This is a genomic window from Croceitalea dokdonensis DOKDO 023 (genome assembly GCF_001306415.1).
GTDB lineage: Bacteria > Bacteroidota > Bacteroidia > Flavobacteriales > Flavobacteriaceae > Croceitalea > Croceitalea dokdonensis.
On sequence record NZ_LDJX01000002.1, the window covers coordinates 230,687 to 346,029 of the forward strand.

General features: G+C 43.1%; 84 protein-coding genes, 3 tRNA genes and 4 rRNA genes (2 of these 91 running past the window's edge). 33 read left to right on the forward strand and 58 right to left on the reverse strand.

Going from position 1 to position 115,343, the window contains the following annotated elements; genetic code table 11:
* From I595_RS04575 to nhaD, 9 genes are all read right to left on the reverse strand, one after another.
* Window positions 1-328: the start of a sugar phosphate isomerase/epimerase family protein gene (locus I595_RS04575; protein WP_083467494.1), read on the reverse strand. The gene continues 512 nt to the left of window position 1, outside the view; the window shows 328 of its 840 coding nt (coding positions 1-328); the start codon lies at window positions 326-328; the stop codon falls past the left edge of the window.
* 13 nt (window positions 329-341) lie between these two features.
* Window positions 342-1,055: a gluconate 2-dehydrogenase subunit 3 family protein gene (locus I595_RS04580; RefSeq protein ID WP_054558223.1), complete on the reverse strand. Its 714-nt coding sequence runs from the start codon at window positions 1,053-1,055 to the stop codon at window positions 342-344.
* A 2-nt stretch (window positions 1,056-1,057) separates the two neighbouring features.
* On the reverse strand, window positions 1,058-2,779 hold the full coding sequence (locus I595_RS04585) for a GMC family oxidoreductase (protein ID WP_054558224.1): 1,722 nt from the start codon (window positions 2,777-2,779) through the stop codon (window positions 1,058-1,060).
* A gap of 119 nt (window positions 2,780-2,898) precedes the next feature.
* A tRNA-Val gene (locus I595_RS04590) sits at window positions 2,899-2,976 on the reverse strand.
* A gap of 71 nt (window positions 2,977-3,047) precedes the next feature.
* Entirely contained in the window at window positions 3,048-4,259 is a 1,212-nt protein-coding gene (locus tag I595_RS04595) for a bifunctional folylpolyglutamate synthase/dihydrofolate synthase (RefSeq protein ID WP_054558225.1), read from the reverse strand.
* Entirely contained in the window at window positions 4,259-5,170 is a 912-nt protein-coding gene (locus I595_RS04600) for an energy transducer TonB (RefSeq protein ID WP_054558226.1), read from the reverse strand. The genes I595_RS04595 and I595_RS04600 overlap by 1 nt, the downstream gene beginning before the upstream one ends.
* A complete protein-coding gene (locus I595_RS04605) occupies window positions 5,170-5,556 on the reverse strand; it encodes an ExbD/TolR family protein (RefSeq protein ID WP_054558227.1) in 387 nt (128 codons plus the stop codon). Before I595_RS04605 ends, I595_RS04600 begins: the two co-directional genes overlap by 1 nt.
* A gap of 11 nt (window positions 5,557-5,567) precedes the next feature.
* Window positions 5,568-6,260, reverse strand: a complete 693-nt coding sequence (locus I595_RS04610; RefSeq protein WP_054558228.1) for a MotA/TolQ/ExbB proton channel family protein — start codon at window positions 6,258-6,260, stop codon at window positions 5,568-5,570.
* 50 nt (window positions 6,261-6,310) lie between these two features.
* The gene (nhaD, locus tag I595_RS04615) at window positions 6,311-7,687 is read right to left on the reverse strand and encodes a sodium:proton antiporter NhaD (protein WP_054558229.1); all 1,377 of its coding nucleotides are present in this window, start codon (window positions 7,685-7,687) and stop codon (window positions 6,311-6,313) included.
* Between the two features lie 203 nt (window positions 7,688-7,890).
* Here nhaD and I595_RS04620 point away from each other — a divergent pair, with 203 nt between their 5' ends.
* The 3 genes from I595_RS04620 to I595_RS04630 all read left to right on the forward strand — a co-directional run bounded on the left by I595_RS04620 (window position 7,891) and on the right by I595_RS04630 (window position 15,457).
* Complete coding sequence (locus I595_RS04620) at window positions 7,891-9,033, forward strand: acyl-CoA dehydrogenase (RefSeq protein WP_054558672.1); 1,143 nt, start codon at window positions 7,891-7,893, stop codon at window positions 9,031-9,033.
* 297 nt (window positions 9,034-9,330) lie between these two features.
* Window positions 9,331-13,836: a glutamate synthase large subunit gene (gene gltB, locus I595_RS04625; protein WP_054558230.1), complete on the forward strand. Its 4,506-nt coding sequence runs from the start codon at window positions 9,331-9,333 to the stop codon at window positions 13,834-13,836.
* Between the two features lie 154 nt (window positions 13,837-13,990).
* Window positions 13,991-15,457 (forward strand): glutamate synthase subunit beta, encoded by a 1,467-nt coding sequence (locus I595_RS04630; protein WP_054558231.1) that lies wholly within the window; start codon window positions 13,991-13,993, stop codon window positions 15,455-15,457.
* 221 nt (window positions 15,458-15,678) lie between these two features.
* On the opposite strand, the gene rrf (I595_RS17850) is transcribed toward I595_RS04630, so the two are convergent.
* The 8 genes from rrf (I595_RS17850) to I595_RS04665 all read right to left on the reverse strand — a co-directional run bounded on the left by rrf (I595_RS17850) (window position 15,679) and on the right by I595_RS04665 (window position 25,070).
* A 5S ribosomal RNA gene (gene rrf, locus I595_RS17850) occupies window positions 15,679-15,797 on the reverse strand.
* 63 nt (window positions 15,798-15,860) lie between these two features.
* Window positions 15,861-17,060 carry a hypothetical protein gene (locus tag I595_RS04635; RefSeq protein WP_054558232.1) on the reverse strand — a complete coding sequence of 400 codons (1,200 nt, stop codon included), beginning with the start codon at window positions 17,058-17,060 and terminating at the stop codon, window positions 15,861-15,863.
* Window positions 17,061-17,179: 119 nt separating this feature from the next.
* Window positions 17,180-17,291, reverse strand: a 5S ribosomal RNA gene (gene rrf, locus I595_RS04640).
* Window positions 17,292-17,493: 202 nt separating this feature from the next.
* Window positions 17,494-20,325, reverse strand: a 23S ribosomal RNA gene (locus tag I595_RS04645).
* A gap of 241 nt (window positions 20,326-20,566) precedes the next feature.
* A tRNA-Ala gene (locus I595_RS04650) sits at window positions 20,567-20,640 on the reverse strand.
* A gap of 313 nt (window positions 20,641-20,953) precedes the next feature.
* Window positions 20,954-21,027, reverse strand: a tRNA-Ile gene (locus tag I595_RS04655).
* A 191-nt stretch (window positions 21,028-21,218) separates the two neighbouring features.
* Window positions 21,219-22,742: ribosomal RNA gene (locus tag I595_RS04660) — 16S ribosomal RNA — on the reverse strand.
* The 16S, 23S and 5S rRNA genes sit together here with 2 tRNA genes alongside, the layout of an rRNA operon.
* 309 nt (window positions 22,743-23,051) lie before the next feature.
* Complete coding sequence (locus tag I595_RS04665; protein WP_054558233.1) at window positions 23,052-25,070, reverse strand: putative porin; 2,019 nt, start codon at window positions 25,068-25,070, stop codon at window positions 23,052-23,054.
* Window positions 25,071-25,222: 152 nt separating this feature from the next.
* Between I595_RS04665 and I595_RS17790 the strand changes: the two genes are divergently transcribed.
* The 3 genes from I595_RS17790 to I595_RS04680 all read left to right on the forward strand — a co-directional run bounded on the left by I595_RS17790 (window position 25,223) and on the right by I595_RS04680 (window position 31,051).
* A complete protein-coding gene (locus tag I595_RS17790) occupies window positions 25,223-29,491 on the forward strand; it encodes a thrombospondin type 3 repeat-containing protein (RefSeq protein ID WP_054558234.1) in 4,269 nt (1,422 codons plus the stop codon).
* Complete coding sequence (locus tag I595_RS04675) at window positions 29,488-30,231, forward strand: hypothetical protein (RefSeq protein ID WP_083467495.1); 744 nt, start codon at window positions 29,488-29,490, stop codon at window positions 30,229-30,231. Before I595_RS17790 ends, I595_RS04675 begins: the two co-directional genes overlap by 4 nt.
* A 94-nt stretch (window positions 30,232-30,325) precedes the next feature.
* On the forward strand, window positions 30,326-31,051 hold the full coding sequence (locus I595_RS04680; RefSeq protein ID WP_054558235.1) for a hypothetical protein: 726 nt from the start codon (window positions 30,326-30,328) through the stop codon (window positions 31,049-31,051).
* A gap of 991 nt (window positions 31,052-32,042) precedes the next feature.
* On the opposite strand, the gene I595_RS04690 is transcribed toward I595_RS04680, so the two are convergent.
* From I595_RS04690 to I595_RS04700, 3 genes are read right to left on the reverse strand one after another with little or no spacing between them, the layout of a single operon-like run.
* Window positions 32,043-32,888 (reverse strand): hypothetical protein, encoded by an 846-nt coding sequence (locus tag I595_RS04690; RefSeq protein WP_157449648.1) that lies wholly within the window; start codon window positions 32,886-32,888, stop codon window positions 32,043-32,045.
* Window positions 32,889-32,898: 10 nt separating this feature from the next.
* The gene (locus I595_RS04695; RefSeq protein WP_054558238.1) at window positions 32,899-34,395 is read right to left on the reverse strand and encodes a RagB/SusD family nutrient uptake outer membrane protein; all 1,497 of its coding nucleotides are present in this window, start codon (window positions 34,393-34,395) and stop codon (window positions 32,899-32,901) included.
* Window positions 34,396-34,413: 18 nt separating this feature from the next.
* Window positions 34,414-37,446: a SusC/RagA family TonB-linked outer membrane protein gene (locus I595_RS04700; protein ID WP_054558239.1), complete on the reverse strand. Its 3,033-nt coding sequence runs from the start codon at window positions 37,444-37,446 to the stop codon at window positions 34,414-34,416.
* A gap of 279 nt (window positions 37,447-37,725) precedes the next feature.
* On the opposite strand from I595_RS04700, the gene I595_RS04705 reads away from it, so the two are divergent.
* The 4 genes from I595_RS04705 (at window position 37,726) to I595_RS04720 (ending at window position 42,947) form a co-directional block, all read left to right on the forward strand.
* Entirely contained in the window at window positions 37,726-38,325 is a 600-nt protein-coding gene (locus tag I595_RS04705) for a ribonuclease HII (RefSeq protein ID WP_054558240.1), read from the forward strand.
* A gap of 35 nt (window positions 38,326-38,360) precedes the next feature.
* Window positions 38,361-40,823 carry a hypothetical protein gene (locus I595_RS04710; protein ID WP_054558241.1) on the forward strand — a complete coding sequence of 821 codons (2,463 nt, stop codon included), beginning with the start codon at window positions 38,361-38,363 and terminating at the stop codon, window positions 40,821-40,823.
* 105 nt (window positions 40,824-40,928) lie between these two features.
* On the forward strand, window positions 40,929-42,245 hold the full coding sequence (locus I595_RS04715) for an OmpA family protein (RefSeq protein WP_054558674.1): 1,317 nt from the start codon (window positions 40,929-40,931) through the stop codon (window positions 42,243-42,245).
* A 9-nt stretch (window positions 42,246-42,254) separates the two neighbouring features.
* Window positions 42,255-42,947: a TapB family protein gene (locus tag I595_RS04720; protein WP_054558242.1), complete on the forward strand. Its 693-nt coding sequence runs from the start codon at window positions 42,255-42,257 to the stop codon at window positions 42,945-42,947.
* 106 nt (window positions 42,948-43,053) lie between these two features.
* Here I595_RS04720 and I595_RS04725 read toward each other — a convergent pair whose 3' ends face one another.
* From I595_RS04725 to I595_RS04750, 6 genes are all read right to left on the reverse strand, one after another.
* Window positions 43,054-43,236, reverse strand: a complete 183-nt coding sequence (locus tag I595_RS04725) for a CPXCG motif-containing cysteine-rich protein (RefSeq protein WP_054558243.1) — start codon at window positions 43,234-43,236, stop codon at window positions 43,054-43,056.
* Between the two features lie 2 nt (window positions 43,237-43,238).
* Window positions 43,239-44,606: a TolC family protein gene (locus I595_RS04730; RefSeq protein ID WP_054558244.1), complete on the reverse strand. Its 1,368-nt coding sequence runs from the start codon at window positions 44,604-44,606 to the stop codon at window positions 43,239-43,241.
* Window positions 44,606-47,893, reverse strand: coding sequence for an efflux RND transporter permease subunit (locus tag I595_RS04735; protein WP_083467496.1), 3,288 nt, complete (start codon window positions 47,891-47,893; stop codon window positions 44,606-44,608). Before I595_RS04735 ends, I595_RS04730 begins: the two co-directional genes overlap by 1 nt.
* Complete coding sequence (locus tag I595_RS04740; protein WP_054558245.1) at window positions 47,890-49,026, reverse strand: efflux RND transporter periplasmic adaptor subunit; 1,137 nt, start codon at window positions 49,024-49,026, stop codon at window positions 47,890-47,892. Before I595_RS04740 ends, I595_RS04735 begins: the two co-directional genes overlap by 4 nt.
* Window positions 49,027-49,163: 137 nt before the next feature.
* A complete protein-coding gene (locus I595_RS04745) occupies window positions 49,164-50,057 on the reverse strand; it encodes a leucine-rich repeat domain-containing protein (protein WP_054558246.1) in 894 nt (297 codons plus the stop codon).
* 127 nt (window positions 50,058-50,184) lie between these two features.
* Window positions 50,185-52,095: an ABC-F family ATP-binding cassette domain-containing protein gene (locus I595_RS04750; protein ID WP_054558247.1), complete on the reverse strand. Its 1,911-nt coding sequence runs from the start codon at window positions 52,093-52,095 to the stop codon at window positions 50,185-50,187.
* Window positions 52,096-52,161: 66 nt separating this feature from the next.
* On the opposite strand from I595_RS04750, the gene I595_RS04755 reads away from it, so the two are divergent.
* Window positions 52,162-52,548, forward strand: coding sequence for a DUF983 domain-containing protein (locus I595_RS04755; RefSeq protein WP_054558248.1), 387 nt, complete (start codon window positions 52,162-52,164; stop codon window positions 52,546-52,548).
* On the opposite strand, the gene I595_RS04760 is transcribed toward I595_RS04755, so the two are convergent.
* The 9 genes from I595_RS04760 to I595_RS04800 form a co-directional block, all read right to left on the reverse strand.
* Complete coding sequence (locus I595_RS04760; protein ID WP_054558249.1) at window positions 52,539-53,594, reverse strand: NAD(P)/FAD-dependent oxidoreductase; 1,056 nt, start codon at window positions 53,592-53,594, stop codon at window positions 52,539-52,541. The two genes, I595_RS04755 and I595_RS04760, sit on opposite strands and share 10 nt — an antisense overlap.
* 304 nt (window positions 53,595-53,898) lie before the next feature.
* The gene (gene porN, locus I595_RS04765; protein ID WP_054558250.1) at window positions 53,899-54,801 is read right to left on the reverse strand and encodes a type IX secretion system ring subunit PorN/GldN; all 903 of its coding nucleotides are present in this window, start codon (window positions 54,799-54,801) and stop codon (window positions 53,899-53,901) included.
* Between the two features lie 19 nt (window positions 54,802-54,820).
* Window positions 54,821-56,392 carry a type IX secretion system motor protein PorM/GldM gene (porM, locus tag I595_RS04770; protein ID WP_054558251.1) on the reverse strand — a complete coding sequence of 524 codons (1,572 nt, stop codon included), beginning with the start codon at window positions 56,390-56,392 and terminating at the stop codon, window positions 54,821-54,823.
* A gap of 46 nt (window positions 56,393-56,438) precedes the next feature.
* Window positions 56,439-57,089, reverse strand: a complete 651-nt coding sequence (gene porL, locus I595_RS04775) for a type IX secretion system motor protein PorL/GldL (RefSeq protein WP_054558252.1) — start codon at window positions 57,087-57,089, stop codon at window positions 56,439-56,441.
* Between the two features lie 110 nt (window positions 57,090-57,199).
* Window positions 57,200-58,561, reverse strand: a complete 1,362-nt coding sequence (porK, locus tag I595_RS04780) for a T9SS ring complex lipoprotein PorK/GldK (protein ID WP_054558253.1) — start codon at window positions 58,559-58,561, stop codon at window positions 57,200-57,202.
* Between the two features lie 123 nt (window positions 58,562-58,684).
* Window positions 58,685-59,842: a formimidoylglutamase gene (locus I595_RS04785; RefSeq protein WP_054558254.1), complete on the reverse strand. Its 1,158-nt coding sequence runs from the start codon at window positions 59,840-59,842 to the stop codon at window positions 58,685-58,687.
* 65 nt (window positions 59,843-59,907) lie between these two features.
* The gene (gene topA / locus I595_RS04790) at window positions 59,908-62,403 is read right to left on the reverse strand and encodes a type I DNA topoisomerase (protein WP_054558255.1); all 2,496 of its coding nucleotides are present in this window, start codon (window positions 62,401-62,403) and stop codon (window positions 59,908-59,910) included.
* A gap of 132 nt (window positions 62,404-62,535) precedes the next feature.
* On the reverse strand, window positions 62,536-63,069 hold the full coding sequence (locus I595_RS17095; RefSeq protein ID WP_083467497.1) for a BPTI/Kunitz domain-containing protein: 534 nt from the start codon (window positions 63,067-63,069) through the stop codon (window positions 62,536-62,538).
* Window positions 63,070-63,274: 205 nt separating this feature from the next.
* On the reverse strand, window positions 63,275-64,516 hold the full coding sequence (locus I595_RS04800) for an LVIVD repeat-containing protein (protein WP_054558256.1): 1,242 nt from the start codon (window positions 64,514-64,516) through the stop codon (window positions 63,275-63,277).
* Window positions 64,517-64,669: 153 nt separating this feature from the next.
* Here I595_RS04800 and miaB point away from each other — a divergent pair, with 153 nt between their 5' ends.
* The 7 genes from miaB (at window position 64,670) to groL (ending at window position 71,355) form a co-directional block, all read left to right on the forward strand.
* Window positions 64,670-66,127 (forward strand): tRNA (N6-isopentenyl adenosine(37)-C2)-methylthiotransferase MiaB, encoded by a 1,458-nt coding sequence (gene miaB, locus I595_RS04805; protein ID WP_054558257.1) that lies wholly within the window; start codon window positions 64,670-64,672, stop codon window positions 66,125-66,127.
* Window positions 66,127-67,398, forward strand: coding sequence for a sigma-54 interaction domain-containing protein (locus tag I595_RS04810; RefSeq protein ID WP_054558258.1), 1,272 nt, complete (start codon window positions 66,127-66,129; stop codon window positions 67,396-67,398). Before miaB ends, I595_RS04810 begins: the two co-directional genes overlap by 1 nt.
* A 28-nt stretch (window positions 67,399-67,426) precedes the next feature.
* Window positions 67,427-67,933 carry an LptE family protein gene (locus I595_RS04815; protein WP_157449671.1) on the forward strand — a complete coding sequence of 169 codons (507 nt, stop codon included), beginning with the start codon at window positions 67,427-67,429 and terminating at the stop codon, window positions 67,931-67,933.
* Window positions 67,934-67,945: 12 nt separating this feature from the next.
* On the forward strand, window positions 67,946-68,836 hold the full coding sequence (locus I595_RS04820; protein ID WP_054558260.1) for a hypothetical protein: 891 nt from the start codon (window positions 67,946-67,948) through the stop codon (window positions 68,834-68,836).
* Window positions 68,833-69,201 (forward strand): preprotein translocase subunit SecG, encoded by a 369-nt coding sequence (secG, locus tag I595_RS04825; RefSeq protein ID WP_054558261.1) that lies wholly within the window; start codon window positions 68,833-68,835, stop codon window positions 69,199-69,201. Before I595_RS04820 ends, secG begins: the two co-directional genes overlap by 4 nt.
* A gap of 142 nt (window positions 69,202-69,343) precedes the next feature.
* Entirely contained in the window at window positions 69,344-69,622 is a 279-nt protein-coding gene (locus I595_RS04830) for a co-chaperone GroES (RefSeq protein ID WP_054558262.1), read from the forward strand.
* A gap of 98 nt (window positions 69,623-69,720) precedes the next feature.
* Window positions 69,721-71,355 (forward strand): chaperonin GroEL, encoded by a 1,635-nt coding sequence (gene groL, locus I595_RS04835; protein WP_054558263.1) that lies wholly within the window; start codon window positions 69,721-69,723, stop codon window positions 71,353-71,355.
* 207 nt (window positions 71,356-71,562) lie between these two features.
* On the opposite strand, the gene I595_RS04840 is transcribed toward groL, so the two are convergent.
* From I595_RS04840 to I595_RS04860, 5 genes are all read right to left on the reverse strand, one after another.
* The gene (locus I595_RS04840) at window positions 71,563-72,264 is read right to left on the reverse strand and encodes a PepSY domain-containing protein (RefSeq protein WP_054558264.1); all 702 of its coding nucleotides are present in this window, start codon (window positions 72,262-72,264) and stop codon (window positions 71,563-71,565) included.
* 15 nt (window positions 72,265-72,279) lie between these two features.
* Window positions 72,280-73,011 carry a heavy-metal-associated domain-containing protein gene (locus I595_RS04845; RefSeq protein WP_054558265.1) on the reverse strand — a complete coding sequence of 244 codons (732 nt, stop codon included), beginning with the start codon at window positions 73,009-73,011 and terminating at the stop codon, window positions 72,280-72,282.
* Window positions 73,011-73,370: a heavy-metal-associated domain-containing protein gene (locus I595_RS04850; protein WP_054558266.1), complete on the reverse strand. Its 360-nt coding sequence runs from the start codon at window positions 73,368-73,370 to the stop codon at window positions 73,011-73,013. The genes I595_RS04845 and I595_RS04850 overlap by 1 nt, the downstream gene beginning before the upstream one ends.
* Before the next feature lie 17 nt (window positions 73,371-73,387).
* On the reverse strand, window positions 73,388-75,649 hold the full coding sequence (locus I595_RS04855) for a TonB-dependent receptor (protein WP_054558267.1): 2,262 nt from the start codon (window positions 75,647-75,649) through the stop codon (window positions 73,388-73,390).
* A gap of 78 nt (window positions 75,650-75,727) precedes the next feature.
* The gene (locus I595_RS04860) at window positions 75,728-76,135 is read right to left on the reverse strand and encodes an HYC_CC_PP family protein (protein WP_245628227.1); all 408 of its coding nucleotides are present in this window, start codon (window positions 76,133-76,135) and stop codon (window positions 75,728-75,730) included.
* 123 nt (window positions 76,136-76,258) lie between these two features.
* Between I595_RS04860 and I595_RS04865 the strand changes: the two genes are divergently transcribed.
* The 7 genes from I595_RS04865 to rodA all read left to right on the forward strand — a co-directional run bounded on the left by I595_RS04865 (window position 76,259) and on the right by rodA (window position 84,041).
* Window positions 76,259-76,711 (forward strand): GAF domain-containing protein, encoded by a 453-nt coding sequence (locus I595_RS04865; protein WP_054558268.1) that lies wholly within the window; start codon window positions 76,259-76,261, stop codon window positions 76,709-76,711.
* Between the two features lie 130 nt (window positions 76,712-76,841).
* Window positions 76,842-78,374: a bifunctional phosphoribosylaminoimidazolecarboxamide formyltransferase/IMP cyclohydrolase gene (gene purH / locus I595_RS04870; protein ID WP_054558269.1), complete on the forward strand. Its 1,533-nt coding sequence runs from the start codon at window positions 76,842-76,844 to the stop codon at window positions 78,372-78,374.
* Between the two features lie 126 nt (window positions 78,375-78,500).
* On the forward strand, window positions 78,501-79,529 hold the full coding sequence (locus I595_RS04875) for a rod shape-determining protein (protein WP_054558270.1): 1,029 nt from the start codon (window positions 78,501-78,503) through the stop codon (window positions 79,527-79,529).
* A 40-nt stretch (window positions 79,530-79,569) separates the two neighbouring features.
* The gene (gene mreC / locus I595_RS04880) at window positions 79,570-80,385 is read left to right on the forward strand and encodes a rod shape-determining protein MreC (protein ID WP_054558271.1); all 816 of its coding nucleotides are present in this window, start codon (window positions 79,570-79,572) and stop codon (window positions 80,383-80,385) included.
* Window positions 80,375-80,884, forward strand: coding sequence for a hypothetical protein (locus I595_RS04885; RefSeq protein WP_054558272.1), 510 nt, complete (start codon window positions 80,375-80,377; stop codon window positions 80,882-80,884). Before mreC ends, I595_RS04885 begins: the two co-directional genes overlap by 11 nt.
* Window positions 80,885-80,902: 18 nt before the next feature.
* The gene (locus tag I595_RS04890; protein ID WP_054558273.1) at window positions 80,903-82,771 is read left to right on the forward strand and encodes a peptidoglycan D,D-transpeptidase FtsI family protein; all 1,869 of its coding nucleotides are present in this window, start codon (window positions 80,903-80,905) and stop codon (window positions 82,769-82,771) included.
* Window positions 82,761-84,041 carry a rod shape-determining protein RodA gene (gene rodA, locus I595_RS04895; RefSeq protein WP_054558274.1) on the forward strand — a complete coding sequence of 427 codons (1,281 nt, stop codon included), beginning with the start codon at window positions 82,761-82,763 and terminating at the stop codon, window positions 84,039-84,041. Before I595_RS04890 ends, rodA begins: the two co-directional genes overlap by 11 nt.
* On the opposite strand, the gene I595_RS04900 is transcribed toward rodA, so the two are convergent.
* Window positions 84,038-84,805 carry a DNA/RNA non-specific endonuclease gene (locus I595_RS04900; protein ID WP_054558677.1) on the reverse strand — a complete coding sequence of 256 codons (768 nt, stop codon included), beginning with the start codon at window positions 84,803-84,805 and terminating at the stop codon, window positions 84,038-84,040. The two genes, rodA and I595_RS04900, sit on opposite strands and share 4 nt — an antisense overlap.
* Window positions 84,806-84,949: 144 nt before the next feature.
* Between I595_RS04900 and I595_RS04905 the strand changes: the two genes are divergently transcribed.
* The gene (locus tag I595_RS04905) at window positions 84,950-85,924 is read left to right on the forward strand and encodes an L-threonylcarbamoyladenylate synthase (RefSeq protein WP_054558678.1); all 975 of its coding nucleotides are present in this window, start codon (window positions 84,950-84,952) and stop codon (window positions 85,922-85,924) included.
* 33 nt (window positions 85,925-85,957) lie between these two features.
* Here the strand turns inward: I595_RS04905 and I595_RS04910 are convergent, their stop codons facing one another.
* A complete protein-coding gene (locus I595_RS04910) occupies window positions 85,958-88,141 on the reverse strand; it encodes a carboxy terminal-processing peptidase (RefSeq protein WP_054558275.1) in 2,184 nt (727 codons plus the stop codon).
* A 182-nt stretch (window positions 88,142-88,323) separates the two neighbouring features.
* Here I595_RS04910 and surE point away from each other — a divergent pair, with 182 nt between their 5' ends.
* From surE to I595_RS04935, 5 genes are read left to right on the forward strand one after another with little or no spacing between them, the layout of a single operon-like run.
* Window positions 88,324-89,103, forward strand: coding sequence for a 5'/3'-nucleotidase SurE (surE, locus tag I595_RS04915; RefSeq protein WP_054558276.1), 780 nt, complete (start codon window positions 88,324-88,326; stop codon window positions 89,101-89,103).
* The gene (locus I595_RS04920) at window positions 89,093-89,383 is read left to right on the forward strand and encodes a hypothetical protein (RefSeq protein WP_054558277.1); all 291 of its coding nucleotides are present in this window, start codon (window positions 89,093-89,095) and stop codon (window positions 89,381-89,383) included. The genes surE and I595_RS04920 overlap by 11 nt, the downstream gene beginning before the upstream one ends.
* A gap of 2 nt (window positions 89,384-89,385) precedes the next feature.
* Window positions 89,386-90,495 (forward strand): lipid-A-disaccharide synthase, encoded by a 1,110-nt coding sequence (lpxB, locus tag I595_RS04925; RefSeq protein WP_054558278.1) that lies wholly within the window; start codon window positions 89,386-89,388, stop codon window positions 90,493-90,495.
* 32 nt (window positions 90,496-90,527) lie between these two features.
* The gene (locus I595_RS04930; protein ID WP_054558279.1) at window positions 90,528-91,070 is read left to right on the forward strand and encodes a C40 family peptidase; all 543 of its coding nucleotides are present in this window, start codon (window positions 90,528-90,530) and stop codon (window positions 91,068-91,070) included.
* Entirely contained in the window at window positions 91,070-93,091 is a 2,022-nt protein-coding gene (locus I595_RS04935; RefSeq protein WP_054558280.1) for a ComEC/Rec2 family competence protein, read from the forward strand. Before I595_RS04930 ends, I595_RS04935 begins: the two co-directional genes overlap by 1 nt.
* On the opposite strand, the gene I595_RS04940 is transcribed toward I595_RS04935, so the two are convergent.
* Entirely contained in the window at window positions 93,088-94,623 is a 1,536-nt protein-coding gene (locus I595_RS04940) for a peptide MFS transporter (protein ID WP_054558281.1), read from the reverse strand. The genes I595_RS04935 and I595_RS04940 overlap by 4 nt on opposite strands.
* A gap of 18 nt (window positions 94,624-94,641) precedes the next feature.
* The gene (locus I595_RS04945) at window positions 94,642-96,801 is read right to left on the reverse strand and encodes a S9 family peptidase (protein WP_054558282.1); all 2,160 of its coding nucleotides are present in this window, start codon (window positions 96,799-96,801) and stop codon (window positions 94,642-94,644) included.
* A gap of 131 nt (window positions 96,802-96,932) precedes the next feature.
* Between I595_RS04945 and I595_RS04950 the strand changes: the two genes are divergently transcribed.
* Window positions 96,933-98,249: a hydroxymethylglutaryl-CoA reductase, degradative gene (locus tag I595_RS04950; RefSeq protein ID WP_054558283.1), complete on the forward strand. Its 1,317-nt coding sequence runs from the start codon at window positions 96,933-96,935 to the stop codon at window positions 98,247-98,249.
* Window positions 98,249-99,157: a GYDIA family GHMP kinase gene (locus I595_RS04955; protein WP_054558284.1), complete on the forward strand. Its 909-nt coding sequence runs from the start codon at window positions 98,249-98,251 to the stop codon at window positions 99,155-99,157. Before I595_RS04950 ends, I595_RS04955 begins: the two co-directional genes overlap by 1 nt.
* Here I595_RS04955 and I595_RS04960 read toward each other — a convergent pair.
* From I595_RS04960 to I595_RS05025, 14 genes are all read right to left on the reverse strand, one after another.
* Window positions 99,154-101,274: a peptidylprolyl isomerase gene (locus I595_RS04960; RefSeq protein ID WP_054558285.1), complete on the reverse strand. Its 2,121-nt coding sequence runs from the start codon at window positions 101,272-101,274 to the stop codon at window positions 99,154-99,156. The two genes, I595_RS04955 and I595_RS04960, sit on opposite strands and share 4 nt — an antisense overlap.
* A gap of 105 nt (window positions 101,275-101,379) precedes the next feature.
* The gene (locus I595_RS04965; protein ID WP_083467498.1) at window positions 101,380-102,669 is read right to left on the reverse strand and encodes a hemolysin family protein; all 1,290 of its coding nucleotides are present in this window, start codon (window positions 102,667-102,669) and stop codon (window positions 101,380-101,382) included.
* Between the two features lie 3 nt (window positions 102,670-102,672).
* Entirely contained in the window at window positions 102,673-102,879 is a 207-nt protein-coding gene (locus I595_RS17505; RefSeq protein ID WP_054558287.1) for a hypothetical protein, read from the reverse strand.
* Window position 102,880: 1 nt separating this feature from the next.
* A complete protein-coding gene (gene lptC / locus I595_RS04975) occupies window positions 102,881-103,483 on the reverse strand; it encodes an LPS export ABC transporter periplasmic protein LptC (RefSeq protein WP_054558288.1) in 603 nt (200 codons plus the stop codon).
* A gap of 2 nt (window positions 103,484-103,485) precedes the next feature.
* Window positions 103,486-104,856 carry a tetratricopeptide repeat protein gene (locus I595_RS04980; RefSeq protein WP_054558289.1) on the reverse strand — a complete coding sequence of 457 codons (1,371 nt, stop codon included), beginning with the start codon at window positions 104,854-104,856 and terminating at the stop codon, window positions 103,486-103,488.
* 102 nt (window positions 104,857-104,958) lie between these two features.
* On the reverse strand, window positions 104,959-106,236 hold the full coding sequence (locus tag I595_RS04985) for a BamG family beta-barrel-assembly machinery protein (RefSeq protein WP_054558290.1): 1,278 nt from the start codon (window positions 106,234-106,236) through the stop codon (window positions 104,959-104,961).
* Window positions 106,237-106,965, reverse strand: a complete 729-nt coding sequence (locus I595_RS04990; RefSeq protein ID WP_054558291.1) for a type III pantothenate kinase — start codon at window positions 106,963-106,965, stop codon at window positions 106,237-106,239.
* A gap of 39 nt (window positions 106,966-107,004) precedes the next feature.
* Window positions 107,005-108,738 (reverse strand): hypothetical protein, encoded by a 1,734-nt coding sequence (locus I595_RS04995; RefSeq protein ID WP_054558292.1) that lies wholly within the window; start codon window positions 108,736-108,738, stop codon window positions 107,005-107,007.
* The gene (locus I595_RS05000; protein ID WP_054558293.1) at window positions 108,728-110,980 is read right to left on the reverse strand and encodes a hypothetical protein; all 2,253 of its coding nucleotides are present in this window, start codon (window positions 110,978-110,980) and stop codon (window positions 108,728-108,730) included. The genes I595_RS04995 and I595_RS05000 overlap by 11 nt, the downstream gene beginning before the upstream one ends.
* Complete coding sequence (locus I595_RS05005; protein ID WP_054558294.1) at window positions 110,977-112,260, reverse strand: BatA domain-containing protein; 1,284 nt, start codon at window positions 112,258-112,260, stop codon at window positions 110,977-110,979. The genes I595_RS05000 and I595_RS05005 overlap by 4 nt, the downstream gene beginning before the upstream one ends.
* A gap of 1 nt (window position 112,261) precedes the next feature.
* Window positions 112,262-113,158 carry a DUF58 domain-containing protein gene (locus tag I595_RS05010; RefSeq protein WP_054558295.1) on the reverse strand — a complete coding sequence of 299 codons (897 nt, stop codon included), beginning with the start codon at window positions 113,156-113,158 and terminating at the stop codon, window positions 112,262-112,264.
* 12 nt (window positions 113,159-113,170) lie between these two features.
* The gene (locus tag I595_RS05015) at window positions 113,171-114,166 is read right to left on the reverse strand and encodes an AAA family ATPase (RefSeq protein WP_054558296.1); all 996 of its coding nucleotides are present in this window, start codon (window positions 114,164-114,166) and stop codon (window positions 113,171-113,173) included.
* A gap of 9 nt (window positions 114,167-114,175) precedes the next feature.
* Complete coding sequence (locus I595_RS05020; RefSeq protein WP_054558297.1) at window positions 114,176-114,796, reverse strand: DUF4159 domain-containing protein; 621 nt, start codon at window positions 114,794-114,796, stop codon at window positions 114,176-114,178.
* Between the two features lie 145 nt (window positions 114,797-114,941).
* Window positions 114,942-115,343: the final stretch of a TldD/PmbA family protein gene (locus I595_RS05025; protein WP_054558298.1), read on the reverse strand. 915 nt of this gene lie beyond the right edge of the window; the window shows 402 of its 1,317 coding nt (coding positions 916-1,317); its start codon lies beyond the right edge, outside the window; the stop codon is at window positions 114,942-114,944.

Consider the following 115,343-nt stretch of genomic DNA (forward strand, 5'->3'; position numbering starts at 1 on the left):
AACTGGCGCCAAAGCTTTTGGCCCTCTTTGCCACACGTTCCGGATTATCCCGTATTTCCTCAAAACTTGCATCCGCACTCACTACCTGTAGGTTATTCTCTACAAGCAACCGTACAAACTCTTCCTGCGACAGGCCATAGGTGTCCACACCGCCTTCAATACTTGTAATTCCCCACGCTTTTAATTGTTGGAACATGGCTGGTGCATCTTCTTTAAATTGGTTTCTAAAACTGTATAGCTGCACCCCAACGGATTGGTCCACACCATCATCTTCTCCGCAGGAAGAAATAAGCAGTGCACATAGCATTAAACAGGATAATTTTCCCATGCTTACGTTATCTTTAGGTTAATAGGTTCCCATCATCATCCCATTGGGCCACAATATGTCTTTTGCTCTGATCTACACATTTAGCAATCCATTCCGGATCATAGGCCACGCCATGCTGTTTTAACACCTCTTCTGGAACACCGTCCCAAATATTGGGCATATTACCCTTATAGCCTAAATCTGCAATACCTACTTTGGAGGTATAATACCCGGACACCGTTAGATTCCGCATCAGCGCAAAGAACTGGATTTCCAAAGGTTGTTTGTCTAGCGGGATTTCCGGGTCATGCCAACAAATTTGATCACAAATTTCCTTTTGTTGTTCTAGACTTGCGGATTTAAAGGCCACACCAAATTCGGTATTACTTTTATGATCTAACCACATTAAACCGCCTAAGAGCGTAGTTTCCAATTCAGGAATATCCTTTCCCATAAATTCTATAAATTCTGGGACCTGCGCCTCAATAGGGCCACCATGCGGTTCATTGGGCGGTAATATAACCGTGCTCAATACCGCAATCGTTTCCATCTCGTGGGCATTGAACAATTGTTTTGCATGTAACTCCTCAATGCGTTCCAATTCCTTGGGGGTACGTCCAAAATAGTTGGGGTCTGGCTGTACTGCGGCTGCTCCACTCTTATTGACGTCTGTTTGGCAACCATGAAAAGCAAGCGCAGAGGCACCCGCACCCAAAATAATGGTCTGTATGCTTTTTCTCCTATCCATAATTAAATACTTTGCTGCTTGAGCTGTTGAATGATATAATCCGATGCCCGCATGGATAACGCAAGAATGGTCCATGTACAATTTTTATCGGCCTGCGAAACAAATGGCCCGGCATCTACTATAAAAACATTGTCCACATCGTGCAATTGTTGAAATTTATTGGTTACCGAAGTCTTTGGGTCATTTCCCATCCTGGTGGTGCCCACTTCATGGATAATTTCCCCGGGGGCGTTTAATCCATAATTTTTCTCCTTACCTGGCTTTTCCCCTAGGTAATGCCCGCCCATGTTGTGGATAATTTCCTCAAAAGTATCCTGCATGTGCTTGGCCTGCCGTTTTTCCAGATCTGACCATTTGTAGTTAAATTTCAACACTGGAATCCCATATTGATCCACGGTGGTTGGGTCAATTTCACAATAGTTCTCTTTTCTGGCGATGCCTTCCCCGCGGCCTCCAAAACCAATGACGCAGCCATAATATTTTTTTACATCCTCTCTTAGACTATCTCCATATCCCCCGACCCTAAGTCCGAAAAACTTGTTAAAATCATTGGGGTTAAAACCAAAACCATAATTAGGCTGTCCGATACCTCCCCAGACCTCAATATGATACCCTCTTGGAAAATCCAGCTTGGTATTGTCTCCCCACCACGGAGAATACACATGCATACCGCCAACACCATCTTCATTATAGGAAATATCACGGTTCATGAGCGCAGGGATAAAACCAGCAGCACTGGAGCCGGTAGAATCATGCAGGTATTTGCCCACCAGATTGCTGCTATTTCCAAGCCCATTGGGATGTTGCCCACTTTTGGAATTTAAAAGGATACGTGCAGAACTGCAGGCAGAAGCGGCCAGCACCACTACCTTTGCCCGTAGTTTGTACTCTTTCCTATCTTCCTTATTCACATAGGACACTCCTGTTGCCTTGCCCTCTGCATTGGTAGTGACTTCCCGCACCATGGCGTTTACATATAATTTTACTTTGCCTCCACTTTTCTGCGCCGGAAAAATTAAGCAACTGCCCGATGAAAAATCTGCATACACAGAGCAAGATCTGGAACATTGACCACAATAAAAGCAAACTCCCCGGTCCTTGTTTATTCTTTTGGTAAGCATGGACATTCTGGAAGGTATCACAGGAATACCCGCCTTTTTAGCTCCATTGATATAAAACAATTCGTGCAGTCTTGGCTTTGGCGGGGGGAGAAAAAAGCCATCGGGGTCGTTTTCCAAACCTTCGTTTGTACCAAACACACCGATCAACTTATCTAACTTATCATAATAGGGCTTTACATCCTCATAGCCAATGGGCCAATCCTCCCCATAACCATCCCGGGTCTTTCCTTTAAAGTCCTTGGGGCCAAAACGTAGGGAAATCCTACCCCAGTGATTGGTGCGCCCACCCAGCATTCTGGAACGCCACCATTTAAATTCCGTTCCTTCTACATGGGTGTAAGGCTCTCCCTCTACCTCCCAGTCCCCATAGGACATGTCCCACTCCCCAAAGGCACGGTCTGTGTTGGCCCCTCTTCTGGGCGACTCATAAGGCCATTTTAATTGTGTCATGGTCTTGGGGTCAGCAGGATCAAAGTAAGGGCCTGCCTCCACAACGGCCACATTAAAACCTGCATCTGCCAATTGTTTGGTAGCCATACCGCCACCTGCACCAGAACCTACAATGATAACATCGTATATTTCTGGGGATTCTATGATTTGCATGTTATAATCGATTTGTTTTCCGCTTTAAATTAATCAAAACTGCACGTAAACCGATAAAAAAATACTAAAACCTAAAAATTGGGCATAAAAAAAACCTGATGCAAAAACATCAGGTTGTTTGGTGGGCGCTGAGGGATTCGAACCCCCGACCCCCTCGGTGTAAACGAGGTGCTCTGAACCAACTGAGCTAAGCGCCCCATTTTCTCAAATGAGGAGTGCAAATATAGCACCATTTTTTTGTTACCGACAAGAAAAAAATAGAAAAAAATCAGACCACCTCAGCCACCACAAAAGTACTGCCCCCAACATAGATAATGTCCCCTTTATCCGCAGATTCCTTGGCGGCTTTAAGCCCTTTTTTTACGGAATCATATGTCTTTCCCCGAAGTTTTTGGGCAGCTGCCAAGTTTTTTAGGGACTTTAGGTCCATTCCACGGGGGACCTTGGGTTTTACAAAGTAATACGTGGCAGCCCGGGGAAACAAGGAAAGCAATTGTTCTACGTCCTTGTCATTAACAAAGCCTAGGACAACATGCAAGCTTTTAAATGGCTCATTTTTTAGCTGACGCAACACCTCTGAAAGCCCTTCCTTATTATGGGCCGTGTCACATATAATTTTTGGCTCCTCCGACAAGATTTGCCATCTTCCCAACAAGCCCGTATTTTTCACCACACCTTGCAACCCAAGCTTAAGCTGTTGCTCCGTAATTTGAAAACCTTTTAAATGTTTGATACACGTTACAACCCCTTTTATGTTCTTTTGTTGGTAGGCTCCCAGTAAATCCGTTTGATACTGTTGTTGGACCTCATCTTCTGCAAATACAATTTTGGCTCGTTTCTGCGTTGCGATAATGTTAAAGATGGGTGCTGTGGTTTTATGGTATTCACTGATAATTACGGGAACATTGGGCTTTATGATACCTGCTTTTTCCAGGGCAATTTTTTCCAAGGTATTTCCCAGAATGCTTTGGTGGTCATAGCCAATATTGGTAATTAAACAGATTTCCGGGGTGATGATATTGGTAGAGTCCAGACGACCACCAAGACCAACTTCCACCACCGCGATATCTACCTGCTGCCTGGCAAAATAAGTAAAGGCCATAGCCACGGTCATCTCAAAAAAAGACAAATGGTGAGAGGCAATATACTCCTGATGTTCTTGCACAAAATCCAACACGTAAGCCTTTGGCACTTTAGCTCCGTTGATTTTTATGCGTTCCCTAAAATCCTTTAAATGGGGAGAGGTATACAAGCCCACGGAATAACCTGCTTCTTGCAATACGGAAGACAACATATGGGAACAAGAACCTTTGCCATTGGTTCCCGCCACATGAATGCTCTTGAATTTATGCTGGGGATCATCTAGGTATGCAGTAAATTCCTGTATGGTTTCCAGCTTGCCACTATAGGCCTGTCTGCCTTTTTTTTGATACATGGGTAGTTGGGCAAACATCCATTGCAGCGTTTTCTTATAACCCACTACTGCCCAAGTTTAAAGTTGACCACCACATAGCCTATTTGTTGTGAAGGTGCATTGGAATCCAAGTTCCATTTGTGCATTAATGCGGTTTTTTTAGCAGGTTCCAACAAACATGGTGCATTGTTAGTGGTGCCCCTTACCCCGGGTTCGGCTTTGATTACCCTACCATTTCTATCTACTGTGATACGTACTACTACGCGTCCGTCTTGATTACATTCTTGTACCACCTTACCCTTACTTACCAGGGCCCTTCCATTGAGTCCATAACTACCTGTGCCGGTTCCACTTCCGGGATCACCGTAATAACTGGTTGCATAGGGATTACCTTGCGGGCTTCCCTTGTCTCCAGCTTGGGAATCATCACCCTCACTCCCGGATGCTGTTCCGTCAGATTTGCCTATACCGCCCATCATGGCATCAAGCTTTCTCTTTTTAGCCTCCTGCTCCTTACGTAGTTGTTCTGCTGCCTCCTGTTTTTGGCGTTCTTTTCGTTCGGCCTCGGCCTTTGCTTTTTGCTCGGCGGCTTCCGCTTTCCTTTTGGCTTCTTGTTGCTGTCTTATCCTAATAGATTCCTCACTTTCCTGCGTAAGTACCTTTTCCGTAGGTTGGGGCGTTGCCTCGGTCTCTTGTTTTGAAGTGGTTTCCGGAACTATATCCTCTTCTACCTGCCTTGTGCTTTCTGGTTCATTGGGCGGTTTGGGCAGATTTAATGGGGTAGATTTAATCCTTTCCTTGGGTTGTTGGCTTCCACTCCCAAATTCCATGGTACCAAAATTTATGGCAATACCATTTTCCTCTGGCGGGTCCATATAGGTTAACCCAATATAAAATAACAATAGCAATAGCACGCTTAACAGAAGTGTTGTAAGCGTAAAGGATTTTTTCTTGTGTCTCGTATTTAAGAAGGACATTATTTGGGCCGCACAGCCAAGATTACCTTATAGTTATTCTGGTTGGCTATGTCCATTACGTTTACTGCCTCTTTAATGGCAACGCTCTCTTCTGCCCTAAGAATAATGGTAGGTTTATCCTGACCTTCTAATGCTTTTTTTAATTCAATTTCAATGTATTCCGCGTTAATTTGTTGACTATTAACGTAGTATTTTAAATTCTTATCAATAGTTACCGATACGTTCTGGGTATTGGTAGACTTGCCTTTGGCTTTAGGAAGTAACAGATCTAAAGCGTTGGGAGCGTTTGCCGTTAGCATAAAAAACACCAACAACAAAAATACTATGTCCGTCATGGAGGACATACTAAAATCCGGACTTACCTTATTCCTACCCTTTAATTTCATAGTTCTCCAGACTAAATTGGCTCGTTCAGTAAATCTAAAAACTCCACGGCATTTGCCTCCATTTTATGAACCACCTTATCCGTCCTGTTCACCAAATGATTGTACCCTATGTACGCTATGATACCCACAATTAATCCTGCAACCGTCGTTGTCATTGCCGTGTAAATACCTGAGGCCAAAGAACCCATTTCTGCCTGGCCTCCACTGGTGGCCATTTGATGAAAGGCAAGTATCATCCCTATAACTGTCCCCAAAAACCCGATCATGGGGGCGGCACCGGCTACGGTTGCTAAAATGTTGACGTTTTTTTCAAGTTTATAGACCTCCAATGTGCCTGCATTTTCTATGGCGGTGTTAATGTCGTCCAAGGGTTTTCCTATGCGGGACACCCCTTTCTCGGTCAACCTGGCTACGGGCGAGTCCGTTTGGGCGCAAAGTAGTTTGGCGGCCTCCAACTTTCCATTCATGACATGGTCACGAATTTGGTTCATAAAATTCTTGTCAATTTTTGATGCGGCATTAATGGCAAAGGTGCGCTCAAAATAAATGTAGAGTGCCACAAACAAAAGGACAAAAAGCACCACTACAATAATAGTACTTGCAGCACCCCCGTTGAGCACTAAATCTACAACAGAAAGTGTCTTTTCTTCGGATAGTGTTTCCGCCAAATCTTCAGAAACCCCTTGGTCTTGAAATAAAATCATATGTTATCCCCAATTTGAATTGCTCATATAACGGAGATTTACCTATAAAATTATACGTTTAGGACTAAATCTCTAAGGGCTATAAAAACTAGTCCTCCCGCTATAAAACCAATAAAGGCCAACCAAGCAATTTTCTTTAAATACCAGAAGAAGTCAATTTTTTCCATACCCATGGCAACAACCCCAGCTGCAGAACCAATAATGAGCATACTACCACCTGTACCGGCGGAATAGGCAATAAAATGCCACAACGGACTATCCATGGGCTCGGAAAACATGCCCATACTTGCTGCAACCAAAGGAACATTGTCTATTACGGCAGAACCTATCCCCAAAAGCAATACCACAATATCTGTGTTGGGTATGGCCGTTTTAAGGACTTCAGCATAGTTAAAAAGGATACCCAAGGATTCCAAGGCGGCTACGGCCAACAGAATCCCCAAAAAGAAAAGAATACTGGGCAACTCTATTTTGGTTAAGGCCGCATGCACTGGACTGTGATGTGCAGACGCATGGTGCTCATCATCAATAGCGGAGCTAATGGCAAATTTGGCATTACTGTAAATTTCTGCAAAAGTTGCAACAACTGCCAAGGAAAGCATCATTCCCACATAGGGAGGCAAATGCGTAATGGTCTTGAAGAATGGCACAAATACAATGGCTCCCAAACCTAAATAAAGCATGGTGGCCCCGTATTTAGACTTGGATGGCTCTACCGTGCCATCGGGATCTAGTGCCAATTGTCCGGAGAAAGCTTTAAACCTACTGGCCACAATCGTTGGCACCACCATACATACCACCGAGGGAATAAAGACATGCAACACCAATTGGTAGGCACTTACCTTGTTCGCAATCCAAAGCATTGTTGTGGTCACGTCACCAATAGGGGACCAAGCCCCACCGGCATTGGCATTGATAATAATAAGGCCTGCGAACCACAACCGGGTCTCACGCTCTTTAATTACTTTCTGTAAAATGGTGACCAATACAATGGTAGCGGTAAGGTTATCAATAATGGCAGACAGTATAAACGCCAAAATGGAAAATAACCAAAGTAGTTTTCGCTTACTTTTTGTTTTGATGAAACCCTTTATAGTGGCAAAACCATCAAAATAATCTATAATCTCCACAATGGTCATTGCCCCTAAAAGAAATACCAAAATCTCAGCGGTCTTCCCTAAATGGTGCAATAACGTCTCCTCTACAAGGTGCATTTTTTCTTCATGTCCCATAAGGCCAAAGCCATCTATTAAGGCGTGTTTGGTAGAATCGAACCATGAATCAAAGCCATCAATACCAAAGGAAATCAACGCCCACAGAATGGCCATCATAGCCAAGGCAGGTATCAGTTTGTCAATTTTAAGATTATGCTCTAAGGTGATGGCCAAATATCCGGCCAAAAAGACAATGATCAATATAGTTTCCATGAATTAGTTGGTTTCGTTCTTACGTTGGAATTATTCCTTTCTCAAAAACATTGGACGCTAAATATAAGGATTAGGAAAATAACTCCCAATCTGCGTATCCTTTTTTGATGGATTTCACAATTGTTTCCATTCGTCCAATATTCTTAAACAATCCGCAACAAAGACTTATCTTTGCAATGGTTTTTTACTCAATTCTCAATTTTATGGATTTCACCCTTACAGAAGAGCAGCAAATGGTGCAACAGGCAGCAAAGGACTTTGCCCAAAACGAACTTTTACCAGGAATAATTGAACGTGACGACGCACAAGCGTTCCCAAAAGAACAGGTGAAAAAAATGGCCGAACTGGGATTTATGGGGATGATGGTGGATTCCAAATATGGTGGAAGCGGTTTGGACACCCTATCCTACGTGCTGGTGATGGAAGAACTTTCCAAAATTGACGCCTCTTCCTCGGTAATCGTTTCCGTTAACAATTCTTTGGTATGCTGGGGCTTGGAAACATTTGGTACGGAGGCCCAAAAGGAAAAATACCTCAGTAGGTTGGCAACCGGAGAAATCATTGGAGCCTTTTGCTTGTCTGAGCCAGAAGCCGGGAGCGACGCCACTTCCCAAAAAACCACCGCTATTGACAAAGGAGACCATTACCTTATTAATGGAACAAAAAACTGGATTACCAACGGCAATTCGGCAGAGGTATATTTGGTCATTGCACAGACCGATGTTGAAAAAGGCCACAAAGGAATCAATGCCCTTATCGTGGAAAAGGGGACAGATGGTTTTGAAATTGGCCCAAAAGAAAACAAAATGGGCATCAGGAGTAGCGATACACACTCCTTGTTGTTTAATGACGTTAAGGTACCCAAGGAAAATAGAATTGGTGAAGACGGTTTCGGGTTTAAATTTGCGATGAAAACGCTAGCGGGAGGCCGTATTGGCATTGCTGCACAAGCGCTTGGTATTGCAGCTGGTGCTTATGAGCTGGCTTTAAAGTATTCCAAAGAGCGTAAAGCGTTTGGCACGGAAATATGCAACCACCAAGCCATTGCGTTTAAACTGGCCGATATGCATACCAAAATCCAAGCCGCAAGGCATCTGGTATACCAAGCGGCTTGGGATAAGGATAACGGCAAGGATTATACCCTATCTGGTGCCATGGCTAAATTATACGCGGCGGAAACCGCTATGGAAGTAGCGACCGAAGCGGTACAAATCCACGGGGGCAATGGTTTTGTAAAAGACTATCATGTGGAGCGGCTGATGAGGGACGCAAAAATTACCCAGATTTACGAGGGAACCTCCGAAATTCAGAAAATTGTTATCTCAAGAAGCATTTTAAAAAACTAACCCCCACTTTTTATGGGGGTGTATGGTCAAAAAATTAGTTTTTTGCCAGAGATAGCCTCAAATTTCATGCTCTGGACGGGACTTAGCTACCTAAAGAACCCCTCTGGCTACCTCAAAAGCTTCCTATGAAACTTTTTAGGTAGGGTAATTACCATATCCTCAAAATGGACAATGGTTCATTTGTATAATGTAGTTTTTTTAACGCATTATCACTTTCCTTGTTATTTTTGTTGGATTGATTCATTTTCGTTGAATTATTATCATTGATTATGATATTTTTGAGTAAATGTCATAATTATGAAACCAGAAAAACAAGGTTTATACCTTCCAGAATTTGAGCACGACAACTGTGGTGCCGGTTTTATCTGCAGCCTTGAAGGAAAAAAGTCCAACGATATCATTCACAAGGCTTTGGAAATCCTTGATAAACTGGAGCATAGGGGCGCGGTAAGCTCCGACGGAAAAACGGGTGATGGTGCTGGAATACTTATCGACATTCCCCATGACTTCTTTAAAAACTCCTGTAGTTTTGAGCTACCAGAAGCTGGCACATATGCAGTAGGCAACGTATTCCTTCCCCAAAAGGAAAACCAAAGGGAGTTTTGTATCACCACTTTTGAAAACCACATTGAAGCGCAAGGCTTAAAATTATTGGGATGGCGCGATGTTCCAGTGGATAAGTCCGTGCCCGGAAGAATTGCAGCCGAAACGGAACCCTTTGTTAAACAGGTCTTCATTGCCCCAAAAGACTCCTTGGATTATTTTCAATTCAACCTAAAGCTATTTATTGCCAGAAAGGTTACCGAACATGAAATTATAGCGTCCAAACTCTCACAGAGCCAATTTTTTTATATTCCAAGCCTCTCACAAAAAATAATCATTTTTAAAGGCTTGTTGGTACCCATTGATATCAGCAGGTATTACACAGACCTTTTGGACCCTAGGGTGGTGACCAGACTTGCGCTGGTACACCAAAGATTTTCCACCAATACCTTTCCTACCTGGGATTTGGCACAACCATTTAGGTACATGTGCCATAATGGAGAAATTAATACCCTTAGGGGAAACATTGCCAGAATGCACTCCAGGGAAGAACTGTTGGCCAGCGATTGGTTTGGGGATGAAATCAAAACCATCCTACCTACCGTACTCCCAGGAAAATCAGATTCGGCCAGTATGGACATGGTGGTGGAGCTGCTGCTAATGACAGGCCGTTCGTTACCCGAGGTTATGATGATGCTTGTCCCGGAGGCTTGGGAAAAAAATCCAGAGATGTCCGAGAACAAAAGGGCATTTTATGAGTACAACTCATGTCTAATGGAACCTTGGGACGGCCCGGCATCCATACCTTTTACGGATGGCAACTATATTGGGGCTGTTTTGGATAGAAATGGCTTACGTCCTTCTAGGTACTCCGTGACCAAACAGGGCTACGTAATTATGTCTTCAGAAACGGGAGTAGTGGACATAGCCCCAGAGGATATTGAATACCATGGCCGGTTAGAACCTGGAAAAATGTTTTTGGTAAACATGGAAGAAGGGCGTATAGTTAACGACGAAGAGTTGAAGGAAACCATCGCCAAAAAACATCCCTACAAAAAATGGCTTAAGGACAACCTAGTGCACCTTAGGGATATTCCGTACAATGACTGTCCTGTGTTCTTTGGTGAATTTCCGTTGGAAACCAGACGTTGTGCCTTTGGTTATACCCAAGAAGACATTAACACCATTATCATGCCCATGGCCAAAACTGGCAAAGAACCCATTGGTTCCATGGGTTCAGACACGCCAATTGCAGTGTTGTCAGAGAGGCCACAGCTAATCTACAACTACTTTAAGCAGTTGTTTGCGCAGGTCACCAATCCACCCCTTGATGGAATTAGGGAAGAATTGATTACGGACATTAGCCTAACCTTGGGCAGCGACCATAACATTTTTGAATTTAATGAACTTCATTGCAGAAAGCTCAAAATTCAAAATCCGGTGATTTCCAAAGAAGATTTGGATAAAATTAAAAACTACGATGTAAGTCCAGATTATAAGGTAACCTCCATCTCTACCCTTTACGAAATTTCCAAAGGCCACAACGGATTGGAAGAGGCTTTGGCCTCTATTTTAAAACAAGCTTCCAATGCCGTGGATTCTGGCTCCAATATCATCATCCTTTCTGATAGGATGGTAAGTTTGGAAATGGCGGCGATACCTGCCTTGCTCTCTTGTTCCTATGTGAATAGTGGTCTGCGCAAACTGGGCAAACGATCTAGGCTAAGCATCATCATAGAATCCGCAGAACCCCGTGAAGTTCATCATTTTGCACTACTATTTGGTTTTGGCGCAAGTGCTATAAATCCTTACTTGGTCAATGAAATTATAGGTCAGCAAATAGAGGAAAACGACATCACCGATGTTTCTTTTGATGAGGCCATAAAAAACTACAATAAGGCGGTTGGCAAAGGTATCCTTAAGGTAATGAACAAAATAGGGATATCTACCCTAAATTCTTACCGTGGCTCCCAGTTGTTTGAGTGCATTGGCATTAATTCCAAGGTGGTAGAAACCTATTTCCCAAATACCCCTACGCGTATCCAAGGTATCGGACTTTATGAAATAGAGAAAGAAATAGCCAAAAGGCACCATAAGGCATTTGACCAAAAAACGGTGGACGCTTCGCTAGAGATGGAAATTGGTGGGGAATACCGCTGGAGAAGGGATGGAGAAAAGCATATGTTTAACCCGTTGAGCATTGCCAAGCTCCAAAAAGCGGTCCGGAGCAATGAGAAAACAACATATGCGGAATACGCACAGTTGGTAAATGAGCAATCCAAAAATTTGATGACCATCAGGGGCTTGTTTGAGTTTTCTAATTATGACCCTATTCCTTTGGAAGAGGTAGAACCATGGACAGAAATCGTCAAAAGATTCAAAACTGGTGCCATGTCCTATGGAAGTATCAGCAAGGAGGCCCATGAAAATCTTGCCATAGCCATGAACCGTATTGGAGGAAAGAGCAATTCTGGCGAAGGTGGGGAAGATGCAGAACGTTTTTATAAAAACCAGTCTGGCGATTGGAGAAATAGCGCTATCAAGCAAGTGGCATCCGGCCGCTTTGGCGTCACCTCCAACTATTTGACGAACGCACAGGAAATTCAAATAAAAATGGCGCAAGGAGCAAAGCCTGGTGAAGGGGGACAGCTCCCTGGGCCAAAGGTGAATCCAGATATCGCCAAGACCAGAAACTCAACTCCTTATGTTGGGTTGATTTCTCCCCCACCGCACCATGATATTTATTCTATTGAGGATTTGTCTCAGCTGATCTTTGATTTAAAATCTGCCAACCGGGAAGCTAGAATCAATGTAAAACTGGTTTCTGAAGTTGGTGTTGGTACCGTTGCAGCCGGTGTGGCCAAAGCCAAAGCAGATGTGGTGCTTATCTCCGGTTTTGACGGCGGTACGGGTGCATCGCCCCTTACCTCCTTAAAACATGCCGGACTCCCTTGGGAATTGGGTATTGCAGAAGCACAACAAACCTTGGTTTTAAATGACCTAAGAAATCGCATTGTCTTGGAATGTGACGGGCAATTAAAAACAGGCCGTGACGTTGCCGTTGCTTGTTTATTGGGGGCAGAAGAGTTTGGTTTTGCAACTGCGCCCTTAGTGGCCTCTGGATGTATTATGATGCGGGTTTGCCATTTAAATACTTGCCCCGTTGGTATCGCCACCCAAAATCCAGAATTGCGGAAAAAATTTAAGGGCAAACCAGAACATGTGGTGAACTATATGTATTTTGTAGCTCAAGAGCTACGGGAAATCATGGCTAAGCTTGGATTTAAGACCGTTGACGAAATGGTGGGGCAAGTTCAAAAGTTGGATAGAAAAAAAGCCATAGACCACTACAAGTCCGCTGGCATTGACCTTACCCCTATCCTATACCAAGTTGATGTTCCCGAGGGTACGAAATTCCATAACACGGAAAAACAAGAACATCATATAGAAGATTCCATTGAATTTGACATCATTGCAAAGGCGCATCCAGCCTTATTTAGAAAGGAGAAAACAACCTTGGATTTTCCCATCCACAATACGGACAGGGCGGTTGGTGCTATTATTAGTAACGAAATTTCAAAAATCTATGGCGCAGACGGTCTTCCGGAAAACACGCTGAAATTAAATTTCACGGGCGCAGCCGGACAGAGTTTTGGAGCTTTCGCCACCAAAGGACTCACCATGATAGTCAATGGCAACACCAATGATTACCTTGGCAAGGGCTTGTCCGGAGCAAAACTTGTGATAAAAGTGCCTGGAAAGTCCACCATACAGCCAGAAGAAAACGTCATTACCGGAAATGTTACGCTTTACGGCGCCACCTCTGGGGAGGCATACATTAACGGAAAAGCCGGAGAACGGTTCTGTGTCAGAAATTCCGGTGCTAAGGCGGTTGTAGAAGGAATTGGGGACCATGGCTGTGAGTATATGACAGGAGGGGTCGCCGTAATCCTTGGAGAGGTCGGTAGAAATTTTGGTGCAGGAATGAGCGGCGGAATTGCGTATGTGTTCGACAAGAACAATACCTTTAAGAACCATTGCAACACAGAGTCTTTAAATCTTTTAAAGGTAGAGGAGGATTATGATATCAAAGAGCTAAGAGCGCTTATAGAGAACCACTACAACACCACCATGAGCCCATTGGCGCAGCGTATTCTTGAGGATTGGGAAAATTGCCTTCCAAGGTTCGTTAAAGTGTTCCCAGAGGAATACAGACAAGCACTGATACGCTTGGAAAGTGAAAAAATTGAAGTGGCCTAATGGTTACAGAAACGTTTTGGGTGTAAGGATTGACAAATTGTAATAGGTGAAGCAACAAGCCAATAAAACAAATACGTGTTGCCTTCAACTAAACATTGAAAAAACAGGCCAGATGGACAATTGGGCGGTTAATCAAAATTATTAGAGCAAGATCATGGGAAAAGTAACAGGATTTTTAGAGTTTGAACGTAAGGACGAGGCCTACATCGCCCCAGAGGAACGGGTAAAAAACTACAAGGAGTTTACCAAACCACTAAAGGAAAAAGAACTTAAAGAACAAGGTGCCCGTTGTATGGATTGTGGTATTCCGTTTTGCCACAGTGGCTGCCCTTTGGGTAATCTAATTCCAGATTTTAATGATGCGGTTTATAAGGGCAAATGGGAAAAAGCGACCAAAATATTGCACGCTACCAATAATTTTCCAGAATTTACGGGAAGGTTGTGTCCTGCGCCTTGTGAGGAAGCTTGCGTTCTAGGAATTAATGAAGATCCAGTTTCCATAGAAAATATTGAAAAAAATATTGTGGAAACCGCCTTCAAAAACGGATGGATACAACCTAACCCACCGTTGAACAGAACTGATAAGAAGATAGCCATAATAGGATCTGGACCAGCTGGCCTTGCCGCAGCCCAACAATTAAACAGGGCCGGACACCTAGTTACCGTATTTGAACGGGACGAAAAAGCCGGGGGTCTTTTGCGGTATGGCATTCCAGATTTTAAGATGGAAAAGGAAGTTATTGACAGACGATTACAGGTACTTGCCGCAGAAGGAATTCGTTTTAAAACCGGAATTCATGTAGGTAAGGATATCACCGCTGAAGAGTTGCAAAAAGAATACGATGCCATTGTGCTTTGTGGTGGTGCAACCGTGAGGAGAGCGTTACCCATCCCGGGCTCTGACCTCAAAGGAGTGGTGCAGGCCATGGACTTTTTACCGCAAAACAATCGTAGGGTTGCGGGTCAAAAAAACTTAGGGGAAGAAATACTGGCAACCGATAAAGACGTGGTGGTGATAGGCGGCGGTGATACTGGATCTGATTGTATAGGAACCTCCATTAGACAAGGAGCAACTTCTGTATCCAATTTTGAAATTATGCCAATGGCCACAACAGAACGTCCAGAAAACCAGCCATGGCCCTTTTGGCCCATGCGTTTACGCACCAGCTCTTCACACAAAGAAGGCGCGGAACGTTTTTTTAGTATTTCTACAAAAAAGTTTTTGGGCGATGAGAATGGAAATCTAAAGAGTTTGATAACCACGGAGGTTGAATGGGAGCAAATACCTGGAAAACGTCCTGTTTTAAGGGAAATACCGGGCACCGAAAAAGAGTGGAAGTGTGAATTGGCATTGCTGGCCTTGGGTTTTACAGGTTCAGAAACTACATTAGCTCAACAATTTGGACTGGAGATGGACACAAGGACCAATATAAAAGCATCAGAAAAGAATTATGCCACTAATGTAGATGGGGTTTTTGTGGCAGGAGATCAAAGGCGAGGACAATCACTGATTGTTTGGGCCATTTCCGAAGGAAGGCAAGCCGCACACCATGTTGATGCCTATTTGATGGGAACATCAAAACTTCCCTTAAAAGGAGATGGTGATTTGCCCAGAGTGTAAGCACCGTTGACTTTCTTTCATAAGCAAATCAACCAGTACGAAATGCTACCAATTGTAAAGAAGCATAATTACACTTGGCAACTTGTACCGCCAAAATTGAACACTAAGCAATTGCTATCCTAATATGCCCAAGGTTGTCCTGTTGCATTTGCCAGTTTATTGATTACCGATATCCATGTGTAAACTAAAAAACCCCTTTACAAAAGTAAAGGGGTTTTTGAGGAAGGCGGCGACCTACTCTCCCACTTGGTGTAGCAGTACCATCGGCGCTAAAGGGCTTAACTTCCCTGTTCGGAATGGGGAGGGCGGTTTAGAATCATCTCTTTGCAAAACCAAAATCTAGCTATCCATAAAAAATAGGATTAACAATGGCTATACATAGAATAAGGGGATATCCTTTAGGTTAATCCCAAAGCCTATACGACAAGCTTAAATTAATACCCGTATAACTGGTATCCCAAAGCCCTACTGGCAGTGAGGATTGAGCAGTAAAAAAGTGAGCGCGCAAACCCACTCTGTTCATTTCTACACCAGTTCCAAAATGGATTCCGATGTGATTCTGAACTGGGGAGCCTAATCTTTTTTCGAAAGTCAAAAATGCGTTATTAAAATTGTTTAACCTTAGTCCCAGTTCAAAGAATAATGTATTTTTTTTATTAAAATAAAAATAATGACGACCTGCAAGCCCTGCGCTGATATTGGACCCTAAATCCAAAGTCGCTACATCATCATCCTTTGGAGTATTTTCAGTTAATGAAGTAAACTCCTCATAGTTTAAAGTTGAAATAAAAGACCATTTATTTTTCAAACCACTAAAAAAATATTCCCCTTCAATACCCAAACTCACATTAGGTTTCAATACATAACTTACATCTGCTCGATCACTATCTGGTTGGTCTGCCTTAAAATTAGCGAATGAAGTACCAAGAAGTAATTTTAAATTAAAACCTCTACCAACATCCTTACTGCTATAGATTTTACTTGGTTTGCCCTGACATTCGTTATACTTCTCGAAAAACAATAGTAGTTCTTTCTGGTCGTAGGCTACTTGCTCATATTCTTTTAATGATATGGCCTCACAATAAACCAATTGAATTAATTGATTCTTGTACTCGTTATTTTTTTGTACGGACCTTTGGTTTGCACTATATTCAAAATACACCAGTTGCTTAATCCCATCACTTAATTTTGATTTGAAAAAATAAATCTCTTTCGCTCCCTTTGGTTTGTAGCTAAAAAGATTTCCTTCATCGCTTTCTAAAAGAACACGTAATACCAAGTTTACTGCTTTATACTTGGGAATACCGTCTGTAGTTGATTCAGAGTTTAGAGCCAGCTCCACTGTTTCCCTTATGTATTTAGGACCGTCATGTATTGCTAACTCCTTAATTGAGCTTTTTAAAATTTTCTCAGTCACATCACTATCTTCATCCTTTTTGTATACAATAATATCCGCCATATGATCACTTCTAAACCCCTTGACCATACAGTCCGTTCGTTGCCCCGTATTATCAACAAAGTATCCCTTTTTAAATTGAAGTTGCGCAGTTAAGGACAAGCACATAAAAAAAACAAAAACTGTGGTAAAATAAGTAGTATGCATTAAAATAATTTTAGACTTTCAAAATAGGCAAAAAGAATTATCCAGTTCCCAAGGATTCTTTTAAAGTAGTTTGGAAAAGAGCAAAAAAAAACCCCTTTACAAAAGTAAAGGGGTTTTGAGGAAGGCGGCGACCTACTCTCCCACTTGGTGTAGCAGTACCATCGGCGCTAACGGGCTTAACTTCCCTGTTCGGAATGGGGAGGGGTGGGCCCCGTTGCCATGGCCACCTAAATTTTGGGTCGTCCGTTGTTGGTACTTGGTCGTTGGATTTTCCGACCACCAAGAACCATCAACTATCGACCGCAGCATAGCTGCAATATTGTTGACATAATAAAGGGACGTCGCGTTTTCGCGAAGCTGTTGAAAGAAGGTACTTGAAGTGGTGGAAGGTGGTACGACCGCCCTTGGAAGCTGCAAGGAACTTCCGAGGGGCGTGTGCAAGCATACGGACAATTAGTACCGCTCGGCTGCGTACATTGCTGCACTTGCACCTACGGCCTATCAACGTGGTCATCTCCCACGGTCCTTTAAAGAAATCCCATCTTGCGGCGGGTTTCGCGCTTATATGCTTTCAGCGCTTATCCCATCCCGACATAGCTACCCAGCGATGCATCTGGCGATACAACTGGTGCACCAGCGGTCGGTCCAACCCGGTCCTCTCGTACTAGGGTCAGATCCGCTCAAATTTCTAACGCCCGCAGTAGATAGAGACCGAACTGTCTCACGACGTTCTGAACCCAGCTCGCGTGCCACTTTAATGGGCGAACAGCCCAACCCTTGGGACCTTCTCCAGCCCCAGGATGTGACGAGCCGACATCGAGGTGCCAAACCCCCCCGTCGATATGAGCTCTTGGGGGAGATCAGCCTGTTATCCCCGGCGTACCTTTTATCCTTTGAGCGATGGCCCTTCCATGCGGAACCACCGGATCACTATGCTCTAGTTTCCTACCTGTTCGACCTGTATGTCTCACAGTCAAGCGCCCTTGTGCCATTGCACTCTGCACACGATTGCCAACCGTATTGAGGGCACCTTTAGAAGCCTCCGTTACTCTTTTGGAGGCGACCACCCCAGTCAAACTACCCACCACGCACTGTCCCCTTTTGCAAGGGTTAGGCCCCGATCAAACAAAGGCTGGTATTTCAACAATGGCTCCACCACGCCTGGCGACGCAGCTTCAAAGCCTCCCAGCTATCCTACACATTGTTTGACCAAGGTCAATACGAAGCTATAGTAAAGGTGCACGGGGTCTTTTCGTCCCACTGCGGGTAACCGGCATCTTCACCGATACTACAATTTCACCGAGCTCATGGCCGAGACAGTGTCCAGATCGTTGCACCATTCGTGCAGGTCGGAACTTACCCGACAAGGAATTTCGCTACCTTAGGACCGTTATAGTTACGGCCGCCGTTTACCGGGGCTTCAGTTCAATGCTTCACCTTACGGATAACATCTCCCTTTAACCTTCCGGCACCGGGCAGGTGTCAGGCCATATACGTCTTCTTTCGAATTGGCATAGCCCTGTGTTTTTGATAAACAGTCGCCTGGACCTCTTCACTGCGGCCCCCCCAAAGGGGGGCGACCCTTCTCCCGAAGTTACGGGTCTATTTTGCCTAGTTCCTTAGCCATGAATCTCTCGAGCGCCTTAGAATACTCATCCCAACCACCTGTGTCGGTTTACGGTACGGGCTGCAATAATCGCTTTTCTTGGAGGCATCTACGCTGGATTGTCACCGCGGCCGTGGCCTTGGTGTACTATCCCCCGATCTCCCGGGGTTCAACGTGCTATTCCGTCAGCACGCACCAACTCCGATGCCCCGTCACTTTTAATATATTGCAGGTACGGGAATATTAACCCGTTGTCCATCCACTGTCCCTTTCGGGTTCGCGTTAGGTCCCGACTGACCCCCAGCTGATTAGCATAGCTGGGGAAACCTTGGTCTTTCGGCGTGCGGGTTTCTCGCCCGCATTATCGTTACTTATGCCTACATTTTCGTTTGTAGCTCCTCCAGCATCCCTCGCAGGTACACCTTCAGCGGCACTACAATGCTCCCCTACCCCTTATACTCGCGTATAAGGCCATGGCTTCGGTAATGTGCTTATGCCCGATCATTATCCATGCGGAACCGCTCGACCAGTGAGCTGTTACGCACTCTTTAAATGAATGGCTGCTTCCAAGCCAACATCCTGGCTGTCTGTGCAGTTCCACCGCGTTTTGTCAACTTAGCACATATTTGGGGACCTTAGCCGATGGTCCGGGTTCTTTCCCTCTCGGACATGGACCTTAGCACCCATGCCCTCACTGCTGATCATCATTTTATAGCATTCGGAGTTTGTCAGGAATTGGTAGGCGGTGAAGCCCCCGCATCCAATCAGTAGCTCTACCTCTATAAAACTAAATCAACGCTGCACCTAAATGCATTTCGGGGAGTACGAGCTATTTCCGAGCTTGATTGGCCTTTCACCCCTACCCACAGGTCATCCCAAGACTTTTCAACGTCAACGGGTTCGGTCCTCCACAGTGTGTTACCACTGCTTCAACCTGCCCATGGGTAGATCGCACGGTTTCGCGTCTACTACTACCAACTATGGCGCCCTGTTCAGACTCGCTTTCGCTACGGCTCCGGTGCTGAACACCTTAACCTTGCTGGTAAAAGTAACTCGTAGGCTCATTATGCAAAAGGCACGCCGTCACCCATATGGGCTCCGACCGCTTGTAGGCGTATGGTTTCAGGATCTCTTTCACTCCGTTATTCACGGTTCTTTTCACCTTTCCCTCACGGTACTGGTTCACTATCGGTCTCTCAGGAGTATTTAGCCTTGACGGATGGTCCCGCCAGATTCACACAGGGTTTCACGTGCCCCGCGCTACTCAGGATACCACTATCTTTTATACGCCTTGCCTATACCGGGCTATCACCGTCTATGGCCACTCTTTCCAAAGTGTTCTAGTTCGTTGTACAAAGAATGTCGTGGTCCTACAACCCCAATGTTGCCGAAACAACATTGGTTTGGGCTAATCCGCTTTCGCTCGCCACTACTCACGGAATCACTTTTGTTTTCTCTTCCTCCGCCTACTTAGATGTTTCAGTTCAGCGGGTTCGCCTCCTTGCGGATGACATGCCTTCAACATGCCGGGTTGCCCCATTCGGATATCCACGGATCAACACTTGTGTGCAGTTCCCCGTGGCTTTTCGCAGCTTATCACGTCCTTCTTCGCCTCTGAGAGCCTAGGCATTCCCCATACGCCCTTTTTTTGCTTGTCACACTTCCCATCCTAAAATGGGAGTGCCCTCTCGTAATCCTTGATTACTTTAAAACTAATCGTATTCTATTCTACTACTTAAGTTTCTTCTTTCTTTGACTTCGCTCCAACGACCTAAATCGTTGCGCTCCGTCCCAATATGTCAATGAACGTTAAAGCCCTCCTGCCCTCTGGGCATCTCCCCAAAGGAGAGAAGGTATCCCTTCGACCCTCCCCCTTTGGGGGAGCCGGAGGGGGCTCTTGTGGAGAATATCGGAGTCGAACCGATGACCTCCTGCGTGCAAGGCAGGCGCTCTAGCCAGCTGAGCTAATCCCCCAGTTAGTTGATCGTTGTCTGTCGTACGTTGACAGCTCCACCATCAACCATCAACCAAGAACCAACAACTAGTTTGTCCCAACTTCCAGAATTTCCTTCAATATTCCAATCAATGAACGTCGTAGTCCCGGGCAGACCCCCTTCGGCTACCCCCAGGACAGGCTTCCCGCCATGCCTTTCGACCTGTAGTCCCGGGCAGACTCCCTTCGGCTACGATCAGGACAGGCTTCTCGCCATGCCTTTCGACCTGTAGTCTCAGGCAGACTCCCTTCGGCTACGCTCAGGACAGGCTTCTCGCCATGCCTTTCGACCTGTAGTCTCAGGCAGACTCGAACTGCCGACCTCTACATTATCAGTGTAGCGCTCTAACCAGCTGAGCTATGAGACTGTAAATCCCAATCAACCTCCCGTGCACAGCGCCCAGCTGGCTGGGCCCTGCCTGCCGGTAGGCAGGTATGAGACTGTCTTGGCCTGTTTACAACAGTACAATATCTTTAACAACATATCGATAGACAACATAAAAGAGCTCGAACCACCTTTCCCCCAAAGAACAGGGCCAATCTGGCACATCGTCTCTAGAAAGGAGGTGTTCCAGCCGCACCTTCCGGTACGGCTACCTTGTTACGACTTAGCCCTAGTTACCGATTTTGCCCTAGGCCGCTCCTCTCGGTGACGGACTTCAGGCACCCCCAGCTTCCATGGCTTGACGGGCGGTGTGTACAAGGCCCGGGAACGTATTCACCGGATCATGGCTGATATCCGATTACTAGCGATTCCAGCTTCACGGGGTCGAGTTGCAGACCCCGATCCGAACTGTGACCGGTTTTATAGATCCGCGCCCACTTGCGTGGTGGCTTCCCTCTGTACCGGCCATTGTAGCACGTGTGTGGCCCAGGACGTAAGGGCCGTGATGATTTGACGTCATCCCCACCTTCCTCACGGTTTGCACCGGCAGTCCCGTTAGAGTCCCCATCTTTACATGCTGGCAACTAACGGTAGGGGTTGCGCTCGTTATAGGACTTAACCTGACACCTCACGGCACGAGCTGACGACAACCATGCAGCACCTTGTAAGTGGTCCGAAGAAAGGGACATCTCTGCCCCATGCAACTTACATTTAAGCCCTGGTAAGGTTCCTCGCGTATCATCGAATTAAACCACATGCTCCACCGCTTGTGCGGGCCCCCGTCAATTCCTTTGAGTTTCATTCTTGCGAACGTACTCCCCAGGTGGGATACTTATCACTTTCGCTTGGCCGCCGAGACCGAGGTCCCGACAGCTAGTATCCATCGTTTACGGCGTGGACTACCGGGGTATCTAATCCCGTTCGCTCCCCACGCTTTCGTCCATCAGCGTCAGTATATAGTTAGTCACCTGCCTTCGCGATCGGTGTTCTATGTGATATCTATGCATTTCACCGCTACACCACATGTTCCGGCAACTCCACTATAACTCAAGACGTACAGTATCAAAGGCAATTTTATGGTTGAGCCACAAACTTTCACCCCTGACTTATACGCCCGCCTACGGACCCTTTAAACCCAATGATTCCGGATAACGCTCGGACCCTCCGTATTACCGCGGCTGCTGGCACGGAGTTAGCCGGTCCTTATTCTTACGGTACCGTCAAACACCTACACGTAGGTGCGTTTCTTCCCGTATAAAAGCAGTTTACAACCCATAGGGCCGTCATCCTGCACGCGGCATGGCTGGATCAGAGTTGCCTCCATTGTCCAATATTCCTCACTGCTGCCTCCCGTAGGAGTCTGGTCCGTGTCTCAGTACCAGTGTGGGGGATCCCCCTCTCAGGGCCCCTAACCATCGCTGCCTTGGTGGGCCGTTACCCCACCAACTAACTAATGGTACGCATGGCCATCTTTGTCCGATGAATCTTTAAATACAAAATCATGCGATCCCGTATTACCATAGGGCATTAATCCAAATTTCTCTGGGCTATTCCCATGACAAAGGTAGGTTCCATACGCGTTCCGCACCCGTGCGCCGGTCGCCGGCAAGTAGCAAGCTACTCCCGATGCCCCTCGACTTGCATGTGTTAGGCCTGCCGCTAGCGTTCATCCTGAGCCAGGATCAAACTCTTCATTGTTGATCTTTAAATATCTCGCGATACCACGACCAACCCTTTTAAAGCCCCTTGACGTCAAAATGGTTCTTTTCTCTCTTTTACGCTGTCTATTACAATATGTATATGAACTTCTTTATTCTTCCCGGACTGACCCAAAATCCCTACGATTCCCCGTCCGTCCATCGCCATGCTCATCTGCAAAGCGGGTGCAAATATAGATACTCTTTTTTAATTCCTGCAAACAATAACCAATCTTTTTTGCAATGTTTTTTTCTTATCAAAAAAGACCCTTGATAATCAGCAACTAACAATAAATATCACTTTGGATTTTTAGGAAAAAAAGTTCCAGACCAGTCCGAATCTAATCACAAAATCCCGATAAGGATAGTTTGGTGCTGCATAGAAATTGTAGTTATTTGTCCAGATAGTATTCAAATGTTCTGCTTTTAAATAAATTCTGGTCTGCCGTACCTTGGCATTCACAAACACATCTAGCATGGGAAAAGCCCCTTGCTCTTCTAGATTCTGCACAAAAAACTCTCCCAATAGCGGGTGGTAACCGTCCATATTGTACGCCGTAAAATATTTTAAGGTAACGCCTGTCTGCAGGTACATGGCCTTTTTAAAGACATCGCTAGAAAAATATAAGGTGTTTCTGCTCACCAAATCTGGCAGATTCATTACCCTGTTGTCTTGTCCAACATTTTGGTACATTATTGTATTGTTCAATGCCCATTTTCTGTATCGGAATTCCTTGTTGTAGGTTAGCTTTAGATAGGTTATAGTGTTAGTTTCCTGAAATGGCCTTACCACTGTATTAATGATACCGGTTAAAAAATCTGATTCTCCCCTTAAATTTTCATCTATTCCAAAATACGTATAGTTATCTACCGCAGTATACTTTACCTTAAAGTCGCCAAAGGGTTTGGATTCAAAACCTGCGGATAGGGTCTGTACCTGTTGTTTTTCAAATACCGCATCATTTTGCCAATTAAAATTACGGTAATCACTTTGGTACAATAGAAAATTAAAATTGGGCGCCCGCGATGATCCGTGAATGGCAGCCCAAACCGTATGCTTCTTATTTAAACGATAGTTTACCTTGGCGTCAAACAGCGTACCTGTTAAATCACCGGAAAGATTGTACCGAAAACCTCCATCAACATCAAGTTTACCAATACTGTTCTTGTAATCGCCCCCAACGGCAATTTCATTCCCCTCCAGTTCATTGGTGATGGTTTGATCATCGTTTATTAAGATTCGATTAAAAAAATACTGATAGTTATAGGTATTGATACTTGCTTTTATTTCCCCCAAGGCCGTATTGGAAAACTGTGCCGATACTTGATTGAACAGTGTTTTCAATGTAGCCTTGTCATTTATGGGCGAGTCAAACGTATCCCCAAAAGAACCGTTTTGTGCTTCTTGAGTAAATTGATAAAATTTGGATTCGTACTCAAATTGATGCCCTAGCGTTAATGCTGTCTTTCGTTGTTTAATAGAATCGTTTTGGACTTTTAGCAAATCAAAGCTGTGATTTAAAAAATATCTTTTGGAAAGCACCTGGTTTCTCGCGTTCCTGTACGCTACATCCAGCCTTGAACGATCAAAGAAATTATCGTCTCCAGACTCAAACTGCACTACCCTTTCCGACAATCCCCCATTTTCCTGCCCAAAAAAATCTTGGGAGGCATAATGGCCCTGTACTACATAACGTTCATTCTTTGTCCTGTAATTGAAGGTTGTCCTAAATATTCCCGATTCCACTTGGTCAAAAGGCAACTTTCCCAAAGACCTAAACCCCCTGTACGCGATGGAGTAGTTAAATCTTGGTGTTGTATTAAAGGTAAGTAACGCATCCAGCATCCTACCTTGCTCCAATGTTGTCTTAAAGAACAGCTCCGTCATGGGCGTTGGCACCTTGTAATATTTAATATCGTTGGAAGTTAAATATCCAAAATGTCTTGCCCTTGCCCCTAATTGCGGATACATAGTGCCATTTTCCAAATTACGTCCGAGGGAATTGTACGGCCGTCCCACATTGGAAAACGGCATCAACTCAAAATCATCCTTGCGAAGAAAATTATACTTATACTCCTTTTCTATCGTCAAAGTAGTATCTACAAACGTAGCGTCCAAGTCATGGCCAAAAACCACATAATCCCCTATGCTAATGTCGTCTTTTGCTTGCCTTTCCTTTCTTTTGGCCAATTTGTCCTGCCGGGGAACCCTAAGGGTCGTATCTTTTTGGCCAAACCCTGGATTCCTTTTTTTGTCTTGTGGTTCCTTTTCCTGGGCTACCGTCAATAATGGAAGCAACAGAAAAATAATAACGAGCCCTCCTTTCATCAAATGCTTTTATCACCCCAAAGGTATTTAATTTAATTTTTGAGCTGCCTTTAATTTGTGTTAACCCTTTTCACGGCAGTTCATCAAATAATTGCATTGCCGTGAATTCTTCTTTACAAAAAAAGAGTATCTTACGAGCAGATTAATTTGCTATGAAAAATTACTACTTTATTCTATTGTGGCTATGCGCCGCAGTGGCATCGGCACAGTATATTGAGAGTGCTCCATGGATGCAAAACCTTGAAAAATCCAAAACAGTTTCAAAATCAAGGAATCCAGAAAACAAAAAACAATACAGTATTTACGAGATTACGGCCGCTTTTAACCGCTACTGGGAAACCAAGGATAAAAACAAAAAGGGTAGTGGTTTTAAACCTTACATGCGTTGGGAAAATTACTGGAAACACATGGTAGATGCCAATGGCTATCTACCCAGCAGCAAGCAATTATATGAGAGCTGGAAAAGAAAGCGGTTTAACAACTCCGTCCCAAACCCTACAAGCGCCTGGACGCCCGTGGGTCCTGTGAGACCAGGAATACAAGCTAGCGGCCTGCCAGGTACAGGAAGGATGAATGCCATGGCCGTAGACCCTAATAATCCTAATATCTGGTACGCAGGGGCACCTTCTGGTGGTATTTGGAAATCTACCGATGCAGGGCAAAATTGGACTACCCTTTTTGATGACTTTTTGCAAATTGGGGTGTCTGCAATCGCCATAGACGCCAATGACAGCAATACCATTTATATTGCCACAGGGGATGACGATGCGGCAGACTCCTACAGTATAGGCGTGTTTAAATCCACAGATGGAGGAAGCTCTTGGCAAGAAACAGGATTGGGCATAAGTTCTGACCCTAATTGGACGGACAACCGATTAATGAGCGAAATAGCCATAGACCCTACGAACTCCAACATCATATGGGTAGCCACAAGTTTTGGATTATTTAAATCCTTGGATGCAGGAGCTACCTGGGACAGGAAAAGGGCTGGTAACATTACGGACTTTAGGCTAAAACCTGGGGATCCCAATACGGTTTATGCCATTACAAACTCGCAATACTTTAAGAGCACCGATGGCGACACCTTTACCCAAATTACGGATATACTACCCACATCCTCCGGTAGAAGGGTCATAGACGTTTCCCCGGCCAATCCTGAAGTGGTTTACATCCTTACCGCCAAAACACAGGCGGAAGATTATGAATACCAAGGGCTGTACAAATCCACGGATAGCGGCGAGACTTTTATAGAGAGCCCCAATACCACCAATATCATGGAATCTAACCAAGCCTGGTTTGATCTGGCCATTGCCGTATCCCCCACGGACGCTGATGAAGTCTACATGGGATGCCTTAACATTTGGAAAAGTTTTAACGGCGGGGATTCATTTCAGAAGGTAAATGAATGGTTCGTAAATAGTGCTGCCTACACCCATGCGGACATCCATACCTTGAAGTTTTTTAACAATGTGCTTTTTGCAGCTACCGATGGTGGCCTTTATACCTCTGATAATGGGGGGGCTTCCTTTACGGATAGGACGGAAAACATGGCGGTCACCCAGTTTTATCGTGTGGCGGTGGCCAAAAACAACAAGGAGCGTATTGTTGGTGGCACGCAGGACAATTCAGGTTTTGTAGGTACGGGAGATACTTGGAACGTGTATACTGGTGGGGATGGTATGGATTACGAGGTTGACCCCAACAACCAAGACATCCTTTACGGTTTCTCACAATTTGGGAGCCCGCTTTGGATAAGCACAAATGCTGGGCAAAGTGTTGGAACGGTTGGTTCTCCTTCCGAAGGAAATTGGATTACCCCATTGGCGGTAGGAATAGATGGCAGTGTTTACGCAGGATATGATTCTGCGGTGTACAAATTGGTGGGCAATGCCTGGGAAAGGTGGTCCAACGATTTTGGTTCCGGAAACATTGATGATATTGAAACCCACCCCACAGACCCGAACATTATTTATGCCGCCGAAGGAGATTTTTTGTTTCGGAGCAATGATGGCGGCTTAACTTTCTCCGCATTCAATAGATTTGATTCCATTATCTCAGATATAGCCATCAATCAGAACGATGGTTCTTTTATCTATGTGACCACCTCTAGTCGCGTTGGCATTAGGCAGTCTGCCCAAACACCTATAAGAGGGGTTTACCGTGTAGCGGTAAATGCTAATGGCGATCCTGGTCCTGAGGAAAATATCACCTTAAATTTGGATACGGATCAAGGTTTTTTTGCCATTGCAAGCCAAGGTAGACATACGGACAATCCTATCTATGTTGGCACTAACTTGGGCGTCTACAGATTGGATGACACCCTTACCGAGTGGGAGGAATACTTCACGGACCTACCCAGCACCACCGTTAGTGATCTAGAAATTAATGAGGAAGAGGAAACTATTACCGCTTCCACCTACGGAAGGGGTATTTGGCAGTCCCCGATTCCCGTGCAAACACCTGATGATGATATTAGGCTGGTACAAGTAAGTCCAGAGAGTGCCCAAGTACTTTGTGGGGAAATAATTCCGACCGCGGTAATAGAGAACAAAGGATTAAACCCTATAACGGAAGCTACTTTCACGGTTACATTGAACGGGGCAATCAACAATACCTTTACTTGGACGGGAACCTTAAATCCAAATGAGACAACTAACATAACACTTCCTGCTTTAAGCGAAGTTCCGTTAGGCAGCAATGAACTTTCCATTGAAGCCGTGGTGAACGGGGATGCTTTTGCCGATAATAATACCTTAAACGTGGATTTCATCAACAACCGTTTTGGAACGGGAAACCAGTTGTTTAACATGGAAACCGATGAAACCACCCTTACCAACTTTGCACCAACGGGAACAAGTGCATGGGAACTGGGTACTCCTACAGGTACTTTATTAAACACACTATCCTCCGGGCAGCAGGCATATGCCACCAATTTATCTGGAAACCACCCCGATGGAAATATCAGTTTTTTAGTAAGCGGATGTTATGAATTGTCTTCCATTGTGGCTCCCGTACTCCAATTTGATATGGCTTTTGATCTGGAACAAGATTATGATATCGTGTATGTAGAATACTCTACGGATGATGCGCTTACCTGGAACTTATTGGGAACCCAAAACAGTCTTCCCTTGTGGTACAATAGCGATAGGACAAACGAATCTAGTGGTGGTGTTGATTGCCAAAACTGTCCGGGAGGTCAGTGGACTGGAACCAATGCAACCTTAACTACCTACAGCTATGATTTTGTCCAAAACGCAGCCAATGGTGAAACGGACCTTACCAATGAGGACAATATCCTTTTTAGAATCGTGTTCCAATCAGACCCTAGTGTTAACCAAGAAGGGGTAGTTATTGACGATTTCATGGTTGCCGGAGTACAGGATGATGATGATGATGACAATGACGGTGTCTTGGACGTGGATGACAATTGCCCTTTGTTGGCAAACGCCAACCAGCTTGATACGGATGGTGATGGCATTGGTAATGTTTGCGATGCTGACGATGATAATGACGGTATTATGGATGTGGACGACAATTGTCCCTTAATTGCCAATCCAAACCAGGAAGACGCAGATGGTGATGGTATTGGAGATGACTGTGATGATGATTCGGATAATGATGGGGTTCCCAACAACGTGGATACTTGTCCAGACACCCCGGCTAACTCCACGGTAGACGCTACTGGGTGTCCTGTATTTACCTTGCCCAACAACAATTTTGCCATCCAGACTATCGGTGAATCCTGTATAGCATCTGACAATGGCAGTATCGCAGTTGCCGCTACCCAAGCTTTGGACTACACCGCTACATTAAGTCAGAGTGGCGTTGCGCTAGCATCGGAAACCTTTACGGATGCCATTACTTTGGGAAATCTATCCGCGGGTAATTATACGCTCTGCATCACCGTAGCAGGCCAGGCGGATTTTGAGCAGTGTTTTGAATTAAGTATTACGCAACCCGAACCTTTGAGCGTATCCTCCCAAATAAACAGTCTGGACAATCAGATTACATTAAACCTACGGGGAGCTAAAAGCTATATTATTGAATTTAATGATAGAACCTTTGTTACACAAGAAGAGCAAATAGTTCTTGATCTAGATGCAGTTAAGAATACACTAAGGGTTAAAACAGAATTAGACTGCCAAGGGGTATTTGAGGAGACCATTATTTTATCTGACGATTTAATTGTGTACCCCAATCCCGTCACCACGGGCTATGTAGATATTATTTTGGCCAACAGCCCTACGGAAGAAGTAACCATTTCCTTGTTTGCCCTTAATGGCAGCCTTATTATGCAGAAAGCTGTTTTTACCGAAAAACGTGAAATTAGATTGAGCATGGACAGTTTGGAGGATGGTGTATATCTACTTAACCTCAAAAGCAATGAATACCTGTACAACTATAAAATTTTAAAACGATGAAAATCAACACCCACAAATACGTTTTAGCCCTAATGGGCTTATTGATGATAGTTGCCTGCAGTAGCAGTGGTGGTGGGGACGATACACCGCCGACAACCGGCGGAGAGGACGATACTCCTATGATTCCCGCGCCTACGGCTGCCACCTTGGTTTTTCCTGAGGACGAAACAGAATGCAACACCGGAGTTGTAGACCCTAACAACACGGCTCTTAGTACGGTGACTTTTCAATGGAATGCAGGACAGAACACGGATAACTATGAGGTATCCATTACCAACCTAAATACCTTAAACGTAATCAGGGTATTGTCCAATACACCGCAGGCAGATATCAAGATTGACCGTGGAACCCCCTTTTCTTGGTTTGTCACCTCGCGGGCTACGGGCACTACGGAAACCGCAGTTAGCCAAACATTTAGATTTTATAATGAAGGTGCCGGCATTGAAAACTACGCTCCCTTTCCAGCATTGGCCATTGCCCCAGCCAGGGGAGCCAATTTGCCCACAAGCACCACCGTAGACCTTTCCTGGTCTGGAAGTGATATTGATGACGACATTACCTCATACGAAGTGTTTTTTGGTACAGATGCCGCAAATCTGGCCTCAGAAGGACCAGTGAACACCACCACACTGGAAAATGTTGCGACCACTGCAAACACCAGATATTTCTGGAGAGTCACTACGATAGATGCACAAGGAAACCAATCCCAATCGGAACTGTTTGACTTTTTTGTGAATTAGAACCTTTTAATTGCTAAAATTAAGATAGGTTTAATAGTTCTTAAACTATAAATAGACGACAGATTTTTTATCTTGGGGGCTAAAATAAATGTCTATGATTGCTAAACATATTTTTCTTGGAACCGCTGCATTTTTTGGATTCGTTTTTACCTACGGACAAGTAGGCACCAATGTTACCAGCGCAAGTGCCAATACCTTTAACTTACCGACTGCTTTTTTACAAAATACGGCACTCAAAAAGAATGGAAACCTACCAAATGATTTGGTAGGGTCCCCTTATTTAAATGAGAATTTTCTAAACGCAACGATAATTGCCAATGACACCTCTTCCTATCCCGCAAGGCTTAGGTATAATGCCTATGCGGACGAGATTGAAATGAAAAAGGATGGTGAAATTACAGCATTGTTCAAAAGACCTTACCTTGAAGCCCAAATAATAGGTGACCGCTATCGTATTATTGAATTTGAAAGAAACAATAAAACGGTAAGTGGATATGCTATCTCATTGAATGAATCTGATGGCATGCAACTCTACAAAAGGGTGTCTAAAATATTTGTGCCTGGAAAGGAAGCTGTCTCTAGCTACAAACAATCCACTCCACCAACATTTAATGACGACGTAAGTTATTATCTAACTTCGCCAGAGATTAAGGTCGCAAAGGAAATAAAACTTAAGAAAAAGGATTTACTGGAACATCTTGGAAATGAAGAAAAACTCAAAGAATTCTTAAAACAATCCAGCAATAAATTAAAGTCGGAAAAGGAGGCGATTGAGCTCATTGAATACGCGAATACGTTGAATAACCCCAATACTCCCTGACTACAATTTTTTTCCGCGAAAAACCGCAACCTTATTACAATGTTGCGGTTTTTTTAATGTTACAACATTAAGTGCAATGCGTAAACACAACATACTTTAAATTATATTACTTCCAATACAGCTTATTGGCTTTATAGCTCCTCTTTTCATTTCCATAAGTGTAACTTAGGAGCATCATATTCTAAGGTAGCAGGTAAAAGCCTAAATGATTAATGCATGAAGCTTGCACCCGCATTAGGGAGTACATGAGCGCTTAAACGATATCCTTATTCATTGGATACATCTTTTTAAATCCACCTGTACCCGACCATTTTTTTTACCAAACACTTTACCTCGATTGGTGGAATTCCCGTTTTACCTCCGATTTTAATCTTAAAAAAGTTTCCAGCCAAAAACGCGCAGACTTTACAAAGTTAGCTTTTGCCATACCTTGAGCTATAGTGAAGTCTAGCACCATTAGACCAACTGAGCGCATAATCCTGATATGCGGAAAGATAAATGTACCTACCTCCAAAAAGGCGAATCTAAAATCGAATTCTTAGTTTAAAAATCCGACTTAGGGCCCATTTTTGTTCTTCAAAATCACTCCCATGACATTGGTTGTTTCCACCCATCAAACTACACAACAGATTATACTTAAATATCCCATGATTCTTTAAACCGCGGATAATCACAATTCAAATCTCAAATTACAAGCATACAGACTTGCTAAGGCTACATTCCCACAAGGAGAAACAAATAACATTATCATTTCAAAAAAAACCTCCATTTACCTTAAATATTTACCGATCTGCATTAAACCAAGTAAACAATACGTCATTAACTTTGGTAACTATCTACCCCGGACTATCTAGGTCAGCGCAAGACATTTTAATTGTGTTTACTGTCAACTTAATTAGTAATATGGAGGGCAACAAACAAAAAGCCTGACGATTGAAAATCGTCAGGCTTTGTATAAAACTCTAAGCTAATAGCGGCTTGAAAGTACTGTTTAAATCTTAGTCAACCTAAAAGACACTTCATAGCTTACGCCTTGGCACTGGGCCCTTACGTCATCTACGAAATTGATGATAAACTCTGAATCGTCTGTTTCATCATATGTAGATACCACTGTAGCGGAGGGACCAACAGCGTTACCACCACCGCATCCTACACCGATACTTTCCACAGGAACAACTACAACTTCCCCGCAGATTAAACTAAAACTAAAGGTAAAAGGATCAAAAGTACCTAACCCTGGATAAGGAACTACGGAAAAACTTCTATCTGCCACTGTTGCACCTTGGCTTACACTTACCACACCATTCGCTAAGGTTTCAGAGTCAAAAATACCTGTCGCCAACATCTCTAATTGATAATCTCCAGTAAAGGTAGCCCCATTTTGAAATGGACAAAATCTAAAGAAATTAACTTGATGGGTCAACTGCCCTTCCAAAATATCGGCACCTTGGATGTCATCTATATTTACTACTAAAGACGTTACCCCAGTTTCTGGGATAGCGTCAAAATTAGCGTCTACACGGATTTCCGCCTCGTACTCCCCAGCAGGAATTACCAATGACGCTGGGTCAATGGTATATTCAGCTGGTGCAGCAGTTGTCAACTCTTGATTCACACTTATGGATACTGCCCGGTCTGTGTTAGAGACCGTGGTTACACCCACTCTAATGATTGCTGTATCACCGGTGTCTGGAACAGGTAATGTCTGCTCTGCACCATTGGTGACCGCTCCAAGGGTCTGGCCATTATCAACATCAAAAATAACCACTTCTTCGTCACCGCAAGAACCCAAAACGAGTGCAAAAGCGGTCAGTGTTGCTAAAACATATTTTTTCATTGTTCTCATTTTAGTATCCAGGATTTTGCTGAATGTTATTGTTCGCATTTAATTCCACTAGAGGGATCGGCATGGTAAACCTAAAATCATCTACAGGTAAATTGCAGGCACCATTCACGGCGCAATCCAAAGGATCTCTATCTATAGCACGGTTACCTCGCGCGCCAATTCTTTTTAAATCCTTCCAACGATGCCCTTCAAAAGCCAACTCTAACCTGCGCTCGTCTAAGATGGCACCAAAAGCCTCCGCCTCGTTAGCAAAAGTAGGTAAGGCAGTATCTGCACCAAATCTAGCATCTCTTAACTGTTTAAGAAGTGCGGCCGTTGAATTTGAGGCACCATTAAAGTTTCCAGCATCTGCATAAGCCTCTGCTCTAATCAATAACATCTCGGACGCTATAAAGACTTTTAAATCATTTAATAACGGCTTTTCATTTCCAAAATATTTGCCTATAACCAAGATATCTTCATTACGGAAATCTGCAGCGCTCTGGTAATCAGGACTAATGATGGAGGTATTATTGATATTGACATCAAACCGTATATCTGCTGGGTCTATTTGGTTGAATAACGACCTGCCCATTTCAAAATAAGGAGAACCATCTATGGTTCCGTCCACAAAAGCAAAATTGGCACCAGCCCAACCACCGGCAGTCCCGCTACCTGTGCTACCTTGACCGTCATAATCGTCATTAATGGTTCGCTCTAACTTAAAAATAATTTCCGTATTAATGGCATCCAAGAACATCGCTTCATATTCCGCCCTATTGGCCAATGGATATTTATCGATAAGCTCTTGGGAAAAAGTAGCTGCCTGTCCATAGTTACCACGATAAGCAGCAATTCTCGCCCTTAGTGCGGTCACAAAATCCTGGCTCACAAATGTAGCACTGCTTTCTACCGTCAATAAATTCGCTGCCTGGTTTAAATCAGACTCGATGAGCGCATAAAACTCCGCGTTTGTTGCCCTTGGCAGCTGTTGATCTACCGTGGGAACAAAATCCAATAAAATGGCCGCTAGAGCACTGTCATCTGCGTAGTCCGGGGAAAAATAGGACAATAACTGAAAGTGGGCAAAAGCACGTAGGGCATATGCCTCTCCCAATGCATTGTTGTAGGCAGCTTGTTCATCTGCCTCAGGTGTGATCTGCACCGCTGCTTCAATTAGCCTATTTGCCGCATTTAGGGCATCATACTGGTTGATCCAAAGGGCAGTTGGTGCATTGCTCCCTGCATTCAGGATAAATCCATACTCTCCATTGCCCAAACCTTGTCCACCATTATCAAATCCTATGGAAATTTCATCAGTAAATACTGCATTGAACTGGATTTCTTGGGTGACATCAAACTCATTGTATACCCCAAGGATACCTTGCTCCAAATCGGCTGCCGACTGGAATGCTTCCTCAGCCCCTAAACGTCCGGGCTGTTGAATATCTATTGCATCATTACATGACCATATCAAAATTACGGCCAGTAGTAACATAACATTGTTTAAACTTTTCATTATAGCTCTTATTTTTTATTAAAATCCTAATTCAAAACCAATAGAAAATGTCCTTGGGGTAGGATATAAACGCGATTGGGTCACATTGGTTGCGTTTAAGGTCTCTACATCAAATCCCCTCCATTTGGTGAACGTTAGCAGGTTTTCACCATTGGCAAAAATACTTACCTTGCTAAAACCGGTACCTTCTAAGGCCTTTGCCGGAAAGCTGTACCCAATGGTAGCAAAGCGCAGCCTCATGAAATCCGCATCCCTTAAATAGCGATCAGAAGACCCGCCTAACGCCCTATTAGTGGCATTTAAAGCAGGGATGTCCGTGACCCTATTATCTGGAGTCCAGGCCCTCAACAAGTCGCGCGTGGTTCTAAACTGCCCCACGTTATCCGGGCTCTGGAAACCACTTAAATCAAAATCATAACGATCTACCCCAAAAGCATAGTTCATCTGTACGGTAGTAAACCAACCTTTGTAATCCGCTTGTAGCGAAAAACTTCCATTCCAATCTGGAGCTCGGTTACTGTTTAAGAACACCCTGTCATTATCCACGTCTGGGTTTTCCGTAACGTTACCGTCTGCGGTAAGGAACAAAAGGTTTCCGTTTGCTGGGTTTACCCCCGCATATCTATAGGTATAATACTCATCCAATCTACCCCCTTCTCGCAAAGCTGTTAGACCTCCGTCAATTACGGTACCATCTTCTGTGGGTAGGTCAATGATTTCCTGCTCATTAAAGTTACCAACGGCACTCAATGTTAAATTAAAATCCTGTCCCCTAAACACATCATAGTTTAAGGTAAAATCTACCCCCCTGTTCTCTAGTTCACCTGAGTTGGTATTTAATTCCGTAACCGCGTTTATGGCAGAAATAGGCGACTCTAAGTATAAGTCAGTTGTTGTTCTAATATAACCTTCCAACGTACCACGAACACGACTATTGAACATCTCAAAGTCAAAACCAAGGTTTGCTGTAGTTATGGTTTCCCACTGTAATGTACTGTTACCAATTTGGCTTAAGAATAGGGCATTGGCAGCTCCATATCCCGTCCCCGTTGCGAATAAATCACGGGTTCTATCTGGTGCATCAAAATAAATGCCTGGCGTACCTGTATTAGCTATGTTTTGGTTACCTGTTGTACCATACGAAGCTCTTAACTTTAAAATATTGAAGATAGAACCGTCCATGAAACTTTCATTGTGAATGTTCCAACGCCCGGCTAAAGACCAGAAAGTACCCCAACGATTACTGCCAGAGAATCGGTAAGAGGCATCCCTACGTAGCGTAGCGGCAAAACCGTACTTGGTATCGTAATCATAATCCAATGATCCAAAGTAGGAGAACAAACCAGAATCTAAAATATTGGCGTTAACGGAGTCCACATAAAAATCATTGTCTGGGTTATCCCCAATAAATGCGGAACCATCACCTGGAGCAAATGTTTTTGGATCTAAACCTTCTTGTGTATATCCAAACTCTTGAAAATGTGCCTTAAAATATTCTGTGTAGACACCAATATCCAAGGAGTGCTTTCCAAATACCTTGGCCCAGTTGAGCGAAGTTACCTGGTTGTAAGAAAACTGTCTGGTAGATTGTTGAAACTGGGTTCCAGATGGATCTTTTCCTTGCGCAAAAAGAAGAGCGTTGAAGGATTCCGGACCTTCTGCAGTGGTCCTTATCTCATCCCTGAATTCTGAACTTAACACCACGTTTGCCGTTAAAGAAGGTGTAATTTTATAAGAAGCATTTAAACTTCCCAATAACTGCACTTCATCTTCTTGCCTTGTAAAGGTGCGCAACCTATCTAACAAGAACAAAGGCGTATTGGCAAAAGACAGCGGTGAAAGCAGGTCTGCCCCATTGGTATAATCGTCTGCCGTGATATAAGGCACCGATTGATAGGCCCCTAAAATATAGTTTCTATTGATACCAGAACCACCAACATTGTTAGGCTCGTTAGACTCCGAGTAGTTGATACCCAAACTCAACCCATAATTAAACTTGTCATTACTAGACTTACCGTTGATATTACTTCTAATATTAAATCGCTTTAAGTCGGAGTCGGACAAAATACCTTCTTGTTCAAAATAGCCCAAAGAAGTAAATTGGTTGATATTTTCAGCACCACTACTCATGTTTAAAGTATGATTCTGCGTTACACCCGTGTCAAAAAAGAAGTTTGACCAATCAAAGGTAGGTGCCGCTGCAATTTCAGCTTCGGATAAGATAGACCCCCTGCCACGACCAAGCTGTCTTTCGAGCTGTAATTGCTCTTGGGAATCCATTAAGTCATATTTGTTATCCTGTAAAGTGGAAAAAGAGGTAATGCCCGTATAATTAATTTGCAGGCCTTGATTATACCCCCCCTGTCTTGTTTTAATAATGATGACCCCGTTGGCACCACGGTTACCATAGATAGCCGTTGCACCAGCATCCCTTAACACAGAGAAAGAGTCAATGTCATTAGGATTTAAGCTCCTAAAAGCGTTCGCATCTACAGGAATACCGTCTATAATATAAAGCGGCTCATTGTTACCCGTAATAGAACCTTGACCCCTTAACACTACATTAGGTGCTGCGCCCGGTTGCCCGGTTGCGGCAGTAATGTTAAGACCGGCTACCTGGCCGGAGAGCGTCTGCACCAAGTTAGCGTTTGGCCTGTTCTCAATTGTTGCAGAGGTAATGGTTTGTGAGGAAATACTTGAAGTCTCTTTGGTCGCCGTACGATACCCTTGCACTACCACCTCTTCCAAGGCCTCGGCATCCTCTTCCATCCGAACGTCAATATTTGACGAACTGCCCACAAGCCTCGTTACGGTTTTTTGACCTAAATAACTAAAGCGAAGGTTTTGTCCTGGGCTTGCATTAATACTGTAATTCCCATCAAAATCCGTTTGTGTACCTGTTTGTGTGCCCACGATAATCACAGACACACCCGGCAAAGGCATCCCACTTTGATCGGTAACATTACCTGAAATTGTTCTCTCTTGTGCAAAAGAAAACGACATGCAAAGCACCAACAAAGGGGCTAACATGTAAGCTAGTTTAGATTTCATTTAGTGTGATTTTTGAATTAGTCAACGCCAAATGTGCTAATAAATCCATAAAAAACCAAGGATTGGAGCACGATTTGCCTTCCATTTGTTAAAATCTGTTGAATATTTTGCATAAAATCATTAAACAAAGATTTTTACCATATAAATCACAATATTTTAACAATTATAAAACATGTTTTACCCAAAAAAATCTTTTGACATTTCTAAAAATATAAATTGGGAGTAGCCCATTAATTCTAATGCCATGTGGTTACCTTAGAGCCCGTTTTAACTTTGGTTATGTTGTTACCCTTTTACAAAACCCAGAATGAAGCAGGCACTGATGAAGCCGGACGTGGCTGTTTGGCCGGACCGGTAACCGCGGCCGCCATTATTTTGCCCAAAGGATTTGCCAATGAAACCCTCCAAGACTCCAAACAACTATCTGAAAAAAAAAGGCTGCAGCTGCTTCCCTTATTAAAGGAGGTAGCGGTAAGCTACGGGGTTTGCCATGTTCCAGAGCCGGAAATTGATGATATTAACATTCTAAATGCCGCTATTTTGGCCATGCATCGGTCCTTGGCACAATTAACGGTAAGGCCTAGCTTAATTTTAGTGGATGGCAACCGGTTTAAGCCCTTTGGTGAAATCCCATTTGAATGCATCATCAAGGGAGATTCCAAATATATGAGTATTGCCGCTGCATCCGTATTGGCCAAAACTTCCAGAGATGCCGTAATGCTAAGATTACACGAAGAATACCCTATGTACAATTGGAAACAAAACAAAGGATACCCCACTAAAGAGCACCGGGAGGCCATCCGTACATACGGACTCACCAAATACCACCGAAAAAGCTTCAAACAATTACCAGGGCAATTGCGACTTGAAATACCTTAAAGCATGTAACTTTGTTTCTTTTGAAATGAAAACTCATGCGCATACGATATAGCTTTTATCTTGTTTTGTTGATTTTTGTGAGCGCCTGTGTTGAAAAACAACAGGATACTACTTCCCCGCTGCCTTATTTTTTGACCAATCCTGCTGCCATTATCAAAATAAACCATCTTGATGCCTTTAAAAGCGAGCTAAAGAATAATTCCATAATCACAGCTTTTGAGGATAGCCAAATCTATGCCCATATTCAGGAAAAAATGAAGGGGCTACATTACCTGGACTCCCCTACGGAATTAACCCTCGCATTCTATGAACAAGGAAAGGCCAATTTTGAGTTTTTGGCACTTGTAGACGATTTTACCCTTGTCCCTACAGAAAACATATCAGACCTAAGCCAAGAAAACTTTACGTATGAGGGAACCACCATTTCCCGGTATGCGTTTAATACCACAGCTATATTTGTCCATGATGTTAAGGGGAAAGTCCTTATATCCTCCTCCAAGATGCTACTTGAGAACACCATTAGGACAGCCTATAATAACCAACATCCCAAGGCTCTTGAAAAACTGATGTCCACAGCAAATCCCAACAAAACAGCCATCGTATTTATAAATTTAAAAGATGGCAAGACCTTATTTACCAATTTGATAGAGCAGGACGAAAACCAGATTGCCCGTTTTGCCGATTGGATGGCCCTTGACATTAATCCAAATCAAAATACGATTTTGTTGAGTGGGGTTACCCTTGCCAACGATTCCCTTACCAACTACCTTAATTTGTTCAAAGGAACTACCCCTCAACAACATACGAGTTTTAAATATGCACCTCAGAACAGCTCGTCCGTGTTGTCCTTCAACTTTGGGGACTACGCCACTTTTGCAGCTAATAAAAATAGATTTTTGGATGTGATCAAAACACCGGACACTATTTTTAATACTATTGAAGAAGTAGGACTGATTGCATTAGACCAAAAAAAGGCCGTGGTTTTAAACTCTTATGGCGCGGACAATCTTACGGCATATATCCTGGAAAACCAGGTTGCCAATGAAGCGTATCAGGGAAAAGAAATCTACCAAATAAATGCTAAGAATATTTTGGTCGAACACTTTAAACCTTTGGTTTCCAATGTTGAAAGCAATTATGTTTGTTTTATGGACAACGCCTTACTCTTTGCCAAGGATAAAGAAACCCTTAAAACCATAATCGCGAACGTAAAACTTGGCACCACTTTCGATAAAACAATTACCTATAAAAGTGTCCAAAGCAATTTGGCATCAGAATCATCCATATTTTTTGTAGCTAACCAAAAGGGAATCTCCAACCCCTTTCCACTAGGGTTTACAGATACATTTGCCAAGGATGTGGAAGATATTGATTTTTCTGAACATGCCTTCGCGGGACAATGGGTCATGGATACTGATTTTTTGCATACCAACCTACTCATTTCAAAATCCGAAAAAGAAACCATGGACTTAGGCGTTAACACCCTATTTACATTGGAATTGGATAGCGATTTGGCCACAAATCCCCAATTTGTGAAAAACCATAGAAACAATACGTTTGAAATTTTAGTGCAGGACATTGACCATAACCTATACCTTATCTCCCCAAAGGGAAAAGTAATCTGGAAAAAACAACTGGACGGCCCAATTAGAGGCAGTGTTCACCAAGTGGATATCTATAAAAATGGTAGGTTGCAATTGGCTTTTTGTACCAATAACCAATTTTTGGTTTTGGATAGAAATGGCACCGTTGTGGCTCCCTTCCAAATGTCTTATGAAGGTGGCAACCTTAATGAACTGGCTGTTTTTGATTATGAGAATACAAGGGATTATCGTTTTGTGGTCACCCAGGGAAACAAGACCTTCATGTACAACAATCGAGGTGCTATTGTAGATGGTTATACGTTTAAAGAAGCTAGCCATGGTATCGTAAGGGCACCCCAACATTTTAGGATAGCCAAAAAAGACTATTTGGTCTATCTATTGGACAACAATACCATCACCATCCGGCATCGTGCCGGTAGGGAACGCATCAAAGTGGATGCCTCCATCCCTTTTTCCAACAATCCACTTTTTCTCTACAAGAACAAATTTTCAATTACCGATACCAAGGGGGTGCTCCACCAAATAGATACCAAAGGTAACATCACCAAGACCAATTTTAACCTAAACGATGATCATGGCATGTATGCCACTTCCAAAACACTAGTGCTCATGGATGAAAACACCATTAGCATAAAGGGTAAAAAGGTGGTTTTAGAACTAGGAGTGTACACCAAACCAAAAATTTTCTACATCAAGGATAAAATCTACGTCACCGTAACCGATATACAAAATCAGCAAATTTACCTTTTTGACAGCCAGGCCAAACCCATTAAAAACTTTCCCATTTATGGAAATTCCCTTATTGATATGATGGATATGGACGGGGACAACAAGCTAGAACTGGTTGCCAAGGACCAAGACAACTCCATCATTACCTACAGAATGGAATACTAGCCGCTTATACAATTCTGGGTACAGGGTATACAAAGACCATCCTCTATATACTTTCAAATTTTATTTTTGGGCCCATACTACAAAACCCGAAAAACCATATTGAAAATGAAAAGAATAGGAAGGCTGTGCATACTGGTACTTACCATAACGCTATGTTCCAGTACAGCACAAGGACAATTCTTAAAAAAACTTGGAAAAAAAGCCCAAAAAGCTGCAGAACGCACTATTGAAAGGAGGGTAGAAAACGAGGCCTCCAAAAAAACCGACCAGACGTTAGATTCTATCTTGGAACCTAGAGGCGGAAACCAAAGAACACCCCAGGACAAAGGTTCCAAGGATGGTAATAACCAAAGGGAACAGGACATGCCCACAGTAGATTCCCCAAACACAACCTCTGGGAATGAGGTGGCTACAGAAAATCCAGCACTGGAAATCTATAGCAAATTCGATTTTGTGCCAGGCGACAAAACGTTATTTTTTGACGATTTTTCCAATGATTTTATCGGTGATTTCCCAGCTAAATGGAACACCGATGGCGGCGGTGAGGTAGTCACCATTGGAGAGGATAATTGGTTTGGCATGAAAATGTCCTCTTACTTTGTACCAGACGTTGGCCCCCTACCAGAGGAGTATACCATTGAGTTTGACCTCTACACCACGGGGCTGGACAGCCAAACGTCTTCACAGGCCATGCTGCATGTAATATTGGATGAAAGCGACAATTTTGGATACGGTAAAAACGTCGTTTATGCTTACTTGCCTTTTTGCCAGTATATAGCCCAAGGTATACGGATGTGGGGCAGAAAGGACGGAAAGGTGTTGGTAGACAATAGAATTTCTGCTGATATCAGGGAAATTATCAAAGGGAGGCCACATGTTTCCATTGCGGTGAACAAACAGCGTTTCCGGCTATGGATCAACGAAACCAAATATGTTGATATCCCCAGAATAGTCTCAGAAGGAAAGATCAATACACTTAAATTAGAACCTGTTGGATTTAAAGATGGCAAAGAGCAACTTTTTATCACCAATGTAAAAGTATCGGAAGGGGGCATAGATTTAAGAAGAAAGCTAATTGCTGAAGGAAAAATATCCACCAACGGAATTCTCTTTAAATCTGGCTCTGCTACCCTAAAGCCAGAATCTATGGGAATCATAAGGCAAATCTATCAGGTGCTGCAGCAGGATGCCAACCTAAGCCTTAGCATAGTGGGCCACACGGATAGCGATGGAAGTGATGCCATGAACATGGAACTATCCAAAAAACGGGCCGATGCAGTTAAAACAACCCTTGTAACTGTTTATGGGGTTGCCGGTGACAGGCTACTTACGGAGGGTAAGGGAGCCTCTGAACCTGTTGCGGACAATACTTCCGCTGATGGAAAGGCACAGAACAGAAGGGTAGAATTTATCAAACAATAATAATTTATCATGAAGAACATGTATTTGAAGACCATACTTATTTTTTTAATTTCATCCGTTGCCATTGCACAAAACAACTGTAGCAAATACTACCCTATGATAGAGGGTGCCTCTTTTGAATACACCAATTATGACAAAAAAGGAAAAACTGAAGGAACGGCTTCTTACCAGGTCACCAACGTTGCAGCTAATGGACCAAACACAACTGCAACCATGGCCATGGAACTAAACGATAAAAAGGGTCAGGAAATCTACCGCACGGATTATAGCTTTACCTGCACCGGAAATATGGTAAACGTGGATTACAACTCCCTGATACCTCCCAATATGTTGGAGCAGTACCGAGAAATGGAAATGGACATCACCGGCACCGATCTAGAACTTCCGAACGACTTAACCGTTGGCCAACAACTTAGCGATGCAAATGTTACGTTAAAAATGAGTATGGGCGGGGTAAACATGACAACGACCGTAGACTTAACCAACCGTGCCGTGGAAAAAAAGGAAACCGTGACCACCCCAGCTGGAACTTTTGATTGTTTTGTCATTTACACGGACAACAAAGTAAAAGCCATGATCATGAAACAATCCTTTCCTTCCCGGGTTTGGTTTGCAGCAGGGGTTGGCATGATCAAGCAAGAAAGCTATTCTAAAAACGGCAAACTAACGGGAAGTACGGTCTTGACCAGTTTTAAAAAATAAAAGCCAGATATTACCATTAACCAACACTACGGGCTTCCGTTGGCATCCCATAGAACACCCCGGCTTTTTAACCAAGTTGGGGGTTCATTTTTAAGGCTGGAGCTACTTATTGCTCTATATCCCTAGCGTAAAAGGCAATGAGTTCATTAGACTCAAACCTAGGATGTACCTCTATGGGATTACAGCACACTTCACAATCCTCTACATAGCATTGTTCTGTTATGGAACTGTCCAACAACATAGAGATTTCTTCCCAACAGTACGGACATTGAAAAAAATGTTCAAACATAACTAAAGGGCAACGTTCAATAATTGGCCAGTAAGCTGTAGCAACTGCAACTCCGCCAGTTTGGCGTTATATTTGGCCAAGTTCTTGCTGGTCTTTGCGTTTAAGAGGTTTAACTGTGCCTGCCGCAGTTCCACAGAGGTGATCTGTCCCAATTTGTATTGCTCATTAGAGCGAGTGTAATTTACGGTAGCCGTACTCACATTCTGCTCTTGCAGCCTGTATATCTGCAATCGGTTTTTATAGTTGCCCTCTGCATTGGCAATATCGCGGCGCACCTCTTGTTTGATCTGTTGCTCCAAAATTTCCTGGCTGTCCAGAAGCACCTTGGCATTTTTAATTTGGGTAATTCCGTTGCCCCCATCAAAAATATTCCAGGTTAGGGTGGCTCCCAATCCAAAATTTCTGGTATTGTTCACGTTTACCCCAGGGAAGAAGGCTCCTGGCGCATTTTGGTTCAGATTCCAACCATAAAAACCGGTTAATCCAACGGTTGGCAACAGCACCGACTTTCCGGACTTAAGAATATAATCGTTTATGGTAATGTTTTTTTCTGCCTGCAACATCCGTATGTTGTTTTGCTCACCAACCTCCAAAAACTCCTCCAATATTATGGGATTGGTAAAAACAATGGTGGTATCCACGTTATAAAGCTGGGACAAATCCTCGTTCAACAATACGTTAAGATCGCGTTGGGTATTTCTTAATAATTGTTTCTCGTTAATTAGGTTAATGCTGTCATTCACTAAATCCACCTCTGCGTTAAGAACATCAAGTTTATTGGTTTGCCCGTATTCAAAACTATAACCGGCACGTTGCAATCGGTTTTGGGTATTGTCATAGGTTTCCTTTAGCACCGCAATATTTTCCGTAAGGCGAGCTACCTCAAAATATACCGTGAACAGCTGTAGCATGGTGGTTTCTATGGTTTCCCTTGCCTGCAGCTCTGTAAGATTGTATTCTTCCTTTAAACGTTTATAGTCATACAGCCTACCCAACCCATCAAAAAGAATGTAGTTACTGCTTATTCCCGCTCCATACCGTTGTGCTTCCGCCTTATACAATTCTGTATCCGGCCTTGGTACTTGATTTCCATTTTCATCTGTAATAAACTGACCGGGAAATTCAAAAGTGGAATCATCACGTTGGTAGTTGGCATTGGCATTGGCCGTTACCGTCGGCAAAAAACCAGAATTCAAGATACTTTTGTTGTTTTCTGCCACCTTAACATTGTTTTGGGCAATCCTAACCCCAAAATTACGCTCCAGCATCATGGCGACCGCACCTTCTTTGGACAAACGCTGCTCTTGGGCAGTTACTCCAAAGCATAGAAAAAGTGCAAAAAGTACGCACCTGATAATCCTTTTTTGCATTATAAAATTTCTTCTAGTTGAGTTTTGTCGGCCTCCAAAGCGGTGCCGGATTCATTTAATTGCCCATTTGATTGGTTATCCAAGTTTCCCATATGGGCCTCCTCTTGCTGTTCTTTAATGGCTCGCTCCACTTCCTCTTTGGTTCGTTTGGTACCGGTAAACAACCACAACGTACCTGTTTTTAGGCTGTTGCTAAAAGATAGGAACAACGGCAACAAGAGCAAAGTGAGCACGGTGGCAAAACCAATACCGTAGGCTATGGAAATGGCCATGGGTTTTAAAAACTGTGCTTGGCGGCTTTTTTCAAACAATAGTGGCGCCAACCCTGCAATGGTGGTGACGGATGTCAAAAATATAGCTCGGAACCTGGACCTGCCTGCCTCAAAAAGGGCATCATCAAATACCATACCCTGCCTTAGGTTGCCATTGAACTTACCAATGAGCACCAAACCATCGTTAACCATTATACCGATAAGGGCAATAATTCCCAGCATGGATAGGATATTGATAGGAAAGCCCTGTAACCAATGGCCCCAAGCCACCGCAGTTAAACTAAAGGGCACCATGAGCAACAATAACAAAGGCTGACTGAAACTTCTGAACGTGAATGCGATAGTGAGATAAATTAAAAAAAGTACCGCCAACCCAACAAAATTTAAGGAATCAAAAAGCTTGTTCCTTTCCCTGTTCTGCCCTTCGTAAGAAGCTGTAACAGTTGGATATTTGGATTGTATCTCCGTCATAATCTCATTCTTGATCCAGCTAAGGATGTCCGGCGCACTGGTGGTCTCCGCATCCTTTAAATCTGCACTTATCTGTATTTCCCGTTGCCCTTCCAAATGATTAATGGCCACATCTCCCCGTGAAATCTTATAGGTGGCAATTTCTTTGAGCGGAATTCGCTGACCCGTTGGGGTTGCAATACGCATTTCATCCAAATCTGAAATAGAGGATCTATTATCCCTGTCATACCGCACCCAAACTCGTATCTCATCTTGGCCCCTCTGAAAGCGTTGCGCTTGTGCCCCAAAAAAACCGGCCCTTACTTGGTTCATAACAGTCCTTAGGTCCAAGCCAAGTAAATAGGCATTCTCTTTAAGTTCCAATTGGATTTCCTTGATTCCTGCTGGATCATTGTCCGTGACGTCTTTTAATAAGTCGTTGTTCAAAAGCGCCTGTTTTAACTCTGCTTTGGCTGCTTTAAGTTCCGTAATATTATTTCCCAGAAGGGACACGGAGACCGGGCTACCCCCAAAATTACCACCTGATCCGTACACCAAGCTTTCTACCCCAATAACTGGCCCCACTAACTCCCTAAGCCTTGTGGTAACCACATCCGAACGTATGGCATCCGGACGTTCTTCCCCTGGTAATAAGTTAATAACCAAACTTGCTGCAGATGAGCCGGGACCTACATTTTTAATGATATTCTCAAAAAGAACCTTATCTGTACCCTTTAAATACTGTTCCGTTAATTCTTCATTTACCACTAGAGCCTTTTCCTCGATTAGACTGATGATGGAATCGGTCACCTTTTCGTTGGTGCCGTTGGGCATCAATAATTCTATAGATACGCGGTCACTGGCAATTCTTGGAAAAAACGCTGTACGTATGATGCCGCCGCCGATGGATCCAAAGGTTAGGACAAGCCCCATCACAAAGAGGGAAAAAGTGAGTATTTTATATTTTAAAGCAAAACGTAGGGTAGGGCTATATAAATTATCCCTCATCCAACCCATAAAACGATCACCTGCCTTATTGATGACCCGCAGTTTGGCAAAAATTTTTCCTATTTCTGTTTTTGGGGTCTTTTGTTGTTGTTGCAGTGCTTTGGAGTGGGCCAAGTGGGCCGGTAGGATAATCAAGGCTTCCACTAAGGAAACGGTTAATGTCAATATCACGATAACGGAAACCTCTGCGAAGAAATCCCCAATGCGTCCATCCAGGAAAAGAAAAATGGAGAAGGCCAATATCGTGGTGATAATGGCGGAAACAATGGGCGGTATCACTTCCATAGTGCCATCCACGGCCGCTTGTACCGGGCTTTTACCCTTTTCATAGTGCTGATAAATGTTTTCAGCGATGACAATACCATCATCCACCAAAATCCCAATAACAATGATCATCCCAAACAAGGATAATACGTTTATGGTGACATTGAAAAGGGGTGCCAGTACAAACATTCCCAAAAATGCCACGGGCAATCCAAAAGCGACCCAAAAGGCAAGCCTTGTGTTCAGGAACAAGGACAAAAAGATGAGCACCAACAACATACCAACAATGGCATTCTCCGTCAATAGTTGGGTACGTTGGTTAAGGGTGATGCTCAAATCACTAACAACGTTAACTTCTACATTATTATATCTCTGGTTAAAATCCTCAAGATACTCCTTCACCTTTTCTGCCGAACCGATTAAATCTTCCGTATTGGTACTGGTAATGGTGACATTTACCGCAAGGTCCCCATTGTAATAAGATGCATTTGGTGTTTCAGAAAAACGGTCACGTACCTTGGCCACGTCCCTTAACCTTACGGTCTTTCCAGTGGCATCTGCCCTTATCACTATATTCAATAGCTCATCTGCATAGTATGATCGGTTATTGGCCCTAATTAGATACTCTTCCGCACTGGTCTTAATATTACCACCGGTCACCAATATATTGGCATTAGAAACAGCAGTTGCCACCTCATTGAAGGAAATAGCATAAGCCATAAGACTGTTTTCATCAACCGCAATCTCTATCTCCTCTTCCGGATAACCGGAAATGGCAATCTGTGAAATGCCATCAATTGCCCTAAGGTCATTTTCTATCTGACGGCCAATTTGCTTAAGCGTGGCCAGGGAAATCTGTTCCCCACTAATGGCAAAACTAATGGTTTGCCTTACGGCATCAAGTTTAGATACGATCAGGGGCTCCATCCCGGTAGGAAAGCTAGGAACACGGTCCACCGCATTCTTGACCTCCAACAGCATAAAATCAATATCTTGGCCCTTTTCAATTTCTACGTTGATGGATCCCGTATTCTCCCGGGACGTGGATGTGACCCGATCAACACCCTGTAGCCCTTTTAAATTGTCTTCAATTTTAAGTACAATGCCTTCCTCTATCTCTTGGGGCGACGCACCAGGGTATGTAATAAGAATTTGAATGTTCTTAGATTCCGTTAACGGGAAAAAAGATGATTTAAGTGATAGGGCACCCACCACACCAAATACCAAGAAAGCCAAAATAATGACATTGACCGCTACATGGTACCTAATAAAATATTCTATAACCTTTCTCATTTGGCAACGGTTTCTTTAGGTTCCGACCCAAAGATCCTAACCAGCATACCAGCGTAAGCACCGGCAACGGGTTTAGATACAATGGTTTCACCTTCAGGAACATCCTTTAGCACCACGGTCTTATCCGAGAAATACACAGGGGTAACATCTATGACATCAAGAACACTGTCACGTACCACATAAATTTGTTGATTTTCCGTAAGGAGGCTCCTGTCTATCTCAATGGCGTTCTCTTCATTTTTTGCATCTAGCTCCGCTTCCAAATACTGGCCCTCCTTTAGACCAGTCCCTGCAACCTCAATATATGCGGTCACCGTTTGTGAAGCTTGATCTACTTTGCCATTGACCCGCGACACTTTTCCGGCGTAAGTTTTGGTTTTTTCCAAATTGGTAAGGTTTACTGCGTTTCCCACCTCTAAAAAATCCGCATAAGACTTTCCAACGGCAACTTCAAGTTCGTACACATCCGTCTTTATAAATTCCCCAAGTTTCTGCCCAGCACGAACCAATGTACCTTCTGTCACCAGGGCCTCCGTCAAAATCCCGGAGAAAGGCGCATAAAGTTTGTACTTTGATAACCGCTGCTCTAAGTTTTTAACGTTATAGTAGTTATTAAAAATGCCCCTGCCAGAGATAAAGAACTTTTCCTTTTCATTGGTGATTTCCGGAAGTTTTGGGGTACTTTTTTGTACATCAAAGTTTGCAAGGTAAGCCTGCCATTTGGGATAATGTTCCGGATAATCCAATTGAAGGTCTGGCATAATGGAGGTGAGCAGGTTATAAAGATTGCTCTTTGCGGCTTGCACGCTGGCATAATATTCTGCGGCATCAATATTGATCAGCACCTGCCCTTGGCTGTACTCCTGCCCGGTTCTAAATAGCTGGCTCCCTTTTCTAAAAACCCCTTGCACCTCAGCAAAAAGCTCTACCCTGTTTTTTGCAACTAGGTTGCCATTTGCAGGAACTTTGATGGCAACAGTGCCGTTTTTTACGGTATCCACAAAAACCGTCTTCACTACTTTTTTAGGTTGGGGCCTTCTATTTTCCTTGCTATCAATAATAAGCTTGGCCCCGTAAAACGAGGCTCCCAGTACTAGAACTCCAATGACAATGGAGAGTATTAGTTTACGCATGCAGTTGGATTAGTTTTTGCAAAATTATTGCCATGCCTTACACAGCACGGTTAAATTCTTCTTAAAAGTTTTGCTATTAAACAAAAAAGGGGACGTACCTCTACGTCCCCGAACCAAACAAACTAAAGTATAACTAACTACTCATTATTGTCATCATCTTCAAATTTGGTATCTGCCGTGCGCGTACGCATGCGTTCCAGGTTAATTTCATTATATGGCCCCAAGGTGGTATCATCCGTATCAAAGACCAAAAACTGCTTGGCATCCATGAGCTTTAAACCTTTAAAGGACTTAAAACTGTTATTTTGTATTTGCAACACTTTTAAACTGGCCAATTGTCCAAACTCAACCGGAATTTCACCACCTAGCCTGTTGTTGGCCAACACCAATTCCTTTAAATGACCCAATTTACCCATTTCTTGGGGTAGGCTGCCTTCCAAGCCATTTTCAAACAGTCCCAAAACTTCCAGTTGGGTAAGCTCCCCAATGGATGCGGGAATAATTCCTTTTAAATTATTACTGGAAAGGTTAAATATCCTTAGGCCTTTAATATTCCCTACGGATTCTGGAATTGCTCCAGAGATAAAATTGTTGTACAAAGAAAGTTCTTCTAACCTATGCAACCTTCCAATACCATCTGGCAACGCCCCTTTTAATCTATTCATCTCCAATTTTAGAACCCTTAGATTTTCTAGTTTAACAATTGTCGTGGGCAGCTGACCGGTTAAATTGTTAAACGCAAGATTAAGATGGACAAGATGTGTGAGGTTGCCTATGCTTTGTGGCAGCGTCCCCTTTAAGCCATTGTTAAACAGGTTTAAGCCAACTACATGACCATTTTTAAGGGTTACGCCCTGCCAATTGCCCACATGGGACCCAATATCCCAACTTACGGTCCATTCCTCGCCATTGGTACTGTTATAAATATCCAACAAAGATTGCTTCTCTTCCTCCGCTATGATATCCAAAGCGAAACTGCTGTAACCAACACCCATACAAAGCAGATAAAAAACAACATATTTTTTGAGCATCCTTTTAGTATTTATAAGATTTTACTTACAAATAAATAAGAAGACTACAAATAAAGCAAAACAAAGAGGTGAAGAGTCTAAATACTGTTGTAAAACAAGTAATTAATGTGGTAAAGTAAGATATATCTTACATTTTATTCTCAAGTTGCGTAGAAATATGCTCCCATTCCTTCATCAAGCCCTCCAAATCCTTCTTAGCGCCATGGTAGGTATCAAAAAAAGATGGTTCCGCGACAGTTTTATCGTACTCCATGAGTAATTGATGGTCATAATCGGCTATGGCCTTTTCCAGCCCCGTTATTTTCCGCTCTATGGTACTTAACTTATTACGAAGCGATTTAAGTTGCTTTTGGCGCTGGTAATCATTGGTAGGCCTTTCCTTTTTTGCGGTGGCGGCAGCTTGTTCCTTTTTCTCAATGGCCCTGAAATTTTCTGCATTGCGCTCCTCTAGGTAAAAATTTATATCACCTAAATACTCTTTGATGCCCCCATCCTTAAATTCATAAACCTTATCCGTAAGACCCTGTAAAAAATCCCGATCATGCGAAACCAAAATCAAAGTACCTTCAAAATTGACCAAGGCCTGTTTTAAAACGTTTTTAGATTGGATATCCAAATGATTGGTGGGTTCATCCATGACCAAAACATTAAAGGGCTGCAGGAGCATCTTGGCCAATGCCAAACGATTGCGTTCCCCACCGGAGAGTACCTTTACATATTTATCAACTTCATCGCCACGAAAGAGAAAAGAGCCCAAAATATCCCGGACCTTACTTCTATTGGTTTCGTTGGCCGCATCAACCATGGTATCCAAAATGGTTTTATTGCCCTCTAAATATTCTGCCTGATTTTGCGCAAAATACCCTATCTGAACATTATGGCCCATTTTAAGGCGTCCTTGGTAATCCAGTTCCTGTACCAAGATCTTGGCAAGCGTTGTTTTTCCCTGCCCATTCTGGCCCACAAAGGCAGTTTTACTGCCACGTTCAATTAATAGGTTAATGTTCTTTAGCACCACTTTTTCCCCATAGCTTTTGTCCAATTGTTCCAATTCTGCCACTACTTTTCCAGGGGTTACGGAAACTGGAAACCTCAAATTCATCACGGCATTGTCATCCTCGTCCACGGCAATGCGGTCCAACTTATCCAATTTTTTAATGAGGGATTGCGCCATGGATGCCTTAGATGCCTTAGCCCTAAACTTTTCAATAAGCTTCTCTGTCTGCTGTATCTGCTTTTCTTGGTTCTTTTGGGCATTGAGTTGCTGTTCCTTTATCTCACTGCGGAGTTCTAGGTATTGGGAGTAGGGCTTGTTGTAATCGTATATACGCCCTAGGGAAATTTCAATGGATCGGTTGGTCACATTATCAAGAAACATCTTATCATGGGAAACAATGACCACGGCCCCCGTATAGTTCTTGAGAAACTGCTCTAGCCAAATGATGGACTCGATGTCCAAATGGTTGGTAGGTTCATCTAACAATAAAATATCATTTTTTTGGAGCAATAACTTGGCCAATTCTATCCGCATGCGCCAACCACCTGAAAAGGTATCGGTTTCCTTGTCAAAATCGGAACGTAAAAACCCTAGTCCCTGCAACACTTTTTCCGTATCCCCTTGGTAGTTGTAACCTCCGTGGATTTCATATTGATGGGTAAGCTCATTTAAGTCTACCATAAGTTGGTGATAGCCTTCACTTTCATAATCTGTGCGCTCCGCCAACTGGGTATTAACGTTTTCCAATTTGGCCTCAAGGCTTTTTATCTCGCTAAAGGCTTGATAAGCCTCTTCCAGAACGGTCCTGCCCTGTTCAAAATCAATATCCTGCCTTAAGAACCCAATTTTTATTTCCTTATCCGCCGCAATGGTGCCAGAATCTGGTTGCATGTCTTTACTTAGCAGTTTTAGCAAGGTTGATTTGCCAGCACCATTTTTACCGATAAGACCTACCCTATCCCCCGAGTTTAAACGAAAGGCAATCTCTTCAAACAGGTACTCCCCGCCAAAGGAAACAGAAAGGTTGTGGATATTTAACATGCTTTGTAATTGATGTTACCTACTGGGCAAAAGCGATTTTGTAATTTTACCCCCAAATGCTTGCAAATGTTAAAAAAAGGAAGCAAACTCTACAGTATTTTAACAGGAAGTTGCCCTAAATGCCATAAGGAAAGTATGTTCTTGGAACGAAACCCCTATGTATTGACCAAATTATTTAAAATGAACGAACGTTGCTCCAGTTGCAATACCAAATATAAGATCGAGCCCTCTTTCTTTTACGGAGCCATGTATGTGAGCTATGGTCTTGGTGTTGCTTTTGCCGTGGCCACCTTCATCATTGCGTTTGTTTTCTTAAATGCGTCTTTGAGCCAAACATTTTTGGCCATAGTTGTGACCCTAATCGTAATGATGCCTGTAATCATAAGGCTTTCCCGCAATATATGGATCAACCTATTTATGAGCTATGACCCCAAATTGGCCAATCAGCCCTGAAAATATTTTTTTGTACAACGGGAAATATCCATTTCTACATCCAAGGGTATTCCTTTTTCTATAAAGGCCAACAGTTGGTCCGCCGCGTAGGGTGCAATTAACACGCCCCTTGAGCCAAACCCATTTAGAACGTACAAGTTGGTGTGTACGGGGTGCCTGCCCACTAGTGGGCGTCTGTCCGCTACCGTAGGCCTAACCCCGGCAACATGATCCTCTACTTCATAAGTACACGTAATTAAACTATTGAGTTTTTCCATTAGCTCTTTTTTGGACTCCTCAGTAGGCGTGTTGGTCTTATCCTTCCACTTGTAGGTAGCACCAACCCGATACCTATCTTCTCCTAAGGGAATGATAAAAACAGAGGATTTTACCACGTTTGGGGCTTTAAGCTCTGGGGCGTAAACAGTCAACAACTCACCCTTGGTACCGTTAAGGGGCAGGTAATTAAAAAATGGGTTCTGCTGCATGCCATAACCTTCGGCGAAAACTAGGTTCTTTGCGCGTAACCCTTCATAAACTACCGTATCCTTATCAAGTACCATAGCCTTAAAATTGAAGGTCTCCCCATGGTATTTTTTATTTTGGCATAAATGCGTTTTGTAAGATTTCAACAAGGTCTTGGTAGCGATACGGCCGGTATACCTTACCTTCCCCAAACCAAAGGGGATGTTTAGGTGAGGATTGTTGTTGGCCAGAATTTTGGTTGAAAGATAATAATCTAAATCTTTTTTACCGGCTGCCTCAAACCAAAGGTTTTGCTCGGCTACCGATGCAAACTTCCGTAGTACAGGTAGCTTATAATCCAGTTTCACCCCAAGTTTACGCTCCAAACCTTCATAAAACGGTATCGCCAGCTCCATTTGTTCCCGAGCCTTCCAGGCCATGGTACATCTTTTTAAGATGACTGGGTTGTAGAGCCCCCCTGCTACGGCAGAGGCCCTTTGGGAGTTATCATCAATAACCATGAAGCTTTTACCGGCTGCCTCCAACTTTTCGCAAAATGAGATACCGGCCAATCCAAGACCTACTACCAAATAATCTACCATAACACAAAGTTAGGGTAGTTTAACAACCCTTAAAAACAAGTCAACCTATTTAATAGGGTAAACAGATACATCATAAACATGGGCAATAGTCTCCAAGCCAGCCGAGTATTAAATGACTGGCGACCCAAACCATCAACCACAATGACCCATCTGGCATTTGGTTAAACTTGCAGCAAATGGAGGTCTAAATGGTCAACACAAAAAACGCCCCGGCATCATTGCCGGGGCGTTATATTATAGAATTGGAATTTTTTAAACTTGCGGATATCTTTCCTTTGAACAAGGATCTGCTATCCTTTTGGCACTAATACGCCCACATATCTTGCTCTCTATCGCGAATAGTTTCTTTGATTCTATTGGCTTCAAGCAATTGAAATAAGGCGTTGTCAAAAACGTAATCGTCAATCTTACGGTCTCCGTGCACATTGTCCTCTTTATAAATGACACCGTTGAACCTTCTTGAGTTCAACAACATATCAAAAGTGATAGGCTGTGCAGAGTTACGGTTGTTAAACACTTTGGCCTCATGTAAAACTTGCCTAGCGCTTGGATACCAAACCCAGAACAATTCTACCTTATTAGCGTTGGGATCAACAGACTCATCATCTATAAAGTTAACGTCTGGCGCTACGGGTGCAATACCCAACAGCCTATATTTTAACTCTCCCTGACGCTTGTCAAAGTACCACATACCTTTGATTCTGTACTCCTCAATATCGGCAGCATCCAAATCCCTGATGTTGATAAACTCTTCAGAAATCTGTTCTCCTGCGTTGTATTGCTCGTACCCTAAATCCGTGGTATCCACCTTTCTCAAGGTTGCGCTTAGGTCTTCTAATTTACGTTTGTCCGTAAAATAAGAATCCGTATAGACATCGGTCAATTTTCCATTTTTGATGTTTTTCATCAATACATGGTATAAAGACCTTCTGTCAGCACCAATACCAATGGTATCCGTAGGATAATACAGCGGAAAATTCACACGCTCGTCCAGATCAATGGTCTCCCATACGGTTTTTGACCAGAGAATATCCCTATCGTCAACATAACCATACTCTAGGTAGGTATCATTGTCCTGTTCTATCTGCGCTTCTGTTTTCTTTCCAATATCCTGTGGTTTCTTGGCATTTAAAATATTTGCCTGTGCTACCATGGATACTGGCAAGAAGCCTACTGCAGCGATTACTAAAACGTTTTTCCAATTCATAATTAACTTCTACTTTAATTTAGTTTGTAAGCTCAACAACAACCGGAGATACTTTTTTCAATTTGTAGCTCTTGTTATTTGTGATATACGCTTGGATATCAAAAATCTGTACGGCGTCACCACGTCTTGCCCTTTTGAGCGCACCCTTGGCAGCGGCATTCATTTTGTTTCCTCTTACCACAACAGATGGCTGTCCTGGCACCTTTAGTTTAAATCCGCTTACACCAATGTTCAGTTCAAAATCAAAATCTTCCAACATTGCACTGATTGTGGATACCTCAAGGTTTTTCCTTGGCATTTTTACACTTCCGGTTTCACCACGAACTGCACCTGCAGGTCTTGGAATATCCTTGATACGGAAGGTGGCCGGCGTATTGATGCGCTGTCCATCTGGCAAGATACCAGAAGCGCTAATGGTTACCGTTCTACCTTTTCCTGGGTTCATTACATACTTGCTACCGCTTCTTTTAGAAAGACCTGGGGCAGATGCAGAAACCTTGTTATCAGGAATACCAGGGATGGAAATTGTCATTGGATTGGCAACACCACGGTATACTACATTCATCTTATCTGCAGCAATCACCGCAGCATTAGGCTTGGAAATAGTTGCGAAAGCATTGTTCACTTCCACAGGAACTTCCTTGCCATCTTGCATAAAGGTAAGGGTACCCTTAATTTCATGATCACCGGGAGCTCCAGCACCAATCAGCATTTTAACACCACCAGCTTCTAGCTTATAATCTTTACCTTCAGTTAATTTTCTGCCATCCAAGGTCAAATCTGCCTTAACAGGTGTAGACGTTTTGTCGGTTTTACTTACGATGATTTTTCCATCGTACTTATCACCGGCATAGAATGCAGATTTAGAGGCATTCAAAGAAGTGGTAAAGTTTTTTAAAGAAACCGCAGCCGTTAAATTACCTTCCAACAAACTCTTAAGCACTTCTTGCTCCGTAGTTTTAATATCGGCTTGTAACTGTGTTAACTTGGTCAATGAAGCTACCATTGGGAAACCCTCATAATGGTAGTTGATCCAATCTTGGCGTGTACCGTCACGTTTTTCTACTTTACCTTCCGCATCTCCGGTGGAGAAACGCGTCTTAACAGATTCCTTAATATCGCTGAATTTGTTTTTAGGTAAGGCGTTAATAACACCATCACGATAGGTATTCACAAAGTCCAAAAACTTTTTTCCTTCTTCGGTCAGGTTATCTCCCTGGAAGAACTTACCATCCAAGAAATCTGACTTGTCCATGACCACATAATCTTTTGGGTCTTCTAGACCCTGGGTCATTTCTGTCTTTAATGCTTCCAAGTACGCGTAATAATCGTCTGAAAGTTGCTTGACCGTCTGTGCGTTTTTGTAAAGCGAACCGTACTCTTCAGCATTTTCCGATGCTTTAGTGGCCAGACCTTCAAAGAAGTCTGAATTGCTCGCGGTCATTTTATCATTGGAAGTCTCTAACTTTTCATTCATTAATCCGAATGCGGCTAGCACTTCTTTACTCATATTCAAGGCCAACATCGCGATGAAGATCAAATACATAAGGTTGACCATCTTCTGACGTGGTGATTGTTTTCCTCCTGCCATGGGTTTTTCTAATTAGTTTTGATTAATATTAAATTTGGGGCGCTAATTAGTTTCTACTCATAGCAGACAACATGTTACCATAAACACCATTTAATGATGATAGGTTAGTTGCCAAAGATTCCATCTGGTCTTTTAACGCACCAGCGTTTTGTACTACTTCCTCGTTAATAGAGGCTTGTCTGCTCGCACTCTCTAACTGTACTTTGTACAAGCTGTTCAAGGACTCCATTTGGGCCGCGGCCTGTGAAAGTTCTTCAGAATATTTTTGGGTATGCTGGATGGCATCTGTGGTAGGTGCCAAGTTTTTAGCGGCTCCCTCAAAACTTTTGATACTATCTCCCAAGCTTTCCATTAAGCTGGCATCAAGACCTGCCTCTTTGAGCATGTTGTCCAATTTAGCGGACAAAGAGCTTTCGGCTTCTTTTACCTCGGCCAACTCATTGCTCCTTTCGGCACCTTGGCCACCAGCTAATTCTGGATATACCAAAGACCAATCATATTCATCATCCACTGGCTCAAATGCACTGATCGCAAAAATCAATGCTTCGGTAATTAGACCAACGGCGAGTAAGACACCACCATTTAATGGTCCAAACTCCCAGTGGAGGATTTTAAACAATGCTCCGATAATTACCACCGATGCACCAAGGCCATAGGCCATGTTGAAAAGTTTTTTTGTTGATTTTGACTGTGCCATAATTTTAAATTTAATTTAAGTTATATAATAAGAATTTGGTTACAAGACCTGTGATACAGTGTTCTACGTACTGATTCTAATTTTCTTTTTGTTTGTTTGTTTGTTTTGTTTTATTGGTCAAAGTCTTCCTCGCCCATGTAATCTTGAACGGTTCTGAAGCCAATGTAGCTTCTTGCTGAATCTTGGTATTCATAATCCCGCGTACTTACCTGAAGGAAGTAAGCGACATCTTTCCAAGAACCACCACGAATCACCTTACGTTTGTTCTGACCGGAGCCAGCGTTTGGGTTCATTGTGGAAACATACTCATATGCTCCGGGATCGTAGCTGGAATTGGTCCATTCCGATACGTTACCGGCCATATTATAAAGATTGTAATCGTTGGGTTCATAAGATTTGGCCTCTACGGTGTACAGTGCCATATCTGCTGCGTAATCACCACGTTGTGGCTTAAAGTTGGCCATAAAACAACCTGTGTCGCTAATCACATATGGACCGCCCCAAGGGTATGTCCCGCCTTCTATGCCGCCTCTGGCCGCATATTCCCATTCTGCCTCTGTAGGCAAACGAAACTGGTTGACGAACTGACGACCCCTACTCTTTTGGTCATCATTCTTAAATTTTGTTCTCCAATGACAAAATGCCTTGGCCTGTTGCCAGCTTACACCCACAACCGGATAATCACTATAGGCATCATGCCAGAAATAGTCATTGTGCATAGGTTCATTGTAAGAATATTCAAAATCACGAATCCACACGGTAGTGTCTGGATAGATCTCAAATTCCTCCGTACGGATAAAATCTTTTCTGCTACCGGTCTTTGCCCTTGCAGCAGCTTCAATATCCATCCAATTATACTTGTACTTTAACTTTTTTACATCTATGGTACGTTGGCCATTGTATGTTTCATCTTCGGACAGATAAATAGAGTCTACCATAATTTCCGTATAGTACTCATCTGGATAGTCATTCACGTCCCACACAAGGTCTACATCCTTATTCAGTGCGCGTCCACCGTATTCATCATCTATACCCACATAATTATCCAACATGTACTTGTCATACTCAGATAATTTAGTGGTATCTGCATCCATAAAGGCATATTCCCCTATACCCTCATCCTCTGGAGTTAGGCCCAGTTGATCTGCCAATATGGCCAACTGCGTGCGCACAACGCTATCTTTTACCCATTCTACAAACTGGCGATACTCACTATTGGTGATTTCCGTATCATCCATATAAAAGGAACGAACGGTTACTGTTCTAGTAGGAGCGTTCAACACCTTGGCCTGGTCTTCTTCTGCCTTACCCATGATAAATGAGCCCTGCGGAATAAGTTCCATTCCGTACGGTTTTTCAGGATACCATTTTTTACCCTTTACACCAACTAATTCACCTTTTGACTTTGATTTAGACCCACAACTTGTGAGCAAAAAAACAAACGCTATAGATGATAACAATAGCTTTCTCATACTTTAGGTTAAATTTCGATTTAAGATTACAAATTGCTAAACACAACTTCTATTATTCTCTAAAAACTCGCTTTTGAATAAATTATTGTATTGTTAACAGTTTATACGCTAAAAAAAATCTGTTCAGTTAAAGCCCTTTTTGTAGGCTTTTAACCATCTCTCGGGAATATTTTGATTGCAAGCATCAAGATAGTCCTGTTGAGTGCATGGTAATAACGCAATCGAATTTGTTTTAGTATGCTCTGGAAGAATTGAAGGCACCTCTACCCACCATCTTTGGGTAAGGTGGCTTTTAAAGAAGATAAGTTCCTCGGTGTCCGTAGGAACCGTAAATTTTGTAAAGTCTTCATCGTTGGCCGTGGGAAATTCTTTTACCCTAAAGCTAAGCCCCTCTATAAAGTACCAAATAATCTGGGCCACCAACTGTGCAGAAAGGGAGGTGTTGGCCATTTCATAAATACCAAATACGGCAACCTTATCGCTTATACCTGCGTAACGGGCAATGGCACAAATCTCGCGGCCATCAAATCCATTGGGCGAGAAATCTGTGGTAACGCCCATTTCACTAGCCCTGACAGCGCGCATGTCCAAGCTTACCAAATGGGCATTGCGCAAAACCGGCTCTGCCAAGGTAATATCATTGGTTATTTCCCCTAGACGATATGCATCAAAGAACAGGCGTTCCATAAGGTCTATCTCCTCTTGTGCATTAAAGTAACTCTGATAACCTAAATTGGAAAAATTATGGAGGTTGTTGGGTTTATCGGTAATGATGCGGCTCATATAGGACTCTGAGGAAATTAATTCGTCATCCTCACCAAAATCAAATCGGCTATCAATATTGACCACATTTATCATTTCCTTTATGGCATCAAAAGCCCTATATGTGGCAAAAGTGATGTCCTGGGTAGCACCTATGACTATGGGTACAATGTTTTCCTCCAAAAGCCCGGCCACGATTTCACGCACCACAAAATAGGTGTCTTCTACCGTTTCGCCGGGAGCTACATCCCCTATGTCTATAATATTGGAATTCCAGTTGCCCATCATGAGCCTGTACAATTGAATCCTTATGGCGTCAATATCGAGCTTTTCCGGTTTTTTCTCAAAAGCGTTCCTTGATTCCAATACCCCAAAAATAGCCACCGTTGCATTGGCAAAAACGGGCAAGCCTTTTTTTTCGGTATGTTTAAACGTGTTTTTTCCTAAAGACTGAGGCGGCAAAAATTCTGAAAACGCCAATACTTTTTCACTAACGGGAATTAAAAAATCAAATGCCATGGTACCATTTTATTGGCATCCGGAACCGACTAAGGAATCCAGATGGATAAGGGCTTTTATTCTAATTAAGACTTTTTCGCTTTGGGTTTGGCTTTGGCCCTTGTTTTTTTCTTGGGCATCTTTTTTTCTATCAGCGCCTGCGCTTCATCCAAGGCAATTTTAGAGGCATCTACGTCTTTGGACAATTCTACTTTAACCTTACCCTTAATGATGTTATGCCTTCCCCATCGCGCCTTTTCTATTCTAATGCCTTCTTCTGGCCATTCCTGCACCAACTTTTCAATTTCCTTTTGCTTTTTGGCCTCGATAAGCTCCACGATATCATCCTTGGTCAGGTTATCAAAGTCATATTTTTTATTGACATTGATAAACATACCGTTCCATTTTAAAAATGGACCAAACCTACCTACTCCTTTGGTCACTTCCTTGTCCTCGTAATGGGCAATGGGAGCATCGGCCTTTTGTTTTGCTTTGATCAATTCAATGGCCCTGTCCATTTCCACTTCAAAAGCACTTTCGCCCTTATCCAGTGAAATAAACTTTTTGCCAAATTTTACATACGGCCCGTATCTACCAACATTGGCCTCAACCTCCTCCCCTTCATACACGCCTAGTTTCCGGGGCAATTTAAAGAGTTCCAAAGCTTCTTCAAACGTTATGGTAGTAATACTTTGATCTGGCAACAAGCTCGCAAAGCGTTTTTCATCATCTTCCGCATCACCGATCTGTGCCATGGGACCAAACTTGCCCAAACGCACTAAAATTGGTTTTCCGGATGCCGGATCGTTACCCAAAATTCGTTCACCGCTAGCACGCTCCGCATTTGCCTCAACGTCTTGGACCGTTGGGTTAAAGTCATCATAAAAAGCCTTCATTACTTTTTTCCAATCCTCATCCCCCGTTGCTATCTCATCAAAATCCTCTTCTACCTTGGCCGTGAAATTGTAGTCAAGGATTTTAGTGAAATGGGTCACCAAAAAATCATTCACAATCATTCCAATGTCCGTTGGAACCATTTTACCCTTGTCCGAACCTACCATTTCTGAAAGGCCTTTTTCCTTTATTTCGCCGTCTTCCAACACTAACTGGGCATACTTGCGTTCTGAGCCCTCTATAGTGCCTTTCTCTACGTAACCACGGTTGATCACGGTAGAAATGGTAGGTGCATAGGTAGAAGGTCTACCGATACCGAGCTCTTCTAATTTTTTGACCAACGAAGCCTCTGAATATCTGTAAGGTGGTCTGGAAAAACGCTCCGTAGCGGTTATGTATTGGTTCTTTAAAGCCTCACCAACAACCATTGCCGGCAACATACCGTCCTGCTCTTCCGCAGTTTCCTCATCATCCGTTCCTTCTAAGTATACCTTTAAAAAACCTTCGAATTTGATGACTTCCCCATTGGCGGTAAATTCCTCCTGATGGCCGCTGGAACTGATTCTCACATTGGTACGCTCTAACTGGGCATCACTCATTTGGGAGGCCAAGGTGCGCTTCCAGATCAGTTCATATAGTTTGGATTGGTCCCGCTCCAAAGAAGGGGACTGTAATTTCATATCTGTTGGGCGTATGGCCTCATGGGCCTCTTGTGCTCCTTTGGATTTGCCCGTATAATTCCTTACCGTACTATAGCTCTCCCCATAATTGGCCACAATAGCCTCCTTGGCCGCCGTCAATGCCTCTTTAGACAGGTTAACGCTGTCGGTTCTCATATAGGTGATCAGACCCGCTTCATAAAGGCGTTGTGCCACTTGCATAGTCCTACCTACGGAAAAATAAAGTTTCCTTGACGCTTCTTGTTGCAAGGTAGATGTGGTAAATGGCGCCGCCGGGGATTTCTTTGCCGGTTTTTTATCCAACTTGGCCACAGAAAAGTCAGTGCTTATATTTTGTTTTAGAAAAGATGCTGCATCTTCCTTTGAACCAAAGGTCTTATTGAGTTTAGCCTCAAAAGTTTTACCGCCCTTGGTCTTGAACATCCCTTTAATACGATAGGAGGCTTCCGGTGTAAATGCTTCTATCTCGCGTTCCCGTTCCACAATTAAACGCACTGCTACGGATTGTACACGCCCGGCAGAAAGCCCAGGCTTTATTTTTTTCCAAAGAACAGGCGATAGTTGATACCCCACCAAACGATCAAGAACGCGCCTAGCTTGTTGGGCGTTCACCAAATTATAATTGATCTCCCGTGGGTTTTCAATAGCCTTTTGTATGGCAGACTTGGTAATGGAGTTAAAAACAATCCTTTTGGTATTCTTACTGGTTAGACCCAACTCCTCTGCCAAATGCCACGAAATGGCCTCTCCCTCCCGGTCCTCATCACTTGCCAACCAAATAGTCTCCGCCTTTTTGGCCAAACCCTTTAATTTGGTGACCAAGGCTTTTTTGTCCTTATCCACAATATATTTAGGTTGAAAGTCATTTTCAACATCCACCCCCAACTCTTTGGAAGGAAGATCGGCAATATGGCCGAAACTGGATTCTACCTGAAAATCTTTTCCTAAAAATTTCTCTATGGTTTTTGCTTTTGCCGGGGACTCGACAATGACTAAATTCTTTGGCATTCAATATATTTTGCGAAACAAAAGTATATGAATTTTTTGATTTTGGTTTTTAAAACATCCACCATCCTACCGTGAGAGGTCATTAAAAGGGCAAAAATTGAGTGCACAATTCAAAACTAAAACCAACTAATCCTAGTTATTACCTTCACAGTTAAGGCAGGCCTCTAGCGTATCAAAAGGCACCACACCATTACAACCGCCCCAAATGAACTCCTTACAACTTTGGGTCTCTTTGTCATAATAGTATTTTGGAATCGCAGCGTTACATAAGCCTCCATCCGGTTCTAAATCACAAAGGGTGTACACCAAAACGGCTTCACCATTCTCACAATGTATCCCCGCAGGTGGAGATACGAACAAACAGTCAGAAAACAATCCCTCTTGTTCCACAAAAAGCTTTCTATCCTTATTGTATGTTTCCACAAGCCCAAGAAATTCTTCCACATTTATACTGGTTGGGTAGGCAATGTACCCCTCTGGACCACCACATGCCTTGTAACCAACGGCAATAAATTGCCAATCAGCACTATTCTCACAAGTGATACTTTTAGATAGTTCCTGAATTCGTAAAAACTGTGCTTCCAAACTTTCCTGTGAAATACCACCATCTTTGCTGCAGGAGCAAAGCACAGCGGACACCGATAAAAAAAGGAGGATTTTTTTCATTTAATTGAACCTGTTTTGCATTTAAATAAATTTAAATCGAGTGAATTATAGTGATATAATAAGCACTATTTGTGCCTGTCTTCCGGAAGGCGGGTTTGCGCTGAAATCTTTAGCGTTAATATCCGTTATTAAAACTGTTTTCCGTTCCTCAAAATCGCCACAACTGCCAATGGGTTCTTTGCACACATCAACATGTGCAAGAGCTTTAATTAAAGTGTAATGTACTGATCAATCGGATATCATCATTTACATATTCATACTGATACAACACTTCATCCCCAACCATAAGCAACTGTTGCTCCAGTGGGATGACATCAAAGGTCACAACATCCCTAAAATGGTTCTGCTGCGGCAAGTCTGGGATATTGGACGTATCATAGACCTTGAGTCCAGAACTACCGTCACACACAAACAATTGATTGTTTTTAATCCCCAAACCGTATGGCTCATCCATAGGATATATCACTACGAGTTCCGGAGTTTCAATTTCAGTGATATCAATTATATAAAGCCCACTTTCCGTAGCGCCACAGAAATTACCGCCTCTTAGGGTTACATAAGCATAATTGTCATCCACCACCACTGGGTCGCAAGCTGTGCCATGTTGAAAATCCGATACAAATGTTGGTGTGGCCGGTGCAGAGATATCATAAATATACATGCCTTGCATACTTCCTAAAAACAGGTAATTGTCACGATTAAAAATAGTCTCAATATCAAATCCTGCAAAAACATCCTCCAAATCCTCAGGGTTGGAAAGGTCAGAAATGTCAAAAACATTAATCTGGTGGCTATCCACGGCATACAAGTAATCTGCCACAATCTTAAAACGGGCCAATGAGCCCCCTTGGCCATTGCCATCACTACCATCATTTGCAAGCTCGGCAGTGTCAATAAAAATATCTGGCTGTACAACGTCTTCAATCCTTCTTCGTTCCGTAACTACTTGCCATCCCACGACAACCTCATTGTCGTAATCAATGTCGCCCCAATCAAAAATTTGGGCTTGTGCGGGAAAAACAACATTATCCCTAAGGACATTCTCTAAACGGTTTACCTGTTGAATGTTATTGATATCAGAAATATCCAAAACGATCAAATCCGTAATACTATCGGCATACAAAAAATTGTCCTTAATGGAGATATCCACATTACCCGCAATTTGGATGAATGCAATTTTCTCTGGAGCATTGGGGTCGCTGTTATCTATAACATGGACACCTTTGTATTTATCATTGATGAAAATATAATCTTGATACGCATAAATTTTACCTGATTCCTCTATACTCCCAGGAGGTTCTACCGTAATGCTGTTAGCAAATTCTGCCCTGCTCACTACCAATGGCTTGGCCACCAGATAGTCTGCATATTCACCAGTTTCAGCATATTCACAGGACACCAATCCCAGAAGGATAAACCACGTTATGAGGACCAAACTATTTTTCATTTGTCTAAGTTTTTATATGATTTTATATCAATATGATGTAAAACATTAAACAAAGTTGCGTAATCTTTGGATAAAGTTTAACTGTCAACTTGTCATACTTTTGAGATATGCATTATCTTTGTATTTGCTTAAGGTGCAACATAAAAACATACCGTGCAAGAGAGAATTATAGAAGAACATAAACAGGGCGAAGCATTAAGCCTGCAAGACAATAGCGCCAATACCAGAAAGCTCTATATAGAAAGTTACGGTTGCCAGATGAATTTCTCTGACAGTGAAATTGTGGCTTCCATTTTGGCCAAGGAAGGTTTTAATACCACCCAAGAGCTTGCAGAAGCAGATTTGGTGTTGGTAAACACCTGTTCCATCAGGGAAAAAGCGGAACTGACCGTTAGAAAACGTTTAGAAAAATTCAATGCCGTAAAAAAAATCAACCCACACATGAAAGTGGGCGTACTAGGTTGCATGGCAGAACGTCTCAAAAGCAAATTCCTAGAGGAGGAAAAAATTGTGGATATGGTAGTAGGACCGGATGCCTACAAGGACCTGCCCAATTTATTACAGGAAATTGATGAAGGAAGGAATGCGGTCAACGTTATCCTTTCCAAGGATGAAACCTACGGGGATGTTGCCCCCGTTAGATTAAATTCCAATGGTGTCACCGCTTTTGTTTCCATTACCCGTGGCTGTGATAATATGTGCACTTTTTGTGTGGTGCCGTTTACCAGAGGTAGGGAACGCAGCCGCGATCCACAAAGTATTATAGATGAAATCAACGATCTATGGCAGCGGGGCTTTAAGGAGATTACACTTTTGGGCCAAAACGTAGATAGCTACCTGTGGTACGGTGGCGGCTTAAAAAAGGACTTTGACAAAGCAAGTGAAATGCAAAAGGCCACCTCTGTAAACTTTGCCAAACTTCTTGAACTATGCGCATTGGCCCAACCAAAAATGCGGATAAGGTTTTCCACCTCCAACCCGCAGGACATGACGCTTGACGTGATAGAAACCATGGCCAAGTTCCAAAACATTTGCAACTATATCCATTTGCCGGTACAAAGCGGAAGCAATCGTATTTTAAAGGCCATGAACCGCTTGCACACCCGTGAGGAATACTTTACGTTGATAGATAATATTCGGAAAATCATACCAGACTGTGCCATAAGCCAAGATATGATCAGCGGTTTTCCAACGGAAACGGAACAGGATCACCAAGACACGCTTTCCTTAATGGAATACGTAAAGTATGATTTTGGGTTTATGTTTGCCTATTCAGAACGCCCTGGCACTATGGCGGCCCGGAAATTGGAAGATAATGTGCCTACAGCAGTTAAAAAAAGGAGGCTTACAGAAATTATAGACCTACAGCGAAAACACGGTCTCTACCGTACCCAACAACATTTGGGAAAAACCGAGGAAGTTCTCATAGAAGGCACCTCTAAAAAATCTGATGCGCACTGGATGGGCCGCAACTCGCAAAATACCGTTGTGGTTTTCCCAAAAGAAGACTATCAGGTAGGTGATTTTGTCATGGTCCACATCAAGGATTGCACCTCTGCAACCCTTATTGGCGAGGCAGTAGGATATTCGGACAATAATGTGACTGACTAATGGAAGGTGTACAATCTATAAAACAACGTTTTGAGCTCATTGGCAATGACCCCAAACTAAACCGAGCACTGGAAAAGGCCATTCAGGTTTCCCCTACCGATATTTCGGTTTTGGTGACTGGTGAAAGTGGGGTGGGAAAAGAGGCTATTCCAAAAATTATACATGCTTTATCCCACAGGAAACATGCCAAATATATTGCCGTAAACTGCGGTGCCATACCTGAGGGAACCATTGACAGTGAGCTGTTTGGACACGAGAAAGGGGCCTTTACCGGGGCTACCCAAACCCGTAGCGGCTATTTTGAGGTGGCCGATGGCGGTACTATTTTTTTGGATGAAGTAGGGGAACTTCCCTTGACCACCCAAGTGCGCCTATTGCGCGTACTGGAAAATGGCGAATTTTTAAAGGTGGGATCGTCCCAGGTTCAAAAAACAAACGTACGAATCGTGGCCGCAACCAATGTTAACATGTTTGAGGCCATTAAAAAAGAAAAGTTTAGGGAAGACCTGTACTACAGGCTAAGTACCGTGGAAATCAACATCCCGCCCCTTAGGGATCGCCAAGGCGATATTCATTTACTGTTCCGGAAATTTGCATCGGACTTTGGACAAAAATATAAGATGCCCACCATACGGTTGGAAGACGCAGCCGTAGACCTGTTGTTAAAATACCGTTGGCCAGGAAACATTAGGCAATTACGCAATATAGCCGAACAGGTTTCCGTATTGGAGGAAAACAGGACCATAACAGCAGCTACCCTTCACGGCTACTTGCCCAACTCCACCGCACCCAACCTACCCGCGGTCATTGGAAATAGTAAAAAGGAAAGTGATTTTAGTAATGAAAGGGAAATCCTGTACAAAGTCCTTTTTGACATGAAGGGGGATTTGAACGATTTAAAAAAGCTAACCCTGGAGCTGTTAAAAAACAATGATTCTGACAAGGTGCAAGAGGAAAATGAAACCCTGATACGTAAAATTTACGGAAAAAAGGAAGACGTCTTGGAAGAAGAAAGCATTACCGAGGTCTTGGAACTGCCGGAGGCGGAACCAGATTTAGAAACTCCGTCATATGTGCCGCCCCTTAAGGAAGATCGGTACCATTTTGCCGAGGAAATTGAAGAGGAAGAAACCCTTTCCCTTCAGGAAAAAGAAATTGAACTGATTAAAAAGTCACTGGAACGCAATAAGGGCAAACGCAAAGCGGCAGCTTCAGAATTGGGGATTTCAGAACGGACCCTCTACCGTAAAATCAAACAGTATGATCTTTAAAATGATAAAACCTAGAGCGTACCGGTTTATGGTGCTGATGTTGGCCTTGGCCAGTAGCCTTTTATTGGATGGATGTGGGCTTTATACCTTTACCGGTGCAGATGTCGGTGATGCACAGTCCTTCCAGGTCAACTTTTTTCAGAATTATGCAGACCAATCCCCAGGCTCTACCATAGAACCACAATTAGATCTGGAGTTTACCAATGCCCTACAAGATTTAATTACCAACCTCACGAGTCTTAGCCTCACCGGGAGTGGTGGTGATTTGGTTTATGAAGGTGAAATTGTGGAATACCGGGTATCCCCTATGTCTGCAACGGCAGACCAGACCGCGGCACAAAACAGATTGACCATGGCCGTAAACGTCCGGTTCTTTAATTCCAAGAAAGAAGGGGCGGATTTTGAAAAACGGTTCTCCTTTTTCTTTGACTTCCCTGGCACGCAATTATTGGAAAGTGTAAAAAGTGAGGCCCACGAAGTTATATTTGACCGATTGACGCAAGATATCTTTAATGAATCCTTGGCAGATTGGTAAGCAACATTTAGTATGAACGTTTCTGATTTTACGGTACTTTTGCAAAACCCGGACCGTCCCATTTCCCCAAAACAGGTAAAGGAGTTGGAGGAGATGCTAGCACAGTACCCCTATTTCCAAGCCGCACGTTCCGTTCATTTAAAAGCATTGAAAAATCTGGAAAGTTACCGTTACAACGATGCCTTAAAACGCACAGCTGCGCATACGGCAGATCGCGAAGTGTTGTTTGATTTTATTACCTCAGCAACATTTGACCAAAATGCCATTGCCGATAGCCTTTTGGGCAGAAAGGCAGTACTTAAAGAGAAAGAAACCATAGCGGAAGAGGTGAGCCCAAACACGGAAACGGAGCTCATTTTTGGGAATGCGGCGGAGGACAGCCCATTGCCCCAAACCTTAGAGGATGCCGAAGAAATTTTAAATCCAGGGCTTTTTACGACAAAAGAAAAACCGTCACAAGCAGAAGAGGATAGGGAACCAGGGGAAAAGCTAGAACTGGGAAAACCGCTACCTTTTACCAAGGAGGAAAAACACTCCTTTAATGAATGGTTGCAATTAACCAGTAAAAAACCCATTAGACGCAAAACAACCATAACACCCAACCCAACTAAAGAAAAGAAGAAGAAATTTGAGCTATTGGACAAGTTCATTGAGAAAAAACCAAAAATTGTTCCCAATCCACAATCCGCCCAAAATGTTAACATCAAAGAATCTATCAAGATAAATCAAAACCAATTAATGACAGAAACCTTGGCAAAGGTGTATTTAGAGCAAAAAAAATACAAAAAAGCCATTCAAGCATTTAAAATTTTGCGTTTGAAATATCCGGAAAAAAGTGGTTTCTTTGCAGACCGAATTTTGGAGGTCAAGAAGTTACAGAAAGAAAACGATAAAAAACAATGAGTACGTTTACAATATTTTTAATCCTGATCATCACCGTTTGTCTATTACTGGTTTTGGTCATCATGGTGCAGAACCCAAAGGGCGGTGGATTATCTTCCTCCTTTGGCGGTGGCGGCAGTCAGGTAGTTGGTGGTGTTAAAAAAACTGGGGATTTTTTGGATAAGAGTACTTGGACTTTGGCCGGCCTGCTCATTGTGCTCATCTTATTGTCCAATGTTGCCCTCAAAGGCAATTATGGCAATGCGGAATCCAAGTTACTACAAGGTGACGACATAGAAACAACCGTGCCGGAGACTGTTCCAGAAACGGTACCGGTAGAGACCCCTCCGGCAAATACAGACAATTCTTTGGACACTATCCAATAAAAATTCCATTTAACGATATTTAAATGCCAGCTTAGTGACAAGCTGGCATTTTTGTTTTCCATAATGTCAGTTTTAAGGCAATGGCATAATTTCTGCCTATCAGTACGCAGATTAATAAACTAATACCTAAAATTTTATAGAAATGGCTAAAGTGAACATTAAACCATTGGCGGACAGAGTACTTATTGAGCCAATGGCAGCTGAAACCAAAACAGCATCTGGAATTATCATTCCTGACACGGCTAAAGAAAAACCCCAAAAGGGAAAAGTCGTCGCCGTTGGGCCTGGCACCAAGGATGAGAAAATGACCGTTAAGGTTGGTGATTCCGTACTTTATGGAAAATATGCCGGGACTGAACTTAAGCTAGAAGGCAACGATTACCTAATGATGCGCGAGAGCGACATCCTTGCGATTGTCTAATCCATCGTTTTAAGAACAAACCGACAACACAAAAATTAAACGTAGTACACATTAAAATTTAAGAGTTCCGTTCATCGGAAACCAAAAAACAAAAAAACATGGCAAAAGATATTCAATTTGACATCGATGCACGTGACGGCCTAAAAAAAGGCGTTGATGCACTAGCAAATGCGGTAAAGGTAACACTGGGACCAAAAGGAAGAAACGTAATTATAAGCAAATCTTTCGGAGCACCGCAGGTAACCAAAGATGGTGTAACGGTTGCCAAAGAAATAGAGTTGGAGAATGCCCTTGAAAATATGGGCGCCCAAATGGTGAAGGAAGTGGCTTCCAAAACCAATGACTTGGCTGGTGATGGTACCACTACCGCCACCGTACTTGCACAAGCTATCGTTAAGGAAGGTTTAAAGAACGTTGCGGCAGGTGCCAACCCAATGGATTTAAAAAGGGGTATAGACAAAGCTGTTGAGGCCATAGTTGAAAACCTGGCAAAGCAGGCCAAAAAAGTGGGGGATTCCTCTGACAAAATCAAACAAGTAGCTTCTATCTCCGCCAATAACGACGAAACAATTGGAGATTTAATTGCACAGGCGTTTGGCAAAGTTGGAAAAGAAGGGGTAATCACCGTTGAAGAAGCCAAGGGCACGGATACCTATGTAGATGTTGTGGAAGGTATGCAGTTTGATAGGGGCTACCTATCTCCATACTTTGTAACTGACTCTGAGAAGATGATTGCTGATTTGGAGAACCCATACATCCTGCTTTTTGACAAGAAGATTTCTTCCATGAAAGACTTACTTCCGGTTTTGGAGCCAGTTGCGCAGTCTGGAAAACCCCTTTTGATCATTGCCGAAGATGTTGATGGTGAGGCATTGGCCACGCTTGTAGTCAACAAACTAAGGGGTTCTTTAAAAATCGCAGCAGTAAAAGCCCCTGGTTTTGGGGACAGAAGAAAAGCGATGTTGGAGGATATAGCCATTTTGACCAACGGCACGGTAATTTCAGAGGAAAGAGGCTTCTCTTTGGAAACTGCTACCATTGATATGTTGGGAACTACAGAGCGCGTTACCATTGATAAGGACAACACCACCATCGTCAACGGTGCTGGTGCGGCCAAAAACATCAAGACCCGCGTTAACCAAATAAAATCGCAGATAGAGTCTACTACCTCTGATTACGATAAAGAGAAACTTCAAGAGCGTTTGGCCAAATTGGCAGGTGGTGTTGCCGTACTTTATGTTGGTGCCGCCTCCGAGGTGGAGATGAAGGAGAAAAAAGACCGGGTAGATGATGCGCTGCACGCTACAAGAGCCGCCGTTGAAGAAGGTATTGTTGCCGGTGGTGGTGTTGCATTGGTACGTGCTAAATCCGTTCTGAACAAAGTAGCTACAGAAAATGAAGATGAGGCTACAGGGCTACAAATCGTAGCAAGGGCCATTGAATCCCCAATTAGGACCATTGTTGCCAATGCTGGTGGAGAAGGCTCTGTTGTTGTTGCCAAAATTTTGGAAGGGAAAGGAGACTTTGGTTATGATGCCAAATCTGACAAGTATGTTGAAATGATGAAAGCGGGAATCATAGATCCAAAGAAGGTGACTAGGGTTGCCTTGGAAAACGCTGCTTCGGTTGCTGGAATGATTCTTACTACTGAATGTTCCTTGACCGACATCAAAGAAGACGCCCCTGCTATGCCTCCAATGGGTGGCGGTGGCGGCATGCCAGGTATGATGTAACCAAAAGAAGGCCTTTCCATCCCAAAAAGGGAGTTGATGACCTTTATAAGTACGCCCTGTTCAAAAGAACAGGGCGTTTTTGTTTTATAGAACTAATTAGACCCGTTGTACATTTTGCCATTCGTAAACAACAAAATACCCGGTCTCGTGATTTTGGGGAACTACAAATAGTGCTGAGAACGGTGTTTAAAACTAAAGAATACGAAGCTATGTCTTAAAAGTTTTCCGAAACCTTGGTGAACTTGCAAACCAAAGGGTAAATCCGCTAATTACGGTTATCAGTCCCAAAAGGCTAAAAGCCCTAAGCACTGCGGTGTTAAAATCGTCACGCCCTTGATAATCCATAGTGTGGGTCATCCAAAGAAAATCGAACCAGCGCCAGTCCCTAAATCTCACCGTTTGGAAAGCTCCGTTTTCCTTAGCCACATAGGCCTTTAGGTTTACATCCGTTTCATAAGATATTTCAAAGGCAGGTAGTGGTCTGCCACGGTATTCATGGTGCGGACCTACACTATCCAATTCCCTAATCCCTGCCACCTTTAAATGCGGCTTTATGTAGCGTTGTGCAACGGCCATTGCTTCCTTCTTGTTGATGCCATCCTTTGGTTTTCCAGATTGGGCGTGAACCAATTGGGATTCATTTATCCAATAGTAAGGACTCCCCGCAATTTCTAGCAGCTCCAAGGATTCCACAGATTGCCCGCCAATCAAGGAATCCGTACCCAACAAATTGGCAAAGGCCACTTTTTTAGGAGGTAAAATCTTAAAATCATCACCATGGATTTCATCAATATCCGTCCAGCTAAAATACAGGCCACTTATGGTCCATAATAAAAACTGAATCCCTAAAAACAATCCTAAATAACGGTGGGTTTTTCTAATTCGTAGCGCAGTTTTTCTGTTCACCATAGCACTGGAAACCTATTAAAACATGGACAACAACATACTCACAGCCATCAATAACATAATGGCATTTTCAATAAAAGTGGCCTCTGTCATGGGCAATTTTAAAGCGGTTCCCAAACAGGCGCAGCGAATACTTTTTTTATCCAAAAGTGTTTTGGTGACCCCAAAAGTGGTAATTCCCAAAACAACAATGGTTGCAACCATGGCTATTAGCAGCTGCACACGCATCAAGAATAGTAGCCCCAGGGCAAGTTCAATAAAAGGGTACACCCACCCATACATTGGCATGGCCTTGGCCAAAGGATCATACATCTTAAAACTCTCCGGAAATCCTTTTAAATCCAAAAATTTAAAAAAGCTGAATACAATATAGAATAGGCCCATAAAATCCAACATGGCCTCGTTGGTGCTCCATTCTTTGTAATTTAACAATATGGCCGCACCACAGAGGTAAAGGAAGATTAAAAAAAGTGGGCGCAATTGCACCCACCTTGATTGGTTCCCCTCCAAAACTTCCTTTTTGGACTTTACTAGGTGTTCATCACCCTGAATTAAACCTATGGTGTACTTGGACGGTAACACCTGCTCTAATTCCTTTACATTATAAAAAGCTTCCGATATAATAATGGCTTCCTGCCGCTCCAAATCAACCTGCACCTGTTCCACCCCGGGCAATGTTTCCAATTTTTTGGTCACCGAGGCAACACAACCGTTACAGGTCATTCCCGTTATGCTGTAGGTGGATGTCATCAGTGATGACTTTTACCGTCGTCCGTGTTGTCCTCACGGTATTTACAACAGGGATGAACATTATCATAAGCTTCTTGCGTAGCCTTCAACTCTTTAGAGTCGTGCCCAACTTCCGCAATGGCCATTTTAATGGCCATGGCATTGGTCTTGCGCTCATCCACGATCAAGGAAAGCTGGTGGGTGGGAATACTCCAGTCCGCAAATTTTACACCGCTCACGTTTAGGGCAGCTTTCTCAATACGCGTTTTGCACATCTCACATTTACCATTCACCTCAAAGGTCATTTTCTTATTCTTGTTTTGTCCAAAAGCTACATTGGTCAAGGTCATTGCCATGAGCACTACAACTATTTTTTTCATACTCTTTTATAAATTAATTATCCTTTAAATCTAAACCCGGTATACACCATGGTTCCTAAAATGGGCCTAAACACTACTGTGGTATCAAAATCTGGGCCAAACGGGTCCGATGCGCCCAAGACTGGATTCCCCTGTCGTACCCCAGTTAAGTTTTCCCCACCCAAATATACTTCGAACTTTTTTGAAAAAACCTTGGTGATTTGGGCATTCATAAGGCTATACCCGTCCGCAACCCTACCAAACTGGGTGGTTGGCACAGTATTTTCGGAACCTGGCAAACGTTGCTCACCCACGGTATGCAACGTATAATCAAAACGCCATTGGGACCCATTCTCCTTAATTTTTGTCTCATAACCAAGATTTAGGAAATACCTATTTTGGGCCTGTAAGGGCTGTTGCAAAAGGCCAGTTTGGTAACTAGTCTTTACATCATAATATTTATAGGCTGTGCGCAGTTCCAAACTAGGTAAAATCTCATAATTAAATTCCACTTGTAAGCTGTTGGCAAAACTTTCACCTGTCAAATTGGTAAACCTTACAGCGCTAGGGTTTTCCCAATCCACAACTACCTGATTTTCAAAATCTGTACGGTAAAAATCAACCGACACGTTTCCGGGTCTATTGAACAGCGTAAAGCCCTGTAAATAACTTACCCCAAAATTCATGGCCTTTTCTGCATCAAAACCATAAATATCACCACCATTGCCATTTAGTTGAATTACCCTAGATGAGGCAAACAACCGCTGGTTCTCCGCAAAAATATTGGCCGCCCTTCTTCCGAGACCAAAGGAGGCCCTTAAGCTGGCCCTTTCCCAAGGGGTGTATCTGGCATGGATGCGTGGCGTAAAAAAATTACCAAGTCTATTGTGGGTATCAAAACGCACTCCGGCGGTTACGCTAAGGCGTTCTAAATCTTCATATCCATATTCAAAGAAGGCACCAAGGGACCGATCTACACGCTGGAAAGCTTGGTCGTTCACCAGCTCATCATACCCATCATATGCTGCATTGAGGCCTGCCTTGAACTTATTTTTGGTATTGCCTATGATGGAATTAAAGATGAGGTTGGTATACAGACTTTGATGATCGATGTCGTATTGGTTTAAACCAAAGTAAGCGTCCTGTTTGTGGTTACTGTAAGAAGCTTGAAAACCAATACTTTGAAAGGGCAGTTCGGGAAACACATAACCCAACTTGGCAGAAGAATCAAAACGATTTGTGTTGATTTCACTACCCCAAATTTCAGAGCCGTCAAGAGCCGCGCCTTGGTTTACCCTATGGATACTTGGTTCGTAATTTACCTGGCCCACCTGTTTATCGTCGTTTAAGTAACGAAAACTAAGAAAACTGACCCAACCTGTCTCTGGATTCTGGTATTGCCATCTGTTCTGAACATTAATTTGGTCCGCAAGGGGAGCATCCAAGAAGCCGTCACCATTGTTGTCCACTTTAACGCTTCTGTTATTGGCATGCACATTGATTCCGGTACTCCATCTATCCGATATCTTTTGGTTGATATGCGCATTAAGTTCCAGTCTGCCGTTTAAATTGGCGTACCCATTTAAAAAGACGGGATAGTCGGTTAAAGGTTTGACAATTTCCGTATTGATTTGCCCGGAGATACTCTCAAAACCATTGACCACGCTCCCTGCCCCTTTGGTAATCTGGATGCTTTCTACCCAAGTACCGGGCGTAAAGGTAAGTCCGTAGACTTGTGAGGCACCCCGCACCATGGGAATATTCTCTTGGGTAATCATCAAATACGGACTTGTTAAGCCCAACATTTGAATTTGCTTTGTCCCGGTGAGCGCATCATTAAAATTAACATCAATGGCCGGATTGGTCTCAAAACTTTCCGAAAGGTTGCAACAAGCTGCTTTAAGCAATTCCGCACTATTGATGGTGACCACATTCTGAGCCGAGAAAAACGTTTTCTTAACGGCATCACGCTTTTTTTCCACTACCACCTCCTCCAATTGGTTATTTGCCAACAAGATGTGTTTGATATCCTTTGGGGCGCCAATGGTTAAGGTGTCCGTTATAAAACCGATGTAACTAATGACCAACCTATCATATTTGGGATCTTGGGGAATGGTAAATCTCCCATTTTGATCTGTTGTGGCACCTATGGGGGAATTCAGCCAATAGACATTAGCGCCCGCCAAAGGCAATTCTTTCCCATTCGGGATGTTTTCTACCACCAGCCCAGTGACTTCTTGGGCATACAGCGTAAAATTTGTAGCTATTAATAAGGCTACAAGCCTATATATTTTTTGCATTGTAAACTGATTTTTCTGATTTGAACATAGTGTTGTCCAACCCACTAGATTGGACGTTAAGGTATCAATCAAAAAAAATCAAATTAAAAAGACCTGATGCCAAACCTGCACGTCATGCACAAGCAGCGGGGGCGGATAGTCCCAATTTACGTCGAGCGTAGTTGGCTCAGTAAAAAAATAGGGGAGAAATGCGGCAGCAAAGGCCACAAAAAATTGTTGTTGCCCTAGGGAGATATCTTGGTAATCATGTAATAAATCCTCCTGCCCTTGCAGGGTAAACGTTTCATCACCACAGCAATGGTTTTCCATCCCAGCCTCCAAAAGACCAGCAGCGGCCTCCATACCACAATCATCAGCTTCCACAAAAAGGGAAACGTCCATAACACGGCCCATGCAGAGGTGTTTGTCCACAGTCCAAGAAACTGTGGATAGCAGCACCAACAGCGCTAAACCTGTGGACAAGATGTTATGTGCTAACTTTTTCACGCTGTAAAAATAAGAAAATTGAATATCAGCTTATATATTATCACCGTTTTTAACCAACTATTAGCACAATTAAGATTGTAAGTTTTTAAAATTAAATCGACATTCGTCCTACACTTTTATAACATGTTAGAACAATTAAAACATAAGGTTTCCAATCTCATTAACCACAACAAGGAAGATAAGGAAGTGGCGATGCAAGAAATCTGCAACCTACTTAAAAAAGAAGTTTCCTACTATGATTGGGTAGGATTTTACTTTAAAAACGGAGACAAGCGGGAGCTTAAACTAGGCCCTTATGCCGGAGAGCCAACGGACCATACCATTATCCCCTTTGGCAAAGGAATTTGCGGCCAGGTAGCGGAAAGCAACCAGAACTTTGTAGTGCCCGATGTCCAGGCACAGGACAACTATATCGCTTGTAGTCTCACCGTTAAGTCGGAAATCGTGGTCCCACTTTTTAAAAATGGTGAAAACATTGGCCAGATTGATATTGACTCCAACACCCCAGACCCTTTTTCCCAAGAAGACGAGCGGTTTTTGGAATTTGTGAATCAAGAAGTGGCTAAAATTATCTGAGCCAAGATTACTGCGGCGCAAGGCATGTTTTTTTTAAAGTTTAAAACTTGTGGGTTATTGTTAATAACCCAAGGTTTAATCGGGGGTTAAATAAAGTATTTTTGGGGCTTATTTTTCAAAGCTGTTTTCCATGAGCACCCAAAAAAAAGCAACTGCCGCCCTTATTTCCGTTTTCCATAAAGATGGACTGGAACCCATTATCCAAAAACTTGATGAATTGGGCATTACCCTATATTCTACCGGAGGAACAGAAAAGTTTATCCGTGAACTAGGTGTGGATGTAGTCCCGGTTGAGGAGGTAACCAGCTACCCTTCCATTCTTGGCGGACGCGTAAAAACCCTACATCCCAAAGTATTTGGGGGTATTTTAAACCGTCAAGACCACGAAGGTGATGTGGCGCAAATGGCCGAGTTTGACATTCCACAATTGGATATTATCATCGTTGATCTATATCCTTTTGAAAAAACGGTGGAAAGTGGTGCCCCAGAACAGGATATTATTGAGAAGATAGATATTGGGGGTATTTCCTTGATCCGTGCTGCTGCCAAAAACTTTAAAGATGTGCTTTGTGTTTCTTCCATGGAAGACTATGGGGATTTTCTCAACGTCATTTCCAAAGGGCAAGGTGCAACCACTTTAGAAGACCGTAAACGTTTTGCTGCAAAGGCTTTTAACGTGTCCTCACATTACGATACCGCAATTTTTAATTATTTCAATACCAGCGAAACGGAAACCGCCCTAAAAATCAGTGAGCAAAATGGCAAGGGGTTGCGTTATGGTGAAAATCCACACCAGAAGGGTTTTTTCTATGGTGATTTTGACGCCATGTTTACCAAGTTACACGGAAAAGAGCTCTCTTATAACAACCTTCTGGATGTGGACGCAGCGGTGCTTTTAATGAACGAATTTATTGGTGAGCCACCCACCTTTGCCATTCTAAAACACAATAATGCCTGCGGATTGGCGCAACGTGAAACCATTCACCAAGCCTATATTGATGCCTTGGCAGGCGATCCAGTCTCTGCCTTTGGGGGTATTTTGATTGCCAATACGGAGATTGACAAGGCAACGGCAGAAGAGGTTCACCAACTTTTTTGTGAGGTGGTGATAGCCCCAAGCTTTTCTGACGATGCGGTTGAAATTTTAAAGGGAAAGAAAAATCGTATTCTCTTGGTTTTAAAACCAACGAAACTTTCTGGGAGATCGGTAAGGACCTGCTTAAACGGTTTTCTGGCCCAGGACAAGGACGGAAAAACAGATGCCTTGGAAGACCTTAAGTACGTTACGGACATGAAACCAACTGCCCAAGAATTAGAGGACCTCATTTTTGCCTCAAAACTTTGTAAGCACACCAAATCCAACACCATAGTCCTTGCCAAGAACAAACAGCTGTGCGCCAGTGGCACCGGGCAAACTTCCCGCGTAGATGCGCTGAACCAGGCCATCCATAAGGCAGAAACCTTTAATTTTGACCTTAAGGGTGCCGTGATGGCCAGTGATGCATTTTTTCCATTTCCGGACTGCGTGGAAATTGCCCATAAAGCAGGGATTACAAGTGTAATACAGCCTGGAGGCTCCATTAAGGACGAACTGAGCATTGCGTACTGCGACGCCAATGCAGTTTCCATGGTCATGACGGGAACACGCCACTTTAAACACTAAATCCAAAAACAGCTTAAGGGATTGTACATACTGGCCAAACATTTCGGTAGGGGTACTGGTTTATAATGCTCATTTCATTACTTTTACCGATAAAATTTACCTTTAAACTGACAAACCAAGACTTTTATGGGATTTTTTGATTTCATGACGGAGGAAATTGCCATTGACCTTGGCACCGCAAACACCTTGATTATCCATCTGGATAAGGTAGTTGTTGATAGCCCTTCCATTGTAGCACGAGATAGAATTTCCGGGAAAATCATTGCCGTGGGCAAAGAGGCCAATATGATGCAAGGCAAAACCCATGAGAACATAAAAACCATTAGGCCTCTAAAAGATGGTGTGATTGCAGATTTTGATGCATCTGAGAAGATGATCAATATGTTCATCAAAAACATTCCTGCCTTAAAGAAAAAATGGTTCCCACCGGCATTAAGAATGGTGATTTGTATCCCATCAGGTATCACCGAGGTTGAAATGAGGGCCGTACGGGAGTCAGCGGAACGTGTAAATGGCAAAGAAGTTTACCTTATCCACGAACCTATGGCCGCGGCCATAGGTATAGGTTTGGATATCATGCAGCCAAAAGGCAACATGATTGTTGATATAGGTGGGGGAACCACGGAAATTGCCGTGATTGCACTTGGTGGTATTGTTTGTGACAAATCGGTTAAAATTGCAGGTGATGTTTTCACCAATGACATCATTTATTACATGCGTACCCAGCACAACCTGTATGTTGGCGAAACCACGGCCGAAGCTATAAAAATCGAAATTGGCTCTGCTACGGAAGACCTACAGACACCACCGGACGATAAATCCATCCAAGGGCGGGACCTTCTTACTGGAAAGCCAAAACAAGTTCATGTTTCCTATCGTGAAATTGCCAAGGCGCTGGATAAAAGCATCTTACGTATAGAAGATGCGGTAATGGAAACGCTTTCCCAAACACCACCAGAGCTGGCTGCGGACATTTACAATACGGGGATTTATCTAGCAGGTGGTGGATCCATGCTTCGTGGCTTGGACAAAAGGTTGTCACAAAAAACCGATTTACCGGTCTACATTGCGGAAGACCCTTTAAGGGCCGTTGTTCGCGGTACGGGAATTGCACTTAAAAACCTAGAACGTTACAAGAATATTTTGATAAAATAGCTAGGATTAGCCGTGTTTTAATCGCCATTACCACAATGAAATGCAGCGAATAATAAATTTTATTCTAGACAACAGAAACACCTTCCTGTATGTCTTGCTGTTCGTTATCGGCCTTGTTTTCACTATACAATCACATACCTATCACCATTCCAAGTACTTTAATTCTTCTAAGTGGCTGTCTGGCAGTCTATACGATACAAAAGCTGACATTACCGACTATTTTAGTTTAAAATCAGAAAACAAAAAACTGATAAAAGAAAATGAACGGTTAAAATTCCTACTCTACAACCAACAATCAGATTCAAACTTTACCTCTCCATCCAACATGGAATTTGAGGTCCAGTCCGCCAAGGTCATCAAAAATAGCTTTGCGCTTGCAAGGAATTACCTTACCATTAATGCCGGCGAAAAATCAGGGATAAAACAAGACATGGGGGTCATTACCTCCCAAGGAATTTTAGGGGTCGTAGAAAACACCTCCAATAATTTTGCAACCGTACAAAGTATCCTGAACACAAAATCATCCATCAACGCAAAAATTAAGCATACAGATTACTTTGGTTCCTTAAAATGGAATGCACGGGATTATAGGGTTGTCCAATTAATTGATATCCCCAGATCGGTTCCAGTAATGATCGGTGATACCATAGTGACTGGTGGCATGTCCAGTATATTTCCGGAAAACATCCCTATTGGGACCATTAAAACCTACAACCTAAACCAAAGCCAGAGTAGTTATGATATTGAGGTAGACCTTATAAACGATATGGCCAACATTAGGGCCGTATATATCATAAAGAACAAGAATAGGGAAGAAATTCTGGAACTCGAAAAATTGACGATCGATGCTCAATAATCCCGTCTTGGTAAATAGTTCTAGGTTTATACTCTTGGTGTTGGCACAAGTGCTTGTGTTTAACCACCTGAACTTTTTTGGCACCATAAATCCTATGGTGTACGTTTTATTCTTTTTTTGGTACCCTGTAAAGGAGAACAACGCTACCCTTATGCTAACCGCTTTTGCGCTAGGCTTGGTCATTGATATTTTTTCTGATACCATGGCACTCCATACCTTGGCCGCCATCACCCTTGCATATTTTAGACCCTTTATGATGCGTTTTTGCTTCGGAATTAATTTTGATTTCCAGAACTTCTCTTTTAAGAACGCCACTGTTGTCCAAAGGATGACCTTTTTGTTCCTATTGATCATACTGCAAAACATGGTATTCTTTTTCCTTGAAATTTTAAGTTTCTCACATATAACCTTAATTTTAAAACAAATACTATTCACCACGCTTGCTACGTTTCTATTTTGTAGCCTATTGATTGTTCTATTTAGCAAAAACCAAGAATAACCAGAAAGCCTTAAAAACATGAAAAAAGTACTTTTATCCTCCATCATTGTTCTTGTTGGTTTTGTTTTTATCGGAAGACTTTCATATCTGCAAATTTTTAGTTTTTCCCCAAACCAAATTTTGGAGGATCCTGCCATTAAAGCGGTTTATGACTACCCAGAGAGAGGATACATCTATGACCGTAATGGGAAATTGTTAGTGGGGAACCAACCCGCCTATGATGTTATGGTTATCCCAAGGGAGACCAAAGCGCTGGACACCTTGGAATTTTGTAGACTATTGAAAATCTCAAAGGAAGAGTTCCTTAAAAAAATGTCCAAAGCAAAGCGCTATTCTACAAGGTTGCCATCTGTTTTGGTCCCCCAACTTGCAAAAGAGGACTATGCAAGTTTACAGGAAAAGATGCGGAAGTATACAGGTTTCTACATTCAAAAACGCACGCTACGGGATTACAAGACCAAGAGTGCGGCCAATGTACTGGGCTACATTAGTGAGGTTAACGAATGGGATCTAAAAAACAATGAATATTACGTCGCTGGGGAACTTAAAGGAAGAACTGGAATTGAAAAACAGTATGAAGACCTGCTTAGAGGGCGTAAAGGGGTAAAATACCTTCAAAAAGATAGGTTCAACAGAGATATTGGGCCTTACAAGGATGGGGCATTGGATACCCTTCCAGAGTTGGGAAAGGAACTGCATATAAGCCTAGATAAAGATCTACAAGAGTATGGGGAACGGTTAATGCATGGAAAAAGAGGCGGTATTGTGGCAATTGAACCTGCAACAGGTGAAATCCTTACCATGATCTCGGGCCCTACTTACGACCCTGCGCTTTTGGTAGGCAGGGAACGCTCCAAGAATTACAGCAAATTACATTATGACAGTATTGCAAAACCCACATGGGACCGTTCCATTTTGGCACAACCCTCACCAGGTTCCCCCTTTAAAACCTTGAATGCCTTGGTTGCATTACAAGAAGGTGTTATAGATACGGATACCAAAATAAAATGCTACAACGGTTTTTATGTTGGTAAAACCAAACGCGGCTGTCACTGTGGTGGAGGGTCACGCGACTTAAATTCCGGCATCTTCAACTCTTGCAATGCCTACTTTGCAGGTACGTTCAGAAAGATATATGGGAAATTTAATACCACAGACGAAGGACAGGATGTTTGGGAAAAGCATATGAAAAGTTTTGGCCTAGGTAATTATTTGGGCACAGATTTACCAACCGGGGCCCCTGGAAGGATTCCGGACAAAGAATACTATGATAAGGCCTATGGTGATAACAGATGGGCATCTTCCTACATTATTTCCAATGCCATTGGCCAGGGTGAGGTTGCTGCCACCCCTATTCAGCTTGCAAATATGACGGCTGCAATTGCCAATAGAGGACACTTTTATACACCCCATATCATCAAAAAAATAGGAAACAACGGCAACCTTGATCCCAAGTACAGCGAACCAAGGCATACCACCATAGATAAAAAACATTTTGACCCTGTTGTAGAGGCCATGGCCAATGTTTATAAATATGGAACTGCTAGAAGATTGCAAGTTCCCGGAATAGAAATTGCAGGAAAAACAGGTACCGTAGAAAATTTTACACGCATCAATGGCGAAAGGATGCAGCTAACGGACCATTCTATTTTTGTGGCATTTGCGCCCGTAGATAAGCCCAAGATTGCCTTGGCGGTTTACATAGAAAACGGATATTACGGTGCCAGGTATGCTGGGCACATTGCTTCGTTGTTGATTGAGAAATACCTGAAGGGAGAAATTACCCGTAAGGATTTGGAAAAGCGTATGCTGGAAAAAACGTTGGAGCATGAATATGCAAAGCCCTTAAGCGGGGAGCCCTTCAAGATAAACGAACATGTCTGGTAAAAGTGTCCTTAGGCGGTTAGATTGGCTTACGGTTTTTTTGTACCTCCTATTGGTGTTTTTTGGTTGGGTCAACATTTACAGTACCACCTTAACGGAAGCTGAACACTCCATATTTGATTTTGGCACCCTCTACGGAAAACAACTTTTTTTCATCATGGTTTCCATGGCCTTGGTAGTGATTATCCTGTCTCTTGAAACCTCTTTTTTTGAACGCTTTTCCAGTCTTTTTTACCTATTTTCCATCGTGCTACTAATTGGGCTTTATCCTTTTGGAAAGACTATAGCAGGTGCCACATCTTGGTATGGTTTAGGTTTTTTTAACCTGCAACCTTCCGAGTTTGCCAAAATGGCCACAGCCTTGGCACTGGCGAAATACCTATGTGATATACAGACAGATATCCGGCAGACCAAACATCAACTTTTTGCCATCCTAATTATTGTCATACCAATACTGCTCATAGTTCCCCAACCAGATCCAGGAAGCGCACTTATTTATTTCTCCCTCATGTTTGTGCTTTTTAGGGAGGGGCTTCCCCTGAAATACCTGGGCTTTGCGCTACTGTTTGGACTATTGTTTGTTTGTACGCTAAAATTTGGGGTTATTTGGGTCTGCATAGGACTGGGAATGCTCATATCCCTATTTTTCTTTGTGAAACGAAATAATGTAAAAATCCCTAAGCTTCCTTTGGCCATTTTTCTTGTGCTATCCGTACTCCTATCCCTTTCCGTAGAATTTGTCTTTGAGAATGTTTTTGAGCAAAGACATAGAGATCGTTTTAGCTTGTGGTTGGGACTGGAGGATGACCCGGCAAAATTAGAACAAATTAAAAAGACCATAGGCTACAATACCTACCAGGCAGAAAAGGCGATTGAATCCGGTGGATTTTTAGGGAAAGGATTCTTAGAGGGAACCCGCACCAAAGGGGATTTTGTCCCAGAACAACACACCGATTATATCTTTAGTTCCGTTGGGGAAGAATGGGGATTTTTGGGAACTGCCCTTATCATAGTGGTATTTAGCATTTTATTTCTTAGGTTGATACATCTCGCAGAGCGACAAAAAAAAGATTTCAGTAGGATGTACGGTTACGGTATTGTCTCCATCTTATTGGTACATTACTTTGTAAACATAGGGATGGTCATTGGCCTGCTGCCCACTATTGGAATCCCATTGCCGTTTTTTAGCTATGGTGGATCTGGATTACTGTTCTTTACGGCCATGCTCTTTGTATTTCTTAAAATGGATACTTCCCGTTTAAACGAGGTTTAAAAGTCCCATCCATTGGTTCGCACTTTGGACTCTACGGTCTGCTGCCATTCCTGCGATTGTTGGTAAAAAAAGTCTATTCCCGTTCGTTTTTCCAACTCGTCCACGGAAACCAAAAACCCTTCCAGTGGCTTGCCAAATTCCCGGTTGGGCATAATAAATGCCAAAGCTTTTGGCCGTTTTCCATCAAACCGGCATACTATTTTGTAAAAATAATTGGGTACATCAACATCTTCCTCACCTATTTCTTGAAGCCCATCTTCCAATATCCCGCCCGTTATCACGTACAGATGGCCATGCTGTTTGCACCAACTTCTAACCTTCATTTCTAACCTGTTCCACAAGCCCGCATTAAAATCCCGATCTTGCGGGGCAATATTACTAGTGTAAAAAGTCTCATTGTAAGCCAATTTAGAAAACCTTCTGTCTCCGGCCGGACAAAGGTGGCCCCTATCAAAACCAGAACCTTTATAGTTGCGCCAGTCGGCAGACTTACTTCTAACCTTAGGGTCTTCAATAAAATAGGGTCGCTTTCTATCATCCAAGGTGAGCTGTTCCTTTTTTAGCTCATAGGCCAGCCATTCTGCCTGTTCGTGTTCCTCGCTATAGGATAACATGTAATACTCGTGCATGACAACTGCGTTAGTGGTTGAAGCAGGCAATAAACCGCTTTTAAAAGGCAATTGTCCAGAAGATTTGTCGGGAGAATATGGTGCTGGAGTGTAAAAATTCTCCACCAACCAAAACACAATTACACAAAGCAACATTAAGACGGTATAGATGCGTTTGTTTCTACTCACGTTAAAATCCTATTTTAGGCCTAAAAGATACTATAGTATTTTCATTTTATTGAAGGCTCCCCTGTTTTGCGTTATGCGGAAATCCAATTAGCTTTGCCTGATGCATTTTTTATGAAACAAAACCACCTCATTGCGCGGGCAAAACAACTTCTTGATGCGGGTGAACTGGTTGCCATACCTACGGAAACAGTCTACGGGCTTGCTGCTGATGCCACCAATTTGGAAGCTGTGGATAAAATATACAAGGTAAAGGGAAGACCTAGCAACAATCCTGTTATACTTCATTTTGCATCTTTGGAGGCTGCTACACCTTATATCTTGGACATCACCGAGGAGGCTCAAAAACTGGCAGCCGCTTTTTGGCCCGGGCCACTTACCCTACTCCTACCAAAATCAGCAAAAGTGCCTGACAGAATTACGGCTGGTTTGCCACGGGTGGCCATTAGGGTGCCCAATAATGAACTTACGCTCACTCTTTTGGGGCAGCTATCTTATCCGCTGGCAGCGCCAAGCGCCAATCCGTCCGGTTACATAAGTCCAACCACAGCGGAACATGTAACGCGCCAACTTGGACATAAGGTGAGCTTGGTTTTGGACGGAGGCCCGTGTGACCAAGGTTTGGAGTCTACCATTTTTGGATGGGATGGGGAAGGTAGGCCCACCGTTTATAGAAAGGGAACCATTACGGAGGAAGCCATTGCCCAGGTATTACACAGTATACCAAGGACGCATACCACCAAAACCATTGAAGCACCGGGAATGTTGTCCTCCCATTACGCCCCCCACACAAGAACCCTTATCACGGAAGACCTCGTGGCTACCATTGAAGAACACAAAGACACCAACTTTGGTGTCATAGCCTTGGATTCCAAAATGGAAACAAAAGGATTAAACCATCTGATTGTCCTTTCCATTGGCGGTCATTTACCTGAAGCTGCCTCCAACCTTTACAGTGCAATGCATCAGATGGACACAAAAGGCCTTGACCTTATTATTATTGAAAAAGCTCCTGATTTCGGTATTGGTAAAGCCATAAACGATCGCATTCTTAGGGCTACGGGAGGTATCAAAAAAAAAGCCCCATAAACATGGAGCTTTTTTCTTTTTTTGCTTTTGCCCTTACCCTTTAACGCTGGCCAATTTGGTAGCAGGGTTCTTTAGGGAATTGGCCTTAAGCTCTTTTAATACGTTGATTGCTTCTTCTACATAAACGTCTTTTGCCAAATCATTATGCCAACGATCCCTTCTTTCCCTTAAAACTGAATCTTTGGTAAACAGTTCCTGTTCGTACTTTAGGGATTCAAAGGTTAATTTTGAGTCATACTCAGATAACTTTTTAAAATAGTTGGATTTTTCCTTGTTTTTGTTTTGGTCCGCCCTGTAAGCCTGATAGTTTAGGGGCACAGTGGTTTGGTCTTGTTGGCTACGCAACCATTTGGCATTTTCTTCTATAAGCTTGATTTGCTCCTTGCTGGCAAGGCGTTTGGTACTTCTTTCCACGATACCATCGTAATCTATGTAGCCATCCCATACTTGATAGCTTGCCGGGGATATTTTATCCCATGCCAGTGGGTTCTCCTGATCCCGTTCCCCCAAATCGATATAACTGTATCTGTCCGGAACCACGATATCACTTTTGACCCCTTCCAACTGGGTTGAGCCTCCATTAATTCTATAAAATTTTTGGGTAGTCAGCTTAATGGCACCTAAATCCCCATGTTCGCTGCTGCGAACAATATTTTCCAAAGCAATCACATTCTGCACGGTACCTTTACCAAAAGTTTGTTTGCTCCCTAAAACAATGGCTCTTTTATAGTCTTGCATGGCAGCGGCCAAAATTTCGGATGCGGAGGCGGATAGCTCATTGACCAAAATCACCAAAGGACCGTCCCACTGGATGCGCTCATCCTTGTCTTCATGTATTTCTTTTTCCTGCATGGAAGATTTTACCTGTACTATGGGTCCGTCTTTAATAAAAAGCCCGGCCATTTCTACCACGGTCTTTAAGGAACCCCCACCGTTATCGCGCAAATCTAAAATTAGGCCTTCCGCTCCCGCCTGCTTTAAGCGCTCTACCTCTTTGGCCACATCTGTAGCTGCGTTGCGTTCCGTATAGTCATCAAAATCTACATAAAACTTTGGTAATTGAATAAGTCCAAATTTTACATTCTCATCCATTACAGTAGCAGACTTGGCATAAGATTCTTCCAATTCTACCACATCCCTGGTTATGGACACTACCTCTATGGTGCCGTCTACCCTTCTTACCGTTAGGTCTACCACGGTTCCTTTAGGGCCTTTGATAAGCTTAATGGCATCATCCAGGCGCATGCCCACAATATTGATGGGCTCTTCACCATCTTGTCCAACTTTTAGGATTTCATCACCCACTTCAATGGATTTGGCACGCCAGACCGGACCGCCAGAAATGATTTCCACAATCTTTGCCCCCTCTGGTTTCTGTTGGAGCCTTGCCCCAATACCTTCGAACTTACCAGAAATATCGCGATCAAAACGTTCTTTGTCGTCCGGGGCGAGATATAGGGTATGCGGGTCAAATTCATCTACAATAGTGTTGATGTACTGGCCAAACCAATCTTCCCGCTCCAGAGTGGACACAAAATCAAAAAAATCGTCCAAGGTTTTTTTGGTGCTTTCCCTAGATTCCTCCTCTAGTTGCTTGGGCGTTTTATTTTTTAGCTCTTCCTGTTTCTCCAAAAATGCTTGGTCCAATCCCTCCTTATCCTTGGTATTATCAGGGTTTTCCGCCTGTTCTTTCCGTTTTAATTTTCCGTCATAAATAGCAATGGCATTGTACTTTAACTGCTTTCTCCACCGCTCTTTCAATTGCTTTTTCGTGGAGGCGTAAGGCACGTCCTTGTAATCTATGTTTATGCTTTCGTCCTTGGAAAAATCAAATGGCTTTGCCAGAATATCGGCATAGATTTCCTTGGCCTCATCCATACGGCTCATCAATCGGCCATACACCAAATTAAAGAAATCTACCTCCGTATTTTTGATTTGGTCGTCTATCTGAAATTTATACTGTTCAAATTCCTGGATGTCACTTTCCAAAAAATAACGTTTGGTAGGGTCTAGGATGTCCAAAAAATCGTTGTAAACGCTTTCAGAAAAGGAGTCGTTAATATCCTTAGGCTCAAAATGCGCCCTTTCCAGCACATAAGTAATCAAATCCAACAACAATTTATCCTTGTCGTCATTGGCGATGGACTTGTTGGTAAAACTGCATGAGGCGCCTGCAATAAGAATGACCAAAAGGCCAAGTACAAAGTTCTTTTTCATAGGATGTTTTTTGGGACTTTAATGCTTCATTTTCCCAGTTGAGAATCTATCTTTTCTTATTCAATTCCCTAAGATACTGAAAAAATCATGCCAGCTTTGGACGTGTCTTTTAATATTTTGTTAAACGGTCTCCATAGCCCATCGTTATGAAAAACGTATTTTTGCGGCTTTAATTATACCATATGTCCAAACCTCTTATTTTAGTGACCAATGACGACGGTATCACGGCTCCGGGATTGCGCTTGTTGATCCAATTGATGAATGAACTGGGCGATGTGGTAGTGGTGGCACCGGACAGTCCGCAATCTGGCATGGGGCACGCCATCACCCTAGACAACACCTTGTACTCCAAAAAAGTGGTCATTGATCGGGAACATGGAGCTCCAAAAGAGTACAGCTGTAGTGGCACACCGGCCGATTGTGTTAAACTTGGTTTACAGGAGTTATTGCAAAGAAAACCAGATATCGTGGTCAGTGGTATCAATCACGGGTCCAATGCGTCCATCAACGTCATTTATTCCGGTACCATGAGTGCCGCCGTTGAAGCCGGCATAGAAGGCATTCCCGCCATTGGTTTTTCCTTATGCGACTACGGTTGGAACGCAGATTTTACAGGAATAAGCGAATCTGTCAAACAAATTGTGCGTACCGCACTAAAAAACGGTATCCCCCGCGGTACGGTGCTCAATGTCAATTACCCCAAATACGATGGCGTACCGCTAAAAGGGGCTAAAATCTGTAGGCAGGCCAAGGCCAATTGGAAAGAGAAATTTGACAAAAGAACAAGCCCAATGGGTAAAGAATATTATTGGTTAACCGGGGAGTTTGATTTACTGGACAAAGGCGAGGATACGGATATCCATGCCTTAAACAACGGCTATGCCTCCATTGTCCCCACACAGTTTGACCTCACCGCACATTACGCTATATCCACCTTAAATACCTGGAATTTTGAAGACTAATACAAACAAAGAAATTATAATCGGCTTTTTGGTGGGCATCATTGCCAACACCATTGGCACCTTAATCTATGTGGTACTTTTTTCTGACCTTGGTATTGCAGATACGTTTAAAGCGGCCATTGCCCAAGAACATATTGGCAGTTTACTTGCCCTGGGCGCCATTTTAAACTTGGTAGCCTTTTTCGGATTTTTAAAGTTGAGGCGGGATTACAGGGCAAGGGGCGTAATGATAGCCACCATACTTACTGCGCTGGTTATTCTCTACTACAAAGTATTTTGAGCATGAACTATTATATCATTGCCGGTGAAGCTTCTGGTGACCTACATGGGTCCAATTTGATAAAAGCGCTGTTAAAACAGGATACGGCGGCCAATATTAGATGCTGGGGCGGTGATTTAATGGAACAAGCAGGCGGGCATTTGGCCAAACACTATAAGACCATGTCCTTTATGGGCTTTGCCGAAGTCTTAAAAAACATCCCAGCCATTTTTAAAAACATACGGTTCTGCAAAGAGGATATTACCGCCTTTAAACCCGATGTGATTATTTTTATTGATTTCTCTGGATTTAACCTGCGTATTGCCAAATGGGCAAAGCAACACAGGTATACCACCAACTACTATATTTCTCCACAGGTTTGGGCCTCCAGAGCGGGGAGGGTGAAGAAAATCAAAAGGGACATAGACCAGATGTACGTAATATTGCCGTTTGAGAAAGCATTCTATGCCAAATACGGTATGGAGGTAGATTTTGTTGGACACCCGCTGTTGGATGCCATTGCCAATACCCCCATAACGGAAGACCAGCACTTTAGAAAAACCAATCAACTGGATTTAGAGAGGCCAATAATTGCCCTATTACCGGGCAGCCGAAAACAGGAGGTGGAAAAGATGCTTACCATTATGCTTTCCGTCATTGGCAATTTCAGAAAATACCAATTTGTTATCGCGGGCGCACCCAGCTTGCCCATGGAATTCTATGCCCCTTTCACCAATGCCCAAACGGTAGGCTTTGTTTCCAATGACACCTACTCCCTTTTAAGTCATTCCCATGCCGCATTGGTAACAAGTGGCACCGCAACGCTAGAGACCGCTTTGTTTAAAGTGCCACAAGTGGTTTGTTACAAGGGCAGTTGGTTATCTTACCAAATTGCTAAACGAATCATAACCCTTAAGTATATTTCATTGGTGAACCTCATCATGGATACGGAGGTGGTCAAAGAATTGATTCAAGAAGAATTACATACCAACAACCTCATCAATGAACTCCAAAAAACACTCCGTGGCCCAGGACGGGAAAACATCATTAAAGGCTACACGTCGCTCATCCAAAAACTTGGGGGTGCCGGGGCCAGTGATAAAGTGGCGAGCTTGATTATCAAAAATGCGTAACTTTAGCATACAAGAAGCAATGCTGCCGTTACATGTCTAAAAAATTTTCCGTCTTACTTTTCTCGCTGCTATTGGTGGGTTGTTTTGGCAAAAAAAGGACCACCTATGGTACCACTCCAACCATTACCGTAGCCGCTTCAGAGAATCCAAATGGGAATGCCAAGGAACCTTCTAAAAACCATCCTCAAAATCTTCTTGCTGACGCCATTGTTGAAAGCGCCATGAAATTTACGGGCACCCGCTACCGGTATGGAGGTACCACAAAAAAAGGGATGGATTGTTCTGGATTGATCTATGTGGCCTTACAAGAAAACGATATTATTTTTCCAAGGGTTTCCACTGCAATGGCCAATGAGGGTAAACGCATTGGATTGGTTAAGGCACAAAAAGGCGATTTACTTTTTTTTAAAACCAGAAAGCGGGGCAAAAAAATAAACCACGTGGGTCTGGTGGTCTCAGTTGATGGGGACGACATTAAATTTATACATGCTTCTACCTCCCGAGGTGTGATTGTCTCGTCGCTCAGGGAAGGCTACTGGAATTCAGCTTTTGTAAAAGCTACTAGAATCTTGTAATGCGGCTATTTCGCCTTGCATCCGTAAAACTTTCCCTATGCCTGATGTTTGGCATTTTATTGGGCCAGCTCACGCAACCAAATATCAAGACGGTCTGGATTGGTTTCACCCTTATTTTTGTCCTTTTAGGGGCATTGTTGCAAAAGCAAACCAGAAAAGGAGTGCCTTGGTTTACCTTATGTTCTTTCTTAACCACCATCTTACTAGGCGTTTTGGTATATACCATGGCCCAGCCCATAAACTACCCAACGCATTTTAGTATGCGGGCCAGTACTGAAAGAACAGTCTATCACTTAAAAATACGAGACATCTTAAAACCCAATGCTTACACCCTAAGATATATAGCAAAGGTTCACAAAGTAGACAGCTCGCCAACTACCGGGGAACTTTTATTTTCCATGCCCAGGGATAGTGCTCCAACGAGGTTTAAGGTAGACGATGAGTTACTGTCCTTTGGAACCGTTGCACCGATCCCGCAGCCAAAGAACCCGCATCAATTTGATTATTCCCGCCATATGGCAACCCAAGGAATATATCACCAATTACGGGTAAATTCTGGTGATGTTGTCCCGTTGCAACAAAGAGATAGGACAATCAAAGGTTATGCTGCCGACCTCCGGAACCACGTGATCACCAAGCTACGGGAACACGCTTTTGGGCAAAAAGAACTTGGGGTCATACAGGCACTTTTATTGGGACAGCGAGATAACATAGATGAAGGAACGTATAATGACTACAAAAACGCAGGGGCAGTGCATATTTTGGCGGTCTCTGGACTTCATATTGGTATTTTTCTTTTGCTCTTGCAATTCTTACTCGCCCCACTAAATCATATCACCCACGGAAAGACGCTAAAAACTGTGTTGATTATTACCATCCTTTGGGCTTTTGCGTGTATTGCAGGCTTGTCACCCTCGGTGGTACGGGCGGTAACCATGTTTTCCTTTGTGGCATACGCAATGCAGCTAAATAGGCCAACGAGTACCTTCAATAGTATTGCACTTTCCCTCTTTTTTATCCTGTTGGTCTCACCCATGTTCCTTTTTCAGGTAGGTTTTCAAATGAGTTATGCCGCTGTTTTTGCCATTGTATGGCTTTATCCAAAACTGCAACGATGGTACCGGCCCAAAAATAGCATACTGAGAAAAGGCTGGCAATTGTTGAGCGTAAGCTGTGCGGCACAATTGGGGGTGTTGCCCATAAGCCTTTTTTACTTTCACCAATTCCCATCACTGTTCTTTGTTTCCAATTTGGTCATCGTTCCTTTTTTAGGGCTGGTACTGGGTTTTGGCGCCTTCGTTATTTTTCTTACCGCTATAGGTCAATTACCGGCCATTCTTGTTACCGTTTACAATACTATGATCGGTTGGATGAATGCGGTTGTGCATGTAGTAGCGTCTCAAGAGGATTTTTTGTTCCAGAAAATTTCGTTTGATGGATTTCAACTGGTATTGGCATACGTGGGTATTATAGCGTTGGTAAGCCTTCTACAAAAATTTAGATTTAAGCCTCTGGCGCTAATTCTTGGAAGCATCATCCTATTTCTGGGACATGCGCTTTACACCCGACACCAGCAACAACAGACCCACCAATTGATTATTGCACACCAAGTAAAAGGAAGCATTTTAATGCATCATGGGCAAAATTGGCTTACCGTATTTCACGGGTCCAACGCAAGGTTGGATTATCTTCTGGAAAATTATGCCATTAAAGCGAGGATAGACTCTATAGTTACGGACAGCCTACACAACGCTTACCGTATAGGGCATCAAAAATTATACCTTATGGACAGTTTGGGGGTTTATCCACGACCAAAATCCGCCGATTATCTCGTTCTGACCAACTCCCCAAAAATCAACTTTGAACGGCTATTGGATTCTATACAACCCAAACAAATTATTGCGGACGGGAGTAATTATAACAATGTTGTGGAACAATGGAAAATGACCAGTACTAAAAAAAACATCCCTTTTCACTATACTGGAGAAAAGGGAGCTTTTGTAATTGATATCATAGACTAGTGCACGTTACCCATCAACTTCTTGATAAACGGCGAGGCCAACAAAACAAGGAGCCCTGCACCAATTGAATAGTAAGCTATTAATTCAAAACCCTCTGTATAGACATTTAAAGTATCAAACCCTCCTACATTGGCATCGGTGCTTTCAATGGCCAATTGCTTCCCTATAAAGCCCACTACTTGAAATGCGAATGCAGAGGATAAAAACCAAACCCCCATCATAAACGCCACGATTCTTTTGGGCGACAAATCGGTTATTTTAGAAAGTCCAACAGGTGACATAAAAAGTTCACCAACAGAAAGCAAGAAATACATGAGCAACAAATAGGCAAAAGGTACAAGCCCAGCTTCATTGGCACTGTTTTGGCTAAGGGCCAAAATATAAAAGCTAATACCTGCAAACAACAATCCCAAACCAAATTTGTATGGTGTTCTTGGATTCTTTTTCCTTTTGGCCAACTTGGTCCACATTAATGAAATGGGAATAGCTAGAATAATAATCCACATGGAGTTTAAAGAATTGGTTTGCGATGCGGACATGATGCCTTCTAAATCAATATTCCGTGCAGCAAATAAAGTGATTACACTACCTGAAAGCTCATGAAAACCCCAAAAAACCGTCATAAAAACAGTAATCAATACGGCTACAAACAACTTTTTACGTTCTTCCAAAGTTGCCTGATACATGATAAAGCCCAGATAAACCAAAATAGCTATACCAATTGCCTTAAAAATAACATTCACAATATTCTGGTCTTCAAAAAAACTGCCTTCAACACCTAAAGATTTGTATGCTGAGAGCAAATAAGCTATCAATGGAGCGGAGGCAAACGCTAAAATTGGGATAATATATCTTTGCGGAATCCCAAGAATTTTTTGGTCTATTTTACTGTCTGTAGGTGGCATTCCGTTTTCGCCAAATACTCCTTTACGTATTCCACTCCAAAAAACAATCAGTCCCGTTAACATTCCAATACCAGCCAATCCGAAACCATAATGCCAGCCGTATTTGGCGGCCAACCAACCACATAACAATGGCGCTACCCACCCACCAATATTAATACCCATATAGAATATGGTAAATCCGCTGTCCTTTCTGGTATCTCCTTCTGCATATAACGTTCCTACAAAAGTGGAGATGTTAGGCTTAAAAAAACCGTTCCCAACAATAATGAAGGATAAGGCCAAGAAGAAGGCAACGTTATTTTCTATGGCAAGGACAAAATGCCCTATTGACATAAGAACACCACCTAAGAAAATAGAATTGCGCATTCCTAATATTTTATCGGAGATACGGCCACCTATTACGGTTGAGGCATAAACCAACGAGCCATATGAAGCATAGACCGCTGCCGTTGCAAAATCCCTTTCCGTTAGCGCTTCAAAAATGACCTGGACCATGTAAAGGGTAAGCAAAGCACGCATCCCATAAAAGCTAAAGCGCTCCCACAATTCTGCAAAAAACAGATAAAACAATCCCTTAGGATGTCCAAAAATCTCATTAGAATTGGGCGTTTTAACTACTTCTGACATATCTTAGTTGGTTTTGGTTTATAATTTTTCCTTGATGAAATTGGTCATTTTGGTATACAGGTGCAGTCTGGTATTACCCCCATAAATGCCATGGTTTTTATCAGGGTAAATGGCCCATTCAAACTGTTTGTTGGCCTGGACCAAAGCCTCTATCATTCGCATGGAATTTTGCACATGTACATTATCATCGCCACTGCCGTGCACCAATAAATAATCGCCTTTTAGCAATTCTGGGTAATTAAAGGGGCTGTTGTCATCATAGCCACTGGCATTTTCTTGTGGGGTCTGCATATAGCGTTCCGTGTAAATGGTATCGTAAAAACGCCAGCTGGTCACTGGTGCCACGGCAATGGCCAACTCAAACACATCATTCCCCTTTAGAATACAGTTGGTGGACATAAAGCCACCGTAACTCCATCCCCAAATACCGGTTCTCCCTTCATCAATATAGGAACGTTCACTCAACTTTTTAGCTGCTGCAATTTGGTCCTCTACTTCCAACTTACCCAATTCTTTTTGGGTCACTTTTTTAAAATCGCGGCCCTTATACCCGGTGCCCCTACCATCTACACAGGCGACAACATACCCTTCTGCAACCAACACTTGGTGCCAGTAATCATTGCTGCCCATCCAGCGGTTGGCCACCTGCTGGCTACCCGGTCCGCTGTACTGGAACATGAATAATGGATATTTTTTTGATTCGTCAAAATCGGCAGGTTTCATCATCCACATATTAAGGTCATTGCCATTGATGTTTATCGTGGCGAATTCTTTTGGGACAATTTGATATCGCTCAAGTTTATCAAGCAATGCCTGATTATCCTTTATCCCCATTATTTTCTCTCCGTTGGATGCTTTGTATAAAGTATAACGAGTGGGTGTTTTGGCATTGGAAAAAGTGTTGATAAAATAGGAATAGTCCGCACTAAAATCTGCTGAATTGGTGCCACTATCAACGGCAAGGGCCTTTTTGTCCAAACCGCCTGAAGATATGCTGTAAATACCGCGGTTAATGGAGCCATTTTCAGTAGACTGGTAATAAATACGGTCGTTTTCTTGGTCGTAGCCGTAGTATTTGGTGACCTCCCAATCTCCCTTGGTAATCTGGTTCATGAGGTTACCCGCTTCATCATAGAGATATAGGTGGTTATAGCCATCTTTTTCGCTAGTCCAGATAAAACTATCATTGGCCAAGAAGGTTAGGTTATCATGAACATCCACATAGGCATCATCCTTTTCTTCCAATAAAAGGGAAACGGTGTTTGTTTTGGCGTTCACCCCGTGCAGTTGTAAAACGTTTTGGTGACGGTTCATGGTCTGCACACTAAGATAATGAGGGTGGTTCATCCATTTTATTCTTGGTATGTAATAGGGGTTCCCTAAATCCACATTGATCTTTATCCCTTTTTCAACATCAAAGAGATGTAAGGAAACCTTGGCGTTGTCCTCCCCTGCTTTGGGATATTTAAATTCGTATTGCGTCTGGTAAAGTTCATTGCCGTACACGTCCATGGAAAACTGTGGTACATTGGTTTCATCAAAGCGTATAAATGCAATTTGGGTGCCGTCACTGTTCCATTCAAAGGCTTGTACGTATCCAAATTCCTCTTCATAGACCCAATCTGTAACGCCATTGATTATTTTCCCATACGCCCCGTCATTGGTTAGCTGTAGGACTTCCTTGGTTTCCAAATCCAATATATACAGATTATTGTCCAAGGCATATGCCACTTTGGAACCATCCGGAGAAAGCTCTGGTTCCTGTATTTCCCGTTCAGAAATTTTAGTGAGCTGTTTGTCCCCTAAATCATAGACATAATAAATGCCCCGCCTGGAGCGTCTAAAAATAGGTTTTACCGCTGTGGCCAAAATTAATTTTGATTCATCTTCACTGAATTCATAGGAGGTAAAAAACGGAATGTCCCCTCCAGAGCTTACCAAGGTTTTTGTTTTTTTGAGCGTTTGGTAATCGTAGGTATCTACCCTACTAACCTTGGTTCCCCTATCTAGATTAAGTACGGTATACTGCTTGCCATTCTTCATGGAACGCAGCACATCCATCCCTTGGGTGCTAAAGGTGCCGTTCCAAATATCCTCCAGTTCTATCTTGTTCTTTTGGCCTTGGGCCAGTATAGTGCCAACAAGTACTAAAACACATAAAAAACGATATTTTCCCATAATTAATCCGTACCATTAAAACCATCAAGTTTACTAATTATTTATTGAATACTAAACTTTGCCGGAGATTTACTTAGGAGCTATGGGAGCAGATTTGGTAATTCGTATCTTTATCGCCTTAAAGAATTCAAATGCATACCCCAATAGAAGGTTTTTCCAAGCTTTCAAAACAAGAGAAGATAGACTGGCTCGCTACAGCATATACGGCTGACCCAGAGGCCACAAAATCACTTTTAACGCGCTACTGGAACCAGGATGCCGGTGTTCAAAAAATACACGACGAGTTTATTGAGAATACCCTTTCTAACTATTACCTGCCCTTTGCCATTGCCCCTAATTTTCTAATCAACAATAGCTTGTATGCCATACCCATGGCCATTGAGGAAAGTTCTGTGGTGGCGGCAGCCAGCAAGGCAGCCAAATTTTGGCTGGATAAGGGCGGTTTCCAGACCACGGTCCTTGGTACGGAAAAAGTGGGACAAGTACATTTTATGTATTACGGTGAAAAGCAAAAACTCCAGTCCTTTATAGACCTTATCCAAGACAATTTTAGAACAGATGCCGCTGGGATAACAAAAAGCATGGAAAAGCGTGGCGGTGGCATTTCCGCCATTGAGCTTAGGGATCTTAGCGGTAAACTAGAGGGTTATTACCAATTACACTGTACGTTTGAGACGCTAGATGCCATGGGGGCAAATTTTATCAACTCCTGTTTGGAACAATTTGCCAAAACCCTTAAAAAAGAGGCTTTGACCTATTCAGAATTCACGGAAAAGGAACGGAATATTGAGGTTGTGATGAGTATCTTGAGCAATTACGTGCCCCACTGCACGGTAAGGGCAGAAGTATCTTGTCCCATTGATCAACTTCAAGAGGGCGAAATAGGCAATGAGACCTTCGCTAAAAAAATGGTGCAGGCAGTGAATATAGCCAAAGCAGAACCTCACCGGGCGGTAACCCACAACAAGGGGATAATGAACGGTATTGATGCTGTTATTTTGGCTACGGGCAATGATTTCAGGGCCATTGAGGCAGGTGTTCACGCCTATGCATCCAAGGACGGGAGTTATTCCAGCCTTACCAACGCAGAAATTACCAACGGTATTTTTCATTTTTGGCTAGAAGTTCCCCTTGCCTTGGGAACGGTTGGCGGACTTACCTCATTACACCCCATGGTAAAACTTTCCCTAGAAATCTTAAAGCACCCAACGGCCAAAGAACTCATGCAAATTGTTGCCGTGGCAGGGTTGGCCCAAAACTTTGCGGCATTGCGCTCTTTGGTCACCACGGGCATACAAAAGGGGCATATGAAAATGCACTTATTGAACTTACTCAACTCCCTAGGGGCAAACGAAGCAGAGAAAAAGGCCTTGGTGACCCATTTCAAAACCCATACCGTAAGCAATGCAGCTGCAAGGGAGGCCTTAGAGAATCTTAGAAAGTCTTAATGGCAAAAGAATTTTACAGCAATGGAAAATTATTGTTAACAGGGGAATATGCCGTCTTGGATGGGGCGGAGGCACTGGCACTTCCCACCAAATTTGGACAGTCACTTTCCGTTACACCGTCAAATGAACCCAAATTGTCTTGGCAAAGTTTTAATGTGGATGGAAGCTGTTGGTTCACTGCGGAACTGGCCATCCCTGAACTTAAGATCATTACCACCAATGATTTTAAGGTGGCAGAGACCCTTACGTTGATTCTCCAACAGGTACGGGAACAGAACCCAACATTTTTAATGGATGCCACTGGTTATTGCATAAAGACCGTATTAACCTTTGAGCGCAACTGGGGGCTAGGCACCTCCTCTACCCTTATCACCAATATAGCACTATGGGGACAGGTAGATCCTTACCAACTGCTGCAACATACGTTTGGAGGCAGCGGGTACGACCTAGCCTGTGCAACTGCCAAGACCCCGCTTATATTTGAATTGAAAAAGAAAAGTGTACGGATCGTTCCCACGGTTTTTAAACCAGTTTTTGCAGATAAACTATTTTTTGTCTACCTGAATCAAAAACAAGACAGCCGTAAAGCAATAAAGAACTACCGGGCTCAGCCCATAGCTAAAACGGAACTGGTGCGACGGATTTCTAGCCTGACCCACACCATTCTGCATGCCAAAACCTTAGATGAATTTGAACGACTTCTGGTTGAACACGAGCAACTGTTATCGGAAGTTTTGCAAATCCCTAGGGTGCAGACACGTCTATTTCCCGATTTTGAGGGAACCATAAAAAGTCTAGGCGCTTGGGGCGGCGATTTTGTGCTGGCCACGGGGAATGAAAAAACCCCTGGCTATTTTCTAGCCAAGGGTTTCCATACGGTTATCCCTTTTGAGCATATGGTGCTTTAATAAAAAATTGCCCTGCTATCCTCTATTTCCGCTTTCTCTTTTAAGGCATTATAAACGCTTGTATTGACCGCATTTCTATTATTGGTGGTCAATGTATTGGCAAAAGTGCTAAAATTGGGGAGCTCTGTTGCAGGGGTTTTCTTGGTAACGGTAACCATAAATACCCCACTTTGGCCCTCTATCAATGCTGAAGTCTGACCTTCATCCAGTCCAAAAGCAGTACCCACTACCATTGGCTCGCGACCTGCACCGGCAAGTGTTGGTGACTTTCTGGTAACTGCCGTGGCCGTAGACTTGGTAACGCCGTTATTGGCCATGACCTCATCCATATTTCTGCCCTTGTTCTCTGCAATAATACGTTCCGCTTTCTTTTTCTTTCTTAAAATAGGTAGCACCTGTGGAGATGCATCCTCTGATGTCATCAGCCCTCCTTTATGCATTTTGGTCAATTGTACTATGGCATAACCCTCGGCCAAATCAAACCTTTTGATATCCCCTACATTGGTATCCTCATTAAATGCCCATTGGACGATGGATCGTTGCGCAGAAAGACCTGGAAGGTTCTCATCCATAGCTTTGAGCTTGTTCACGGGGCGGACAGTCAACTCACTTTCCTTGGCGATATCATCAAAATTTTCGGCCTCTGCATCTACCGCGGCCATTTCAAACTTAGTGGCGTTGGTAAACAAGGTATTGATGGTTTCCTCAGATGCCTCAATGGCACGCGATAAGGTAGCTACCTGTAAAAGATTACGTTTATCATCTATTTTAATGACATGAAAACCAAATTGTGTTTCTACCAGACCAATATCCCCTACGTCATTACCAAAGCAAAAATCGTTGAATTCATCTGCCATGATTCCCTCTTGGAAATACCCTAAATCGCCTCCTCTCGGAGCAGAAGGCCCGTCAGAGTTTTCCCTTGCCAAGGTGGTAAACTCCACACCTGATTTTTTGGCCTCGGCAAAAAGTCTTTTAGCTTCTGCCGCCGCTTCTTCCTTAGTTCTTTTTATATCCGGGTTTGCCCGTTCCGCACCCTCGTAAGCAATTAAAATATGACTAGCCTTAACGCTTCCGTTGGGCTTGGCATCCATGATTTTACTAACCTTAAAACTATCACCATCCCTGTAAGGTCCGTAAACTGCACCAACAGGCAAGGCCATTAAGGTGTCTGCGGCAACCGCTGGCAATTCTGCCTTGGCTTTATAAATGGTATCGAACTTTGTATCAGAATTTCTATCCAAGAAGGCGGCCATATCCTTGGTGTTCCTAAAACCGGCAATGGTGTATGTGGTATCACGATCTTCGTTATACTCCTCGCTATCTTCCATTAGTTGGGTCACCGCGTTCTTTATGGCATTCTCATCCTCTAAAGAGGGCTTCTCCTCAAAGAAAACAAAACGCACATCCCTTGCCTCTTCCTGCTTAAAATCATCCTCGTGCTCTTTAATGTACGCTTTTATTTCATCCTTGGATACCTGAACGGTACTATCTGGAATGGAACTGTAAGGAATACGGACAAACTGTAAGTCTACCTTTTCATTGGCCAACTTATAGTCAAACTGACCCTCGGTCAAGGTTGCACCAACGCCAGCCTTGACCAAGTTATAATACATCTGTTCCTTGGCAGACTGCATAATTTGGTTTTCTATATTTAACCAGTTATCATAAGCAAGCGGATTGGTTTCCTTCCAGTCTGCTATGGTTCTCTTGAAAACTTCTTCATTAAAAACGCCGTTATCATCATGGAAAGTTGGGTCCTGGGCATATCCTGTATTTTTTATGAATTCTATAATCTGGTCACTTTCCACATCTATACCCAGGTCCTGAAACTGCTGGGAAAGAATGGCGCTTTTCACCTCTTGGTCAAAAACCTTGTTCACCAATTGCGTAGATGAAAAATTAGGGCCATACTGTCTTGAGGCCTGCTCCACTTTTCTTCTAAATGCATCTATTGAAATTGCCTCACCGTTCACCTCCGCTACGGCAGAACCCACTTTTCCGCCGGAAAAATCATTGCTGGTGAAAACACCTGAAATTACAAATGCGAACAATGCCAACCCTATAATCAAAATCAAGACCGTGGTTCGCTTTCTAATATTCTCTAATATTGCCATTTACCTTCTGCTTTATGCTAAAATTCAGTGGGCGAAATTACTATTTTCTTTTGAATTAGGAAAGCTAAATAATGGGGGTATCAGCCTTTGGATGGTTAGGTGGATTTAGTCCCCGTCAAGGATTTCAAGGCCAACCGAATCAATTTTATTATTGGAAACCTCAAGAATCTTAAATTTAAACCGGTCAATGATAATCTCTTCGTTCTTTTCCGGTATCTGTTCCGTTTCGTTCGTTATCAAACCACCTAGCGTTTCATACTCGTCACTTTCTGGAAGTTCCAACTTAAAAGTCTCATTGATATAGTCCACTTCCAAGCGTGCTGAAAATTTAAAATTGTTCTCATCTACCCGCTCCTCCAAATAATCCGTGGTATCATGTTCATCTTCTATCTCGCCAAACAATTCTTCCACAATATCCTCTACTGTAATCATCCCAGAGGTACCTCCATACTCATCCAAGACCACCGCAATACTTTTTCGTTTTTTGGTCAGCACGTTTAAAATATCATGGATAAGCATGGTTTCCGGTACCAGCTCCACCGGCAACAAAATACTTTTTATTGTCTTGGGTTTTTTGAATAATTCATAGGAATGCACGTATCCTATAATCTCATCAATAGTCTCCTTGTACACCAATATTTTGGAGAGACCGGTATCTGAAAATAGGGCAATAAGGTTTTTTGGGGTTTCATGCAGCTCCACCGCAACGATTTCCGTGCGCGGCACCATCACCTCTCTAGCCTTAACCTCGGAAAACTCAAGGGCGTTTTGAAATAACTGAATTTCCGAATCCACTTCATCCTGTTCCTCAACAGATTCCATTTGCTCCGTAATATAATCTCCCAACTCTATTTTTGTAAAGGCCAATTGCACCTCGTCACCATCGGTTTTAAAAAAAGTCTTTAGAATAAAGTCGGAAACTTTGATGACCCACCAAGAAATACCGGAAAACAATAGAAAAAAAAGATAGGCCGGTACCGCAAAAAACTTGAGCAGACTGTTGGAGTAAATCTGAAAGAGCACTTTGGGCAAAAACTCCGCCGTCAATAAAATTAGGATGGTGGAGATGACCGTTTGTGTAAGTAAACTAAAATCCGTTAAAAAAAGATTTATGGTATTTGACGAGGTGGGGTACCACGCCGCAAACCAATCCATAAGCATGTCTCCCATAAAAAAACCATAAATGACCAGGGCAATATTATTTCCGATAAGCATGGTAGCTATAAACTTGGAAGGTTTTTCCGTAAGCCAACCCAATACCTTGGCCAAAAAGCCCCCTTGTTTCTTTTCCAGTTCTATATGGATGCGGTTAGCAGAAACAAAAGCAATCTCCATTCCCGAAAAGAATCCGGAAAAGAGCAGGGCAAGGATGATTATGGTTAAGGATGTTCCCAAGTGTTAGCGGTTATCATTGTTCTTGGAACGTGCCTCAAACTTTTTTCTGTACTTCCTCCTGAAAAAAAACATCCCTAACGAAACGATGGCAAAAAAAATGAATATATACGTTTCCTTAGGTTCTGTAGACCACAAGGCCACAATTTTATACACCGATAAAACCGCTACCACCAAATAAACGTATTCTGTATACCTTAACAATTTAACCATATCAGTTTTCTTTAATCGTCATTAACCCATATGTTTTATGGGCATTAAAAAATGTGAATTCCCTATTAAAATCCATTCCTTCGCCATCCATAATGGTGCCGTCCTCTGGATTGGTGTAGGTAAATTTTTCTTGCGTAAAAATCCATTTGTTCTTTCGGTCCCAGTACAATTGTGGGGCTTCCAACTTTTTACCATCATGTGCCGTGATGACCACATTTCCCTGTAAATCTATAAGATTGGTCTGTGAGTATATAATACCATAGTCTGCGGTGATGACACTTTTTTGATTTTTCTCGTCAAAAAAATCTACCTGAAGACCTTCTGGAAACTCTTTGTACTGAAATTCCAAATTATCAAAATCCTTGTTCAAAGGGCTTTTAAGTATGGCAATGACCCGGGTTTCCGCAGAATCCAAAGAGGACATTTCCTTTTTGGCCTCCGTATAGGTAAGGGTAAAGTTTCTTGCCACTCCTTGTGGATAAATGGTGGTAGCCGCCTCTTGGCCCACGCGTTTGTAATTGTCTCCACAACCCACAAAAAGTATTGCCACGGCAGAGGCCGTGGCAATGGATATCTTAATTTGATATGTTTTTAGTTTGTTCACCCTTATAGGTTTGGCACTTTAACACTACCACCAACCCAACAACTAAAGGTAACCGTCTTCCCGGACATATCTGCATTAAAAATCATGGTCTTGTCCGGAGCCTTTGCCTCATAACTCGCTGCAGTTTGGTTGGCCCTTCCTTTTAACGATGGATCCACACGTCCGGCCCTTCTTGCCATTTCTGCCGCTTTCCAATAAATGGCGCGCTTTTCAAACACGGTACTACCACAATCATTGGCACTGCCCGCATACAGGTTGGCAATCAACAGATACGCCCTACCATTGGATGGGTTGGCATCAATAGCCTTTTGGGCATAGTTTCTTGCTTGGGATTTACTGCTCCTTCTTACGATGGTGGCAATTCTGTATAAGATTCTAGATTTTTTAAAATTATCCGTCTCCAATTCTACCGCCTTGTTAAAATCCGCAATGGCGCCATTTTTATCATTGGCTTTGGACTTTAAGGTCCCCAAGTACACGTAAACATCTGCGGAGGGATCTAATTCTGCCTGTACCTCTACCATTTTACTGAACAATGGGTCGTCCGTACATTCCTTACTGAACATCCTGCTTACCGCTTTTTTCACCCATTGCACATCGTTCTTTTTACTGTCAAAAGATTTATTGTAAAGTGGAATCAAATTCTCACAATCTGCCAACTGCCCTAATTTAGCATCAATACTACCTGAAACTTTACCCAATAATTCCGAGTTACGGGTGTATACTCCAAGATTTCTCTTATCCTTGCTGGTTAATGTCCCGGCCTCTTCTTTTTGTAAATAAGTATTGATCCTGTCCGTGTAGGATTTATTGATCACCTCATTTTGTTCGGTAACGTCATCGTACACGTCAAACACTTCTTGCAAATCCTTTTTCCCTGCATTGTGCAGGTTAACCAAGGAAGAAAAATAAATATAAAGCACTTTAGGGTTTTTGAAACTTTTTAGATCAGAATCAAAAAGGGGCTTTATCATATCATACAATTGCTCATCGGAGGCCAAGTTATTATCGCTCTTGTAATTGGCTTTATCGGTTAGCACATCTACTTTTGAGAATTTTGCAGGAAAGTACTTGTGGCTATCATCATACAACTTCATCAAATCTTGTTCGTGACCGTCCTTGTCTGCCCCAGAGGAATTTTTGATCTTATGCTTAAGAATACGCTCACCGTAGCTAAAGGTAGCCTTGTTCAAGTCTGGACACGTGTTCCATACCATTTTCCATGGTTCATAAGCAGCATCATAGTTTTTTACTTTGGCATGTTCCGCGAAAATGGAGAGATTGGTCATACACTCAGGATTCTGGGCCTGGGCATTACTTAAACCCATCGACATGCATACTGCGATTATTGTTAAGTAAAGTGTCTTTTTCATCGTGTTAATTTTAAGTGTTTCAATGTACAAATTTTTCTAAAACTGGTTGGTCATTCATCGATATCACAACGGATTATTGCGATTTCCCAAAAATTATGGTTATTAATTTATTCTACGTTTAATAAACCACCTGTCATTTAAGGAGAGGCCTACGTTTATTTTAAAGTAGCTTTCCTCTACCAATCCTGCATCTGTGGTTCCGCGTCTTCCGAGTTCAAATCCAAGGTTTAAATTAGAAAAGGCCGCGGGTCCTACACCGGTCAGTGGTAACCCTAGCCCAAAAGTTATGCCAAAATTATTTATCTCTTTACCGTTCACCAGTAAACCTGTTTCATCATACCGTAATCCTGCGCGGTAGGTAATCCTGTTCAAGTAACTGGAAATAGACCTGTAATCCGGGATAAAATACCCCCCAAAGGCGATGCTACTGGCATCTGCATATTGCACGTTGTCCTGACCCAAAAAATCATTGGTAAAAGAGCTAAATCCCTGTAAACTGTACTCCGTGCCCAAAAACCATTGTTTATCCTCACCAAAACCAAGGCCTATTGTTGTTACGGTAGGAATCTTTAATTCTGTATTGCGCAAATTATTTTGATCCAGGTTTACCTCAACGGTCTCAATATTTGTGCCGTTGGCAACGGAAAAAGAACTCAACTGTTCCGAATTCTTAGAAACCAAATTTACTTGGGTGTTGACCCCGATATGGGTGAACAGCGTATATTTTTCCTTAATTTTTGGGGTATAGTTAAGGGCGTAATTAAAATCGAAACCATTTATCCTGGATTGCCTAAAATCCCTGGTGCCAAACAATACGTTCTCCACCGTCTGAAGACGATCAAATTCCAAGGTTCCAAAATTGTAATTCACCGTTGCGCCCAAACTTAGGTTTTTGGCTGGGGCATAACCAAAGGAAAAATAAACTCGGTTAAGACCACCGCTTCCACTAAAGGCATTATTGATTTCCAGGCCATCTGGGTTGATACTTTGGGATGTTACACTGTAGCCTACGGATGAAAAGGGCATTAAACCAAAACCCAATCCCATTTTTTGGGAAAGTGGCAATCCTATGGCGAGGTATTCCAGATTGGTGATGGCGGTCCTTTGCACATCAAAGGCATCTTTTAATCGCAACTCGGTTCTGGATATTCCAGCAGCATAGGCCGTTAACCTTAGTTTTGAATACGCCGCTGGGTTCCTTAGGTTAATGTGGATGCTATCCGCGTACATCTGCAGACCACCCATCATCTGGTTTTCTACCGTTCCCTGTGCACGGGAATCTCCAAAGCCAAAATAAGAATACGGAGAGATTGTACCATTTTGAGCAAATGCGCCGGTAAAAAGGAGCAACGCAAGTGCAATCAAAGAATTTTTAACCATCTAGTTTTTATTGTGTTCTAGCAGGAAATTAAGCCCCTCCAAGAGAAAATTCGAGTTGGCAAATATGGAATTTTTTAAGCGTTTCTCAAAAAAATGAACGTCGCCGCCTGTTAAAATAACTGTTAAATAACCATATTGGGCTTGGTAACGGTCTATAATCCCATCTATTTCACATACAATGCCGTTAATGACGCCAAAATGCATGCTTGTTTCAGTGGTATTACCAATCAAACCTTTGGTCTCCAAAGGCTCCAGCAACGGTAGTTTTGCCGTCTGCTGATGCATGGCCCTGTACCGCATCATCATTCCCGGTGAAATAGACCCACCTAAATACGCACCGTGGCCATCCACAAAGTCAAAAGTGATACAAGTTCCAGCATCAATGACCAAAACTTCTTTTTGTGGATATAAACAGTGCGCCGCAGCGGCCAATGCAATGCGGTCCACGCCCAAACTTTGCGGTGTTGCGTACTCATTGAAAAAAGGAAGCTTAGAAGACGCTGATAGCACATGTACCTTACAAAATAGGGAAAGCAGTTCCACCTCTTTGTTTTGTAAAGGTTTCACGGAAGATATAATGGCATCCGTGATGTTGGGGTAAACCTCAAAAACGGATTTTGTTTTTTCCAGAAATTGGGAGGCTTCAAATTGATGCTGGTACAACAACTTACCTTTCTCAAAAACGGCCTGTTTTATCCTTGTATTTCCAATATCTACAACCAAGTTCATGCATCAAATTTACTATTATTCCCAACAGCTTAGAGCACCTTATCTTCCCAATTTAGGGTACAGCCACAAATAAGCAGAACACCCCAAGAACAACATAAAAAACCAGTACAGCGGAATTTCACGGTACACCACATTCATTGCCTCCACTTTGTTTCCATTCGCAAAAAACCTACGGTTGACACGGTTCCTCTGAAAACGTTGCACTGTTTGCCAATGGTTAGGTTCCATCACATAATAGCTATAGGTAGCCAAGGAATCCTGCTCCACCGAGACCGTGTTCCATCCTATTTTCTTTGGAATGGTGGTGGCAGACCATTGTTCCCTATTTTCCGGATGTTGCGATACCGCAATGAGGTACCCGTCTCCATGTTGCATCTTGGGGCTTTTTTGGGATTGAAGCCCTATCGTAAATGGACGGCCCAAAAAAGCAAAATTGGTGTGGTCGTTAAAATGGATTGTAGCCTGTTCCTGTTTTGCCACACTTTCCAGTAAGGATGTCCATATTTGGCGGTAGGTATCCGATTCTCCTTTTAATTTTAGTTGAAAGGTGTTACGCAGTATTGTAGTGGCCATCCTTCCTTGACCTTGCTGAAAAACCACTCCATAGGTACCAATTTGCATTTCTGTTGCCTGTGTTGGCCTGCCTATTGTAAAAGGGTACTTTTCCACTTTGGACCCTAACAAACCCATGGTAGCGCTTTTAGGCCCATTGACCTTGGATAGCATTTGTGACAAATGATTGCTTGATGCGGTCAAAAGCCGTTCGCTGGGCTGTAGAAAAAGGCCCAATCCATTTTTAACGGCATGGTCCAGTATCCCCTTGGTACTTCTTGAAAAACCCAAAAAAGTCTCGGTATCCACCAGCAGGATATCAACATTGGCCAATACTTCTTCCGTAAGCCGATATAGTGGCATTTGGGAGGTGTTAAGATATTCAAACTTATATTTCTTGTTTGTAATTTGACTTCTTACCATGACCTCATGCCCTTCTTCCGCCAAAAAATTCTTAAGGTACTTGGTTTCAAATGATGGGAATTCATTGAGGATAACCACCCTCATTTTTTCTGGTTCATGCACTCTAAAAGGAATAGGCTCTTGGCGAAGCACCTCCCCGGTACCATTCTTTTCTAGCAGGCGGTACACAAAATTCCCTGCTGTTTTGGTGACGGTTTTTAGTTGAAATCCCGTTTTTTTGGCTTGGTGTACCACTATAGAATCTAGGGCTGTTCCAGTACCATCGGTCAACACCAAAGTACTGTTCCGTCCTGTATTTTGATAGTATCCGCTAAGGCTCAGCGTATCTCCTGCTACCAACTGATTGCTGTAGAAAACTTCCTGTACTCCTTGGGGCAACTTATTTGGCAGCAATACCACATTTTTATCCGCTATTTGGCCAAAATCAGAAGAAGCCAACCCATCCCCTATCACAAAAACGGTGCTAACATCCTTGACCTGTTCCCGGATATTCTTCCCAGGTACATATACCAAGGGTTCAAGCCCAGGCTTGGCTGCCATTAAACTATCTAATTGCGATTCTTGATATCCATCGGTTTGCAGGACTACGGCATCTTCCGTTTTATGGGACAAAGCGGGCCTTAAAGCAATGGCCGCCAACGCAAAAACTGCCAAAAGGGATACCAGGCTATGTAGCCAAAAATGTTGATCTGCCCATCCCTGCCACTCTTTCCACAGAAAACCCATCCAAAGGAGCAATGCGCCCAGGATTACTATCCATAAAGGATAGGCCGTAGTGAATTCTATACTACTGTCCATGGATGCTTAACTGTTCAAGAAAAAGTTGGTTCATGGTGTTGGCAGGAACACGGCCTTGTTTTGGCGCAATGGGTTTATTGGGAATGGCATCGTACAATTGTTGGGCAAGCAGCTTAAAATTTACATCGCTGATGTCCTCTGCCTGAGACAAAAGTTTTAAATACTGCAGGGCCTGTAAATACTTTCCGGGTTGTTCAATGGCCAACCGGGCCAGTTCATTCCCTGCATTTACAAACAGGTGTTGCTCTTCTTTGGACACGGTGCCTTTTGCAAAAATGGGGTCAAGGCTTTTCAGGGCATATTTTATATGCTTGGCATTATCTTCCAATTCTGGTTCGGAAATCCTCCTCACATTCCCAATTTTGTCCAAATCTCCTGTTAATCGCTTGGTTTCCTTTATGGGAGGCGGGTCAAAACCAATACGATGCACGTAAATGCGGGCACTGTTCTTAATTTCTTGAATACGCTTTAAGGCCTTGTATTGGTAGGGGAGGGATTTCTCTGGTTCATACAACCTTAAATAAAGTTCTGCATCCCACATTTCCCTCATGGCCTCTTTGAGCATGGCCTTTAATGATTTGGCAAATAAGGTAGACGCTTCGGGGTCGCTGTGGTTGTGCACATAGGCTTCCAAGGGATCGGCCTGCCCTTGTCCATTTCCTGCAGTGTTCCCATCATCATGATCGTGTTCGTGGTCATGGTCATGATCGTGGTCATGCTCCTCCTCAACCAAATGATGTTCATTATCGCCATCATGGTCATGCGTATAAGCATCCAAGCCACCATCTTTAACCGAGCCCATTTGTACCGCTTCACTGGAACCTACCACCTCTGATTCATCACCCATAAACCTACCGTATTTTAAGCGAAGCGCTTTTTGGTCATAACCAAGCTCGTTACTGGTAAAATTAAACTCTTGTGCCTTAATTTTTCCTCGTTGCTTGATGAGTTTTTCCGTATCCAGAATCAGTTGACGCTGACTTCTAAAATAATCTGGCATCAAATCTGCCGCCATGGTACTCTCTACGGAAAACACATCGGTTAGGGTGTCCTTTATGACCGCAAAATAGGTTTCGCTCCGCGCAATATTGGGACGGGGGGTTTTAGCGTCCTTGGCCTCCACATAAAAATAGAGTTCGTCTCCCATTTCCATTTTCATTTTTTTTAAGTCGATTTGTTTGTTTAAGCTAATGGTCTTGGCCCCAACCGCTATTTGATCATCAAAGGCCAAACGCGCTTCCCGAAACTTTACCGATTCCCCAGAGCCCTTGCTTACCGTAGCCACAATGGCTGCATCGGCTATGCCAAAATCATCTGTTATCTTACAGGTAAATTGTAGGATGGCAGGCTGGTCATATTCAAAACTGCTGAATTGCCTTAGTTCTGGAATGCTTATTTCCGGTGGAACATCGGACATCATTTGTAGTGCGTAAACCTCAGATAGGTAGTGCCGTCCTGTGCCATCTTGGAATTTAAAATTGTACACCGCGGAATTTTGAACTTGGTGGGCAATGGAGAACACATTTTCATTATTTTTCATGGGTTGGCTGTCCTCATCAATCTGTAACCAAACGGTATCCACAGGAGCATCAAACTGTAATTGCCAAGAAACTGTTGACCCCTCTAAGACTTGGATATTCATTTCGGAACTTACTTTCGGGGCCAATTTGGTATACTTTGGATAACGGATGTGCACTTGCTGACTGGTTAACGTGGGTGCTTTAGTAAGGGTATCAACAGCATCCATGGGTATAAAGGAAATGTTATTTTCCATGGGGACTTTGGTTTGGGCGGGACTAAAATCCAAGGTTACCCCAGCACGGTATAAGCCATAGCCCAGGCCTGCCAATAGGACCGCAATAAGCCCAAAAAGGCCCAACCGATGCTCCAGTCTAATATCTTGTTTTACCCGTCCAAGGCGTTCTGCCACTTTTTGTTGCTGCAATTGTGCCACTACGGACAAATCTTTTGAATTTTGCAGCAATAGTTCCGTGCTGTACTCCAGTATGGGAAGCTGGGCATCCAACGTTCTGCACAGTTGCTTCAAGGAAAGTTTCCAAGGTTTTTTAAGAATTGCAAACACAGCAAAGGTTAGGGTGAACCAGAAGCTTGCCCAAATCAAATTTTGGGTCACAAACAAAACGCACAAACCAGTACCCAGGGCAAGCAAGAACAGCTGTAGCCAATGTAATGTCCGCCACTTGGCAACCAAACCGTTAAGGTATCGGAACTCCGTTGTCATTGTTTTCTCAGTTTAGCGATGATGCGTTCCAAAAGAATGACCACAAGCAAGACCAACCATAACCAAGGCGTTATGTCTGCCCGCTGCATGGTTTTTGTGGGTTTAAGGTCCTTTACCCTTGAAACCTGAAGCTCCGCTTCTGCCAACTGTCTTTTGTCTGTTTTTAGGTTTTGGGAGCTTATGGCCAATGGCAGTATTTCTAGCAAATGCCCTACCAAATCTTGCTTTAGCACATTCCCCATGGTGAGGCGTTTGTTCAATATCCAGTGGTTTGCGGTTCTTCCCTGTTGAAACAGCTTATTTTGCAAGCTATCCAGCTCAAAGGTAATGGTGTTCACCGTATTACCCAATACCATTTTTTCACCTAAATGGATGTGCACATCATAAGCCATTTGGCCCATTTTATTGTTGGCATCGGTAACCACATCAAAACGGATAGGTTGCCCGGTATAGCTTGATATAGCCTTTATCGCGGATGAAAAAAAATCCTGTTCCGTCTCAAAATCCGAATGGGCAGTAAAAGCCACCTTGATAGTGTCCTTGTTGATTATAGGGATTGGGGAATGTCCTTTTAATTGCAGGCTATCTTTCTTTATGGTCTGCACAATGGCATCCTTTCTAGAAATAGGGCGAATTTGGAACCATGTACGTTCCCTAGTCATGTGCTGTTTTACCAAATTAAAACCCACTTGGCTCTCCACGGCGCCCACATATCTTTCGTTAGATTCTTTCTCTTCCAATACCACCCATCTGATGTTGGCCGCTATTTTTGGCCGGTTACCTTTTACCCTGGAAACATACCCTTTGGTAAAAATGACCACACTATCCGATGGATACCCATCCAACGCCCTTGCGAGTTGCCAATAATCCAATCCGTCGCTGGATGAATCCGGTAAATTATCTGCATCCCATTGGGGAAAGCCATGGGTAAAAAGCTTTACGGGATGTTCCGATGCAACGGAATCCAAAAATACCCCCAAGGCCTTATCCTTTAGTACCTCCGGGGCGACAAAATAGGATAGAGCTTCCCTTTTTGTTATTCTTTTGAACTCAGGGCCACAGATGAGCAACACCACTAAAACCACCATTAAACTGCGGAGCAGCAATAGAAAAAGTTCATTTAACCTTACATTCCTGTTCCTATTGTTCTCGTCTCTTTTTAAAAACTTCACAGAACCTACCTTTACGGTTTTGGCTTTGCCCCGATGCAATAAATGAATGGCAAGTGGCACTGCCAATGCCATTATCCACCAGAGATATGTAGGTTGGAGAAGGTTCATGCTAAGAAAGATGCTGTCTTTTGCCCAAAAATAGTTTTAAGGCATCATCCAGTGGTGTATCCATCCGGAACAGTTCGTAACCAATACCGTTGTCCAAGAGAAGATGCCTAGTGTGGGTCAGGTTTTGCTGCATTTTACCTAGATAATGCGCTTTGGCGGAGGTTGCATTGGCCTTTATCTTTTCACCTGTTTCCAAATCCTCAAAAATCACATTACCTTGGTATTGAAAATCCATTTCGTTTTTTCCCATCACCTGCAACACCATTACCTCGTTTCTAGAAGATTTTAAACGTTTTACCCAGTCTATAAGCTCCGTTTGTTGTTGGTGCATATCTGTAAGTATGCACAGTAGTTCACGCCCACTCCGGTTAGATATGGCATTGATGTCTACCGTGGTATCTGGCCAATTTCCCGCGGGGGCGATGGCTATCAATTCGTTCAGCATACGTTGGTAATGCTTGCTATGGGCTGCGGGATAGATGGCTTTTAACTGGGCATTGTTCAAAGAGAACAACCCTGTGGAATCACCCTGTTGATGGGCAATATAGGCCAGGGTGGCCACCAAAATTCGCACCCAATGTATTTTTGCAAGTCCGGCCTCTTTATGGTTCATGGAAGCACTGGCATCTATGATAAACTTTACGGTGACCCTAGAATTGATATCTGCCTGTTTAATGTAATAACGCCCAGATCGGGCCAACATTTTCCAATCCAAAAGCCGCATATCGTCTCCAGGTTGGTAGGCCTTGTACTGACTAAACTCCAAGCCATGCGCTACTCTTTGGCTAAGGTGTTTGCCCGCCATAAAATCATCGGCCAACAAACGGGCCAAAAGGCTTAAACCAGCAACGGATTGCACAACATCTGGCCTAAAAAGTTCTTGATAACGCTCGCTCACCTATATGGATTGTTAAAGGGATGTATCTTCAATTATTTTACGGGTCACCGCATCAGCATCCACACCCTCTGCCTCTGCTCTAAAATTGACGATGACCCTATGGCGCAACACAGGAAGGGCCACCTTTTTAAGGTCTTCTTGGGTTACGGCATAACGACCATCCTGTAATGCCCTGGCCTTGGCGGTCAATATCATGGCCTGGCCGGCCCGTGGTCCCGCACCCCACTGGACCCATTTCCTTACAAACTCATTTGAGCTGCTTAGCGGCCTTGTTGCCCGGACCAAGTTGCTTACATAGTGGAGCAGATGATCACTTATGGGAATATCCCGCACCAACTTTTGCAAGTGCAGAATCTCATTGCCACTGATGACCCTTTGAATTTTTACGTTACTAGAGCCTGTGGTCCGTTTTAACACATCTACTTCCTCCTCCGCAGATGGATATCCTATTTTTATGTAAAATAAAAAACGGTCCTGTTGCGCTTCTGGCAAGGGGAAGGTTCCCGATTGTTCTATTGGGTTTTGGGTGGCCAAGATAAAGAAGGGCCGATCCAACTTATAGGTTTTACCGGAGTAAGTGACCTCAAATTCCTGCATGGCCTCCAAAAGGGCTGCCTGTGTTTTTGGAGGGGTTCTATTGATCTCGTCCGCAAGCACTATGTTGGCAAAAATGGGCCCCTTGTTAAATTGAAAAAACTTTTTTCCGGACTGTTGGTCCTCCTCCAAAATCTCCGTGCCCAAAATATCGGACGGCATCAAGTCCGGTGTAAACTGAATGCGTTTAAAACCAAGGTCAATGGCTTGCGCCAAGGTCCTTATCAACAGGGTCTTGGCTAGGCCTGGAACACCTTCCAAAAGGGCATGGCCGCCAGCCAAAAAAGTGATCAGAAGTTGTTCCACGGTTTCCTCTTGGCCCACGATGACTTTCGCAATTTCTTTTTTAAGTAGGGTAAGCTTATTTGTTAAGTCCTTAATTTCCGTCTCGGCCACTGCCAAATCTTTATCCATTACAATCTATTAAGAGGTTAATGCGTACATTACGATATTGACGCCAAACTTGGTGTTGTCTATTTTATACCAGCGTTTGTTCCTAAAATCATAGTCCCATTCACAACCATAATCTTTATTGCTGTACAAGACGCCTATCCTTCCGTTAATCTCTATGGCCTTTAAATATTCATGAACCAAATCGTCCCCCCAACCGTTTAATTCTTGCGATGTGGTGGGCGGGCCATCTTCAAACTCAAAAAAGACCGAATACAATTCATGGTCATTGGGTATTTTCTTTAATTTATCCGAACCATATAACTCTTCCATCTGCCGCTCAAAAGACTTGGCAAACAGCCCGTCTATATCATGATTACAATCGTCCACAAAAACAAACCCACCATTAGCGACGTACTTTTTAAAGTTCTCACGCTCTTTTTTGGTAAACTGTACCAATTTATGGCCAGATAAATAACAAAAGGGGGCCTTAAACACCTCTTCACTGGCCAAAGGCACAATGTTTTCTGTGGTATTTACAGGCAAGGTGGTATACTCCACAAGGGAATTGAGCAGGTTGGAAGGCATACGTTGGTCCACGTCCCAATCACCGGACTCATATTGCAGGCGCGTAAAAAAGAATTCGTTGTCCATTTATTCAAAGACGATGGATTTTAAACTTTGGACGGGCCTTTTTTTGCCCCTCCAATAGCATTTGGCTTAAGGATATGACACATGATGATTAAAAACAAAACTGGTTGTACAAATAATGGTACAACCAGTTCCTGTTTCGCAAGATTTAAACCGCGTCCGAAAGGCTGGTAAAGGTAAAATCCCTGATTTTCATGTACGGGATCAAATTCCCGTTAATACGCACCTGTTTACCTAAAGTCTCCAGGTTATTTAGCATAATGATCGGACTTTCATTAAATCTAAAGTTTTTTACGGGATGTTTTATTTTTCCGTTTTCTATATAAAACGTTCCGTCACGGGTAAGGCCCGTGTACAATAAGGTCTGCGGGTCCACGGAACGGATATACCATAAACGTGTAACCAAAATTCCTTTTTTGGTGCTGGCGATCATTTCTTCCAAACTGGCATCTCCCCCACCCATAATGAGGTTGCTGGGAAAGGGCACGGGCGCTACGCCCTTTTCCTTGGCCCAAAAACGATCGTACGCCAAGTTTTTTACAACGCCATT

Excerpts from the sequence above, each read along its gene's own strand:
- I595_RS04580 (WP_054558223.1), bottom strand. The coding sequence starts at position 1,055 with ATGGATAGGAGAAAAAGCATACAGACCATTATTTTGGGTGCGGGTGCC.
- I595_RS04585 (WP_054558224.1), bottom strand. The coding sequence starts at position 2,779 with ATGCAAATCATAGAATCCCCAGAAATATACGATGTTATCATTGTAGGT.
- I595_RS04600 (WP_054558226.1), bottom strand. The coding sequence starts at position 5,170 with ATGTCCTTCTTAAATACGAGACACAAGAAAAAATCCTTTACGCTTACA.
- I595_RS04605 (WP_054558227.1), bottom strand. The coding sequence starts at position 5,556 with ATGAAATTAAAGGGTAGGAATAAGGTAAGTCCGGATTTTAGTATGTCC.
- I595_RS04610 (WP_054558228.1), bottom strand. The coding sequence starts at position 6,260 with ATGATTTTATTTCAAGACCAAGGGGTTTCTGAAGATTTGGCGGAAACA.
- nhaD (WP_054558229.1), bottom strand. The coding sequence starts at position 7,687 with ATGGAAACTATATTGATCATTGTCTTTTTGGCCGGATATTTGGCCATC.
- I595_RS04620 (WP_054558672.1), top strand. The coding sequence starts at position 7,891 with ATGGATTTCACCCTTACAGAAGAGCAGCAAATGGTGCAACAGGCAGCA.
- gltB (WP_054558230.1), top strand. The coding sequence starts at position 9,331 with ATGAAACCAGAAAAACAAGGTTTATACCTTCCAGAATTTGAGCACGAC.
- I595_RS04630 (WP_054558231.1), top strand. The coding sequence starts at position 13,991 with ATGGGAAAAGTAACAGGATTTTTAGAGTTTGAACGTAAGGACGAGGCC.
- I595_RS04635 (WP_054558232.1), bottom strand. The coding sequence starts at position 17,060 with ATGCATACTACTTATTTTACCACAGTTTTTGTTTTTTTTATGTGCTTG.
- I595_RS04665 (WP_054558233.1), bottom strand. The coding sequence starts at position 25,070 with ATGAAAGGAGGGCTCGTTATTATTTTTCTGTTGCTTCCATTATTGACG.
- I595_RS17790 (WP_054558234.1), top strand. The coding sequence starts at position 25,223 with ATGAAAAATTACTACTTTATTCTATTGTGGCTATGCGCCGCAGTGGCA.
- I595_RS04675 (WP_083467495.1), top strand. The coding sequence starts at position 29,488 with ATGAAAATCAACACCCACAAATACGTTTTAGCCCTAATGGGCTTATTG.
- I595_RS04680 (WP_054558235.1), top strand. The coding sequence starts at position 30,326 with ATGATTGCTAAACATATTTTTCTTGGAACCGCTGCATTTTTTGGATTC.
- I595_RS04690 (WP_157449648.1), bottom strand. The coding sequence starts at position 32,888 with ATGAAAAAATATGTTTTAGCAACACTGACCGCTTTTGCACTCGTTTTG.
- I595_RS04695 (WP_054558238.1), bottom strand. The coding sequence starts at position 34,395 with ATGAAAAGTTTAAACAATGTTATGTTACTACTGGCCGTAATTTTGATA.
- I595_RS04700 (WP_054558239.1), bottom strand. The coding sequence starts at position 37,446 with ATGAAATCTAAACTAGCTTACATGTTAGCCCCTTTGTTGGTGCTTTGC.
- I595_RS04705 (WP_054558240.1), top strand. The coding sequence starts at position 37,726 with ATGTTGTTACCCTTTTACAAAACCCAGAATGAAGCAGGCACTGATGAA.
- I595_RS04710 (WP_054558241.1), top strand. The coding sequence starts at position 38,361 with ATGCGCATACGATATAGCTTTTATCTTGTTTTGTTGATTTTTGTGAGC.
- I595_RS04715 (WP_054558674.1), top strand. The coding sequence starts at position 40,929 with ATGAAAAGAATAGGAAGGCTGTGCATACTGGTACTTACCATAACGCTA.
- I595_RS04720 (WP_054558242.1), top strand. The coding sequence starts at position 42,255 with ATGAAGAACATGTATTTGAAGACCATACTTATTTTTTTAATTTCATCC.
- I595_RS04725 (WP_054558243.1), bottom strand. The coding sequence starts at position 43,236 with ATGTTTGAACATTTTTTTCAATGTCCGTACTGTTGGGAAGAAATCTCT.
- I595_RS04730 (WP_054558244.1), bottom strand. The coding sequence starts at position 44,606 with ATGCAAAAAAGGATTATCAGGTGCGTACTTTTTGCACTTTTTCTATGC.
- I595_RS04735 (WP_083467496.1), bottom strand. The coding sequence starts at position 47,893 with ATGAGAAAGGTTATAGAATATTTTATTAGGTACCATGTAGCGGTCAAT.
- I595_RS04740 (WP_054558245.1), bottom strand. The coding sequence starts at position 49,026 with ATGCGTAAACTAATACTCTCCATTGTCATTGGAGTTCTAGTACTGGGA.
- I595_RS04745 (WP_054558246.1), bottom strand. The coding sequence starts at position 50,057 with ATGCTCAAAAAATATGTTGTTTTTTATCTGCTTTGTATGGGTGTTGGT.
- I595_RS04750 (WP_054558247.1), bottom strand. The coding sequence starts at position 52,095 with ATGTTAAATATCCACAACCTTTCTGTTTCCTTTGGCGGGGAGTACCTG.
- I595_RS04755 (WP_054558248.1), top strand. The coding sequence starts at position 52,162 with ATGTTAAAAAAAGGAAGCAAACTCTACAGTATTTTAACAGGAAGTTGC.
- I595_RS04760 (WP_054558249.1), bottom strand. The coding sequence starts at position 53,594 with ATGGTAGATTATTTGGTAGTAGGTCTTGGATTGGCCGGTATCTCATTT.
- porN (WP_054558250.1), bottom strand. The coding sequence starts at position 54,801 with ATGAATTGGAAAAACGTTTTAGTAATCGCTGCAGTAGGCTTCTTGCCA.
- porM (WP_054558251.1), bottom strand. The coding sequence starts at position 56,392 with ATGGCAGGAGGAAAACAATCACCACGTCAGAAGATGGTCAACCTTATG.
- porL (WP_054558252.1), bottom strand. The coding sequence starts at position 57,089 with ATGGCACAGTCAAAATCAACAAAAAAACTTTTCAACATGGCCTATGGC.
- porK (WP_054558253.1), bottom strand. The coding sequence starts at position 58,561 with ATGAGAAAGCTATTGTTATCATCTATAGCGTTTGTTTTTTTGCTCACA.
- I595_RS04785 (WP_054558254.1), bottom strand. The coding sequence starts at position 59,842 with ATGGCATTTGATTTTTTAATTCCCGTTAGTGAAAAAGTATTGGCGTTT.
- topA (WP_054558255.1), bottom strand. The coding sequence starts at position 62,403 with ATGCCAAAGAATTTAGTCATTGTCGAGTCCCCGGCAAAAGCAAAAACC.
- I595_RS17095 (WP_083467497.1), bottom strand. The coding sequence starts at position 63,069 with ATGAAAAAAATCCTCCTTTTTTTATCGGTGTCCGCTGTGCTTTGCTCC.
- I595_RS04800 (WP_054558256.1), bottom strand. The coding sequence starts at position 64,516 with ATGAAAAATAGTTTGGTCCTCATAACGTGGTTTATCCTTCTGGGATTG.
- I595_RS04810 (WP_054558258.1), top strand. The coding sequence starts at position 66,127 with ATGGAAGGTGTACAATCTATAAAACAACGTTTTGAGCTCATTGGCAAT.
- I595_RS04815 (WP_157449671.1), top strand. The coding sequence starts at position 67,427 with ATGGTGCTGATGTTGGCCTTGGCCAGTAGCCTTTTATTGGATGGATGT.
- I595_RS04820 (WP_054558260.1), top strand. The coding sequence starts at position 67,946 with ATGAACGTTTCTGATTTTACGGTACTTTTGCAAAACCCGGACCGTCCC.
- secG (WP_054558261.1), top strand. The coding sequence starts at position 68,833 with ATGAGTACGTTTACAATATTTTTAATCCTGATCATCACCGTTTGTCTA.
- I595_RS04830 (WP_054558262.1), top strand. The coding sequence starts at position 69,344 with ATGGCTAAAGTGAACATTAAACCATTGGCGGACAGAGTACTTATTGAG.
- groL (WP_054558263.1), top strand. The coding sequence starts at position 69,721 with ATGGCAAAAGATATTCAATTTGACATCGATGCACGTGACGGCCTAAAA.
- I595_RS04840 (WP_054558264.1), bottom strand. The coding sequence starts at position 72,264 with ATGGTGAACAGAAAAACTGCGCTACGAATTAGAAAAACCCACCGTTAT.
- I595_RS04845 (WP_054558265.1), bottom strand. The coding sequence starts at position 73,011 with ATGACATCCACCTACAGCATAACGGGAATGACCTGTAACGGTTGTGTT.
- I595_RS04850 (WP_054558266.1), bottom strand. The coding sequence starts at position 73,370 with ATGAAAAAAATAGTTGTAGTGCTCATGGCAATGACCTTGACCAATGTA.
- I595_RS04855 (WP_054558267.1), bottom strand. The coding sequence starts at position 75,649 with ATGCAAAAAATATATAGGCTTGTAGCCTTATTAATAGCTACAAATTTT.
- I595_RS04865 (WP_054558268.1), top strand. The coding sequence starts at position 76,259 with ATGTTAGAACAATTAAAACATAAGGTTTCCAATCTCATTAACCACAAC.
- purH (WP_054558269.1), top strand. The coding sequence starts at position 76,842 with ATGAGCACCCAAAAAAAAGCAACTGCCGCCCTTATTTCCGTTTTCCAT.
- I595_RS04875 (WP_054558270.1), top strand. The coding sequence starts at position 78,501 with ATGGGATTTTTTGATTTCATGACGGAGGAAATTGCCATTGACCTTGGC.
- mreC (WP_054558271.1), top strand. The coding sequence starts at position 79,570 with ATGCAGCGAATAATAAATTTTATTCTAGACAACAGAAACACCTTCCTG.
- I595_RS04885 (WP_054558272.1), top strand. The coding sequence starts at position 80,375 with ATGCTCAATAATCCCGTCTTGGTAAATAGTTCTAGGTTTATACTCTTG.
- I595_RS04890 (WP_054558273.1), top strand. The coding sequence starts at position 80,903 with ATGAAAAAAGTACTTTTATCCTCCATCATTGTTCTTGTTGGTTTTGTT.
- rodA (WP_054558274.1), top strand. The coding sequence starts at position 82,761 with ATGTCTGGTAAAAGTGTCCTTAGGCGGTTAGATTGGCTTACGGTTTTT.
- I595_RS04900 (WP_054558677.1), bottom strand. The coding sequence starts at position 84,805 with ATGTTGCTTTGTGTAATTGTGTTTTGGTTGGTGGAGAATTTTTACACT.
- I595_RS04905 (WP_054558678.1), top strand. The coding sequence starts at position 84,950 with ATGAAACAAAACCACCTCATTGCGCGGGCAAAACAACTTCTTGATGCG.
- I595_RS04910 (WP_054558275.1), bottom strand. The coding sequence starts at position 88,141 with ATGAAAAAGAACTTTGTACTTGGCCTTTTGGTCATTCTTATTGCAGGC.
- surE (WP_054558276.1), top strand. The coding sequence starts at position 88,324 with ATGTCCAAACCTCTTATTTTAGTGACCAATGACGACGGTATCACGGCT.
- lpxB (WP_054558278.1), top strand. The coding sequence starts at position 89,386 with ATGAACTATTATATCATTGCCGGTGAAGCTTCTGGTGACCTACATGGG.
- I595_RS04930 (WP_054558279.1), top strand. The coding sequence starts at position 90,528 with ATGTCTAAAAAATTTTCCGTCTTACTTTTCTCGCTGCTATTGGTGGGT.
- I595_RS04935 (WP_054558280.1), top strand. The coding sequence starts at position 91,070 with ATGCGGCTATTTCGCCTTGCATCCGTAAAACTTTCCCTATGCCTGATG.
- I595_RS04940 (WP_054558281.1), bottom strand. The coding sequence starts at position 94,623 with ATGTCAGAAGTAGTTAAAACGCCCAATTCTAATGAGATTTTTGGACAT.
- I595_RS04945 (WP_054558282.1), bottom strand. The coding sequence starts at position 96,801 with ATGGGAAAATATCGTTTTTTATGTGTTTTAGTACTTGTTGGCACTATA.
- I595_RS04950 (WP_054558283.1), top strand. The coding sequence starts at position 96,933 with ATGCATACCCCAATAGAAGGTTTTTCCAAGCTTTCAAAACAAGAGAAG.
- I595_RS04955 (WP_054558284.1), top strand. The coding sequence starts at position 98,249 with ATGGCAAAAGAATTTTACAGCAATGGAAAATTATTGTTAACAGGGGAA.
- I595_RS04960 (WP_054558285.1), bottom strand. The coding sequence starts at position 101,274 with ATGGCAATATTAGAGAATATTAGAAAGCGAACCACGGTCTTGATTTTG.
- I595_RS17505 (WP_054558287.1), bottom strand. The coding sequence starts at position 102,879 with ATGGTTAAATTGTTAAGGTATACAGAATACGTTTATTTGGTGGTAGCG.
- I595_RS04980 (WP_054558289.1), bottom strand. The coding sequence starts at position 104,856 with ATGAAAAAGACACTTTACTTAACAATAATCGCAGTATGCATGTCGATG.
- I595_RS04985 (WP_054558290.1), bottom strand. The coding sequence starts at position 106,236 with ATGGTTAAAAATTCTTTGATTGCACTTGCGTTGCTCCTTTTTACCGGC.
- I595_RS04990 (WP_054558291.1), bottom strand. The coding sequence starts at position 106,965 with ATGAACTTGGTTGTAGATATTGGAAATACAAGGATAAAACAGGCCGTT.
- I595_RS04995 (WP_054558292.1), bottom strand. The coding sequence starts at position 108,738 with ATGGACAGTAGTATAGAATTCACTACGGCCTATCCTTTATGGATAGTA.
- I595_RS05000 (WP_054558293.1), bottom strand. The coding sequence starts at position 110,980 with ATGACAACGGAGTTCCGATACCTTAACGGTTTGGTTGCCAAGTGGCGG.
- I595_RS05005 (WP_054558294.1), bottom strand. The coding sequence starts at position 112,260 with ATGAACCTTCTCCAACCTACATATCTCTGGTGGATAATGGCATTGGCA.
- I595_RS05015 (WP_054558296.1), bottom strand. The coding sequence starts at position 114,166 with ATGGATAAAGATTTGGCAGTGGCCGAGACGGAAATTAAGGACTTAACA.
- I595_RS05020 (WP_054558297.1), bottom strand. The coding sequence starts at position 114,796 with ATGGACAACGAATTCTTTTTTACGCGCCTGCAATATGAGTCCGGTGAT.